This window comes from Streptomyces sp. NPDC006314 (assembly GCF_040613075.1).
GTDB lineage: Bacteria > Actinomycetota > Actinomycetes > Streptomycetales > Streptomycetaceae > Streptomyces.
In genome coordinates, this window is record NZ_JBEXRL010000006.1 from 1 (window position 1) to 115,343 (window position 115,343).

Sequence of the window (115,343 nt, forward strand, 5' to 3'; positions counted from 1 at the left end):
CTTCCTGATCGCCGTCCCGACCGGTGTGAAGTTCTTCAACTGGATCGGCACGATGTGGAGGGGCAGCCTGTCCTTCGAGACGCCGATGCTCTGGGTGATGGGTTTCCTCATCACGTTCGTCTTCGGCGGGCTGACGGGCGTCATGCTCGCCTCGCCGCCGATCGACTTCCATATCTCCGACTCGTACTTCGTGGTGGCCCACTTCCACTACGTGGTCTTCGGTACGGTCGTCTTCGCGATGTTCTCCGGCTTCCACTTCTGGTGGCCGAAGTTCACGGGCAAGATGCTCGACGAGCGCCTGGGCAAGATCACCTTCTGGACGCTGTTCATCGGCTTCCACGGCACCTTCCTGGTCCAGCACTGGCTGGGTGCCGAGGGCATGCAGCGCCGGATCCCCGACTACCTGGCGGCGGAGGGGCTCACGACGCTCAACACGGTCTCTTCGGTGTTCTCGTTCCTGCTCGGTTCGTCCCTGCTCCCCTTCTTCTACAACGTCTGGAAGACGGCCAAGTACGGTGAGCGGGTGAAGGCCGACGACCCTTGGGGTTACGGCCGCTCGCTGGAGTGGGCGACCTCCTGCCCGCCGCCGCGCCACAACTTCGTCACCCTCCCCCGCATCCGCAGCGAGTCCCCGGCATTCGACCTCCATCATCCCGACGTCTCCTCCCAGGAACGGGAGTTGACCACGCCGTGACGACCGGGGAGGACCACGACCAGGGCGCACGGGCCCTCGTCCAGGAGATCGAGGGCCATCTGCTGCTGGCCGCCGCACGGGAGGAGGGCCGTACCGCGGCGGCCCGCGTCACCTCCCGGCTCGGCTGGCTCACCGACGCCCAACGCGAGGATGTCGAACGGCACTTCGAGACCGAGTATCTGACACTGGCCCGCGCCTCATGGCGCCGTACCGCCGAGCGCGCCGAGGAGCTGCGGCAGACGTACGAGTCGCGCTACCAGGCGCTGCGTCAGCGGCTGCTCGCCTGCCTGCTGCTGGGCTCCGCGGTGCTGGCGGCAGCGGGTCTGGTGCTGCTGTGCCTCGGCTGAACGTTGCGCACCGGACCGTGATCCCGCGGCCGGACCAGCGCTCCCAGTGGCGCGTTCGGCCGCCGACGGCCGGGGAGCCCGCCATACTGTCCCGCGACCCGGCGTACCGGAAGCGGGCGGGGTTCCTGGGTGCCCGCATCCGCGACGAGGACGGCGCCGCCCCCGTGCTCGAAGCGATGGACCGGCTGGACGGCTGAGGCGTCAGCCGGCGGTGAGCACCATCCGGAAGCGGGCCCGGCCGGAGAGCATCTTCTGATAGGCCTCGGCCGCGTCGTCGAGCGGGACGGTCTCGGTCATCGGGCGGATGTTGTGCAGGGCGCTGAAGGCCATGGTGTCCTGCACGTCCTGCGCGGTGCCGGACGGGTGGCCGCGGACGGTCCGGCCGCTCATGAGCAGCTGGACCGGGCTGATGCCCAGCGGCTCGGGGTCCGCACCGATGGCCACCAGCTCGCCGCGGGGTGCGAGGCCGTCGACGGTGGCCGTGATGGCCTCGGAGTTCCCTGCGGTGGCCAGCACGACGTGGGCACCGCCGAGGGACTGCAGTGCTTCGGCGACCGGTGTGCCGGAGGTGCTGTCGACGTAGTGGTGGGCACCGAGCCGTTTGGCGAAGTCGGCTTTCTCGGCGCCCCGGGCGATCGCCACGGTCTCGAAGCCCATCGCGACCGCGTACCGCACGCCGAGGTGGCCGAGGCCGCCGATGCCCAGCACCGCGACCAGGTCCCCCGGTTCGGCGGAGCTGCGCCGCAGGCCGTTGTACGTGGTCACGCCCGCGCAGGCCATGGGCCCCGCGTCGCTCGCCGCCAGCGCGTCGGGAATCCGCGCCAGGGCGTCGACGGGCGCGATCACCTTGCCGGCGAAGCCTCCGTCGTAGGCCCATCCGGGGACCTTGAGGTTCACGCACACGATGAAGTCGCCCTGGCGGCAGGGGGTGCAGTGGCCGCAGCTGCCGCCGAACCAGCCGACCGCGACCCGGTCGCCGACCTGGTATCCCCATTCCTGCGCGCCCTCGCCCAGCTCCTCGACCCGGCCGGCGATCTCGTGTCCGGGAACCACCGGAAAGGTGACGCCCGGTAGTCCGCCGTTCACGAAGAGGGCGTCACTGTGGCAGATCCCGCAGGCCTCCACGGCGATCCGCACATGGCGGGGCCCCGGTTGCGGCACCTCCCGCTCGGCCAGCTCGAACGCGCCGCCCGCGGCCGTCACCTGCGCGACTCGGTAGGTAGTCATGTGTCTCTCCGAGAACGGGTCCGACGGTCCCCCGCACCAGCAGACCAGCTCCAGGCCGATCGCGCGCGCCGAACGGCCGGGGCCCCGGATGACCTGGACTTTCCGGTCCGGGCGTGCGGCCCGCGTTCGTCATCCGGCCCGGGGTCACCGGCGCCGGCCGGCCTCACCCGGCACCGGTCCGCCCGCTCTCCGGGCGGAGCATCCGTCACCTCACCCGGCCCGTGGACGCCAGCCCTCCGGGCGCAGCATCCCCAGCAGCAGTCGCACCAGCTCGTCCACCACCTCGTCCAGCGTGGCGTCCACCCAGCCGGCGCTCCAGTCGTGCAGGAGGCCGTTGACGCTGCCGATGAAGGCCGTGGCCGCGAGACGGTAGTCGCGAGGCGCCGCCTCCCCGCGCGCCACGGCCGCGTCCGCCTCGGCGCGGATGAGGTCGACCCAGCGGGCCCGGCGGGCGAGTCGCTGCTCCTCCAGGCGCGGGCTGACGCCGATGATCTCCACGAAGGCGATGCGGGTGCGGCGCGGGTCGCAGGTGACGTCGCGTGCGTAGGCCCGGAAGAGCACCGCGGCGCGCTCGGCCAGCGGCAGCCCTTCCGCGGTGGCGAGGGCGTCCAGCACGGCCTGCTCGGCCCAGTCGTTCACCTGGAGGTGCAGCGCGGCGAGGACGTCCTCCAGGGTGCGGAACTCCTCGTAGAACTGGCGCGTGGACAGGCCGGCGGCCTGGCTCAGCGCGGCGACCGTCGTGGCCCGGTAGCCCGGGGTACCGCCGAACAGCCGGAGTGCCGCGTCCAGGAAGCGGCGGCGCCGTTCTGCCTGCCGCTCCGCCGCGGACCTGCCGCCGTAGCGGCCTGTGGGCGCCCTGAGCCTGCCCGTCACGCTTCCCCCTCCGTCATCCGCCGATCACCCCAATCTTGTCGTGCACACATCTTGTCGAGAAGGCCACCCCCTCCTTACTTTTCAGTAAGTTCACTGTGAATGCGCCCGTGTTCAGATCTCCCCGAGGAAAGAGAGCAGTCATGCCTGCCTTCAGAACCAGGCACCTTTGCTCCGTGGCCGCCGCCCTCGCCCTCACCCTCGCCGGCCCGGCGACCGCTGCTTCCGCGGCCACCGGCACGTCCGGCGGACTACGCGAGGTGCTGTTCGTCGGCAACAACTGGGACGGCACCGCCGATGTCATCGGGTCCTCCGGCGACTTCACGAAGATCGGCCGGATCGACGTCATCCCCGACAAGGACCAGCGGATGGCTGAGATCAACGCGGACCCCGTCAAGTGGATCTACTTCCAGGCGATCCGCAACAGCGTCGGCGAGGGCCACGATCAGTTCGCCGACGACATGTACTCCACCCCGGACGGCCGGTCGGTCGTGGTGTCCCGGCCCAGCTTCGCGGACGTCGTCTCGATCGACCTGGCCACAGGAAAGGTCAACTGGCGTTTCGCGGTGGCCGGCTACCGCGCCGACCACATGGCGGTCTCGCCGGACGGCGCCCGGGTCGCGGTGTCCGCCTCGACCGCGAACACCGTGCATGTGCTCGACATCGGCACCGGCGAGCAGCTGGGGTCGTTCGCCACCGGCGACAAGCCGCACGAGAACATCTTCACCAAGGACGGCAAGTACATCTGGAACATGTCCATCGGAGACGTCAACACCGCGCTGGACGCCCCGGGCTGGGACTGGACCAAGGGTGACCGGCACCTCACGGTCGTGGACGCGACGACGTACAAGCGGGTCAGGGTCATCGACATGCGCCAGCGGCTGGACGCGTTCGGGCTGAAGGACTTCTCCGACGCGGTGCGCCCGGCGGTCTTCTCCCCCGACGAGTCGAAACTGTACTTCCAGGTGTCGTTCTTCAACGGCTTCCTGGAGTACGACCTCGCCACCGACAGGATCACCCGGACGAAGACGCTGCCGAAGAACCCGGCGACCGGCGAGGACCGCACCACCTGGGTCAACGACTCGCGCCACCACGGAATCTCGATGAACCCCGGGGGCACCAAGCTGTGCGTCGCGGGCACCATGGACGACTACGCCACCGTCGTCGACCGTGCCACGCTCCAGGAGGGCCCGCTGATCACGGCGTCCAAACCGTACTGGGCGACGATCAGCGGTGACGGCAAGGACTGCATCGTCTCCGAGAGCGGCGCCGACCAGGTGACGGCGATCGACTTCGCCACGGGACAGAAGGTGACGTCGATCCCGGTCGGCGACCATCCGCAGCGCGTCCGACTGGGACACGTGCAGGCCGCCTGGACCGGTTCCAGCGGGAGTTGAGCGGCCGTACGGCCTCCGGGACGCCCCACTCGCCCGGAGGCCGTACGGCTGTGCGTCACAGGCGCGCCGCCGCCCACGCCGCCAGTTCGGCCTGCGCCGCGTTCAGCAGGCCCGCCGAGGGGGCCGCCGTGGCGCCGTTGGTCACCAGCGCGTAGTGCTGGACACCCGCATCCGCGTCGGTGAGGAGCAGGCGGCGGCTGCCCGTGCCGCCCGGCTCGGGGGCCACGCCGACCGGGGTGGTGGCGGTGTGCGCGGGCGGGGCGTACTCCGCGCCCAGGTCGGAGACGACGGTCGTGGACGCGGTCGGGAAGGACGCCGGAAGGTGCAGTTCGGTGGGTGCGGTGCCGCTGCCGGAGCGCCACACCAGCAGGCCGTACTGGCCCGAGCCCACCAGCTTCGCCACGTTCGGCAGCGAACCCGGCACCGGGTTCCAGGTGAGGGCGGCCGAGCCGTCGCGCGAACGGTCCTCGTAGGTGAAGGCGAGGGCCGTACCGGCCGTGGCGCTCGGGTAGAGGCGGTCGAGCAGGCGGGCGTCCTGACGGAGTGTCACGGTTCCGGAGTCGTCGAGCCGCACGGCGGAGAGGTCCTCGTCGTTCCAGCCGTCACCGGAGGTGATCACCTTGCCGGGGTTGCCGTTCATCGGCTCGTGATGCCGGCCGTTGTAGAGGTCCCACTGCCACTGGGTGCCGGACAGCACCGGGCCGGACGCGGCCGGGTTCGTCCACCAGCGTGCGCCGGGAACACGGGAGTCGAGGGCCTGGTACACGGCCTTCAGGACGGTCGGCGCCTTGTCGGAGACCGTGCCGGACAGCGGATGACCGAACTCGCTGACCAAGGGGGCGCTGCCGGTGGCCGAGGCGCGGTCACGGACGGTGGCGAAGTCGGCGGCGTACTGACCGTCGGCCGCCTTGCCCCACATCAGGATGCCGGAGATGGCCTTCTGGTCGTAGAAGTGGGTGTTGAAGACGTAACGCGGACCGAGCGTGCCCGCGTCCAGCAGGCCGCCCTCCTGCTTCTGGGTGGAGATGTTGGCGTTCCAGTAGAGGTTGGGCTCGACGAGTGCGGGCTTGTCCTGCCAGCCGGCGGCGTCCATGCGGGCGCGGAACTTCTCATAGAACGGCCAGAGCAGATCGCGTTCCCAGGTGCGGGAGGTCTGTCCGGAGTCGTAACCGCCCGCGTACGGCTCGTTGTACGGGTCGACGCCGACGATGCCCGCGAACTCCGCCGTGGTCAGGTGCTGTCGAAGGTAGGACATGGTCGCCCGGGCGGTGTCGAGGAAGGCGTCCTGGAGGCCGTAGGCGTTGTGCCAGAAGTCGTACTGGGCCTTCTGCACGGCCGCGTTCTGGGTGATGTTCTGACCCCAGAAGAGGCAGACACCGCAGGACTCCTTCGGGTAGCTCCCGGCCGCGACCGCCCACTCGGGGGCTCCATCGCCCGTGTACCAGCTGCTCGAGTGGAACAGGTGGCGGGAGTAGAGGTCCTGGTGGAAGTCGGGGTGGACACGGAGGCCGGCGTCGAGGAACGCACGCATCTGCTCGGTGACGGCGGTCAGGTAGGCGGTGTCCACCTGGCCGCGAACCGGTTCGGCGTGTGCCCAGGAGAGCAGGAAGCGGACCGCGTTGCCGCCGCCGAGGGCGCGCAGCGCGGTCGCGGACTTCCGGGCGTCGGCGACCGAGGCGAAGGGCAGACCGCCGTTCTCCTCCAGCTTGGTCTCGCCGGACACGTTGTAGCCGCGCAGCACGATCTCGCGGCCCTGGCCGTCGGTGAAGCGGCCGCCCCGCACGGTGAGCGGGGAACCGTCGAACCACAGGGAGCCGGTGGGGGTGGCGGCCGTGGCGGGCGGGGGGCCCGCCACCGTCGGGAATCCGCAGAGGACGACCAGGACAACCAGCAGACGCGCCCGGATAGTCGGCATGTCCACCACGGTCCGGCGATGTCAGGTCAACGTCAATGCTTCTGACTGGTAAGTAAGTTGACTGACCGTCAGTTGCGGGGGCGGTCACCCGCCCGGCGCATCACGTTCAGCAGGTATTCCTTCCGGTGCAGCGGGTTGCGGTCGGTACGCGGCCGTCCGGGGACCGTGCCGCGCGTGACCGGTGCGTAGTGGTCGAAGGCCGTCTCCAGCTCGCCCTCGCCCCGGGTCAGCCCCGGCAGCCGCTGCTCCAGCTCGTGCACCCGGGCGGCCGGCACCGAGCCTTCCAGGACACAGGCCGGGCCGTGCGTGCCGGTCGTTTCGGGTACGGCGCCCAGCCGGGTGAGCACCGGCAGCAGCACGCCGAGCGTGTCCGCCGGCGCCTCCAGCCGGAAGCGGTGCATCGGCTCGTGTACCCGGCTGCCGGCCCGGCGCAGCGCCTCGATCAGGACCAGCGGGGTCACGCCCCGGAAGTCGTAGCCGGTGCTCGACATGCTCTTGTCGAAGCCCTGGTGGGCGTGGCTCTGCCGGGGTGAGTAACCGGAGTGGGTCATGGTGACCGTGCAGTCGGTGACCTGCCAGCCGTACAGCCCCTGGCCGAGCGTTTCGCGGACGGTGTCCTCGACGGCCTTGAAGAAGGCGTACGGCATGGAGCCCAGCTCCACCTCCAGCCGGAACACCACGCCCGAGCCGGGCGGGGCCGGGTCGATACGCAGGCCGACGGTGGCGAGGAAGGGGTTGGGATCCTTCTCGTCGAACTCCACGGCGTGCCCGGTGCCGGCCGGCCGTTCGATGCACAGGGCCGTCGCCTCGCGGAAGGTGACGTGCAGGCCGTACTCGTCGGCGAGGGTCGCCTGGATGACCTCCTTCTGCACCTCGCCGTAGAGGGACACCGACGTCTCCTTGCGTAGTTCGTCGTGGCGGACGCCGATGAGCGGGTCCTGTTCGGCGAGCTGGGTGAGTGCGAGGTGCAGGGAGCGCCGGTCGGTGCCGGGGCCGGGGACGACGACGGTCTCCAGGGTGGGCGGCGCGAAGTGGGGCTCGTAGGCCCTTCCCGGCTCGCCGAGCGCATCGCCGACACGGATGCCGCCGAGACCCCACACCTTCACGATCCGCCCCGCGCCGGCACTCTCCCGCCGGCCGGCCGCGCCCCGCTCGAAGACACTGAGCACGGTGACCCGGCCTTCCTTCCGGCCACCGGTTTCCCGGCCTTCCCTGCCGCCGTCTGCAGGCTGACCCACCTTTCGGCCCTCGGCGGTCCGGCCCGCCTCACGCCCGTCCCCCAAGGGGATGCGGGCGCGGACGCGGAGGGTGCCGGAGAAGATGCGCGCGTAGGCCACCTTCTCCCCCGCCGGGCCGCGCTCGACCTTGAAGACCGTGGCCGACAGCGGGCCGTCCGGGTCACCGCCGGCAGCGGGCAACAGCCGCTCAACACCCCCGATCAGCTCGGGCACACCGGCGCCCGTGACGGCGGAGCCGAAGTACACCGGATGGACCAGCCCCCGCCGGGTCTGGGTCGCGAGGGCGGCATGCAGGCGGGCGTCGGATACACCGCCGTCCAGGTAGGCGGCGAGCAGGTCGTCGTCGCGGTCGGCCAGGGCGTCCAGCGCGGCCGCTCCGAGGCCGGGGACGAAGCGGGCGGCGCGGGTCCCGAGCGCGGCGGCGCGCCCCATGGGGACGAGCGGTACGGCCAGCCGGCCCGCCATCTGGCGCAGCACGGCGTCGTCGTGGGCGCCGCGGCGGTCGATCTTGTTGACGAAGACGAGGGTGGGGATGTGCAGTCGGCGCAGGGTCCGCATCAGCAGCCGCGTCTGCGCCTGGACGCCTTCCACCGCCGAGACGACCAGGACGGCGCCGTCGAGGACGCCGAGCACCCGCTCGACCTCGGCGATGAAGTCCGGGTGACCAGGGGTGTCGATGAGGTTGACGGTGACGCCGTCGAGCGGGAACGACACGACGGCGGACTTGATGGTGATGCCACGCTGCCGCTCCAGCGCGAGCGTGTCCGTGGTGGTACTGCCGGCGTCGACGCTGCCGATCTCGTCGATCACTCCGGCCGAGTGCAGCAGCCGTTCGGTCAGGCTGGTCTTACCGGCGTCGACATGCGCGAGGATTCCGAGATTGAGCAAATGCACTGAGCGTGATGTCCTTCGGCGCGAGGTGGGTTCCTTCCTGGGTGGACATGCACGCGGTGCGCATCCGAGGTCCTCTCTCCGCGGGATCCGGGTCCCGAGCAGTGAAGCGGGCACGTTCCGCCGACGACAATGTATTTACCTTCAACTAACCTCCGCCGCAGCGCTCGCCGCCCCCAGGACGCGGCCATAGAGTGACGTACATCACGCCGGTCCGGCTGAGTCCCCACTCCTGCCCGCACGGTCTGGAGGGCGCATGACCCACATCAAGGTGAACGTGGACGGCACGACGTACGAGGACGATGTGGAACCCCGTCTCCTCCTCGCCCACTACCTGCGCGACCACCTCGGCCTGACCGGCACCCCGATCGGCTGCGACACCTCTAACTGCGGGGCGTGCACGGTCGATCTGGACGGGGCGACCGCCAAGAGCTGTTCGGTACTGGCCGTGCAGGCGGACGGCTGCGAGGTGACGACGATCCAGGGGCTGGCGAAGGACGGTACATGGACGGCGCTGCAGCGCGCCTTCCACGAACGGCACGGTCTGCAGTGCGGCTACTGCACCCCGGGAATGATCATGGCGGCGCGCGATCTGCTGCGCGAGAACCCGCATCCCACCTCCGACGAGGTCCGGCAGGCCCTGGAAGGCAACCTCTGCCGGTGCACCGGTTACCAGAACATCGTCCGCGCGGTGCTCGCCGCGGCCGGGCATGAGGTCGCCTCCGGGCAGGAAGTCGCCTCCGGACAAGAGGTCACCGAGGAGGCCACGACATGACCGGTCAGGCCGTAGCACACGAGGTCGGCCGCTCCCGGCTGCGCAAGGAGGACGCCCGGCTGATCACCGGCCAGACCAACTGGACGGACAACATCCAGGTCGCCGGGCTGCTGCACCTGGCCGTCCTGCGCAGCCCGATGGCCCACGCCCGCATCACCCGCGTCGACGTCTCCCCCGCCCTCGAACGGCCCGGGGTCGTCGCTGCCTTCAGCGGCGCCGACCTCTCCGAGGGGCTGGGCTCGCTGCCCTGCGCCTGGCCGGTGACCGAGGACATCGTGCTGCCCGACCATCCGCCGATCGCCGTGGACGAGGTCCGCCACGCCGGTGACCCGGTGGCCGTCGTGGTGGCGCGCGACCGGTACGCGGCCGCCGACGCGCTGGAGGCCGTCGAGGTCGACTACGACCCGCTGCCCCCGGTCCTCGACCTGGAGGCCGCCCTCGCCGAGGGCGCTCCGCTGGTCCACGCCGACAAGGGCACCAACCGCTGCTACACCTGGCCGCTCGCCACCGGTGAGAGCTTCGACGCGGTGCGGGAACGCGCCGAGGTGACCCTGAAACGCCGCTACCACCAGCAGCGGCTGATCCCCAACGCCATGGAGCCGCGCGCGGTGGTCGTCACCCCGCTCGCCGCCTCCGGTGAGTACACGGTCTACTCGGCGACGCAGATCCCGCACATCCTGCGGGTCATGCTCGCCGTCGTCACCGGCATCCCCGAGCACAAGCTGCGGGTGATCGCCCCGGACGTGGGCGGCGGCTTCGGCTCCAAACTCCAGGTGTACGGCGAGGAGGCACTCGCCCTAGCGGTGGCACGCAGGCTCGGCCGCCCGGTGAAGTGGACCGAGTCCCGCTCCGAGGGCTACCTCGCGACCCACCACGGCCGTGGCATGATCCAGGACATCGAGATCGCCGCCACCCGCGAGGGCAGGCTGCTCGGCCTGAAGGTCGACCTTCTCGCCGACATGGGCGCCTACCTGATGCTCGTCACCCCGGGCATTCCGATCCTCGGCGCCTTCATGTATCCGGCGATCTACAAGATGGACGCCTACGAGTTCACCTGCACGGGCGTCTTCACCACCCGCACCCCCACCGACGCCTATCGCGGTGCCGGGCGCCCCGAGGCCACGTTCGCCATCGAGCGGACCATGGACGAGCTGGCCCGCGAACTCGGCGTGGACCCGGTGGAGGTGCGGCGCCGGAACTGGATCCGGCACGAGGAGTTCCCGTACACTACGATCGCCGGGCTGACCTACGACAGCGGCAACTACGAGGCGGCGACCGGGAAGGCGCTCGGCCTGTTCGGCTACGAGGACCTGCGCGCCGAGCAGCGCGAGCGCAACGAGCGTGGCGACACCGTACGCCTGGGCATCGGCGTGTCGACCTTCACGGAGATGTGCGGACTCGCGCCGAGCCGGGTGCTGCGCGACCTGCGGTACGCGGCCGGCGGCTGGGAGGCGGCGAGCATCCGCATGCTGCCCACCGGCAAGGTGGAGGTGGTCACGGGCACCAGCCCGCACGGCCAGGGACACGTCACCTGCTGGAGCCAGATCGCGGCCGACGTGCTGGGCGTGCCGTTCGAGGACGTCGAGGTGGTGCACGGCGACACCAGGGCCGCCCCGCAGGGCATGGACACCTACGGCTCCCGGTCGCTGGCCGTCGGCGGCGAGGCCGTGCACCGGGCCGCGGTGAAGGTGGTGGACAAGGCGCGGAAGGTCGCCGCGCACCTGCTGGAGGCGAGCGAACAGGACCTTGAGTTCAGTGGCGGTGTGTTCTCCGTGAAGGGCTCCCCGGAGGCGCGCAAAACCATCCAGGAGATCGCCTACGAGGCGTTCACGTCGCACGACCTGCCCGACGGGGTGGAGCCGTCCATCAACGCCGAGACGCTGGTCGACCCGGAGAACTTCTCCTACCCGCACGGCACCCACCTGTGCGCGGTCGAGGTCGACACGGAGACGGGCAAGACGCGGATCCGCTCGTACGTCTGCGTGGACGATGTCGGCACCGTCGTCAACCCGATGATCGTCGAGGGCCAGGTGCACGGCGGGCTCGCCCAGGGCATCGCACAGGCCCTGTTCGAGGAGGCCGTCTACGACGACCAGGGCAATCTCGTCTCCGGCACGATGGCCGACTATCTCGTGCCGTCGGCGGCGGACCTGCCGGAGTTCGTCACCGAGCGGACGGAGACGCCGGCGACCTCGAACTCCATGGGGGTCAAGGGAGTCGGGGAGGCGGGGACGATCGCGTCGACACCCGCCGTCGTGAACGCCGTGGTGGACGCGCTGCGGCCACTGGGTGTGCGGGACGTGCGGATGCCGTGTTCGCCGTACCGGGTGTGGCAGGCCATCCAGGAGGCTCGGTCCGGTGACGCCGGTGCGGCCGACGAGACCGGAGGGACGGGGCCGGCCCGGTCCGGCCAGTCCGGGCAGGCGGCCCGGTACGGCGACATCGGACAGTACGACGACATCGGGCAGTCGGACACCGGCCAGCCGGGCATCGGTGAGTCGGGCCTCGGCCAGTCTGATCTCGGTGAGTCGGGTAAGGAGGGTTCGGCATGATTCCTCCCACGTTCGAGTACACCCGCCCGGGCAGCGTGGACGAGGCGGTGCGCGCGCTCGCCGAAGCGGGCGAGGAGGGGAAGGTGCTGGCCGGCGGGCAGAGCCTGCTGCCACTGCTACGGCTGCGGCTGGCCTTCCCCGAACTCGTCGTGGACGTCGGCCGGGTCCCGGAGCTGCGCGGGGTCCGCGAGGACGGCGACACGCTCGTGATCGGTGCGATGACCACGCACCACGAGGTGGTCCACGACCCGCTGGTGCGCCGCCACGCCGGTCTGCTGGCCGAAGCGACGGCCACCGTGGCCGATCCGGCCGTACGGCACCGGGGCACCCTCGGCGGCTCCCTCGCGCACGCCGACCCGGCCGGAGACCTGCCCGCCGTCGCACTGGCCCTGAACGCCGAGCTGGTCGTGGCCGGCCCCGGCGGCCGGCGCACGGTCCCGGCGCGGGAGTTCTTCGTCGACTACCTGCAGTCGGCGCTGGCCCCCGACGAACTGCTGACGGAGGTACGGATCCCGAAGACGGACGGCTGGAGCTTCCACTACGAGAAGTTCCACCCGGTCGCCCAGTCCTGGGCCATCGTCGGAGTCGCGGCGCTGGTGCGGCACGAGGACGGGCACATCGTCGAGGCGCGTGTCGGCCTGACCAACATGGGCTCGACCCCGCTGCGGGCCACTGCGGCCGAGGAGGCACTGTCCGGCGCCGGCGGCGCCGAGGCCGTCGCACGGGCCGCCGAGGCGGCGGCCGAGGGCACCCGTCCGTCCCAGGACCTGTCCGCCTCGCCCGAGTACCGGACGCACCTCGCGCGCGTGCTGACCAGGCGGGCGGTGCTGACCGCCACCGGATGGGGGTGAGCGCCCATCACCCGGATGGACGACCCGGAGCAGGTGCGGGCCCGCCTGGAGGAGACGGGGTACCTCGTCGACGAGGGGCTGGCCATCACCTGTTTCCTGGCCCTGAGGCTGCATCGGCCGCTGTTCTGCGAGGGCGACGCGGGCGTGGGCAAGACCGCGCTCGCGACCGCCCTCGCCGAGGCGCTCGACGCGCCCCTCATCCGCCTCCAGTGCCACGAGGGGATCGACGCCTCCCAGGCCCTGTACGACTGGGACTTCCCGCGCCAGCTGCTGCACCTGCGGGCCGCGGAGGCGGCCGGTGTGAAGGACGCCGACCGGCTGGAGAGCGAGCTGTACGACAGGCGTTTCCTCATCGCCCGGCCACTGCTGCGCGCGCTGCAGACCCAGCCGTCGGTGCTGCTGGTCGACGAGATCGACCGGGCCGACGACGAGTTCGAGGCGTTCCTGCTGGAGCTGCTGTCCGAGTACGCGGTGACCATTCCGGAGCTGGGGACGCTGCGGGCCGAGGACCCGCCGGTGGTCGTGCTGACCTCGAACCGGACCCGGGAGGTGCACGACGCGCTGAAGCGGCGGTGCCTGTACCACTGGTTCGACCATCCCTCCTTCGCCCGCGAACTGGCCATCGTGCGGCGGCGGCTGCCCCGGGTGTCGGCGCGGCTGGCCGAGCAGGTCACCGCGCTGGTGCAGGCGCTGCGGGGCGCGGACCTGATCAAGCCGCCCGGTGTGGCCGAGACGATCGACTGGGCCCAGGCCCTGGACGCGCTGGGGGCCGGCGAGGTGGACGCGGAACTGGCCGTGACGACGCTGGGGTCGGTGCTGAAGTACCGGGAGGACGCGGACCGGGCACGCGGACTCGATCTCGCGGCGGTCCTGGCGGCCCGGGGAGCGTGACGTCGATGAGTACAGAGGGAAGCGGGGCGGCCCGACGGTCGGGGGCCGGGACCGGGCCGCTCGAAGCGGTCACCGAGACCGGAACGGACCAACGGGCAGGGACCGGCCAGCAGCCACGAACAGACCAACGGTCAGGGACCGGCCAGCCACGAACGGACCAACGGTCAGCGTCCGCGACCCGGCCGCTCGGAGCGGGCACCGAGAGCCGGGCGGGCCGGTGGACCGGGGCGGTGTCCGAGGCGTTTCGGGCGGATGCCGTGCTGCTCGGTTTCGTGCGGGCACTGCGGGCGGCCGGGCTCGAGGCCAGTACCGAGCGGCTGTACGCCTTTGTGCGTGCCGTGGACCTGCTGCGGCCGGGGATGCGGGCGGACGTGTACTGGGCGGGGCGGGCGACGCTGTGCGGCGGGCACGACGATCTGGAGCGGTACGAGAGGGTGTTCGCCGCGTACTTCGGGACGCCCGGCGAGCCGTCCCCGCGCGCGGTACGGACCGCTCCCCCGCCCCGGCTCAGGCTGGTCGCCCGGGAGGCGTCCGGCACCCCTCACCGGCCCGGCGGGAGCGAGCCGTCGGGTCCGCCCACGGCCACGCTCGCCAGCTCCGCCGAGGTGCTGCGGCACCGCGACGTCGCCGAGCTGGACGCCGCCGAACGCGCCCAGCTGCGGCGGCTGCTCGCCGCGTTCGCGCTGCACGGGCAGACTCGGCGCTCGGCACGGCGGCGGCCCGCCCGGCGCGGGGACGTCGACCCGCGTCGCACGGTACGGGAGTTGCTGCGGCGCGGTGGGGAACCCGTCCGGCTGCGGCGGCACGCGCGGGTGGAGCGACCCCGCCGGGTCGTGCTGCTCGTCGATGTGAGCGGCTCGATGGCGCCGTACGCCGACGCGCTGCTGCGGTTCGCCCACGCGGCGGTGCGCGGTGGCCGCACGGAGGTGTTCACCATCGGTACCCGGCTGACCCGGACGACCCGCGAACTGTCCCACCGCGACCCGGACCTGGCGATGACGGCACTCGCCGCGGCCGTGCCGGACTGGCGCGGCGGCACCCGGCTGGGCGAGCTGTTGCGCGAGTTCCTGAACCGCTGGGGACAGCGCGGCATGGCGCGCGGCGCGATCGTCGTGCTCCTCTCGGACGGTTGGGAACGCGGTGATCCGGAGCTACTCGGTGCGCAGATGCGCCGCCTGCACGCCTTGGCCCACCAGGTGATCTGGGCCAACCCGCGCATGGGCCGCCCCGGCTACGCGCCCCTGGCCGCGGGAATGGCCGCGGCCCTGCCCAGCGTGGACGCCTTCGTCGAGGGGCACAGCCTCGCGGCACTGGAGCGGCTCGCGGCGGTGGTGCGCGGGGCCGCGGGCGGTGCGGCGGTCGAGAAGGGAGCGCGGCGTGCGTGAGATCCTCCCGGCGCTGGAACGCTGGTACGCGGCCCACATCCCGTTCGGGCTCGCCACGGTCGTGGCGGTCAGCCGCAGCGCCCCGCGCGGGCCCGGCGCCGCCATGGCCGTCGGGCCGGACGACGAGGTCGTGGGCAGTGTGTCCGGGGGCTGTGTGGAAGGTGCGGTGTTCGAGCTCGCGCAGGAGGTGGTGGCGAGCGGCGAGGCGCGGCTGGAGACCTTCGGGTACAGCGACGAGGACGCGTTCGCGGTCGGTCTCACCTGCGGCGGCGAGATCACCCTGCTGGTGCGGCCGGTCACTTCCGCGTCCGACCCGGCGTTCGGGGCGGTCGCCGCGTCCGTCGCCGCGGGTGAGCCGGTGACCGTGGCGACCGTGGTCGACGGGCCCGCCCCGCGCGGGGCCTGCCTCGCGGTCTGGCCGGACAGTGTGGCCGGGACCCTGGGCACGACCGGGCTCGATGCCGCCGTCACCGCCGACGCGCGCGGCGAACTCGCCCTCGGCGCCACGGTCCGCAGGCACTACGGGCCGCGCGGGGAGCGCCGCGAGGACGACGTCACGGTGTTCCTGCAGTCCTTCGCGCCGCCGCCGCGCATGCTGGTCTTCGGCGCGATCGACTACGCGGCTGCGGTGGCCCGTATCGGTGCCTTCCTCGGCTACCGGGTCACCGTGTGCGACGCCCGCCCGGTCTTCGCCACGCCCAAGCGCTTCCCGCCCGGCGTTGAGGTCGTCGTCGAGTGGCCCCACCGTTATCTCGGGGGCACCGGCACCGATGAGCGCACGGTGATCTGCGTCCTCACCCATGACCCGAAGTTCGACGTGCCGCTGCTTCAGGAGGCGCTGCGCCGGCCGGCCGCCTACATCGGGGCGATGGGCAGCCGGCGTACCCATGACGAGCGGCGGAAACGGCTGACCGAGGCCGGTCTCACCGAGGCCGAGCTGTCCCGGCTGCGCTCACCGCTCGGGCTCGACCTCGGGGCCCGTACGCCCGAGGAGGTCGCCGTGTCCGTCGCCGCCGAGATCGTCGCCCTGCGCTGGGGCGGCAGCGGGGCGCCGCTCACCGCGACCACCGGGGCCATCCACCCGGCCGCGGCCCCCTGAGCGCGAGGAGGAAGTCATGGAGCTCCAGCACGAGTTCACCGTCCCCGTCCCGGTCGACGACGCCTGGCACGCGCTCCTGGACATCGAACGCGTCGCGCCGTGTCTGCCGGGCGCGGCGGTGGAGGCGTACGACGGCACGACCGTGACCGGATGGGTGAAGGTCAAGGTCGGCCCGGTCACCGTGGCCTACCGGGGCACCGCGGTCTTCGAGGAGCAGGACGAGTCGGCGCATCGGATGGTGCTCGTGGCGAGCGGCCGGGAGACCCGGGGGCAGGGCACGGCCAGGGCGACTGTCACCGGCACGCTGAGCGAGCGCGACGGCGGTACGGCGGTGTCGGTGCGGACCGATCTGACGGTGACCGGGCGTCCGGCGCAGTTCGGGCGCGGGGTGCTGGCGGAGGTGGGCGACCGGCTGGTGGGGCAGTTCGCGGAGTGCCTGGCGCAGCGGCTGGCGGAGCGGGCCCCGGCCGCCGGCGAGGAACCGGGGCGGCTGGACGAGGCCGGACCGGCACCGCTCGACCGGGCGGAGGCCGAGCCGCTCGACCTGCTGCGCACGGCCGGGATGCCGATGGCCAAGCGGGTGGCGGGCCTGGCGGCGGCGGTCGCCGTACTGGCTTGGGTGGCGGTGCGGCTGCGGCGGCGTGGGCGAACGGGGCACACCGTCTCGCGCCGGTGAGGGCAGATGGGGCGCGGGCACCTGCGCGACCAGCCCTCCACCGGTCGCACCCGCCGACGCACGGATCCCGGAACCCCTCCGCGCGCTCCTGGCCGGCGCCGGCCGCGCGCGGTCCCGGTCATCTCCCGGGCGTCGGTCACGGACCGGCGTGCTGGCCGCCATGCCGCTGCGCGGGCTGCTCGGGGTCGCCGGCCACGCGTGCGTGCAGGTGCTGGTCGTGCCAGCCGTCCGCGTGGAGCAGGGCGCTGCGCTGGGTGCCCTCGAAGGTGAATCCGGCCTTCTCCGCCACCCGGCAGGACGCCGGGTTCGCCGTCGAGTGGCACAGGCGCAGGCGGTGCAGACCCAGGTCGTCCAGGGCCCACCGGGCGAGTCGCCGGGTCACCTCGACCGCCACCCCACCGCCGCGCGCCGCCGGCAGCAGCCAGTAGACGATTTCGGCGGTGCCGCCCGCCAGGTCGACGTCGTTGAGTCCGATGAGCCCTACGGCCGAGCCGCCCGGCCGGGCGACGGCCCACACGGCACCGGTCTCGGCCCGCCACCGCTCGTGCATGCGGGCGATCCGGGCCCGGGCCTCGGCGCGGTCGGCCACGGTGAACAGGTTCCACCGCCGGATCGCGGGGTCCTGACCGGCGGCGAGCAGCGGGCCGGCGTCGTCCGGCTGCCAGGGCCGCAGCTCCCGGCCGCCCGGCAGATCGAGGACGGGCTGCGTGTGGTCGGCCATGCGACCTGTCGGTACGACATCGGGTATGCCGGTGTTGGCGATCACTCCGGCATCGTCGCACGGGCGACGGACCTGCTACCGCTGTGGCAGGCGGTGCAGGGTCACGTCGGTGAGCGCTCCGTCGGCGACCGTCGCCGTGAGATAGGTGCAGTGGGGCTGGCGGCGGCGGTCGGTCGGGGAGCCGGGATTGAGCAGCCGCAGGCCGCCGGGGGCGGTGGTGTCCCAGGGGATGTGGCTGTGGCCGAAGACCAGGACGTCGAGGTCCGGGAAGCGGGCGGCACAGCGGGCCTCGCGGCCCTGGGCGGGGCCGGTCTCGTGCACGACGCCGAAGCGCAGGCCGCCCAGCTCGGCGTGCGCCACCTCGGGGAGCCGGGCGCGCAGTTCGGGGCCGTCATTGTTGCCGTAGACCCCGATCAGCCGGCGGCTGCGGCTCTCCAGCAGGTCGAGGGTGGCGGTGTCGACCCAGTCTCCGGCGTGGAACACGACGTCGGCGTCCGGGAGTTCGGCGAGCAGCGGCTCCGGGAGCCGCTTGGCGCGCTTCGGGAGGTGCGTGTCGGACATGAGGAGGAGGCGCACGTCGTCAGCCTATGCGGCTCAGGAGGTCAGGCGGCGGATGCCGCGTACGGCGCCGAGGACGGCGGCGCCCGCGCCGAGGGCGGTGGCGGGGTGCCGGACGAGGGTCTCCTGCCAGGAGCGGGAGTGGGCGCTGTCGTCGAAGGCGCCGTGGGCGCCCTGGTCGTCGGCGAGCCGCTGGTCGACCGGTTCGAAGAGGTTGTCCAGACCGGTGGGCGGGATGCGGTCGGTCTGCTGGGAGTCGAAGCCGGTGCGCGCGAGGTAGCGGTCGAGCAGGGCGGGGGCGAGCCGGTTCGCCCAGATGGTGGCCACGGTGGTGGCGCCGACGTAGTACTGCTTGCGGCGCGGGTGGTCGGCGGCGTACACCACGCCCCGCGCGGCGACCTCCGGTTGGTAGATCGGCGGCACCGGCATGGGGTGCCGGGCCAGCCGGGAGCGCACCCACTGGAACTGGGGGGTGTTGACCGCGGGCATCTGGGCGACGGTGATGTGCACATTGCTGCCTCGGTGCAGCAGTTCCGTGCGCAGGGAGGAGGTGAAGCCGTTGATGGCGTGCTTGGCCCCGCAGTACGCCGACTGCAGCGGGATGGATCGCTCCGCGAGCGCGGAGCCGACCTGCACGATCGTGCCGCGGTCGCGGGGCAGCATGCGCTTGAGGGCGGTGCGGGTGCCGTTGACGAATCCGAGGTAGGTCACCTCGGTGACCCGCTTGAACTCCTCGGCGGTGATCTCCTCGAAGGGTGCGAACACGGTGGAGAAGGCGCAGTTGATCCATACGTCGATCGGGCCGAACTCCTTCTCCGCGGCCTCGGCGACGGCCTCCACCTGGGCCGGGTCGGCCACGTCGGCGGCCCGCACCAGGGGGCGTCCGCCCAGCGCGGCGACCTCGTCGGCCGCCGCTTCCAGGCCGCCCTCGCCGCGCGCGACCAGCACGATGTCCGCGCCGCGCCGGGCGTACCGGCGGGCGGTGGCGCGGCCGATGCCGGCGCTGGCGCCGGTGATGACGACGGTGGGGGGCATGTTCCTCTCCTCTTCCAACACAGTGACTCGGCTTTCAGCGCAGTGACCCGGCCTGCCGGTGCGGCTCACTCCACCCGATAGGGCCTGGCCCGCTCCTCGGCGAGGGTCAGGCCCAGTCCGGGTGCCCCGTCGGCGCCCGGGACGACGCTGCCGCCGCCGGGGTCGAGGGCGCCGTCGAAGAGGAGCCGTTCGATGCGGACGTGGTCGTGGAACCACTCCAGATGGCGGAGGTTGGGCACGGCGGCGGCCACATGGGCGTGGGCGTGCGGCGCGCAGTGCCCGGAGATGTCGATCCCGCGCGCGTGGGCGAGCGCGGCGGCGCGCAGCCAGACGGTGATGCCGCCGCACCGGGTGACGTCCGCCTGGAGGCAGTCGACGGCGTCGGCGGCCAGCATGTGGGCGAAATAGGGCAGGGTGTAGCCGTACTCGCCGGCCGTGACGTCCATCGGGACCCGGCCGCGGAGATCCGCGAGCGTGGTGAGGTGGTCCGAGGAGACGGGCTCCTCGAACCAGGTCACGCCCTCGTCGGCGAGCCTGCCCGCGATCCGTACGGCCTGGCCGCCGGTGTAGGCGCCGTTGGCGTCCACGTACAGCTCGGCCGTGTCGCCGATGCCGGCCCGCGCGCGGGCGACCCGTTCCAGGTCGCGGGCTTGCCGGGAGCCCCATGACTCACCGATCTTGATCTTGACGCGGGGGATGCCCTGGTCCTCGGTCCAGCCGCGCAGCTGGCGGTCCTCGCGCTCGGTGTCGTAGGTGGTGAAGCCGCCGCTGCCGTAGACGGGCACATCGTCGCGGGCGGCGCCCAGCAGACGGAGAAGGGGCAGGCCCAGCAGGCGGGCCTTGAGGTCCCACAGGGCGATGTCGACGGCGGCGATCGCCTGGGCGGTTACTCCCGGCAGCCCGGCGTTGCGCACGGCCCGGCACATCCGCTCGTTGGCGCGCGGCACGTCGAACGCCGGGAGGGCGGTGACGGTGCCGGCGAGCAGTTCGCGGACGATCTGGGCGGTGGCGGTGGGCGCGTAGGTGTAGCCGAGCCCGGTGGCGGGGCCGGAGCGGATGGTGACCAGGACGAGGGTGGTCTTGCCCCAGGCGAGGGTGCCGTCCGCCTCGGGGGCGTCGGTGGGCACGGTGTAGACGGCGGTGTCCACGGCCTCGACGGTCGGCTGGTCGCTCATGGTCGTCTCCTCAGCTCCGGCGCCGCAGCCCGAGGACGGCGCCCGCGCCGGCCGCCGCGACGAGGGCCGTGGCGGAGGCGGTCGTCGCCCAGCGGGCCGTACGGGACGGCTCGGGCGGGCGGTCGGCCAGGCGCTCCGGGTGGTCGCCGGGCAGGGTGCCGTCGAGGGCGAGCGCCAGGGCCTCGGCGAGGTGGAGGGCGCGGCGGCCGGTGCCGCCCTGCTCGATCTGGGTGCGGCAGCTGAAGCCGTCGGCGAGGACCAGGCTGTCGCGTGCGGCCCCTCGTACGGCGGGCAGGACGCCTTGTTCGGCGACGGCCAGGGAGACCTCGTGGTGGCCGCGTTCGAAACCGAAGTTGCCGGCCAGGCCGCAGCAGCCCTCGTCGAGGACCTCGGCGTCTAGGTGGGCGCGGCGCATCAGTTCGCGGTCGGCGTCGAACTTCATGACGGCGTGCTGGTGGCAGTGCGTCTGCACGATCGCCTGCCGGGTCAGCCGCGGTGGCCGCCAGTCGTCGGGCGTGTGGTGGACGAGTTGTTCGGCGAAGGTGCGCACCTGTCCGGCCAGCCGCCGCACGTCCTGGTCGGCGGGCATCAACTCGGGGGCGTCGGAGCGGAAGACGGCCGTGCAGGATGGTTCGAGGCCGATGACCGGGGTGCCCGCCTCCAGGTGGGGGCGCAGGACGTCGAGGGTGCGGCGCAGCACCTTCTTGGCGACGGGCAGTTGTCCGGTGGAGATCCAGGTCAGGCCGCAGCACACGGGTTCGGTGGGGACGGCGACCCGGAAGCCGGCGTCCTCCAGGACGCGTACGGCCGATTGCGCGACGGAGGGGTGGAAGTAGTTGCTGAAGGTGTCGGGCCACAGGAGAACGGTGCGCGGGTCGGCCGGATCAAGATCCCCGGTGTCGCGTGCCCGCCACCACTGGAGGAAGGACTGCTCGGCGAAGACGGGTGCCGGGCGGGCCGCGTCGAGGCCGGCCAGCCGTTTGCCCGCGCGCGCCAGAACGGGTGCGTGGAGCGCGGAGTCGACCAGGGAGGGGGCGAGGCGGGACAGCCGCGCCCACACCGGCAGCCAGCCCATCGAGTAGTGGGCTGCGGGGCGGATACGGCCTTCGTAGTGGTGGGAGAGGAACTCCGCCTTGAGGGTGGCCATGTCGACGCCGGTCGGGCAGTCGGACTTGCAGCCCTTGCAGGCCAGGCAGAGGTCGAGCGCGTCGTGTACGGCGCCGGAACGCCAGCCGTCCTTGATGGCGGAGTCGGCGTGTCCGTCGAGCATCTCGAACAGCAGTCGAGCGCGGCCGCGGGTGGAGTGCTCCTCCTCCATGGTGGCCCGGTAGGAGGGGCACATGACGCCGCCGGAGTGGCCGCGGCAGTTGCCGATGCCGACGCAGCGCATGACGGCGCGGTTGAAGGAGTGGTCGTCCTCGGGGAAGTCGAAGTGGGTCGCGGGGGTGGCCGGGCGCCAGGCGGAGCCGAGCCGCAGTTGTCCATCGACGGGGTTGGGGTGGACGATCTTGCCGGGGTTCATCCGGTTGCCGGGGTCGAAGAGGGCCTTCAGCTCGCCGAAGGCGGTCACGAGACGTTCGCCGTACATGCGGGTGAGCAGTTCGCCCCGGGACTGGCCGTCGCCGTGCTCGCCGGACAGGGAGCCGCCGTAGGAGGTGACGAGGTCGGCGGCGCGCTCCAGGAAGCGGCGGAAGTCGGCGACGCCCTCGGCGGTCTTCAGCCCGAACGGGATGCGGGTGTGGACGCAGCCCTGCCCGAAGTGCCCGTACAGGGACGGGTGGTCGTAACCGAACTCCTCGAACAGCTTCTTCAGGTCGCGCAGATAGTCGCCGAGCCGCTCGGGTGGTACGGCGGAGTCCTCCCAGCCCTCCCAGGTCTCGCGGTCGTCCGGCGGGCGCGCGGTGACGCCGAGACCGGCCTCGCGGGCCCTGAGCATCTTCTGCTCGCGCCCGGGGTCGTCGGAGAAGGCGACATTCGCGTGCTTCTCCCCGCGGCCGATGGCGCGGAGCAGCGCGTGTGCCTGCTCGTCGACGTCCTCCTGGCTGTCGCCGCTGTACTGCACCATCAGCCAGCTGTCGCCCTCCGGCAGGACGCGGAGGGAGTCGAGGTAGGCGCCCTCCTCACGCATCAGCTGTGCCATGCGCCCGTCCAGGGCCTCCAGTTGGGTGGGGTGGCCGTGCTCCAGCAGCTGGGGCACGTCGTCGGCGGCGGCGCAGATGTCGTCGTAGCCGAGGACCAGCAGCGACTGGTAGCCCGGAACCGGGACGAGGTCGAGCTCGGCACGCAGGACGGTGACCAGGGTGCCCTCGCTGCCGACGAGAGCCTTGGCCACGTCGAAGCCGTTCTCGGGCAGCAGGGAGTCGAGGTTGTAGCCGGAGACGCGGCGCGGGATCTTGGGGTAGCCGCGGCGGATGTCGGCCAGGTAGTCGGTGGCGATGCGGTCGAGGCCGGTGTAGATCTCGGCGAGCCGCCCGCCGCCGGCGATGATCCGGGCGCGCTCGTCGGGCGGGGTCGGGCCGACCCAGGCGCGCTGCCCGTCGTAGGTGAGGATCTCCAGGCGCCGGACGTTGTCGACGGTCTTGCCGTAGGCCTGGGCGGAGGCGCCGCAGGAGTTGTTGCCGATCATGCCACCGAGGGCGCAGTGGCTGTGGGTGGAGGGTTTCGGGCCGAACCGCACCTGGTGGCGGGCGAGTTGCCGGTTGAGTTCGTCGAGCACGATCCCGGGTTCGACCACGCAGGTGCGCTGTCCCGGATCGACGGAGAGGACTTCGGTGCAGTACTTGCTCCAGTCGACCACCACGGCGGTGTTGGTCGACTGCCCGGCCAGGCTGGTGCCGCCGCCCCGGGACAGGACGGGGGCGGCGAAGCGTGCGCACACCGACAGGGCGCGGGCGCCCGCCTCCACCGTGCGGGGGACGACGACACCGAGGGGGACCTGCCGGTAGTTCGATCCGTCCGTGGCGTAGGCGCCTCGGCTGCCGGCGTCGAAGCGGACCTCACCGTTCACCTCGGCGCGGAGAGCCGCCTCCAGGCCGGCCATGTCATGAGAGGTCATCTGCGCTCCTCCACTTCACCGGCGTGTGGCGTCACCGACCCGTTGCCTCGTCCGGGGACCGGCGAGTACCCGACAAATCCTCAGGTTGTCGCCGTGCACCGAGCCGAGGGGGGATGACAGGTCCGCGGACCGGCGAGTGTGCTCGCGCGGGTGAGCTTGTGAGCTTGTGCAGGTGAGCTTGTCCCGCACGGTGCCGCGCGGCGCGTCGCGATCCGTCGGCGAGACCGCCCCGCGTCGACGGCGAGGCCCTCGATCCTCCGGACCTCCGTTCGACCGCCGGTGTGCCGGACGGTGCCGGGATCGCTGTGCGTCTCCCGGCCACCCGGCCACCCGGCCACCCGGTCCTCCGGTTAGTCCTCGCCGCGCACGATGTTGTCCTCGGCCCCGGTGCCCTGCCGCTGGGCGGACGTGCGGTCCAGGACGGCGGGGAGGCAGGTGCGCACTCCCCGGCCCCGCCGGCGGCGGGCCTTCGACCAGCCGGTCTCGGCGTAGGGCAGGGCGGATTTCTCACTGGCATGCGCGGTCACTTCGTTCATCTTCCTTCTGCGCGAGCCTCGGCGCGAGGTGTGTTTCGCCGGGTCCCCGCGCCCCGGCGCCCGCAAACCCCGGCGGGCGCGAGCGGCTTCAGGTCCGGCCGCCGCCACCGCCGCCGAAGGACCCGCTGGAACCGGATGACCAGCGCGAGCGGCGCTGGTCGTCGGCGCGCTTGGTACCGGCGTTCCCCAGCTGGTGCGGGGTGAGACGTTCGCTCTCGTCGGTGGCCCGGGGCACCTCGTCGGGCTCCCGCACCTCGTGGACCTCGTGGACCGGACCGGACGGCGGCATCTTGGGCTGCTCGTCGGGCCGCGGCGGCGCCGGTTCGCGCTCGCGCACCTTGGCGCCCAGCCGGAAGGCCCAGATCAGTCCCACGACGCAGGCCACCCCGGCGACCAGGATCAGGACGTACCCGAAGACCTGGGCGCCGGTGGCCGCTTCGTACATGGCAGTGTTCATGGTCGCCGGGTACCCGGCGGCGCGCGTCGGATGCGTGCGACGGTGCGGGTCAGCCACCCGGCGCCACGCAGCCCCGCGCCCCCGGCCGGGATCAGCTACCCTGCTCCGCCGCCGCCCGTTCCACCTCGGTCTCGATCTCGGCCCGCGACCGGCCCGTCTCCTTGGCGTACTCGCTCACCGCGGTCTGCACGTCCCGGGCCAGGTCCCGCCAGGCGCGCAGGGCGGTCTCGTAGGTGCCCGACTGGGCACCCGTCATCCCTCGCTCGGCGGGCGGGCCGTAGGCGCTCCGCAGATCCTCGACGGTGGCGTGGGCCGCGACGGCCGCGCGCTGCTTCTGCACCAGTTCTTCAAAGGTGTGTGCCACATCATCCGACCCTAGGGACGAATCGCGGAGCGCGCCTCTCCAGCCTGCCTGAACGGCTGCTTCTCCCCCGCACCCGGGTGGCGGTCAGCCGTCGGGGACGAGGTCCGCCCAGACCTGCTTGCCGCCGCTGACCGGGATCGTGCCCCAGGCCGCCGACACGGCCTCCACCAAGAGGATGCCCCGGCCGCCGGTGGCCTCCCAGCCGATGCTGGCGGGCTTCACGGGGCTGCGCGGCGAGGAGTCGGCGACGGCGAGCCGCAGCCGGTGGTTGACCAGGCTGAGGTCGAGCCGGACCGGGCCGCCGGTGTGCACCAGGGCGTTGGTGACGAGTTCGGAGACCACCAGCAGGGCCGCGTCGACGGTGTCCTGTGAGACGCCCCAAGTGCGCAGGGTGCGCCGGGTGAAGCGGCGGGCATGACGAACCGCCTCCGGTACCCGCCACACCGTCCAGCTCTCGCGCAGCGGCCGTACGGCCAGGCCGTCGTAGCGCATCAGCAGCAGGGCCACGTCGTCGCCGCGGTGGGCACCGGTGAGCAGGGCGTCGGCGACCAGGCCGAGGTGGCCGGGGTCGGCGGCGGCCAGTTCGCGGGCGAGCCGGTGCATGCCCTCGTCGATGTCGGACTGGGCGGACTCCACCAGGCCGTCGGTGGTCAGCGCGATCACCGTGCCGGGCTGGAGCCTGAGCGGGGTCATCGGGTACTCGGCCTGGCCGATCACGCCGAGCGGCGGACCGCCCTCGGCCCGCACGAGGTCGACCGAGCCGTCCGGGTGGCGCAGCACGGGCGGCAGATGGCCGGCCCGTACACACCAGGCGGTGCCCTGCTCTATGTCGACGTCGACGTAGGCGCAGGTGGCGAAGAGGTCGGTCTCCATCTCCAGCAGCAGCCGGTTGGAGTGCGCGACGACGACGTCGGGGGCGTGCCCCTCGGTGGCGTAGGCGCGCAGGGCCGTGCGCATCTGGCCCATCAGGGTGGCGGCGCCCGCGTTGTGGCCCTGGACGTCGCCGATGACGAGGGCCACGTGGTTGTCGGCGAGCGGGATCACGTCGTACCAGTCGCCGCCGACCTCCAGGCCGGCGGTGGTGGGCAGGTAGCGGGCGACGGCTACCGCGCCGGGCAGCCGGGGCAGCCGGCGGGGCAGCAGGGTGCGCTGGAGCATGCCGACGAGTTCGTGTTCGGCGTCGAAGGCGTGGGCGCGCAGCAGGGCCTGCCCGGCCAGCCCGGCACAGGCGGTGAGCAGGGCGCGTTCGTCGGGGGCGAAGTCGTGCGGGCGGTCCCAGCCGATCAGGCAGGCGCCGGCCATGCGGCCGCCGGCGGGCAGCGGGAGCACCGCGAGACCGCCGGGGCCGACCTCGGCGAGCGCGGGCTCCAGCGGGCTGCCTGCGGGCCAGATCCGGGCGCGGCCCTCGCGCAGCACGGCGGCCAGCGTGGGCATGGCGCGCACCGGCGCGTCGGGCCACTCGGTGCGCCACTCGCTGCGCCACACCTCGGGCCAGGCCTCGGGTTCGGGCGGGTCGAGGACGGTGACCACCAGCCGGTCGTTCTCCAGTTCGGCCAGGGCGATCCGGTCGGCCTGCAGCGGCTTGCGCAGGGCGGCGACGACGGCCTGGCCGACGTCCTTGACGGTGCCGGCGGTGGCCAGGGAGGCGGCCAGGCGCTGCACGCGGGCCACGTCGGTGACGTCGGAGCGCAGGGTGGAGGCGTCGGCGACGGTGCCGACGAGCCGGGCCGGGTGGCCCTCACCGCCGGGCACCGGCCGGCCGCGCAGTCGCAGCCACTTGGGCGGGCCGGAGGGCTGCAGGATGCGGAACTCCAGCTCGCGGTCGCCGATGGACATGTGGTCGGCCTCGACGACGGACATCAGCGCGGGCACGTCCTCGGGCACGGTCCGTCCGAGCAGGGTCTCCACCCGGCCGTCGAAGCCGTCCCGGCCGATCCCGAACAGCCGCAGGATCTCGTCACCGACCTCGATCCGGCCGGTGTCCATGGCGAGGCTGAAGGCGTCCGGGGCCAGTTCGCCGGTGTCGTCGGCGGCCGTCTCCGGCGCGGGTACGGCGATCGCGCGGGCGATCAGCTCCAGGCTGGCGCGGTCGTCGGTGCCGAAGCCGCCGGGATGCTCGCTGACGGCCAGCAGACAGCCGGCGCCCGCGGGGCCGAGCGGCAGGGCGGCCAGGGAGAAGTCCCCGGACGGGGTGCGTCGCGCCTCGGGGCAGCCGGCCAGTTCCGCGGGGCCGAGCCACAGCGGCCTTCCGGTGCGGTGGGCCTCGGCGACCGGGGAGCCGCCCGCGGCCGGATAGCCGTCCCGGAGCCCGTACAGGGTGCGTGGCAGGCCCGCCGACTCGGCGAGGCACAGCTGGGGCGGGTCGTCGCAGGGCGTGTACACCCCGGCGAAGGCCGCCCCGGCGAACACGAGGGCCTGTTCGAGGACGCGGCGGAGCCGGTCGGGAGTGGCGAACGCGGTGAGCGTTTCGAGGGCGGCTTCGGCACGCTCCGTCCTCGTTCTTCTGATCGCAGCGCCCTCACTCACCACGTTCGCCATTACAGCGCGTGTGGGCTGCCCCCGCAGCCCCTGTGACGCTATGCGGCCCTGGCCCGGATGCCCCGGCTGCATCCGGCGGCGACCGCGGCGGCGACGACCAGCAGGGAGAAGCCGAGCATCGCCGTTGCACCGCCCCAGCGGCCCAGCAGCGCTCCGGCCAGGGCGGGGGCCAGGGCCGCCACCGAGCCGGCGGCCAGGAGGAGCACGCTGACCACGCGCCCCTGCAGATGGTCGGGGGTGAGGGCGGCCTGGTGGCCGAAGAGGGCGGCGTTGGCGGTGGGCCCGAGGAACACCGCCGCGGCCAGGGGCACGGCGGCGAGGATCGTGGTGGACAGCAGCGCGCTGACCGCCATCAGTGCGGCGGTGGCCCAGCAGAGCAGCGTGAGCAGGACGGGCAGGCGCAGCATGCGCTGCAGGGCCGGGGCCGCGAACGCGCCGAGGAGGCCGCCCACCGCGAAGATCGTGCCGGCGAGGCCGACCAGGAAGGGCGAGAGCCCGGCGCGTCTGAGCGACAGGGTCAGTGCGAAGAGCACGCCGGTGAAGGCCATGTTGAGTGGGGCGGCGATCAGGAGCAGGGCCCGCAGGAACGGGTGGCCCAGCACGAACCGCAGGCCCTGTACGGCGGACGCGCCCGCGGAGGGGGACGGCTCCTGCCGGGTTTGCTGGAGCGGCCGGCGTACCCGGAGCACGGCCACCAGCGAGAGCAGGAAACTCAGCGCGTTGCCGGCGAACGGCAGGGCACGGCCGACCCCGAACAGCAGGCCACCCAGCGGCGGACCGGCCAGCGAGGTGCCGTACGACCGTGCCTCGTTGCGGGCCACCGCGGTGGCGATCTGGTCGGGACGCACCAGATTGCGGATCGCGGCGTGCTCGGCGGTGCTGAAGACGGCCGTGGCGGCGGCACTGCAGGCCACCACCGCGACGATCACGGCGAGACGCGCCGCGCCCGCCAGGAGCAGGCAGGCGAGCAGCGTGTACACGGACAGCCGGAAGGCGTCGGAGACGATCATCAGCCGGCGCCGGTCGAAGCGGTCGGCGAGGACACCCGCGGGCAACCGGCAGACCAGGGTGACGGCGAGTCCGGTGGTGCCCACGAGTCCGGCCCGCGCCGGTGACCCGGTCTGCTGCAGGACCAGCAACGGCACGGCCAGGTCCGTCATGGCACCGCCGAGGTCCGACAGGCACTGGCCGGTCCACAGCAGGTTGAAGTCACGGTTGCGCCACAGGCTGGGCGGCCGGCCGGTGTCCGGCGCGCCGGCGGTGCCCTCGGTGAGCGGCGGCCGGGTCACACCGGGCCCGCCGTACGCTTCGTGTCCGCCGCCTCCACCGCGTCCGCCTCTGCGGGTCGCACAGGATCCGCCGCGGGGGTGGTGGGCCCGGCCGTACCGCTGGGCGTGGGCGTGGCTGGGCTCGCGGTCCTCGTGGGGATGACCAGCAGTCTGGTCACGGAACCGTCGTCGGCTACGACATCGCGCAGCGGGCGGAAGCCCAGGCGCCGGCACATCGTGAGGCTCGGGGTGTTCTCGGCGCCCACCATGCCGTAGGCCTCTTCGAGCCCGAGGTTGTCGGCGGCGTGGCGGAGGAGGCCGCGCACCACCTCGCCGCCCAGGCCCCGGCCCCAGTGCTCGGGGGCGAGTGCGGTGACGAGTTCGTGGCCGTCGACGTTGCCGGTCTTCTTCACTTCGGCGTGGCCGACGTAGGTGCCCTGGAGCCACAGGCCCCACACGTCGAAGCGGCGCTGCGGGTAGACGTCGGTGAGGATGGCCCGGAACAGCGCGCGGATGTCCGGCTCGGGCACGAGGTCCTGCCCCATCCAGCGGCACACCTGCTCGTTGCGCAGCAGCGCGACGAAGGCGTCCTCGTGCTCGGGTCGGTAGGGCAGGAACTCCAGGCGTTCGGTGCGCAGTACGGGGGTCATGGCGGGCTCCTCGGAAGCGGCGCGGGCGGTGGGGCCGAGGGCGGTGGGGCGCCGGTACGGCGGAACTGCGGGCGGTGACGGGGCGGAGACGCCGGGCCGGCGCACTGTGGTGCGGCCGGCCCGGCGCCGTGGTGCCGTGCCGGTCGGCGGTCAGGCTCCGGCGTTCTCCATGCGTTCGCGCAGACTGCGCGGACGCATGTCGGTCCAGACCTCGTCGACGTAGGCGGAGCACTCGGCCTCGGTGCCCTCCTTGCCGACGGACTGCCAGCCCGCGGGCACGTCGATGTCGACGGGCCACAGGGAGTACTGCTCCTCGTCGTTGCGCAGCACCTGGTAGCGGGTGTTCTCGTCCATGTCACGTTCCTTCGCGATCGCTGGGTCGGGTGGTCGGAGCGGAGCGGCCGGCGGGGGTCGGGGCGCGCGGTGACCGCGGGTCGTGCCGGGCCGGCCGCCGGGGCGGCACGGCCCGGGATCGGTACGTCGTCACCGGCCTCCCCTGGCGTGCTGGGCGATGTGCCGCAGGGCCCGGGCGAACTCCTCGGCGACACGGCGGACGGTGGCCGTGTCGTGGATGCCGGGCCGGTGGTGCCAGGTGAAGGCGAGGCGGCCGTGCTGCACCGCGCCCACCACCTCCACCAGGTGCGAGCCGGGGTCCCGGGGGTCGTGGTCCTGCCCGAAGGAGCCGTGCTCGGCGCGGACCAGGCCGCCGCCGCGGGTCTCGGGGCCGGAGTCCCACTGGCCGAGGTAGTTGAACACCACCTGACCGTGCGCGCCGGAGCCGAGGCGCTCACGGACCTCGGGCGGGCCGAAGGTGCGCAGGGCGCCGAAACCGAGCCCGTTGCCGGGCACGGCCCGCAGCTGACGGCGCACCGACTTCACCAGGGACCGCCAGTCCCGCTCGGCGCCGAGGTCGCCGGGGTCGGGCACCTGGAGGGCGACCGGGTGGACGGTGGTGAACCAGCCGACCGTGCGGGAGAGGTCGACGCCGTCGAGCAGGTCTTCGCGGCCGTGTCCTTCGAGGTCCAGGCGGACCCGGTCGTGTCCGGTCCAGCGGGCCAGGGACAGGGCGAGGGCGGCGAGCAGCACGTCGTTGACGCGGGTGCGGTAGGCCGTCGGGGCCGAGCGCAGCAGGGCCGTCGTGTCCTCCTCGCCGAGTTCCACGCCGACCACGGCGGTCCGCGCCGCCTCGGCTCCCGCCGGCGCGTCCGCCGGGGCGGGCTCGGCGCGTACGGCCTCCTCCCAGTAGGGCAGTTCGTGGTCCAGGCCGCCCTCGGCGACGTACGCCGAGAGTTTCCTCGACCAGGCGCGGAAGCTGGTGCTGCGCTCCCCCAGCGTGACCGGGCCGCCCTCGACCGCCTGCCGGTAGGCCGTCTCCAGGTCGTCGCGCAGGATGCGCCAGGAGACGGCGTCGATCACGAGGTGGTGGGCGACGAGCAGGAGGAACACCGGCCGGTCCGGGTCACCGGTGAACAGGGCTGCCCGCAGCTGCGGGCCACGCGCCAGGTCGAAGCTCGCGTGCAGGTCGTCGGCGGCCTTCTGCATGGCCGCGTCGGCCTCCTCGGCGGGCAGGCCCGTCAGGTCGTACCGGACGAGGATGTCGTCGTGCTCGCCGGTGGCGGCGGGCGGCGGGTTGAACTGGTGCCAGCCCTCCTCGTCCCGGGTGAACCGCATGCGCAGCGCGTCGTGGTGCTCCAGCAGGGCGTCGAGGCCTGTGCGCAGGGCCCGCAGGTCGGGGGCGCCGTCGAGTTCGAGCAGCGCCGACTGGTTGAAGTGGTGGTGGGCGGCGCGCGGGCTGGTCAGGAACCACTCCTGGATGGGGGTGAGCGGCACCTCGCCCGTGACCGGCCCGTCCTCGGCTCGCTGGGGCGCGGCGCGGACGACGGTGGCCAGTTCGGCCACGGTCTGGTGCGTGAACAGGTCCCGGGTGGCCAGGTGCAGGCCGTCCCGGCGCAGGCGCGAGACGACCTGCATGCTCAGGATGGAGTCGCCGCCGAGCGCGAAGAAGTTGTCGTCGGCGCCGACCTCCTCGAGGCCGAGCACGTCGGCCCAGATCCGGGCGATACGGCGTTCGGTGTCCGTGCGCGGCGCGGTGCGCGGTCCGTCGGCCGTCTGCGTGGGTCCCGGGGCGGGCAGGGCCCGCCGGTCGGTCTTGCCGTTGGGGGTGAGCGGCAGCCGCGGGAGTGGCACGAAGACCGCCGGCACCATGTGCGGGGGCAGCAGCCCCGCCAGATGCTCCCGCAGTTCACCGACGGGCACGCCGACGACGGCCGGATCCGCCGGCACGACGTAGGCGACGAGCCGGGCGGGTCCGGCGGCCGCGTCCTCCTTCGGCGCGTCCGCGCGCACGACGACGACCGCGTCCCGCACCAGGGGGCTGCGGCGCAGCGCGCTCTCGATCTCGCCGGGCTCGATGCGGAAGCCGCGCAGCTTGACCTGGTCGTCCACGCGTCCGGCGAACCGGAGTTCACCGTCGGCGGTCCAGCGGGCCAGGTCCCCGGTACGGTACATCCTCTCCCCCGGCGCGCCGAACGGGTCGGCGACGAACCGCTGGGCGGTGAGCCCGGGCCGGCCGAGGTAGCCGCGGGCGAGGCCGGGTCCCGCCACGTACAGCTCCCCGGTGACACCGGGCGGGACCGGGCGGAGGGCGGCGTCGAGGACGTGGACGCGGCTGGCGCCGGAGGGGCGGCCGATGGGCGGGGCGCCGTCACCGGATGACAGCGGGCCGGTCCAGGTGGCGACCACGGTGGCCTCGGTGGGCCCGTAGGAGTTGATCATCCGGCGGCCGGGTGCCCAGGTCTCGACCAGGTCCGCCGGGCAGGCCTCGGCGCCGACGATCAGGGTGCGCAGCCCGGGCAGGGCGCTCGCCGTTTCCGGCGGGACGGTGGCGAGGGCCGCGGGAGGGATCAGCGTGTGGCTGACGCGGCGCGCGGCGAGCACCTCGGCCAGCCGTTCCCCGACGAGCGGCCCTTCCTCCCCCGTCACCAGCGCGGCCCCGCTGAGCAGGGACACACACAGTTCCAGTACGGAGGCGTCGAAGCTGGGCGAGGCGAACTGCAGCACCCGGTCGCCGGGACCTGCGGCGTACCGCTCGGCCGCGGCCGCGGCGAAGGAGGAGAGGCCGCGGTGGGTGACCACGACGCCCTTGGGGGTGCCGGTCGAACCGGAGGTGTAGATGACGTAGGCGGGGTGGCCGGGGTCGAGCGGGGCGGTGCGGTCGGCGTCCGTGGGTGCCGTGTCCGGTCCCTCGGCGGCCCAGACCTGGGCGGGGTCGTCGAGCACCAGGTGTGCGCCCGCGTCCCGGGCCATGAACTCCCGCCGCTGAGCGGGGTAGTTCGGGTCCACGGGCAGGAAGGCGCCGCCCGCCTTGGTGACGGCGAGCTGGGCCAGTACCGTCGCCGCCGAGCGGGGCAGGGCCAGCGCCACCACCCGCTCCGGACCGACGCCGTCCCGGATGAGCCGGTGCGCCAGCCGGTTGGCCGCCCGGTCCACGTCCGCGTAGGTCAGCTCCCGGTCTCCGTCCACCAGCGCCACCGCGTCCGGGGTCCGCGTGACTTGACGCTGGAACAGCTCCGGCAGGGTCGTCTCGGGCACCGGCCGGAAGGTGCCCCGCCCCTTCTCCAGCAGGGCCTTCAGCTCGTCGTCGGAGGCCAGCGGCAGGGCGCCCAGGGGGCGTTCGGGATCCTCCGCCACGGCGGCCAGCAGGGTGCCGAGCTGGGCGGCCATCCGCTCGGCCGTGGCCGCGTCGAACAGGTCGGTGTTGTAGGTGAGCAGGGCGTGCAGCGCTCCGGAGCCGGTCTCGGCGAACTCCAGGGTGAGGTCGAACGCCGCCTGCTCCGACTCGGGTTCGACGTCGGTGACGTCCAGGCCCGGCAGATCCAGGTCGGCCGCCGGGGTGTTCTGCAGGACGACCATCACCTGGAAGAGCGGGCTGCGGCTGGTGTCGCGGACCGGCTGGACCTCGTCCACCACCCGTTCGAACGGCACGTCCTGGTGGGCGAAGGCGTCCAGGACCGTCTGTCGGACCCCCGTGAGGAACTCGGCGAAGGGCCGCTGGGTCTGCACCCGCGAGCGCAGCACCAGGGTGTTGACGAAGAACCCGACGAGTCCCTGCGTCTCGGGCCGGTCACGGCCGGAGGTGACGGTGCCGACGGCGATGTCCGTGGCGCCGGAGAGGCGGGCGAGGTAGGCCTGGGCGGCGGCGACGAGTGTGGTGAACAGGGTGGTCCCGCGGTCCCGGGCGAGCCGGGTCAGGCGCCGGGCGGTCCGGGCCGGCACCACCAGGCGGGTCGTCGCCCCGCTGCTGGTGCGGACCGGCGGCCGGGGCCGGTCGGTGGGCAGCTCCAGCGGCTCGGCGTCGGCCAGTCGCTCCTTCCAGTGGGCGAGCTGCTCGTCCGTGCCGGTACCGCCGGCCGTGCGCTGCCAGTGGGCGTAGTCGGCGTACTGCACCGGCAGCGGCGGCAACTCCCCGATCGCCACGCCGAGTTCGGCCCGGTACAGATGGGCCAGGTCGCCGAGCAGGACCGAGGTGGACCAGCCGTCGGTGACGATGTGGTGCAGGGTGAGGGTCAGGACGTGGTCGTCGCCGGCCAGCCGTACCAGGCCGGTGCGCAGCAGCGGTCCCCGGCGCAGGTCGAAGGGGCGGGTGCGGTCCTCGGCGAGCAGCCTGCGCAGGGCGGGCTCACGCTGCTCCGCGGGCAGCCCGGACAGGTCGCGCAGCGGCAACGGTACGTCCTGCGGTGGGTGGACGATCTGGACGCCGTGGCCGTCGGCGCTGTCGAAGGTGGTGCGCAGCGACTCGTGCCGGGCCACCAGGGCGCCGAGCGCCGCGCCGAGGGCGCCGGTGTCCAGGGAACCGCGCAGCCGCAGGGCGAGCGCGGTGACGTACTCGGTGCCACCGGGGGCGAACTCCTCCAGGAACCAGAGGCGTTGCTGGGCGTACGACATCGGGGCGACCGCCTCGCGGGCCACCGGGACGATCGCCGGGCGGCTCGCGGTCCGCTCCTCGGCGAGCAGGAGCGCCAGTGCGGCGGGCGTGGGATGGGTGAACACCGCACGGGGCGTGAGGTCGGTGCCGAAGGCCTCGGCGAGGCGGGAGGCTAGCCGGATGCTGAGGATGGAGTCACCGCCGAGCCCGAAGAAGTCGTCCTCCACGCCGGGCGGTTCGACCCCCAGGACCTCCCCGAAGACCTCCGCCGTACGGCGCTCGGTGTCGTTGCGCGGTTCGACCCGCTCGCGTCCCGGGAGGATCTCCGGTGCCGGGAGCGCCGCCCGGTCGACCTTGCCGTTGCCGCTCAGCGGGAGCGCGTCGAGCGGGACGAACGCGGTGGGCACGAGGTAGTCGGGCAGGGTGCGGGCCGCGAAGGCGCCCAGCTCCTCCGGGTCCTGCCCGGCGGCGCCGACCACATAGGCCACGAGCCGCCTGGCGCCCGGCCGGTCCTCGCGGGCCAGCACGGCCACGTCCACGACGTCCGGGTGGGCCGCGAGCGCGGCCTCGACCTCGCCGGGCTCGACCCTGAAGCCGCGGATCTTCACCTGGTCGTCGGCACGGCCGAGGAACTCGACGGTGCCGTCCGGTCGCCGCCGGGCCAGGTCGCCCGTGCGGTACATACGGGCACCGGGCGGGCCGGAGGGGTCGGCGAGGAAGCGGGCCGCGGTGTCGCCGGGGCGGTTAAGGTAGCCGCGCGCCACGCCCTCGCCGGCCACGTACAGTTCACCCGCGCAGCCCGGCGGGACGGGCCGCAGCCGGCTGTCGAGGACGTGGACGCGCATGTCGTCCAGGGGATGGCCGATGGGCACGGTGTCCGGCACCGCCGCCGCGCCGGTGAGGGCGCAGGAGGTCGCGAAGGTCGTCGTCTCGGTGGGCCCGTAGCCGTCCACCACGCTCAGGCCGGGGCAGGCGGTCAGCACCCGGCGCACGGCCGCGGCCGGGACCACGTCACCGCCGGTCCACACCTGGACCAGGCCGCGGAAGCAGTCCGGCGCGTCCTGTGCGAGGAGCCGGAAGAGCCCGGCGGTCACCCACAGTGCCGTCAGTCCGCCTTCCGCGGCCAGCCGCCGTACGAGGGCCGCGTCGACGGTGCCGCCGGGGGCCACGACCACGCACCCGCCGTTGAGCAGCGGCGCCCACACCTCGAAGGTGGCGGCGTCGAAGGCCACCGGCGAGTGCAGGAGCACCCGGGCGCACACGCCGCCGGCGAAACGGCTGTCGGTGGCCAGCGCCGCCACGTCCCGGTGACGCACCGCCACGGCCTTGGGCCGGCCGGTGGAACCGGAGGTGAACATCACATAGGCCAGCCGGTCGGGGTCGGCGGGCGGTACGGGCTCTTCCGCGGCGCCGGTGCGGGTGGTGGGGCCGGTGGCGGCCTCCGCACCGGGACGGGCTGTGGCGACCTCCGCGCCGGTGGGGGCGGTGGCGGTCCGGGTGCCGGTGCGGGCGGCTGCCACCTCGGCGGTGGTGAGCCGGATGGTGGCGCCCGCCTGGGCGAGCAGGGTGCGGCGGCGTTCCTCCGGGGCCCTGGTGTCGACGGGCAGGTAGGCGCCGCCCGCCATGAGGACCGCGAGCTGGGCCACGACGAGTTCCGCCGAGCGGTCCATCAGGAGCGCCACCCGGTCCTCGGCCGTCAGGCCGTCGGCCACCAACCGGGCGGCGAGCCGGCCCGCCCACTCGGAGAGTCGGCGGTATGTCAGGTCGCGGTCGCCGTCGGAGACCGCTACCGCTTCCGGGGTGCGCCGGACCTGTGCGGCGAACAGGTCCACCGGGCTGCGGGGCGCCACCTCCCGGGCGGTGGCGTTCCAGTCCGCCAGCAGCTGCCGGTCGGCCTCGGTGAGCAGGTCCAGGTCGTCGAGGTCGCCGTCGACGCCGTCGGCGAGGGAGGTGAGCAGGCCGGCCAGCCGGCCGGCGGCACGCTCGACGGTGGCGCGGTCGAACAGCGCGGGATCGTAGGCCAGGTCGAAGCCGAGCCGTTCGGCCAGGTGGGCGCGCAGGCACCACGGGAAGGTGGTGGCGTCGTCGGCGCGCACCTCCGCCACCCGGACGCCCGTGCGGGCCGTGGCCGACTCGTCCACGGGGTAGTTCTCGAACACCACCATGCTGTCGAACAGCGGCTCGCCGGCGGCGACTTCGCTCACGGCCTGGATCCGGGGCAGTGCGAGGAAGTCGAACCGGCGGGCCTCGCTCTGCCGTTCCTGCAGGTCACGCAACCAGGGCAGGACACGCCCGCCGGGGATGCGGACCCGGGTCGGCACGGTGTTGATGAACATGCCGATCATGGTCTCGACGCCGGGCAGTTCGGCCGGACGGCCGGAGACGGTCGTGCCGAACACCACGTCGTCCCGTCCGCCGGTACGGGCCAGCAGCAGCGCCCAGGCGCCCTCCACCACGGTGTTGACGGTCAGACCGGCGCGCGCGGCGGTCTCCCGCAGCCGCCGGGAGACCTCCTCGTCCAGCTCGTGGTGGACGGCCGCCCCGGACCGGGCGCGGTGCGCCTCGGCGGGTGTGCGGTCGTACGGCAGCGGGGTGCGGACGGTGAACCCGGCCAGGGCGTCGGCCCAGTGCCGCTCGGCCGCCGTCTCGTCCTGGCCGCGCAGCCAGTGCAGGAAGTCCGCGAACGGCCGCCGTACCGGGGGCGCCGCGTCCGGGCCGCCGGTCAGCGCGGCGTAGCGCTGGCACACCTCGGTGAGCAACTGCCCGGTGCTCCAGCCGTCCAGCACGATGTGGTGGGTGGACCACACCAGCAGCACCTCGTCGCCGGGCAGCGCGGCCAGGGTGAGACGGGTGAGCGGAGCGGTGCTCAGGTCCATTCCGGCGGCGCGGTCCTCGGCGAGCAGCCGTTCGGTCTGCTCCGCCCGCGCCTCCGGCGTCAGGCCGCGCCAGTCGAGGTGCGTCACGGGCAGCTCGGCGCGGTGCTTGACCACCTGCACGGGATGGGGCAGGCCCCGCCAGTGCACGCTGGTGCGCAGGACCGGGGTGCGGTCGGCGACCCGCTGCCAGGCCTCGGCGAACGCGTGGGGGTCGGCCACCCCGGACAGGCGTACCGCGGTGCGGTCGAAGTACGCCCCTTCGGTGTCGACGAGCCCGTGGAACAGCATGCCGGACTGCAACGGGGTGAGCGGCAGGACGTCCTCGGCGTGCCGGCCGTCGCCGATCAGCGCGTCGAGTTGGTCCTGGGTGAGGCCGGCGAGGGGGAAGTCGGACGGGGTACGGCCGCCCGCCTCGGGACGGGCGCAGTGCGCCACGATGTCGCGCAGGGCCGTGGCCGTCTCCTCGGCCAGCCGGCGGACGGTGGCCTCGTCGTAGACGGCGGCCGGGTAGGTCCAGCCGAGTTCGAGCCTGCCCTGCTGGACCACACCGGTGATGTCCAGCAGGTAGGGGCGGGGTTCGTCGGGATCGGTGTCGCGGCCGGCCGCGGGCAGGGGACCGTCGTACAGGCCGTCGGCGCCGGTGCCGCCCGCGTCCCACTGGCCGTGGTAGTTGAAGCCGACCCGCGGGGCCGGGGCGCCGGTGAGCGGACTGCCGGGCAGCAGGTGGCGCAGGGCGCCGTGGCTCAGGCCGTGCAGCGGTATCGCGCGCAGCTGCTCCTTGACCGAGCGCAGGGTGTCGTGCCAGCCGGCGTCCGGGCCGACGCGGAGCGCGAGCGGGAACTCGGCGGTGAACCAGCCCACCGTCCGCGACAGGTCCACGTCGTCGAAGAGGTCCTCCCGGCCGTGCCCCTCCACGCCGACCAGGACGGTGTCGCGCCCGCACCAGCGGGCCAGGGTGCGGCCGAGGGCGCTGAGGAGGACGTCGTTGACCTGGGTGCGGTAGACCTCCGGGACCTGCCGCAGCAGGGCGTCGGTGGTGTCCGTGTCCAGCGTGACGGTGACCGTGGCGGCGGTGCCGTGGGTGTTGGGGCCGGACCGGCCGGCGGGCAGGTCGGCCGGGGCCGCGCAGGTGCGTGTCCAGTACGGCAGGTCCGTGTTCAGCGCGCCGGAGCGGGTGTGCTCGTCGAGCCGGGTGGCCCAGTGCCCGTACGAGGTGCTCGCCGCAGGCAACACCACGGGCCGTCCCGCTTCGGCCGCCCGGTACGCGGTCTCCAGGTCGGCGAGCAGGATGCGCCAGGACACGCCGTCCACCGCCAAGTGGTGCACGGTGATGACGAGTTGACCCGTCCGCTGCGGGCCGGGGTCGAAGAACAGGATGCGGAGGACCCGGCCCGCGGTGGGATCGAGGGCGGCCTGCGCCTCGTCCGTGAGCCGCTGCACCTCCGCTTCCAGCCCCGTGTCCTCCAGTCCGGCGACGTCATGGCGGGTGAAGACGGCGTGCGGCGCCTCGGTGAGGACCTGCTGACGCCAGCCGCCGCCGGTGTGCCGGAACCGCGTGCGCAGCGCCGCGTGCTGGAGGACCAGGGCCTCGGCGGCCCGGCTCAGGGCCGCCGGGTCGGTGTCCGGGGCCGTGCGCAGGCGCTGGGTCATGGTGAAGCGCAGGCTTCGCGCGGTGTCGCGGCCGTCGAGGTACCAGTGCTGGATCGGGGTGAGCGGGGCCTCGGCGGGCGGGAGGCCGCCGGTGACGGCCGGACGGGCGGTGGCTTCACCGACGCGCAGGGCGAGTTCGGCGACCGTCTGGTGCCGGAACACGTCCTTGGTGGTGAGGGTGAGTCCGGCCTGCCGGGCACGGGCGACGATCTGGATGCTGAGGATGGAGTCGCCGCCGAGCGTGAAGAAGTTGTCCCGGCTGCCCACGCGTTCGGCGCCGAGCACCTCCGCCCAGATCGCGGCGAGCCGTGCCTCCGTGCCGGGCCGTGGCGCCACGTACGGGGTGGCGGAGTCGAGTTGCACAGGCGGTGCGGGCAGCGCGCGGCGGTCGGTCTTGCCGCTGGTGGTGCGGGGGATGCGGGCCAGCGGGACGAACGCGGTGGGCACCATGTGGTCGGGCAGCGTGCGCCGCAGCTGCAGCCGCAGCTCGTCGGCCGGGGGGACGCTGTCACCGGCGGCCACGACGTAGGCGACCAGCGTGCGGCGGCCCGCGTGCTCGCGGGCGGCCACCGCGGCGTCGGCGAGGCCGGGGTGGTCGAGGAGCGCGGCCTCCACCTCGCCGGGCTCGATGCGGAATCCGCGGATCTTGACCTGCTCGTCGACGCGGCCGAGGAACTCCAGCAGCCCGCCCCCGTCCCAGCGGGCCCGGTCCCCGGTGCGGTACATCCGCTCCCCCGGGGCCCCGAACGGATCGGCCACGAAGCGTGCGGCGGTCAGGCCGGGGCGGTTCAGGTAGCCGCGGGCCACCTGGGATCCGGCCAGGTACAGCTCGCCGGGGACGCCGGGCGGTACCGGCCGCAGGGCGTCGTCGAGGACGTAGGCCCGCAGGTTGCCGCCGGGACGGCCGATGACCGGGCGGTCGGGACTGTCGGCGCAGCGGCCGTAGACGGAGTCGACCGTGCACTCGGTGGGACCGTACATGTTGAGGACGGTGACGCCCAGATCGCGGTCGGCCGCGACCAGTTCCCGCCAGGTGGCGTTGGTGACCGCCTCGCCTCCGACGAGCAGCAGGCGCGGGTGGTGGCGGCCGGGGGCCAGCAGTCCGGCGGAGGTGAGTTCCCGCAGGAAGGACGGGGTGACGTTCACCAGGTCCAGCCGGCGTTCGGTGATCTGGGCGCAGAAGGCCTGCGGGTCCAGGCGTACGTCCTCGTCGACGAGGTGGACCTCGTGGCCGAGGGCGAGCAGGAGCGGCCCTTCCCAGGAGGTGTCGAAGGAGAAGGAGGCGCTGAGAGCGGCCCGCAGCCGCTGCCCGCCGGCGGTGTGCGGGGCGAGCAGGCCCGCGCGGTGGTCGTGGCAGAGGTTGACCAGCTGCCGGTGTTCGACGGCGACGCCCTTGGGGCGGCCGGTGGAGCCGGAGGTGTAGACGAGGTAGGCGGTGTGCCCGGGCAGCAGCGGCCGGGTCCGGTCGGCGTCGGCCGGGTCATGGGCGGGCAGCCGGTCCCAGGGCACCTCTCCCAGGTCGGTCAGCAGCGTGTGCGGCCGGGCGTCGTCGAGGAGGAACCGGGTGCGGTTCTCGGGCAGTTCGGGGTCGAGGCAGAGCAGGCCGGCACCCGCCTTGAGCACCGCGAACAGGGCCACCACCAGCTCGGAGGTGCGCGGCAGCCGGACCGCGACCACGCGTTCGGGGCCGGCACCGAGCGCGATGAGGTGGTGGGCGAGCCGGTTGGCCCGCTCGTTCAGCGTGGCGAAGGTCAGGGTGGTGTCGCGGGCCACCAGCGCGGTGAGGTGCGGGGTGCGGGCGGCCTTCGCCTCGAACAGGACGGGGAAGGTGGTGTCCGGTTCGGGCAGGGGGGCGCCCTGCCCGAACCCGAGCACCCGCTGCCGTTCGGCTTCGGTCATCAGCGGCAGGGTGCCCACGGCGCACTCGGGGTCCTCGGCCGCGGCCTGGAGCAGGATCCGCAGCCGGGCGGCCAGACGTTCGATGGTGTCGGTGTCGAACAGGCCGGTGTTGTACTCGACGTAGCCGGTCAGGCCGCCGTCCCGCTCGACGAAGTCGAAGGCGAGATCGAACGTGGCGTTGCGGACCGGCGGTGTCACCGGCTCGACCTCCAGGCCGGGCAGCCGGGGCGCCTCGGCCCCCAGGTTGTGCAGGGCCACCATGACCTGGAACAGCGGGGTCCGGCTGGTGTCCCGCTCGGGCTGGAGGGCGTCCACCATCCGCTCGAAGGGCACGTCCTGATGGGCGAAGGCGTCCAGGACGGTGTCGCGCACCTCGGCCAGCAGCTCACGGAACGGCACTTCCGGCCGCACCCGGGCGCGCAGCACCAGTGTGTTGACGAACATGCCGACCACGTCGTGCAGTTCGGGCCGGTCGCGGCCCGCGGTGACCGTGCCGACGGTGACGTCCTGCTGGCCTGCCCAGCGGGCGAGCAGCACCTGACAGGCCGTCACGAGAGTCATGTAGAGGGTGGCGTCGGCCTCCCGGCCGCGTTCGCGCAGCCGCTCGGTCAGGGCGGCGGGAAGGGTGAAGGTCAGCAGGGCGCCGCCGCGGGTGCGGACCGCCGGGCGCGGCCGGTCGGTGGGCAGCTCCAGCGGGGTGACTCCGTCCAGGGCCCGGCGCCAGTGGGCGAGACCGGACTCGGCGCGGTCGGCGCGGGTGCGCTGCCAGGCGGCGTAGTCGGCGTAGCGCACGGGGAGGGCGGGCAGGACGGGCCGGCGGTTCTCGCGGGCCGCCGCGTACAGCTCACTCAGGTCCCGGCCGAGTACGCCCACGGACCAGCCGTCGGTGACGATGTGGTGCACGGCCAGGACGAGGACGTGGTCGTCGGCGGCGAGCCGGGCCAGGCGGGCGCGCAGCAGGGGTCCGGTGGCCAGGTCGAAGGGGGTGCCGGCCTCGCGTTCGAGGAGGGCGTCCAGATCGGCTTCGTCCGCGAGGTGGTCCACGGGCAGGTCGGCCGCGCTCGGCGGGTGGACGACCTGCCGGGCCTGGCCGTCGTGTTCCTCGAACGTGGTGCGCAGCGCCTCGTGCCGGGCGACCAGCCCGTCCAGGGCGGCCCGCAGTGCGACTTCGTCGAGCGGGCCCCGCAGCCGCAGTACCGACAGGGTCGTGTACTCGGTGCTGTCCGGCTCGAACCGGTCGAGGAACCACAGCCGTTGCTGGGCGTACGACAGCGGCGCCGGGGCGTCCGGCCGGGTGGCCGTGATGGCGTCGGCCGGGGCGGTGCGCTCGGTGGCCGGGTCGCCCAGGGCGGCCGCGAGGTCCGACAGGGTCGGGTGGGTGAACAGCAGGCGGGGCGAGACGTCCGTGCCGAAGGCGGCGCGCAGCCGGGAGACGACGCGGACGGCGAGGATGGAGTCGCCACCGAGGGCGAAGAAGTCGTCGTCCGCGCCGACCTCGCCGGTGTCCAGGACGTCCGTCCAGGCCGCGGCGACCAGCCGCTCGGCGGGCGAACGCGGCGGGACACGGTCGCCGTCGGCGGCGTACCCGTCCGGGCCGGGCACGGGCAGTGCTCGGCGGTCGAGCTTGCCGTTGACGGTGAGCGGCAGAGCCGTCATCGGCACATAGGCGGCGGGCACCATGTGCGTGGGCAGCAACCGCCCGAGGTGGGAGCGGAGTTCGGCGGCCGAGGGGGGCGGTGTGGCACGCTCGCCGGTGCCGGTGCCGACGACGTGGGCCACCAGCCGGCGGGTCCCGGCGGCGTCCTCGTACACACCCACGGCCGCGGCGCCCACACCCGGGTGGGTGTGCAGGGCGGCCTCGATCTCGCCCGGCTCGATGCGGTAGCCGCGGATCTTCACCTGCTGGTCGGCGCGGCCCAGGTACTCCAGGGTGCCGTCGGCCCGCCGGCGGGCCCGGTCGCCGGTGCGGTACATGCGGGTGCCGGGCCGCCCGAACGGGTCGGCGACGAAGCGGGTGGCCGTCAGGCCGGGCCGGTTCAGGTAGCCGCGGGCCAGGCCCTCTCCGGCGACGTACATCTCACCGACGGCGCCGGGCGGTACGGGCAGCAACGTGTCGTCCAGGACGTGGACACGCAGGTCGGGGATGCCGGTGCCGATGGGGCTGGCGGTCCGCGTGCGGGCGGTCGTGCCGTCGAGCGGGGCGTAGGTGACGTGCACGGTGGTCTCGGTGATGCCGTACATGTTCACCAGGCGCGGCGCGGTGTCCGGGTGGCGCGCGTACCAGTCGGCGAGCCGGGACACGTCCAGCGCCTCACCGCCGAAGATCACCGTGCGCAGCGCCAGCCGGGCGCTGGGCTCGGGGAGTTCGGCGTCCGCGCGGACCAGCGGGTAGAAGGCGGACGGGGTCTGGTTGAGGACGGTGACCTGTTCGTCGGCGAGCAGGCGCAGGAAGTCCTCCGGGGAACGGGCGATGTCGTCGGGGACGACGACGAGCCGGCCGCCGTGCAGCAGCGGCCCCCACAGCTCCCACACCGAGAAGTCGAAGGCGTAGGAGTGGAACAGCGTCCACACGTCGTCCGTGCCGAAGCCGAACCACTGCCGGGTGCGGGCGAACAGGCGCACCACGTTGGCGTGCGGGATGACGACGCCCTTGGGCCGGCCGGTGGAGCCGGAGGTGTAGATGGCGTAGGCCGGGCTCTCGGGCAGCGGGCGGCGGGCCGGGTCCCGCGGGTCCGTCACCGGACGCCGGGCGAGGTCGGCACGCACCCCGTCGTCGTCCAGCAGCAGCAGGGGTATGGCGGTGCCCTCGGCCCGCGCGGCGGTCGCCGCCGTCGTCACCAGCGTCACCGGAGCCGCGTCCGCCAACAGCCCGGCGACGCGTTCGGCGGGCAGGGCCGGGTCGATGGGCAGGTAGGCGGCGCCGGTCTTGAGGACGGCGAGGACGGCCACGACCAGGTCGCAGGAGCGGGGCAGCGCGAGGGCCACGAACCGCTCGGGTCCCGCACCGAGTTCGGCGAGCCGGTGGGCGAGCCGGTTGGCCCGCGCGTTCAGTGTGGCGTAGTCGAGGCGCTCGTCGCCGCAGGTGACGGCCTCGGCGTCGGGGGTGCGGGCGGCCTGTGCCGCGAAGAGGTCGACGAGGGTCTCGGTGGGCCGGCCCTCCTCGGTGCCGTTCCAGTCGACCAGGATGCGCCGCCGCTCCTCGGCGGTGGTCCAGGCCAGGGTGCGCAGCGGGCGGTCCGGGTCGTCGGCCAGCTCGGTGAGCAGCAGGCACAGCCGGTCGGCGATGGCCCGTACGGTCGTGGCGTCGAACAGCTCGGGGTCGTAGGCGAGGTCGAAGCCGAAGCGCTCGCCCTGGTAGGCCCGCAGCACGAGGGCGTAGTTGGTGGCGTCCCGCGAGGAGACCTCGGCCAGGCGTATGCCGGAGGTGGCCGAACGGGCCTCGTCGAAGGGGTAGTTCTCGAACGCGACCATGCTGTCGAACAGCGCGCTGCCGGACGGCACGGCGCTGAGGCCGGTCAGCTCGGCGAGGGACACCGCGGCGAACCGCCGTGCCTCGGCCTGCGCCTCCTGCAACTCCCGCAGCCAGGCGGTGGCGCTACGGTCGCCCTCCACGTGCACGCGGGTGGGCAGGGTGTTGATGAACATGCCCACCATCGACTCGACGCCGGGCAGGTCGTCGGGGCGGCCGGAGACGGTGGTGCCGAACAGCACGTCCCGCTCGGCGCTGTAGCGGGACAGCAGCAGCGCCCAGGCACCCTGCACCACCGTGCCGAGCGTCAGCCCCGCCCCCCGGGCGGTGCGGGCCAGCCGCGCGGACGCCTCGTCGGACAGCCCGGCCGAGAGCACACCGGTGGACCGCGTCTCGTGTCCCGGTCGCCGGACGCGGTCGACGGGCAGCGGGGTCGGGGTGGCGAACCCGTCCAGCACACCCCGCCAGTGGGCGCGGGCGGTCTCGGCGTCCTGGTCGGCCAGCCAGCGGACGTAGTCGCCGAAGGGCCGCCGCACGGACGGCCGTGGTTCGGCACCGGAGGTGAGGGCCGCGTACTCCTCGAACACGTCGGTGAGCACCTGGGCCAGGCTCCAGCCGTCCAGGATCAGGTGATGAGAGGTCCACAGCAGGTGCAGACGTGCGTCGGGCAGCCGGACGAGGGTGAGCCGCATCAGGGGCGCCGCGGCGAGGTCCAGGCCGTGCGCGAGGTCGTCGGCGCGCAGCCGGGCCAGCCGGTCGGCCCGCTCCCCGGCGTCCAGCTCACGCCAGTCCCATTGCGTGATGGGCAGACGGACGTGGTGGTGCACGACCTGGAGCGGGACCGGTACGCCCTCCCAGACCACCGAGGTGCGCAGGGCCGGGGTGCGGTCGGTCACCCGCTGCCAGGCGACGGCCAGGGCGTCCGGGTCGCTCACGCCCTCCAGCAGCAGTGCGGCCTGGTCGACGTACACGTCGTCCGGCCCGCCGACCAGGCGGTGGAAGAGCATGCCCTCCTGGAGCGGGGTGAGCGGCAGCAGGTCGGCCACGTCCCGGCCGTCGCCGACGAGACGGTCCACCGCGGCCTGGTCCAGACCGGCGAGCGGGAAGTCGGAGGGGGTGCGCCCGCCGGCGCCGGGGCGGGCGCAGTGCTCGGCGACGGCGGTGAGCGCGCGGACCATGGCGTCCGCGAGGCCCCGCACCGTGTCCGGCCGGTGCACCTGGTCGCTGTAGTGCCAGGTGATCTCCAGCTCGCCGTCGGCCACCACGGCCGAGACGTCGAGGAGGTGGTCCAGGGGCTCGCCGGGGTCCGTGTCCCGTCCGGGGACGTCGGCGGCGGGGGCGAAGTCCCCTCCGCCGGGCGCCTCCCACTGCCCGTGGTAGGTGAAGCACACCTGGGGCAGCGGCAGGTCCCGCAGGGACCGGGCGGACGGGTCGGGTGAACCGAGGTGGGCCAGTGCCTGGTAGCTCAGGCCGCGCCGGGGCACGGCCCGCAGGCCTTCCTTGACGCTCTTGAGCGTGGCGCCCCAGTCCGGGGCCCCGGCCGGGCCGGCCGGGGTGAGGGTGACGGGGTACTGGCTGGTGAACCAGCCGACCGTCCGGGACAGATCGACGCCCTCGGCGAGGTCCTCCTCCCGACCGTGGCCCTCCAGGGCGACGGTGATCCGCTCGGCGCCCGCCCAGTCGGCGAGCACCCGGCCGAGCGCGCTCAGCAGCACGTCGTTGACCTGGGTGCGGTACACGCCCGGTACCCGGCGCAGCAGTGCCTCGGTGGTGGCGCGGTCCACGCGGGTGCGCGCGGTGCGCACGGAACCGGCGAGCGGGGTGCCGGGCAGGTCCACGGGCAGGGGGGTGCGCGGTTCGGCGGTCTCGGCCGTCCAGTACGGCAGGTCGTCGTCGAGGTCGCCGGCCCGTACCCGCTCGGCCAGGCGGCGGGACCAGTCGGTGAACGCGGTGGGTTCGATCTCCGGGTGGGGGTCCTCGCCCGCTGTCGCCTGCCGGTAGGCGAGCGCGAGGTCGGCGAGCAGCACCCGCCAGGAGACGCTGTCCACAGCGAGGTGATGGGCCGTCAGGAACAGCTGTGGCCGTTCCAGGCCCGGCAGCAGGGCCGCACGCAGCAGCGCTCCGGTAGCCGGGTCCAGGGCCGCCCGGGCGGCGTCGGCGGCCTCGGCGGGCGCGGTCGGCGCCGTATGCCTGGTGAGCAGTCCGGTGGCCGGACCCGCGCCCGGGTGCTGCTGCCAGGTGTCTCCCGTGCGGGTGAAACGGGTGCGCAGCGCCGGGTGCCGGGCGACGACGGCCTCCAGGGCCCGTTCCAGTGCCCCCTCGTCCAGGTCGTGCGGCAGGTCGAGCAGCAGCGACATGCTGAAGTGGCGCAGCGGTCCGTGAGTGGCGAAGAACCACTCCTGCACCGGGGTCAGCGGGGCGGGGCCGTCGTCGTGCGGGCGCCGGGGCGCGGGCACGGTGGCGGTCCGGCGGGCCGCCGCCGCGGCCAGGTCGGCGACCGTCTGGTGGCGGAAGACGTCCTGCGAGCCCAGGCTCAGGCCCGCGGCGCGGGCCCGGGAGACGGCCTGGATGCTCAGGATCGAGTCGCCGCCCAGCTCGAAGAAGTTGTCCGTGACGCCCACCCGGGTCACCCCGAGCACCTCGGCCCAGATGCCGGCCAGGGTCTGCTCGTCGGGGGTGCGCGGAGCCACGGACTCCCCTCCTCGCTCGGCGCCTTCGAGGTCGGGGGCGGGCAGGGCGCGGCGGTCCAGCTTGCCGCTGGTGGTCAGCGGCAGCGCGTCGAGCGCGGTGAAGGAGGACGGCACCATGTGGTCGGGCAGCACGCGGCGCAGGCCGGCCCGCAGGTCCGCCGGGGCGGGCCGGGGGGAGCCGGGCGCGGGGACCGTGTAGGCGGCCAGCCGGGTGTGGCCGTGCGGGTCCGTCACGGCGACGACCGCGGCCGCGGCGACCTCGGGCAGGTCGAGCAGGGCCGCCTCGATCTCGCCGGGTTCGATGCGGTGGCCGCGCACCTTGACCTGGTCGTCGGCGCGCCCGAGGTAGTCGAGGCGCCCGCCGGCGGTCCAGCGGGCCAGGTCGCCCGTGCGGTACATGCGGCTTCCGGGGGGCCCGAACGGGTCGGCCGGGAACCGCGCGGCGGTCAGACCCGGCCGGCCGGCATAGCCCCGGGCCAGCTGCTCGCCCGCGAGGTACAGCTCGCCGCCGACACCCGGGGGCACCGGCTGCAGCCGGTCGTCGAGGACGTAGGCCCGTACGTTCGGCAGCGGGCGGCCCACCAGCGGGCGGTCGGCGCCCTCGATCCTGCAGGCCAGCGCGTCGACCGTGCACTCCGTGGGGCCGTAGAAGTTGTAGGCGGCCACGTCGGGGTGCGCGGCGAGTTCGCGCCACAGGGCGGGCCCGACCGCCTCGCCGCCGAGCATCAGCACCCGGGGGCGGTGCCGGGGGTCGGTGAGCAGTCCGGCGGGCAGCAGCTGCCGCAGGTAGGAGGGGGTGAGGTCGAGGAAGTCGACGCGGTGCCCGACGACGTACTCGACCAGGGCGGCCGGGTCCATCCGGGTCACCTCGTCGACCAGGTGCAGCGGGTGGCCGTCGGCCATCAGCAGCACGCCTTCGAGGGAGGTGTCGAAGGAGAAGGACGCGGTGAGGGCCACCCGCAGCGGGCCGCCGCCCGCGTCGGCGACGAAACCCGCGCGGTGGGCGGCCAGCAGGTTCACCGCCGAGCGGTGCGCCACGGCGACGCCCTTGGGGCGGCCGGTGGAGCCGGAGGTGTAGATGACGTAGGCGGTGTGCTCCGGGTCGAGCGGGGCGCGGCGGTCGGCGTCGGTGGGGTCGGTGTCCGGGAGGCCGACGGGCACGGACCGCAGTGCGGGCTCGTCGAGGACCAGTGCCGGGCGGGCGTCCCGCAGCAGGTAGCGGACGCGCTCCTCGGGCAGGGCCGGGTCCAGGGGCAGATAGCCCGCGCCGGACTTCCAGACGGCGAGGATCGCCACGATCATGTCGGCGGTGCGCGGCAGCCGCAGCGCTACCAGCCGTTCGGGCCCGGTGCCGAGGGCGATGAGGTGGTGGGCGAGCCGGTTAGCGCGGGCGTTGAGCGTGGCGTAGTCCAGCCGCTCACCGCCGGCGACCAGGGCGGGGGCACCGGGAGTGAGGGCCGCGCGGCGCTCGAAGAGCTCCGGGTAGGTGGTGTCGTCGACGGGGTGGGCGGTGGCGTTCCAGTCGCGGATGACCTGCCGTACCTCCTGCCCGGACAGCAGGGGCAGGGTGCCGAGCGGCCGGTCCGGTTCGCCGGCGGCGGCCTCCAGCAGCCGCAGCAGCTGCCCGGCCATCCGCTCGGCCGTCGCCGGGTCGAACAGGTCGGTGCGGTATTCCAGCAGGCCGGTCAGGCCGTTCCCGTCGGGTACGAACTCGATGCTCAGGTCGAAGGTGGCCGCCTGGCGGGGCACGGCGACCGGGGAGGTGGCGAGCCCGCGTGGGACGGTCGCGGCGGGCGGGCCGGGGTGCAGCAGGACCATCACGTCGAACAGGGGGTTGCGGCCCGCCTCGCGGGGTGCGCCCACCGCCTCCACGATCCGCTCGAACGGCGTGTCGCCGTACGCGAAGGCGTCGTTGACGGTATCGGCCGTCTCCGCCAGCAGGTCGCGGAAGGAGCCGGACGACCGCACCGGCGTGCGCAGCGCCACCGTGTTCACGAAGAGGCCGACGGCGCGTTCGAGGTCGGTGCGGGACCGGCCGGGGGTCAGCGAACCGACGGTGATGTCGTCCTGACCGGACCAGCGGGCCAGCAGGGCCTGGGCGGCGGCGACCAGGGCGGTGTAGAGGGTGGTGTGCTGGTCTCTCGCGAGGTGGCGCAGCTGTGCCGTGAGGCGGGCCGGGATGGTGAAGGTGTGGACGGCGCCCGCGCCCGCCTCCTCGCCGCGCCGCGGCCGGTCCAGGGGCAGTGCGGGGGCGACCGCGCCCGTCAGCCTCTCTCTCCAGTGGGCGAGTTGCCGCTCCAGCCGGGCACCGGAGAGCTGTTCGCGCTGCCACACCGCGAAGTCCGGATACTGCGTCGCCACCGGGGGCAGCTCCGGTGCGGCGCCCCGGGCGAGGGCGTCGTAGGCGGTGCACAGCTCGTCCAGGACGATGCCCATCGACCAGCCGTCGGTGACGATGTGGTGGGCCGTCAGCAGCAGCACGTGCGAGGTCGCCGACTCGCGCAGCAGCAGGGCGCGGAGCAGGGGGCCCTGCCGCAGGTCGAAGGGGCGGGAGTACTCCTGGAGCAGGTCGGCGTCGGTGTCCGCGGTGTCGCGGACCGGCAGCGGCATCGGCCCGGCGGGGTGGACGGTCTGCGCCGGCCGGCCGTCGGTCTCCTCGAACGTGGTGCGCAGCGCCTCGTGGCGGGCCACGACGGTGGCCAGGGCCGCTTCCAGCGCGCCGCGGTCCGGCGTGCCGGTGAGGCGGACCGCGACGGCGCTGTTGTAGCGCGGGTCGCCGGGCCGCAGCCGGTCCAGGAACCACAGGCGCTGCTGGGCGAAGGACAGGGGCAGCGGCCGGTCGCGGCCGGCGCGCGGGATGCCGCGCGGGGCGCCGGCGGGCGCGCCGCCGGCCCGCCCGGCCAGTCGTCGGCGCAGCGCCTCCCGCAGGTCCTCGGGGAGGGCCCGGGCGCGGTCCCGCTTCGAGGACGTGGCCGGGGCGGAGGAGTTCGCGGGGTCGGGGCCGGAAAGCTGCGCGGGGTCCGAGCCGGGGAGGTCCGCCGGGTTCGAGTCGGGCAGGTTCGCGGGGTTCGAAGACGTCATAGCCGTCGGGTCCTCACCGTTCGTCGTGGTCGTGGCCGCCGTACGCGGCGTCTTCGAGTTCGCTCAGGACCTGTTCCTCCACCAGTTCCGCCAGGGCGGCGACGGTGCGGGAGACCAGGACGTCGCGGGGTGTGAGCGTGACGCCGAACGCGTCGTTGGCGCGGGAGGCGATGAGCAGGGCGCGCATGGAGTCGCCCCCCAGCAGGAGGTAGTCGTCCTCGGCGCCCACGGCCGTCTGGAGGGTCTCCTCCCAGATGGCCGCCAGTGCCTCCTCGGTGGGCGTGCGCGGTGCCACGTACGCGGCCGGTGCCTGCTCGACGGCCGGTTCCGGCGCGGGCAGGGCGGCCCGGTCGGTCTTGCCGTTCTCGGTGAGCGGGAAGCGGTCGAGCGCCACGAACGCCGAGGGGACCATGTAGCCGGGCAGGGAGCGGGCGGCCAGCGCGCGCAGCTCGGCGCCGGCGGGCGGCTCGGCGCCGGGGGCCGTGAGCAGGTGGGCGACCAGGCGCGGCAGGCCCGGTTCGTCCTCGCGGACGGTCACCACGGCGTCGAGCACGGCCGGGTGGCGCACGAGGGTGGCCTCGATCTCGCCCGCCTCGATGCGGTGGCCGCGCAGCTTGAGCTGGTGGTCGGTGCGGCCCAGGTAGTGCAGCTCGCCGCGGGCGTCGCGGCGCACCAGGTCGCCGGTGCGGTACATGCGGGTGCCGGGCGGCCCGAACGGGTCGGCGGTGAACCGGGCCGCTGTCAGGCCGGGGCGGCCCAGGTAGCCGCGGGCCAGGGCGGGTCCGCTCAGCCACAGTTCCCCGGGAACGCCGTCGGGGACCGGCCGCAGCCGGGCATCGAGGACGTAGGCGCGGGTGGCGGGCAGCGGGCGGCCGATGGGCGGCGCGGTACCGTCCGGTTCCAGGGGTGCGGACCAGGTGGCGACGACGGTCGCCTCGGTGGGGCCGTAGGAGTTGACCATGCGGTGGTGCGGGGCCCAGCGGGCGACGAGTTCGGCTCCGCACGCGTCGGCGCCGACGATGAGCGTCCTCAGGTCGGGCAGTGTGCCGGGGGTGTCGGCGGGCAGGGTGGCGAGCGCGGCCGGCGGCAGCAGGGTGTGGGTGATGCGCTCGGCCCGCAGTACGCCGGCCAGTTCGGCGCCGAGCAGCGGGCCGGGCGCGGGCACCACCAGGCGGGCGCCGTGCGGCAGGGACGCGCACAGCTCCAGCACGGACGCGTCGAAGCTGGGCGTGGCGAAGGCCAGCACGCGGTCGCCCGGGGCCACGTGGTAGTGGGCGGCCTCGGCGACGGAGAACGCGGCGAGCCCGCGGTGGGTGACGACGACGCCCTTGGGGCGGCCGGTGGAGCCGGAGGTGTAGATGACGTAGGCGGGGTCGTCCGGGTCGAGGGGGCGGGTCCGGTCGGTGTCGGTGGGCCGGTGTCCGGGCACGTCGTCCGGCGGTGCGGTGAGCAGGTCCGCGATCTCCTTGGCGTCGAGGGTGAGGGTGGGGGCGGCATCGCGCAGCATCAGCGCGATCCGCTCCTCCGGGTAGCCGGGGTCGACCGGCAGGAACGCGGCGCCCGCCTTCGCCACCGCGAGCTGCGCCAGCACCATGTCCGCAGAGCGCGGCAGGAGGAGCGCGACGAGGGTGCCGGGTCCCGCGCCCCGGGCGATGAGCCGGTGCGCCAGGCGGTTGGCCTGCGCCTCGGCCTCGGCGAAGGACAGCAGGCGGTCCGGGGAGGCGAGCGCCGGTCGCGTGGGCCACCGGTCCACGGCCGCCTCGACGAGGGCGGGCAGGGTTGCCGGGGGTACCGAGCCGAGGTCCGGGCGGGCCGGTCCGCGCACCAGCCGGGCCCGGTCCGCGGGCGGCAGGACGTCGAGGTCGTCCAGGCGTGCCGTGCCGTCCGAGGCGGCCAGCGCGCGCAGCGTGTGCAGCAGGTGCCGGGCCAGGGAGCCGGCGGTGACCGCGTCGAAGTTCCGCGGGTCGTAGCCGAGTTCGACGGCGAGCCGGTCCCCGGGCGAGACGACCACGGTGAGGGGGTAGTTGGTGGCCTCCCGGGCGTCCAGCGCGCGGACCGTGAGGCCGTGCGCGCCGGCCGTGGCGTCACCGACCGGGTAGTTCTCGAACACGACCAGGCTGTCGAACAGGGCGGTGCCCGCGGGCAGCCCGCTCAGGCCCTGCAGGTCGTTCAGGGGCAGGTGGTCGAAGCGGCGGTCCTCGGCCCGTGCGTCCTGCAGGTCCCGCAGCCAGGTGCCGCAGTGGGCGCCGCCGTCGACGGTGACGCGGGCGGGCAGGGTGGTGATGAACAGCCCGGTGATCGTGTCGGCGCCGGGCAGATCGGCGGGGCGCCCCGAGACGGTGGTGCCGAAGCACACCTCGCGCTCCCCGCTCCAGCGCGCCAGCAGCAGTGCCCAGGCGCCCTGCACCAGGGTGTTCAGGGTGAGCCGGTGACGGCGGGCGAAGTCCTGGAGCTGCCGTGTCCCGTCGGTGTCGAGCCGCTGGGACAGCCAGGTGCCGGAGCGGGCCGTGCTGCCCGGGGCGGGCCTGCGGTCGTAGGGCAGCGGGGTGGGGGCGGTCAGGTCGGCCAGGACACCGCGCCAGTGCTGCTCCGCCCGGCCGGTGTCCCGGGCGGCGAGCCAGGCCGCGTAGTCCGCGAACGGCCTGCGCTCGGGAAGCCGCGGCCGTTCCCCGCGGGCCAGCGCGGCGTGCGCGGCCATGACGTCGGACAGGACGTGGAAGACGCTCCACCCGTCGAGCAGGACATGGTGGAAGGTCCACACCACGCGTACGGTGTCGGGCCCAAGCCGGACCAGGGCGAGCCGCATCAGCGGGGCGCGGTCCAGGTCGATGCCCCGGGCCCGCTCCTCGGCGAGCAGCCGCTCCAGTTCCGCCGCGCGCCGGTCGGCCGGCAGGCCCCTCCAGTCGTGCTCGGTGACCGGCAGGGCCACGTTCCGGTGCACGACCTGCAGCGGCACGGGTACGTCGCGCAGGGCGATGGAGGTGCGCAGGACGGGGGTGCGGTCGACGACGTGCTGCCAGGCCGCGGCCTGCGCGCGGGTGTCGCCGGCGCCGTCCACCTCGAAGGTGATCTGCTCGATGTAGAGGCCGTGGGCGGCGTCGTCCAGGCCGTGCACGACCATGCCGGTCTGGGTGGGCGTGAGCGGGTACACGTCCAGGACGTCCGCTCCGGTACCGGCGAGCCGGTCGACGGCCGTCTGGTCCAGGGGGGCCAGCGGGAAGTCGGACGGGGTCCGGCCGCCGGCGCCGGGCGCGGCGCAGTGCCTCACGATCGCGCGCAGCTCGTCGGTCAGTTCGCCCGCGAGCCGGGCGACGGTCTCGTGCCGGTGCACCTCGCGGGAGTAGGACCAGGTGAACCGCAGCTCTCCGTCGGTCACGTGCCCGAGGACGTCGAGCAGGTGCGGCCGGTCCGCCGAGCGGTCCATGCCGCCGGTCAGACCGCCGTGGGGCGCGTGCAGCAGGCCGCCGGGCGAGGTGGTCCCGTCCTGCCGGCCCAGGTAGTTGAAGCAGATCTGCGGCAGGGCCGGCAGGTCCCGGCGGGCCGTGGGGTGCAGGAAGCGCAGGGCGCCGTAGCCCAGTCCGCCGCGTGGTACGGCGCGCAGGTTCTCCTTGACGGCCTTCAGGACGGTGCCGGTGTCCGCGTCCCGTGGCACGTCCAGGGCGACCGGGTACAGGGTGGTGAACCAGCCGACGGTGCGGGCGAGGTCGACGTCGTCGAACAGTTCCTCGCGGCCGTGGCCTTCCAGGGTGACCGCCACCCGGTCCCGGCCGGTCCAGCGGGCCAGGACCCGGCCGAGCGCGCACAGCAGCACGTCGTTGACGCGGGTGCGGTACGCGTCCGGGACGTCCTGGAGCAGCCGGCGGGTGTCCTCGGCGTCGAGGCCGGCCGTCACGCTCTCCTCGACGGCGGCGGTGTTGGCCCCGCCGGTGTGGTCGGCCGGCAACCGGACGTCGGCGTCGAGGCCCCGCCAGTGGGCGCGTTCGTCGTCGAAGCCGCCGGCCGCGGTGTGGGCGGCCAGCCGCTGGGCCCAGGCCCGGAACGAGGTGCTCTTGGGTCCGAGGTCCGGCCGGTTCCCGTCCCGCAGGGCCCGGTAGGCGGTGTCCAGGTCCTCCAGGACCAGCCGCCAGGAGACCGCGTCCACGACCAGGTGGTGGGCGGCGAGCACCAGTACCGGCCGGCCGTCGTCGCCGGGGCGGCACAGCGCGGCCCGCAGCAGCGGTCCGGTGGCCAGGTCGAAGCCGGCGGCGAGGGTGCCGGCCACCTCGCGGGGCCCGGCGGTGGGGTGCACCTCCAGGTGCGGGGCGCCGCCGGGTGCGGTGCCGTACTGCCGCCACTGCCCGTCCCCGGCCTGTTCGAAGCGCAGGCGCAGCGCGTCGTGGTGTTCCAGTACGGCGGCCAGGGCGGCCCGCAGCAGTGCCTCGTCGGTGTCCGCCGCCAGTTCGTAGGAGACCGCCTGGCTGAAGTGGGCCGGGTCGCCGGTGAGGGTGTGGAGCAGCCAGTGCTGCACGGGGGTGAGCGGGACGTCACCGGCCACCGGCCCCTGCTCGGCGACGGCGGTGGCCGCCCGGCCGGGCAGCTCCTCGGCGGCGGCGGCGAGTTCGGCGAGGCTCTGGTGGGTGAACAGGTGCCGGGGGGTCAGGGCGAGACCGGCCCGGCGGGCGGCGGAGACGATCTGGATGCCCAGGACGGAGTCGCCGCCGAGGGTGAAGTAGTTGTCGTCGGTACCGACTTCGGGCACGCCGAGCACCTCGGACCAGATCGCCGCGAGGGTCCGCTCCGCCGCGGTGCGGGGCGGACGGCTGCCGCCGGACGCGGGGGCCGCCCAGGCGGGCTCGGGCAGCGCCCGCCGGTCCAGCTTGCCGGTGGCGCCGAGCGGCAGCCGCGCCAGCGGCACGACCAGGGCGGGGACCAGGTGGTCGGGGAGGCGGCGGGCGAGGAAGGCACGCAGCTCGGCCGGGTCCGGCAGGGCGGCTGCGCGGGGTACCGCGTATCCGACCAGCCGACGGTGGCCCTCGTGCTCCACCACCCGGGCCGCTGCCGCCGCCACGGCCGGGTGGCGGGCCAACGCGGCCTCGACCTCGCCGAGTTCGATGCGGAAGCCGCGGACCTTGACCTGGTCGTCACCGCGGCCGAGGTAGACCAGGTCGCCGTCGGCCGTCCAGCGCACCAGGTCACCGGTGCGGTACATACGGCCGCCGGGCGGGCCGAAGGGATCGGGCAGGAACCGGGACGCGGTCAGGCCGGGCCGGCGCAGGTAGCCGCGCGCCACGCCGGTGCCGGCGAGGAACAGCTCGCCGGGTGCGCCGACGGGCACCGGGCGCATCCGGTCGTCCAGCACGTAGGCGCGGGCGCCGCCGGCCGGCCGGCCGATCGGCGGGTCACGGTCGGGGTCGGCGGGGTCGCAGGTGAAGGCGGTGGCGTAGACGGTGGCCTCGGTGGGGCCGTAGATGTTGCGCACCTGGCAGCCGGGGATCGCCGCGCGCACCTGGCGGACGGTCCGTGCGGGCAGCCCCTCCCCCGCCAGGACCACCGTGGCCGCGGTGACGTGCAGGGCGTCCTCCGCCAGGAGCCGATCCAGGGCGGAGGGAACCGCGCTGAGTAGTCCGGCGCGCCAGGGCCCGGGGCGCTCGGCCAGGGCCAGCAGGTCGTCGACCACCTCCACGCAGCCGCCGGACAGCAGCGGCGAGAAGATCTCGAAGACGGACACGTCGAAGTTGAGGGAGGTGGAGGCCACCACGTGCTCCAGTCCCCGGCCGGTGAACTCGGCCGCCGCCCAGTCGGTCAGGGCGAGCACCGACGCGTGGCCGACGACGACGCCCTTGGGGCGGCCGGTGGAGCCGGAGGTGTGGATGACGTAGGCGGGATGCTCCGGCAGCAGGGTGCCGTGCCGCTCGTCGTCGCCGATCGGGGCGCCCGAGGCGCTGGAGCGGCCCGGGTCGTCCAGCAGGATCCGGGTGAAGTGGCCCTCGGGCAGCCGGCCGGCGGTGTCCGCGGTGGTGATCACGGCGTCGGGCCGTACGTCCTCGAAGAGGAAGGCGACGCGCTCGGCCGGGTACCGGGGGTCCACCGGAAGGTAGGCGGCGCCGCTCTTGAGGACCGCCAGCAGCGCCACGACCAGGTCGGCGGTGCGGGGCAGGGCGAGCGCGACGTAGCGCTCCGGTCCCGCGCCGGCGGCCAGGAGGAGGCGGGCCAGCCGGTTGGAGCGCTCGTCGAGTTCACCGTAGGTGAGACGCTCCTCGCCGCACAGGACCGCCAGGGCGTCCGGGGTGCGCGCGACCTGCCGGCGGAACGCCTCGGGCAGGGTGTCGTGCGGTGCCCGGACGCTCGCTCCGCCGAACCGGTCCAGGAGGGCACGCCCCTGGCGGGGGTCCTGGAGCGGGAGGTCGGCCAGGGCGCGGTCCGGGTCGGTGGCCATCTCCGTCAGCAGCGTGCGCAGGCTCTGTCCGAGCCCTTCCACCGTCGCCGCGTCGAAGACGGCCGGGTCGTAGTCGAGGTTGACGGCCAGGGCGTCTCCGGGCGCGACGACCACGCTCAGGGGGTAGTTGGTGGGCTCCAGGTCCCGTTCCGTCTCCATGGCCAGCCCGTGCCGGGCCAGCGCTCCCTCGTCGAAGGGGTAGTTCTCGAAGACCACGATGGAGTCGAACAGGGTGGTGCCGCCGGGCACCTCGCTCCAGGCCTGCAACTGGGCCAGTGAGACGAAGTCGTGACGCCGGGCCTCCGACTGGGTCGCCTGCAGCTCGCGCAGCCAGTCCAGCAGCGGGCGCCGTCCGTCGACGCGGGCCCGGGTGGGCAGGGTGTTGATGAACAGGCCGACCATGGCGGTCACACCCGGAAGTTCGGCGGGCCGGCCGGAGACGGTCGTGCCGAACACCACGTCGTCACCGCCGCCGTAGCGGGACAGCAGCAGCGCCCACGCGCCCTGCAGGAGGGTGTTGACGGTCAGGCCCGCCCGCTGGGCGGTCTCCCGCAGCCGTCCCGACACGGCGGCGTCGAGGGTCATCCGTACCGATCCGGACGAGGAACCGTGGTGGGCCTCGGCCGGCCGCCGGTCCCTCGGCAGTTCGGTCGGGGCGGGGAACCCGGCGAGGGTCTCGCGCCAGTACCGTTCGGCCCGGGCGGTGTCCTGCCCGGCCAGCCAGCGCAGGTAGTCGCCGAAGGGCCGGCGCTCGGGCACCTGCGGGCGGCGTCCCGCGGTCAGCGCCGCGTACCGCTCGCACACCTCGTCGAAGACCTGGGCCACGCTCCAGCCGTCGAGCAGGACGTGGTGGAAGATCCACACCAGGCGTACGCGGTCCGGTGCGAGCCGGATCAGGGTCAGCCGCATCAGGGGCGCCGCCCCCAGGTCGATGCCCGCCTGCCGGTCCTCGGCGATCAGCCGGTCCAGCTCGCGGGCGCACCGGTCGGCGGGCCATCCGGTCCAGTCGTGGTGGGTGACGGGCACGGTGGCCCGGTGCCGTACGACCTGGACCGGCTCGGGGGTCTCCTGCCACACCAGGTGGGTGCGCAGGACCGGGTTGGCGTCCACGGTGTGCTGCCACGCCTCGGCGAGGGTGTGCGGGTCGGTGACGCCGGACAGCACCAGCTGCACCTGGTTGACGTAGGTGCGGCCGTCGGGGTCGAGCAGGCTGTGGAAGAGCATGCCCGCCTGCATCGGCGTCAGCGGCTGGATGTCGGCGACGTCGCGGCCGTGCCCGGCGATGCGGTCCACCGCGGCCTGGTCCAGGCGGGCCAGCGGGAAGTCCGACGGTGTACGGCCGCCCGCGTCCGGGCGGGCGCAGTGGGCGACGATGTCCTCGAGCGCCCTCAGCATGCCCTCGGCGAGTGCGGTGACGGTCTCCTCGCGGTGCCGTCCCCGGCTGTGGTACCAGGTGATCTCCAGCCGGTCGTCCTCGACCCGGGCCACCACGTCCAGCAGGTGCGCCCGTTCGGTGCCGGGCGCCTCGGCACCGCCGAGACCGCCGGGCACCGCGCCGACCAGGGTGCCGCCGTCGGCGGACCAGTCGAACCGGCCCAGGTAGTTGAAGCTGATGCCGGGCGTCGGTGCCGCCGCGAGCCGTTCGTCGTGGGCGAGGTGACGCAGGGCGCCGTAGCCGAGGCCCCGGTCCGGTACGGCCCGCAGCTGCTCCTTCACCGACTTCAGTGCGGTCCCCCAGTCCCCCGCCGGGACCTCCAGGGCGACCGGGAAGAGCGAGGTGAACCAGCCGACCGTGCGGGACAGGTCGACGTCCTGGAACAGCTGGTCCTCGCGGCCGTGCCCCTCCAGGCCGACGGCGACGGTGGCGCGTCCGGTCCAGTCGGCGAGCACCCGGCCCAGCGCGGTGAGCAGCACGTCGTCGATGCGGGTGCGGTAGACGCCGGGGACCGTGCGCAGGAGCTGGTCGGTGCGCTCCCGGTCCAGCCGGACGGTGACCTCGCGGACGTCGGCCGTGGTGTGGCCGCCGTCGCCGTCCGCCGGCAGCGGCGCGGCGCAGTGCCGGGCGGTGGCCTCCCAGTACGCGCGCTGCGCCGCGAACCCGCCGGCGTCGGTGTGGGCCTGCAGTCGGCGGGCCCATTCCCGGGCGGAGGTGGTGCGGGCGGGCAGGCGTACCGGCTCTCCCGCCGCGGCCTGCCGGTATGCGGTCTCCAGATCCTCCAGCAGGACGCGCCAGGAGACTCCGTCGACCACGAGGTGGTGGACGGCGAGGAGCAGCCGGTCGGGCCGGGGGCCGTCGGTGGTGAACAGACGGGCGGTGAGCAGCGGGCCCGTGTCGAGGCGGAATCCGGCGTGGGCCGACGCCGTGAGGCGGCCCTCGGTCTCCTCGGCGGCCGAAGCGTCGAGAGGGCAGATCTCCAGCAGCTCGGGTACGGGCGCCTCGGCGGCGGCGACGTACTGGTGCCAGGTGCCGTCGTCCTCCGGGAGGAACCGGGCGCGCAGGGCGTCATGGTGGGTCCACAGGGCGGCGAGGGCGCGGCGCAGGGCGTCCGGGTCGACGGGGCCGGGTGCCTCGACGACGACGGACTGGTTGAAGAATCCGGCGTGCGGTGGCCGGGGGTCGAGGAACCAGTGCTGGATCGGGGTGAGCGCGGCCTCCCCGCTGACCGGTTCGGTGCCGGCGACGGACGCGGCGGTGCCGCCGGCGGCGGCCAGCTCGGCCACCGTGGGACGGCGGAAGAGATCGCGGGGGGTGAGGGTGAGGCCTGCCGCGCGGGCGCGGGAGACGACCTGGATGCTGAGGATGGAGTCGCCGCCCAGCATGAAGAAGTTGTCGTCGACGCCGACGCGTTCCACGCCGAGCAGGTCGGCCCAGATCCCGGCGAGGAGGCGTTCGGCCTCGGTGCGCGGGGCGCGGTGGGCACGGTCGCCGCCCGCCGACCAGTCGGGGGCGGGCAGCCGCCGCCGGTCGACCTTGCCGTTGGCCGTCAGCGGCAGCTCCGGCACCGTGACGAACGCGGCGGGCAGCATGTAGTCGGGCAGGTCGGCCGCCAGGTGGGCGCGCAGCTCGGTACCGGCCGGCACGGCGGCGCCGTCGGCCGGCACGAGATGGGCCGCCAGGCGTTTGCGCCCGGTGTCCTCGTACAGGGACACGACCGCCTCGGCGACGGCGGGGTGGGCGGTCAGCCGGGCCTCGATCTCGGCGGGTTCGATGCGGAAGCCGCGGATCTTGATCTGGTCGTCGGCGCGGCCCACGAAGTGCAGCTCGCCGTCGGCGCTCCAGCGCACGATGTCCCCGGTGCGGTACATCCGGCCGCCGGGCGGGCCGAACGGATCGGCGACGTAACGGGCGGCAGTCGCCCCCGGCCGCCCCGCGTACCCCCGGGCCACACCGGCACCGGCGATGTACAACTCCCCGGGAACGCCGGGCGGTTGAGGCTGGAGGTCAGCGTCCAGGGCATACACGCGGATGTTGTCCAGTGGCCGTCCGATGGGCAGCACGGCGGGCAGCGGGTCGCCGCGGCGGAAGACGCGCCGGGTGGCGAAGGTGGTGGTCTCGGTGGGGCCGTAACCGTCGACGACGGTGAGGCCGGGGCAGGCGTCCAGGACACGCCGCACGACCGCGCCCGGCACGGCCTCGCCGCCCGTCCAGACCTCGCGGGCTCCGCGCAGGCAGGTGGGGTCCTCCTGGGCGAGGAGGCGGAACAGGCCCGCGGTCAGCCACAGGCAGCTCACCCCCTGCCCGGTGACGGCACGGCGGACCGCGGCGGCGTCCAGGTCGGCCGGCGGGGCCAGGACCGCCGTGCCGCCGCGCAGCAGCGGCACCCACACCTCGTAGGTGGCGGCGTCGAAGGCGTGCGGGGAGTGCACGAGGACCCGGTCGTGGCCGGTGAAGGCACGGTCGAGGGCGAGCGCGGCGACGTCCCGCTGGCGTACGGCGACCCCCTTGGGGGTGCCGGTGGAGCCGGAAGTGAACATCAGGTACTGGACGTTGTCGGGGTGGACCGTCCAGGCGGCCCGGGAGCCGGCGTCCGCCGGGAGCACGCCGTCGAGCCGCAGGACGCCGTCGCCGGGGAGCACGTCACGAGCGGTCTCCTCCCACGCGGTGTCGGTGAGCAGCAGGCCGGCTCCGGCCTCGGCCAGCATCCGGCGCAGCCGCTCGCGCGGTGCCCTCCCGTCGAGCGGCACGTACACGCCGCCGGTGCGCACCAGCGCCAGCTGGGCGACGATCAGCGGCACGGAACGGTCCATCAGTACGCCCACCGGACGTTCCGCCCGGACCCCGAGAGCGGCGAGGCGGTCCGCCAGCCCGGCTGCCATCAGGTCGAGTTCGCGGTAGGTGACGCGCCGGTCGCCGTCCTCCAGGGCCACGGCGCCGGGAGTACGCCGGACCTGTGCGGCGAAGAGGCCGGCGACCGTGGCCGTAGGGAGGTCGGTGGCCGTGTCGTTCCAGGCGTGCAGCACCTGCTCGCGGCGCTCGGGCGTCAGCAACGGCAGCCGGGCGGGCGGCCGTTCGGCCCCGGTGACCATGCCGTCCAGCAGGACGGTGAGGTACTCGGCCAGCCGCCGCACGGTGGCGGCGTCGAACAGCTCCGGGTCGTAGCCCAGGCGCAGGGCCAGTTCGGCACCCGGGTAGGCGACCAGGCTCAGCGGGTAGTTGGTGGTCTCGATGCCGTCGAGGCCGCTCAGGCGCAGCCCGTGCGCGGCGGCGAGGCCGTCGTCCACCGGATAGTTCTCGAAGACGACGATGCTGTCGAACAGACCGGCCCGTTCCGGGAGTCCGGTGAACGAACGCATCCGGGTGAGCGGCACGTGGTCGAAGCGGCGGTCCTCGCTCTGGTCCTGCTGGAGAAGGCGCAGCCAGTCGCGCAGGGTGCCGTCGGACGGGACCGTGACCCGGGTCGGCAGGGTGGCGATGAACAGACCGGTCATCGACTCGGCGCCGGGCAGCTCGGGCGGCCGCCCGGACACGGTGGTGCCGAAGACGACCTCGTCCCGGCCCGCCTGCCGGCCCAGCAGCAGCGCCCAGGCGCCCTGGACGAGGGTGTTCAGGGTGACCCCGCAGGTCCGGGCGAGTTCCTCCAGCGCGCGGGCCGTGGCCGCGGGCACCGTGACCCGGACCGCCTGGGTGGACTCGGCGCGGTGGGTCTCGCGCGGCTCGCGGTCGTAGGGCAGCGGCGTGGCCTCGGTCAGCCCCGACAGCCGCCGGCGCCAGTGCTCTTCGGCCTCGGCCCGGTCGCGGGTGCGCAGCCAGGCCACGTAGTCCCGGTAGGGGCGGCGGTCCGGCAGGGTGTCCGGGCCTGCCCCGCCGTGGGTGGCGAAGACGTCCGAGAGCACCTGGAACAGGCTCCAGCCGTCGAGGACCAGGTGGTGGAAGGACCAGACCACCCGCACGGCGGTGTCGGAGACCCGGGCGAGCACCAGCCGCTGCAGCGGGGCCCGCGCCAGGTCGATGCCGGCCGCGCGGTCCCGGTCCAGCAGCTGCTCCAGCCGGCCGGCGCGCTCGTCGTCCGCCAGGCCGCGCCAGTCCAGGTGTGCAACGGGCACGGCGGCGTGGCGCTGGACCGCGAACAGCGGCTCGGGTACGTCCTGCCAGACGACCCGGCCGCGCAGTACCGCCGTGCGGTCCGTCACCCGCTGCCAGGCTGCGGCGAGGGCCTCCGGGTCGGGTGTGCCGTCCAGGACGAAGGTCAGCTGCTGGAAGTAGACGCCGCGGTCGTCCTGGGAGAGGCCGTGGAAGAGCATGCCGGCCTGGGTCGGTGTCAGCGGCAGGACGTCCTCCACCGCCGCGGGGTCCTCCCCGGCGATCCGGTCCACGGCGGCCTGGTCGAGTCGGGCCAGCGGGAAGTCGGACGGGGTGCGCCCGGCGGCACCCGGCCGGGCGGCGTGCCGGGCGAGGTCCGCCAGCGCGTCGGCGAATCGTCCCGCGAGCGCGGCGACCGTGTCGTGCCGGTACCGCAGGCCGGAGTAGAACCAGCTGAACTCCAGCGCGTCACCGTCCAGTCGGCCCACGACCTCCAGCGGGTGCGGGCGCTCGGCCCGCGGGTCGGCGTCCAGCTCCAGCGGCCGGACGGTGCCGCGGTACAGGCCGTCCGGCCCGTCGGACGCCCCCATCCGTCCCAGGTAGTTGAAGCTGACCTGCGCGGCCGGGGTACGCGGCGCCGTGCCCGGTGCGCCCAGGTAGCGCAGGGCGTCGTGGCCGAGCCCGTGCCGGGGTACGGCCCGCAGCTGCTCCTTGACCTGCTTCAGGACGGCGTCCCAGCCGGCCTTCTCGGGGACGGCGAGGGCGACGGGGCACCGGGTGGTGAACCAGCCGACGGTGCGGCTGAGGTCGAGGTCTGCGAAGAGTTCCTCGCGGCCGTGTCCCTCGAGGTCGACCACCACCCGGTCCCGTCCGCTCCAGCCGCACAGCACCCGTCCGAGGGCGCTGAGCAGCACGTCGTTGACCTGGGTGCGGTAGGTGTCGGGCAGGGTGCGCAGCAGGACGGCGGTGTCCTCGGGGCTCAGCCGCACGGTCACCGCGCGGGTCGAGGCGTAGGTGTCGGCGCCGGTCAGATCGGCCGGGAGGGCCGGCTCCGTCTCCGGCAGCGCCCTGTTCCAGTACGCCGTCTCGTCGGTGAAACCACCGTCGGCGGCGTGGGCGGTCAGCCGGCGCGCCCAGTGCCGCAGCGCCGAGGACTTGGCGGGCAGCGCCGCCGCACCGTCGTCACCGGCGCGCCGGGCCCGGTAGGCGCGGTCGAGGTCCTCCAGCAGCAGCCGCCAGGAGACCCCGTCGACGACCAGGTGGTGCACGGCGAGGTGCAGGACGCGGGGCCGGCCGGGGCCGCGGTCGTGCAGCACGGCCCGCAGCAGCGGCCCCCGGGCCAGGTCGAACGGGCCGAAGTGGGGCGTGTCGGTGTCCGGGCCGGTGTGGTGGGCCAGGGTGATCCGGGCCGCCCGGTCGTCGATGTGCCAGCGGACCCCACCGGAACCGCCGTCGGCGACGACGAAGCGGGAGCGCAGGGCGTCGTGGTGGGCGACCAGGTCGTTGACCGCGTCCTCCAGCGCCACCGCGTCGAGGTCGTCGGGCAGCTGGACCGACAGCGCCTGCGCGTAGTGGGCGGCTCGCTCGGCGGCGGTCTCGAACAGCCAGCGCTGGATGGGCGTCAGGGGGGCCGTGCCGGTGGCGTCCTCGGGGGCGGGGCTGGCCGCCGACGGGGTGCCGGCGGCGGTCGCGCACCGGGCGAGGGCGGCGACCGTCTGGTGCCGGTAGACGTCCCGGGAGGTCAGCAGCAGGCCCTCCTGCCGGGCCCGTGCCACCACCTGGATGCTCAGGATCGAGTCGCCGCCGAGTTCGAAGAAGTTGTCGTCGACGCCGACCCGTTCCACGTGCAGCACCTCCGCCAGGATGGCGGCGAGGGTGCGTTCGGCGGGCGTGCGGGGCGGGACATGGCGGACGGCGCGCACGGCCGGGCCCGGGTCGGGGAGCCGGCCGCGGTCGAGTTTGCCGTTGGGGTTGAGCGGCAGGGCGTCCAGCGGCACGACGACCGCGGGGACCATGTAGTCGGGCAGCGTACGGCCGAGCGCCCGGCGTACCGCCTCCGGCTCCACCCGCCCCCCGGGAGCGGGGACCACGTAGCCGACCAGGCGCCGGTGCCCGTCGCTCTCCGCGGCGGTGGCCGCCGCCTCCGCCACCCCCGGGCAGCCGCGCAGTGCCTCCTCCACCTCACCCAGTTCGATGCGGAAGCCGCGCACCTTGACCTGCTGGTCGATCCGGCCGACGTACTCCAGGTCGCCGTCCGCGCTCCAGCGCACCAGATCCCCGGTGCGGTACATGCGCTCCCCCGGAGCGCCGAACGGGTCGGCGACGAACCGGGCGGCGGTCAGGCCGGGCCGGCGCAGGTAGCCGCGCGCCAGGCCTGCGCCGCCGAGGTACAACTCGCCCGTGACCCCTGGGGGTTGGGGGCGCAGGGCGCGGTCGAGGACATAGGCCCTGGTGAGGGCGACCGGGCTGCCGATGGGCGGGGCCTGGTCCGGCACCCGGTCACCGGCGAACCAGGCGGTGGCGTACACGGTGGCCTCGGTGGGGCCGTAGATGTTGGCGATCTCGCACGCGGGCATGGCGGCGCGCAGGTCGCGCACCGTCTGCACGGGCAGGGCCTCACCGGCCAGGACGACCGTGTCCGCCGTCACGGGGGCCGATCCGCCCGCGACCATCCGGGAGATCACGGACGGCACCCCGCTGACGAGCCCGGCCCGCCGGGGGCTGCCCGACGCGTCGGCGAGGGCCGGCAGGTCCGCGACCACTTCCACGCCGCCGCCGGCGAGCAGGGGGCACAGCAGCTCGAAGACGGAGACGTCGAAGTTGAGGGAGGTGGCGGCGATCACATGCGCCAGCCGGCCGGGGCCGAACCGTTGTGCCGCCCAGGCGGCCAGGGCGGCGACGCTGCGGTGGGTGACCACGACGCCCTTGGGGCGGCCGGTCGATCCCGAGGTGTAGATGACGTACGCGGGGTGGTCCGGGGCGAGCGGCCGGATCCGGTCTTCGTCGGTCAGCTCGCTGTCGGCTGTTGCGGGGTCCGCGCAGTCCTCCAGGATCAGCGGGTCGCGGTCCGCCGGCAGGACGGCCGCGGTCTCCCGGGTGGCGAGCACGAGAGCGGGACGGGCGTCGTCGAGCATGAAGCGGACGCGTTCGGCCGGATAGGCGGGGTCGACGGGGAGGTAGCCCGCGCCCGCCTTCAGCACCGCCCACAGCACGGGCACGAGGTCGGCGGAGCGCGGCAGGCACAGGGCGACCAGGGTCTCCGGGCCCGCGCCGCGGGCGACGAGCAGCCTGGCCAGGCGGTTGGCCCGCCGGTCGACCTCGGCGTAGTCCAGCCGGAGGGACCCGCAGACCACGGCGGTCCGGTCGGGGGTGCGGGCCACCTGCGCCCGGAACAGCTCGGGCAGCGTGGCGGCCCCGGTGTCGCGGGTGCGCCGTGCGGGGGGGTTCCAGCTGTCGACCAGCGTGCGCTGTTCGTCGTCCGTGAGCATGGGCAGCGCGGCCAGCGTCCGGTTGGGGCCGTCGGCCATGCCCTCCAGCAGGCGGTGCAGGTGCAGGGAGACGCGGGCCACGGTCGACGCCTCGAACAGGTCCGTGTTGTACTCGACCGTCAGCGCGCAGCCGCCGTCCGCGTCGGGCGCGAACTCCAGGACCAGGTCGAAGCGGGCGGCCGGGCGGGGCAGCGGATGGCCGTCGAAGCGCAGGCCGCCTGCCCGCTGCGGTACGCCGTCGGTGGTCTGCTGGACGACGAGCGCCTGCACCAGCGGCGTACGGCTGGGGTCACGGAGCGGCGCCAGCTCCTCCACCACCCGGTCGAACGGCACCCCGTCGTGGGCGAAGGCGTCCAGCACCGTCGCGCGCATGCTCTCGACGAACCGGTCCACGGTCGCCTTCTCGTCCACGTCGCCGCGCAGGACCACGGTGTTGGCGAAGAAGCCGGCCACGTCCTCCAGGTCACGGCGGCCCCGTCCGTTGGTGACGGTGCCGAAGGCCACGTCCCGCTGCCCGGAGTACCGGGAGAACAGCAGCGCCGAGGCGGCCGCGAACAGGGTGAACACCGTCGTGCCCCGCCCCTGGGCCAGGTGCCGCAGCCGGGCCACCAGGCCCGCGGGGAGGTGGTGCCGGTGTGCCGCGCCGGCGGTGGTGCGGACGGCGGGCCGGGGCCGGTCCGTGGGCAGTTCCAGGTGCTGAATGCCCGCCAGATGCCGCTTCCAGTAGGCGAGGTCCTCCGCGTCCGTGCCGGTGGCCCGCTGCCCCTGTTCCCACACGGCGAAGTCGGCGTATTGCACGGTGGGGGCGGGCAGGCCGTCCGGTTCGCCGGTGGCCTCCGCATGGTAGAGGGCGGCGAGTTCGCGGGTGAGGACGCCCACCGACCAGCCGTCGGTCACGATGTGGTGCTGCGCCAGGAGCAGCAGGTGGTCGTCGTCGGCGAGACGGACGAGCAGCGCGCGGGTGAGCGGGCCGGCCGCCAGGTCGAAGGGGGTGCTCAGTTCATCGGTGAGCAGCCGTTCGGCGGCCTCGGCGCGGCGTGCCGCGGGTACGTCGCCGAGGTCGGCCGTCCGCAGCGGCAGGCAGGGCTCGGGCGCGACGCGTTGGACGCCCTGTCCGTCGACCGTGGTGAACGTGGTGCGCAGCGAGTCGTGGCGGGCGGCGAGGCGGTGCAGGGACCTGCGCAGGGCGCCGCTGTCCAGCGCGCCGCGCAGGCGCAGCGACACGCCGGTGTTGTATTCGGTGCCGCCGGAGGTGAGATCGTCGAGGAACCACAGCCGCCGCTGCGCGCTGGACAGCGGCAGGGTGCCCGCGTGCGGGGCGGGCGGGATCGGCTCCGGCGGCGCGGCGGCGGACGGGTCGCCGAGCAGGGGGGCCAGGGCGGCGACCGTGCGCGCGGTGAAGACGTCCCGCACCGTCAGCCGGACGCCCAGGCCGTCCCGGATCCGGGCCAGGGTGCGGGCGGCGAGGATCGAGTCACCGCCCAGTTCGAAGAAGTCGTCGGCCGCGCCGACGGCGTCGACGCCCAGGACGTCCGCCCAGATCGCGGCCAGGGCCCGCTCCTCCGGCGTGCGCGGCGGCACCCGATCGGCCGCCGGAGCCCGGTCGGGGGCGGGCAGAGCGCGTCGGTCGATCTTGTGCTGCGCGGTGAGCGGCAGCCGGTCCAGCACCACGACGGCGGACGGCACCATGTGGGCGGGCAGGACGCCGGCCACCGCTCCGCGCAGGGCCGCCGGGTCGGGATCCCGCCCGGGCTCGGCGGGCGTGACATAGCCGACGAGGCGCTGTCTGCCCGGCTCGTCCTCCCGTACGACGACCACGGCCTCGCCGACACCGCCGGCCCGGAGCAGGGCCGCCTCGATCTCGCCCGGCTCGACGCGGAAGCCGCGTATCTTCACCTGCCGGTCGAGCCGGCCGAGGAACTCCAGCTCTCCGTCGGCGTTCCAGCGGACCCGGTCCCCGGTGCGGTAGAGGCGGCCGCCGGGCGCTCCGAAGGGATCGGCGACGAAGCGGGCGGCGGTCAGGCCCGGACGGCTCAGGTAGCCGCGGGCGACCGCGTCGCCGCCCACGAACAACTCGCCGTCCGCGCCGGGCGGTACGGGACGCATCACGGCGTCGAGAACGTACACACGGGTGTGCGGCAGGGCGCCGCCGATCGTCGGCGTGCCGTGGCCGGCGGTGAGCGGGCCGGTCCAGGTGGCCACGATGGTGGCCTCGGTGGGGCCGTAGGAGTTGATCATGCGGCGGCCGGGTGCCCAGCGGTCGACGAGCCCGGCCGGGCAGGCCTCGGCGCCCACGATCAGCGTGCGCAGACGGCCGGCGGTGCCTTCCTTCGGGTCCGGAAGGGTGGCCAGGGCGGCCGGCGGGATGAGGGCGTGCGTGATCCGGTGGCCGTCCAGGACGGCGGCGAGTTCCTCGCCCAGCCAGGGGCCGTCCGGCGGCACCACGAGCGTCGCGCCGGACAGGACGGATATGCACAGCTCCAGTACGGAGGCGTCGAAGCTGGGCGAGGAGAACTGCAGCACGCGGTCGCCGGGGCCCACGGCGTACCGGTCGGCGGCGGCCGCCGTGAAGCCGCCGATGCCGCGGTGGGTCACCGTCACGCCCTTGGGGGTTCCGGTGGAACCGGAGGTGTAGATCACGTAGGCCGCGTGGTCGGTGTCGGCACCTGGGCTGCCGTCCGGGGTGTCCGGGGTGTTTCCGGTGCCACCGGTGTTCTCGGTGCCGCCGGTGTCCCCGATGCGGGTCTCCATCAGGTGGCGGGCCTCGTGCAGGTCGTCGAGGATCACCGCCGGCCCGGCGTCGTCGAGCATCAGCCCCCGCCGCTCGGTGGGGTAGGCGGGGTCCACCGGCAGGAAGGCGGCGCCCGCCCGGGCCACGGCGAGCTCCGCCGCGATCAGTTCCATCGAGCGCGGCAGGACCAGTGCGACCACCCGGTCCGGTCCCGCCCCCCGGCGCACGAGATGGCCGGCCAACCGGTCGGCGCGGACGGCCAGTTCCCGGTAGGTCCAGGTCCGCCGGCCGTCGGTGAGCGCCGGCGCGTCCGGAGTGCGGGACACCCACGCGGTGAACAGCTCGCCGAGCGTCGGCTGCGGCCGCGCCGGGGCCCCGGCGCTCTCCGGCGACTCGGCGGCGTGGCCGGAGAGCGCCGGGGAGGACGCTGGTGCGGGCTTGTCGTGCAGGTCCGTCATGGGTGAAGTCCTTCTGGAGTGCGGGACGATGCGGCGCGGGGGTGCGAAGGCGGACGCGTCCAGCCCTCGCATCCGCGGGACGGTGCGGTGGGTCGGGGCGGGCACGCCGGGGCGTACGTGCCGGTGCCGCGGTGGCCGAGCGACGCGCGTCGACGGGCGGCGGGGCAGCGGGTGGCGCCTTCGCCGCGACGGGGCCTCGGGCGGGCACCGTTGTCCGGTGGGCCTGCGAACGGCGACGGTGCCGGGCGGCTCAGCCGTCGTCGGTACGGCGTGCCGTGCGTCCGGAGATCTGCACGCGGTCGACCCTGCCGGTGCGGGGGTCGCGGCGGAAGCGCCCGCCGGGCTCGAGACGGCCGGTGGCAGGATCGAGCAGATCGCACGACAGGTCGGCGTAACACACCAGGGGAAGGGGCAGGTCGCCGTCGACGGAGAGGGTCGGCGAGCCGTCCGGCCCCGGCGCGATGCGGTAGACGGCGTCCCCGTTGCGGTAGGTGCCCATGCAGTCGGGCAGGGTGACGCGACGGCCCCGGTCCCCCGGGCGGAGGGCGGCGGGCACCGGCACGCCGGTGATCCGGGCCAGGTCGTCGGCGAGGTCGCGCCAGAGCGCGGTGGCCCCGCCGGCGTTGCCGGTGAAGGCGACCACCACACCGCTCTCGGGATCGGCCCGCAGATGGCAGGAGGTGCCCTGCGCGTTGCCGTCGTGGCCGCACCACACGCGGTCGTCCTGCCGGTACAGCGCCAGCCCCGGCCCCCAGCCGTCGGCCAGCGCGCCCGGCCGGGCTGCGCTCTCGGCGCGGCGCATCTCTTTGGCGACGGCGGGCGGCAGGACGTCCGAGCGGCCGGCCAGGACACCGCCGAACACGCCGAGGTCCTGGGCGCTCGCCAGCAGCGCGCCGGCGGGCGCCTCCAGCGGTGCCAGGTTCTGCCGGGCCGGACGGGCCCGGCCCGTGGCGGTGTTGACCGCGTGACCGGCGGCTATGGGGCGGTGGGCGCCGCTGTCGCCGAGGAACGCGGGCACCGTGCCGAGGGGTTCGAGGAGCAGCGCGCGGACCGCCTCGTGCCACGGCATGCCGGTGACCGCCTCCACCAGCCGTCCGGCGGCGACATAGCCGGCGTTGGAGTAGGAGAAGTCGGTCCCCGGCGCGAACAGCAGGTCGCGGGCGGTGCAGACGGCCGTGAGATAGCGGGCTCCGGTGGTCGCCGCCGCGGTGTCGGAGTCGGGGCCGGTCGGCAACCCCGCGGTGTGGCTGAGGAGGTGACGAATGGTCACACCGGGCAGCTCCCGCAGCTCCGGGAGGTGACCGGCGGCGGACTCGTCCAGGTCGAGGTCGCCGTCGTCGGCCAGCAGCAGCACGAGGGCCGCCGTGTAGGGCTTGGTGAGCGAGCCCAGCGGCACGGCCGTGTCGTCCGTGAACGGCGCGCCGGTGGTGACGTCGGCCGTTCCGGTGTGCAGTGTGAGGAGGTCCGTGCCGGTGTCCAGGAGCAGCTGGGCGCCCGGCACGCGGTGCTGGTGGGCGAGCGTGTCGAGGCGGTCCTGCAGCTCCTGGCGTATTAACGGGGAGGACGCTTCGGAGCGGGCTGGAGCGGTGGGGACGGTGTACGGCATAGGAAGAGGACTCCCGATGAGTGGGTCTCCTGTACGGGTGGAACGGTCCGGCCCGTGAGCGAGCGGTGCGGGGGCCGGCCGGTGCGTGTGCGCCTGCGCGCCTACGCTCTGCCGACCTCGATCGGCAGGTGACGCACGCCGATGATGACGGCCGGGTTCTGGAAGGCGACCTCCGCGTAGGAGGGGACCGCCAGCATGCGGAATCGTTCATGCAACATACGGAGGGCGATTCGGGCCTCCAGTCGGGCCAGGGGCGCGCCGAAACAGAAGTGAATGCCGTGACCAAAGGTCAGATGGGGATTGCGCCGTCGGGTCACATCGAACTCGTCGGGCCGGTCGAAGCGGGCCGGGTCCCGGTTGGCGGCACCGAGGTGCGCCATCAGCAGGGCGTCGGCCGGCAGTTCATGACCGCCGAGGACCACGGGCCGGGTGACCCGGCGTCCCAGCTCGGGGAAGGGGGGAAGCCAGCGCAGCACCTCCTCGATGGCCTGGGGCAGCAGGCCCGGATCGGCGCGCAGCGCGGCGTCCGCGCCGGGGTTCCGGTCGAAGGTGACGACGGCGTTGCCCAGCAGAGCGGTCGTGGTGATGTGGCCCGCGACCAGCAGCAGCGCCACGAACCCGACCATCTCCTGGTCCGCGAGGCGGACGCCGTCCACCTCGGCGGCGATGAGTCTGCTGGTGAGATCGTCGCCGGGGTGGGCACGGCGGTGCCGGATGTGGTCCAGCATGTAGCCGTTCATCTCGCGCACCGTCGGGGCGATGGCCTGCAGCGCCCGCTCCAGGTCGGCCATGTCGGGTGCCTCGCCGAGCTGGTCGCCGCCGAACAGGACGCTCGCCCATTCCTGGAAGAGCCGGTGTTCCTCGGCCGGGATACCGAGCAGTTCGGCGATCACGATGATGGGGAGCGGATAGGCCAGCGCGTCGACCAGGTCGAACCGTTCGCGGTCGGCGACGGCGTCCAGCAGTCGCGCGCTCACGGCCTCGATACGGGGACCGAGCTCCTGCACCACCCGCGGGGTGAAGGCCTGGCTCACCAGGGTGCGGAGCTTGCGGTGTTCCGGCGGGTCCATGCCGACGAAGTTGCCCTGCCGGAAGGTCTCGAAGTCGGGCTGCGTGGGCGTCAGGGCGGAGAGGTCGGACGAGTAGGTCGCCGGGTCGGCGAGCACGGTGGCGACCGTCGCGTGATCCAGCACCTGCCACACGCCCTGGTCCGCGTCGTACCGCACCGGGCCGGCCCCGCGCAGGCTCCGCCAACGCTCGGGTAACGCCTCCAGGAGGAGGACTTCCCCTGTCAGTTGGTCACTGGTCACGTCTTCTCCTTGGTTACGGCGCGGGGCATGGAGGAATGGCGGGCAGACGTGGTGCTCCGGGCTGGACACGACGAACGAACCGGGCGGCCCGGACACGGCTTCGCCACCGGGCGCGGAACATGCGGGCGACGCCGTGCGGATCGCGTGGCTTCTTCGTGCCGGGGCCCGCCGGTCAGGTGCCGTCAGCTTGCCGGGACGGGTCGACGCACCTCAGCGCGTCCGGTGACGGGCGCTGCCGCTGACGGCCGGCCACGGGCCCGTCGCGCGCCCGGCCTTCCGGCGGACCAACCCGGCATAACGCATCCCCCTTGGTGACACCTCCCGCGCGGTGACCGCGCGAGACCCTCCCGGCTCATGAACGGACAACGGGGTCCGAGGACCCGGCCGCTCGAAACGAGGTGAGAGATTACATAGTGCCGAGTCGCGCCGACCCAGGAATGGCACGATCCGCACCTCGGAACACCTTCGTTTCGATGGAACTCGGCCACAGTCTTCACGGTGGGTCACCCGATCGCAACCCCGTGAAGTCGAACGGAGAGTACTTCGGCCGTGCTTTTCGCGTCACCACCCGGCCATATCGCCGGGGCGCCCGCGCAGGCGACGCTCCGACCGGGTCGTCGCCCCCGCGTGTGCCCCGGCGAAGCCTCGGCAAACCCGGTGCCGCCGAAAAAAAGTCGACGCGGCACCCGCTCCCGGGGCCACGGCCGGATCTCGCGGCGCCCCGGGCCGACGGCGGATGCCGGGCTCGGCGGTTGGCCGAACCCGCCTCTGATCTGGGGTGACGATTCGGCCAGTGGGAACGGGCGGAACGAGCGGGCCCCACCGGAGCGCTATGCGCCACCGACGCACCGTTCTCGACGGCCCCGCCGCCCCCCGGAGCGGAAACCACGGCACGGCCGCACCGTCGGGAACCGGCCGAAGCGGTGGCCGGCTCTTGTCACCCGTCTGAAATCAGCCATCCGGGCGCGCGGGGGCGCACACGGCCGGCATGTACGCCACCGCACGCTTCGGCTGCGCGGGCATGGGCCGGGCCTCGCGGGGTATACAACGGTGCTCGTCGCATGCCCGAGGGTGCTCGTCGCATGCCCGAGGGTGATCGGCGCATGTCCGACGGTGCCGGTCGTATGGGCGGGAGCCGCGGGCTCGCCGTGCGCGAGGCACTGCCGCGAGGGACTCTTGACCCCTGGATGCGACGCGCGGCCGTACGAGGAGGTGGTCGGCGTGTCCGACGGGCCACGGCCGGGACCGGCGCCGGCGGCCGGCGGAACGCCGGTCGGCCTGCCGATGCTGTCGCTCGCACTGGCCTCGATGCTGGAGGACGTGCACGCGCACTCCGGCGCGCTCTACCTGCTCAGGTCCGACGAGCCGGTCCTGGAGATGGCGGTGATGGCGGGCCTGCCCCGGGCCTTCGCGGCACCATGGGAGCGGGTCGGGCTGAGCGCGCCGATCCCCGTCGCCGACGCGGCGCGCCACCGGCGGCTGGTGTGGGTCGGCAGCGAGGAGGAGATGACCCGCCGCTACCCGCGGATCTCGGTGGTGCTGCCGTATCCGTTCGCACTGGCCGCGGTGCCCGTTGCGACGGAGCACCAGGTGTACGGCGCGGTGTTCGTGACCTGGCCCGGCGCGCATCCACCGGAGCTGTCGGACGGGGAGCGCGAGCGTCTGACGGCGGCCTGCGGCCGGCTGGCGAAGCGGCTGGAGCGAGCCGCCGAGGAGGACCGGCCGGTCGGCCACGAGGCCGATGTGCTCGCGACCCCGATGTCGGGAGTGGCGGGCACGCCGGGCGCGGTCGAGGCGGCGCGGATGGTGTCCCGGCTGCCGTACGGACTGGTGTCACTGGATCTGCACGGCAGGATCGGCTTCGTCAACGCGGCGGCCGCCGAGCTGCTCGGCCGGTCCGCCGGGGAACTGCTCGGCACCCTGCCCTGGGTGTCGGTGCCCTGGCTCAGCGACCCGATGTACGAGGACCGGTACCGGGCTGCGCTGCTCAGCCAGCAGGTCACGTCGTTCGTGGCACTGCGCCCTCCGGATGAGTGGCTGTCGTTCCGGCTGTATCCGAGCACGACCGGACTGAGCGTGCGTATCGGCCGGGCCCGGGCCGTGGCGGAGATGTCGCACGGGGCACCGCGGGCGGCCCCGCACCCGTCCCGGCTGGTGACGATCTCTCAGGTGCTGAGCCTGGCGGGCGCCCTCACCGAGGCGGTCGGTGTGCAGGACGTGGTGCAACTGGTCTGGGCCGAGGTGGCCCCGGCGGTGGGCAGCCAGGCACTGATGCTCCTCCGCTCACAGGGCGGGCGGCTGCACGTGCTGGGGCATCGCGGATACGCCGACGCGCACGTCGTGGAGCGGTTCGACGGGCTGCCGCTGACCGAGCGCACCCCGGGCACACAGGCCCTGCACAGCGGGGTGCCCGCGTTCTTCGACTCGCGGGAGCGGTTGGAACGGCTGTATCCGAACCGGCAGGAGACCCTGGACGGCTTCGCGTCCTGGGCGTATCTGCCGCTGATCGCGTCCGGCCGGCCGGTGGGGACGTGCGTGCTGGCGTACGCCGAGCCACACCCCTTCCCCGCCGACGAGCAGGCCGTCCTGACCTCGCTCGGCGGACTGATCGCGCAGGCTCTGGAGCGTGCCCTGCTCTACGACGCCAAGCACCGGCTGGCACACGGCCTGCAACAGGCGCTGCTGCCGCACACGCTGACACCGCCGCCGGGCATCGAGGCGGCGGCCCGCTATCTGCCGGCCACCCAGGGCATGGAGATCGGCGGCGACTTCTACGACCTGGTGCCCACCCGGCCGCTGGCCGCGGCGGTGATCGGGGACGTCCAGGGACACAACGTGACGGCCGCGGGCCTGATGGGGCAGATCCGCACCGGCGTCCGCGCGTACACCACGGTGGGGCAGGCGCCGCACGAGGTCATGAGCAGCACCAACCGGCTGCTGATCGACCTCGGCTCAGAACTGTTCGCCAGCTGTCTGTATCTGCGGCTGGACCCGGCGAGCGGTCGGGCCGTCATGGCGCGGGCGGGGCATCCGCCGCCGCTGCTGATACGGCCGGACGGGCGGGTGCGGGTGCTGGACCTGGCGGGTGGTCCGCTGCTGGGGATCGACGCGGCGGCGGTCTATCCGACGACCGAGGTGTCCTTCGCGCCCGGCTCGGTCCTCGTCCTCTACACCGACGGCCTGGTGGAGTCCCCCGGTGTCGACATCGAGGACGCCCTGGTCGGCCTCGGCGCGCTGCTCTCGGAGATCGGCGACCAGCCGCTGGAGAACCTCGCGGACGAGGTCCTCCGGCACAGCGCGGCCGTCCGGGAACGGCTGGACGACGTGGCGGTGCTGCTGCTGCGGGCACGCGACGCCGGCTGACGCGCCGCAGCCGACGCCCCCCGTTGACGTCCCGCCGCGCGGCCCGGCCGGTGACACCTCACCGCGGCGTGGCATCGTCCGCCATGGCCCGGCCGCGGCCTGACACCCCACCGGACGGGTGAGCCGCTGTGGTCCGGCCCTCCCGCCGGAGGGCCGGACCGGACCCTGCCTACCGGAACCGCGGTGAGGCGGCAGGGGGCTCGGGTGCGTCCGGTCAGTGCGTGTCGGTGAGGGACGAGCCGTCGTCCGCCGAGCCATTGCCCGACTGGTCGTCCGCCGAGCCATTGCCCGACTGGTCGCCGGCCGAGGCGGACGGGTCGGTGCCGCCACCGATCTGGTCACCGCCGGCACCGGACTCGTCACCGGCGCCCGCCTGGTCGCCCGCGCCCGCCTGGTCTCCGGCACCCGCCTGATCGCCCGCGCCCGCCTGGTCGCCGGCACCCGCCTGATCGCCCGCGCCCGCCTGGTCGCCGGCACCCGCCTGGTCGCCCGCACCGTTGCCGCCGGCGCCGAGGGTCGCGCCGGTGGCCTGGAGCGCGGTGGTGACGGGCTGGAAGAAGGTCTCGCCGCCGCTGGTGCAGTCACCGCTGCCGCCGGAGGTGAGGCCGAGGGCGCTGCCGTCCTGGGTGAACAGGGAGCCGCCGCTGTCGCCCGGTTCGGCACAGACGTTGGTCTGGATGAGGCCGGTGACGGTGTCGACGCCGCCCGGATCGGTCTCACTCTGGAAGTTGACGGTGGCGTCGAGGCCGGTGACCTGGCCGTTGTGCAGACCGGTGGTGGACCCCATCCGGAACACGGTCTCGCCGACCGTGGCGTCGGCCGCCTGGTTGATCTGCACGGTCTGGCCGTTGCCGGTGTTGACCTCGCTCGGTGCCTGCGTGGTGGCGTCGTTGTACTTGACGAGCGAGAAGTCGTTGCCCGGGAAGGTGGCCTGGTCGACGGTGGCGATGGGCTGCCCGGCCTGGGAGTCGGACCAGTCCTTGGCGGCGACCCCGCAGTGACCGGCCGTCAGGAAGGCGGGGCTGCCGTCGGAGGCGGTGACGTTGAAGCCGAGGGAGCAGCGGACGTTGCCGCCCTGCGCCTGGGAGAAGATGGCGTCGCCGCCCGAGACGAAGGTCTTGAACGTACCGGCGGACTTCTTCAGGGTCGCCGTGCCGGAGCCGAGGCTTCGCACGGTCGACTGCAACCGGTTCCACTTGGCACCGGTGACGGTGGCGTCGGCGGTGACCAGGACCTTGTTGGTGCGCGGGTCGACGGCCCAGGAGGTGCCGGGGATCGTCGCCTTGGTCTTCAACGTCCTGGCGGCGGCCTTGAGTTCGGCGGTGCTGTTCTCCACCTGCCGGACGACCGCGCCGGCCTTCTTCGCCTGGGCGATGACGTTGCCGTCACCGCTGACCACGTTGACGACGAGTTGCCGCTTGCCGCTGTCGTAGTACGACCCGGCGAAGGCGTCGCCGAGGATTTTCTGCAGCTGGGCGGCGAGGCCCGAGGCGTCCGTGGCCTTCAGGGTCTTCGCGGTGCCGGTGGCGCCCGACGCCTGATCCTTGTCCTGGGACGCGTTGGCGTGGGGCAGCAGGAGGGCCGCCGCTCCGAGCGCCGCGACACCGCCCACCGCTATCGCGGCTTTGCGCTTGGGCATTCGCTTGTGACTCAAACTTCTCGACCTCCTGGAGAGGGGGGCTGCCGCTGTAGGGCAGTTCGTATCGGGGCGCCTGGATGGCCCTACGTACGCACCGGCCGCGCGGTGTGTTCAATTCCGCTTCTCAACGGCCGTGCTCCGAGGGCGAATCGGCCACGCTCCGCGTGTCGTGGCAGGCGGCCGGGAAGAATCCCCCATATGACGATGACCACCGCCGAAGCCGACAAGATCCTCAACGCCAACTTCGCCCCCTGGGTGCTGGATCTCGGGCTGCGCGTCGAGGGGGTGGGCGAAAACCGGGTCACGCTGCGCCTGCCCTGGTCGGAGCGGCTGGCACGGGAGGGCGGAGGGCTGTCGGGGCAGGCGCTGATGGCGGCCGCCGACACGGCGACGGTGATCGCTGTGTCGGCCGCGCGGGGCGGGTTCGTCCCGATGACGACGGTTCAGCAGTCCACCACGTTCCAGCGGGCGGTGACCGGTTCGGATGTCCTGATCGAAGCGGTCCTCACCAAGCTGGGCCGCCGGATGGCGTTCGCGGACATCACCCTGAGCGACGCGGAGTCGGGGGGGCTCGCGGCCCGGGCCAGCACCGTCTACGCGATTCTGGGCTGACACGCTCTGTGGTCGATTGACAACGTTCCGTTCCGAACGCGTACCGGAATCCCTGCTTCAGGGAATCTGCACATCGACTACTCAACCGAGCCACCGTCACCAGCGGATCTGCACACCCGAACGCCCCCGGCCACGCCTTTGGAGCGGAGTGCCGGATTCGCCGTCCGGGGGGCAAGGGCCCCGGCGCGACGATGCCGCGCACCATGTGAAGGAGTCGCCGACATGCCGTGCGCACGCCTGCACGGATGAGCCCCCGCGTGAGCCAAGTGCCCAGGTGAGAGCGTTGATTGATTGGAAGCGCGCCCTGCGTGCGTGCTTTGATCCATCGCACCGCAGGGGTCGCCCCGGTCCCCGGAGACGGGTGCCCGGGACCCGCGGTCGCGGCCGTCCGTCTGTCCCCAGAGGGGGCCGCTCTCCCCCTTGTGAAATATCCATATGAAGGGAAGTTCCACCATGAACTCCACCCCCCAGGTCGAGACCCTCGAGATCTCGGACGCCGAGCTGGACAACGTCTCCGGCGGTCTGTCCGTGAACGCCCTGAACACCGTGACCGGTGCCGTCAACGGCGTCGCCCCGGTTTCCGGCCTGGTCGGCACGGTCGTCGGCACGGTCGAGGGTGTCACCGGCCTGAACACCCAGCCGGTCACCAACCTGGTCGCCGGTCTCTGATCGCACCTCGGTGTCACCTTGGTCCCGGAGTCGTCCCTCGACTCCGGGGCTCTCGGGTGCCCGCAGGAACCCCGGCGGTTCCGACGGCGCGCCCTTCCGTCGTAACGATGTCTCTCCTCGGGTGAGGGAAGTTCCGTGCAGTTCCGCCAACAGGCCCTCGCCAAGCTTCAGTCACCGGAAGAGCTGGACCTTCCGGTGCGTCTCGCCCGCCCGCAGGGCTGGCTGGCGCTGGGCGTCACCGTCGTCGTCATGGCGGCGGCCTCCGTCTGGGCGATGACCGGGTCGGTCACCTCCACGGTGAGCGCACAGGCCATCCTGACGCACGGTCAGGGCAGCTATGTGCTCCAGAGCCCCGTGGCCGGCCAGGTGACGGCCGTTCTCGCCAAGCAGGGCCAGCAGCTGCCCGCGAACGCCCCCGTCCTCGAAGTGCGTACGCCGCAGGGGACTTCAGTGGTCCGGACGGTGGCCGCGGGCCGGGTCACCACACTCGCCGCCACCATCGGACAGATCGTCCGGACCGGCACCGACGTCGCCGCGGTCGAGAAGGTGACCCACGCCTCCGACCCGCTGTACGCGACCGTGTACGTCCCCGCCGAGAACGCCGCCGCCATCCCGGCACACGCCTCCGTGGACCTCACCGTGTCCTCGGTGCCGAGCCAGAAGTACGGCGTGCTGCGCGGCCGGGTGAAGTCGGTGGACCGCACCGCGCAGTCCGCCCAGTCCATCGCCGCGTTCCTCGGCGACAGCCAGCTCGGCGAGCAGTTCACCCGCACGGGCCGCCCGGTGGCCGTCCTCGTCGAGCTGGACGAGTCGAAGGCGACGAAGAGCGGTTACCGCTGGTCCACCGCCGACGGACCTCCTTACGCGCTCGATTCGATGACCCTCGCCTCCGGGTCGGTCAAGCTGGCCGACCAGCGCCCCGTCGATTGGCTGCTCCCGTGACCACCACGCAGGAAACCCGTGGCCGCAGACGGGCCGCCCCGGCCAAGCGGCCGGTCCCCAAGCCCCGTACGGGCACGGTCCGTACGCCCACCGTGCTCCAGATGGAGGCCGTCGAGTGCGGCGCCGCCTCCCTCGCGATGGTCCTCGGCCACTACGGCCGGCACGTCCCGCTGGAGGAGCTGCGCATCGCCTGCGGCGTCTCCCGCGATGGCTCGCGCGCCAGCAACCTGCTGAAGGCGGCGCGCGGTTACGGCCTGACGGCCAAGGGCATGCAGATGGATCTGGCCGCCCTCGCCGGGGTGCGCTCACCGGCCATCCTCTTCTGGGAGTTCAACCACTACGTCGTCTACGACGGCATGGGCCGCCGCTTCGGTCGGCGTGGCGTGTTCGTCAACGACCCCGCCAAGGGCCGCCGTTTCGTGCCCCTGGAGGAGTTCGACGGCAGCTTCACCGGCGTCGTGCTCGTGATGGAGCCCGGCGAGGGGTTCACCAGGGGCGGGCGCCGGCCGGGTGTGCTCGGCGCGATGCCGGCCCGGCTGCGCGGCACCGCCGGCACTCTGCCCGCCGCGGTACTGGCCAGCCTGCTGCTGGTCGCGGTCGGCGCGGCCCTACCCGCACTGAGCCGCACGTATATCGACCTGTTCCTCATCGGCGGGCAGACCTCGCTGCTGGGCGTGCTGTTCGCCTCGATGGCCACCTGCGTGCTGCTCACCCTGGTGCTGACCTGGCTCCAGCAGGCCAACCTGCTGCACGGCCGGATCATCTCCTCCACCCTCTCCAGCGCGCGGTTCCTGCGCCATCTGCTGCGCCTGCCGGTGACGTTCTTCGCGCAGCGTTCCCCCGCCGACCTGGTGCAGCGGCTGCAGTCCAACGACCAGGTCGCCGAGACCCTGGCCCGCGACCTCGCGGCGGCGGGCGTGGACGCGATCGTGGTCGTGCTGTACGCCGTACTGCTCTACACCTACGACCCGCAGCTGACGTTCGTCGGCATCGGCGTGGCCCTGCTCAACGTGGTGGCGATGCGACTGGTCATACGGCTGCGCGCGACCCGCACGGCGAAGCTGCGCGCGGACACGGCACGGCTCACCAACACCTCGTACACCGGCCTTCAGCTGATCGAGACGATGAAGGCGACCGGCGGTGAGGACGGCTACTTCCGCAAGTGGGCCGGGCAGCACGCCACCACGCTGGAGGAGCAGCAGCGGCTCGGTGTACCGAGCGCCTGGCTCGGCGTGGTCGCGCCGACGCTCGCCACGTTCAACAGCGCGCTGATCCTGTGGATCGGCGGGATGCGCGCCGTCGAGGGACACCTCTCGGTCGGTCTGCTGGTCGCCTTCCAGGCGCTGGTGACCCGCTTCACCGCCCCGCTGACCCGGCTGAACGGCGTCGCGGGCCGCATCCAGGACTTCGCGGCCGACGTGGCCCGGCTGAAGGACGTGGAGAACTTCCAGGCCGACCCGCTCTACGCCCGCCCCGGCGGGAGCGACTCCACGCGCCGGCTGCACGGGCACATCGAGCTGGAGAACGTCACCTTCGGCTACAGCCCGCTGGACCAGCCGCTGCTGAGCGGGTTCGACCTGACCGTCGGCCCCGGGCAGCAGGTGGCGCTCGTCGGCGGTTCGGGCAGTGGCAAGTCGACGGTGTCCCGGCTGATCTCGGGCCTGTACGCGCCCTGGGACGGCGTGATCCGCATCGACGGCCGCCGGCTGGAGGACATCCCGCGCGGCGCGCTCGCCTCCTCCGTCTCCTTCGTCGACCAGGACGTGTTCCTCTTCGAGGGCTCGGTCCGCGACAACGTGGCCCTGTGGGACCCGTCCATCCCGGACGAGGCCGTGGTGGAGGCACTGACGGACGCGGCCCTGTACGACGTGGTGATGCGCCGGCCGGGCGGCATCCACAGCAAGGTCGAGCAGGACGGCCGCAACTTCTCCGGCGGTCAGCGCCAGCGCCTCGAGATCGCGCGGGCGTTGGTGCGCAGGCCCAGCATCCTTGTGCTGGACGAGGTCACCAGCGCGCTGGACGCGGAGACCGAGCTGCTCGTGATGGACAATCTGCGGCGGCGCGGCTGCGCCTGCGTGGTGATCGCCCATCGGCTGAGCACGGTCCGCGACAGCGACGAGATCGTCGTGCTCCAGCACGGCACGGTCGTCGAACGCGGGCGGCACGAGGAGCTGGTGGCACGCGGCGGTGCGTACGCCACGCTGGTCAGGGAGCGGTGAGATGACGTCCGTGCACGAAGGCGACCTGGTCCTCGGCGCGCTCGGCTCGCTGGGCACGCGGTTCGACTGCGCCGGTCTGAGCCGCCTGGACCTGGAGGGTCCACAGGTGCTGTGGCTGGTCGCGGCGGGCGCCCTGGACCTGTTCGCGGTGGACGCCGCCCAGCAGGGCCACTGGCACCACCTCGGCCGGCTGGAGGCGGGCGCGCTGCTGCTCGGCCCGGTGACCGGCCCCGAGCACACCCTGGTGGCCCGCCCGGTCCGGGACTGCGTCGTACACCGCGTCAACCTGCGCGAGTTGTACCAGCCCGCGCACACCCAGACCTGGTCGTACGACGAGTACGGCAACCCGCAGTACGTACCGCCGACGTCGAGCCCGCTGGAATACGCGCTCGCGCTGGGCGTCGGCCGTGGCCTGTCCGTCCTCTTCCAGGCGCCGATGGCCGAGGAGCGGGCCGCCGCTCCGGCCGACGACGACGTGTTCTGGATGCAGGTGCCACCGGGCAGCGTGCAGTACGGCTCGCTGTACGGCGCGGAGGCCGCCGCCGACCTGCTGATGGACCCGGCGCTGTGGCAGAGCCTGGTCGACCAGCAGTACCGGCTGCTGACCGCGCTGGACCGCTGGATCGAGCGGCTGGAGCGCACGCACGAGACGCGTACGGCCGCCGGGATCAAGGCCGGTGAGGCGGTCCGCGCCCAGGCCGACCAGACCCTGCTGGCCTCCATCGGAAAGCGCTCGGCCCGCCGTACGACGGCCGCCGACGCGGACGCCACGTACGCGGCCTGCAGGCTGGTCGCCGAGGCGGCCGGGATCACCCTAGCCGAGCCCGCGCAGAGCGGCACCGAGAGCGACCGCCTCGACCCGGTCGAGCGGGTGGCGCTGGCCTCCCGGGTACGCACCCGGGCCGTGCGCCTGGACGGGCGGTGGTGGCGGGAGAACGTGGGCCCGCTGGTCGGGCACCGGGCCCTGTCCGGTGCCCCGGTCGCGCTGCTGTGGCGGCGCGGTGGCTATGTGGCCGTACAGCCCGCGACCGGCCGTGAGACGCCGATCGAGAAGGCGAACGCGGAGGAGTTCGAGCCGCGCGCGGTGATGTTCTACCGGCCGCTGCCCGACAAGCGGCTCGGGCCGCTGGGACTGCTGCGGTTCAGCCTGCGCGGCACGCGCGGCGACCTGCTCAACCTACTCCTCGCGGGACTGGTGACGGTGGCGATCGGCGCGCTGGTGCCGGTCGCGACGGGCAAGGTGCTCGGCGAGTACGTGCCGAAGGCCCAGGAGGGCCTGATCGTCCAGGTGTGCCTGGCGGTGATGGTGAGCGGGGTGGTGGCGGCGGCGTTCACGCTGCTGGAGAACCTGTCCATCCTGCGGCTGGAGGGCCGTATCGAGGCGGCGCTGCAACCCGCCGTCTGGGACCGGCTGCTCAGGCTCCCGACCCGGTTCTTCACCCAGCGCTCGACCGGTGAACTGGCCAGCGCGGCCATGGGCATCAGCGCGATCCGCCGGCTGCTGGCGGGGGTCGGGCCGGTGGTCGCGCAGTCGGTGGCGGTCGGCGCGATGAACCTCGCTCTGCTGTTCTGGTACAACGCGCCGATGGCGATGGCGGCGATCGGCATGCTCGTCGTCATCGGGGCCGCGTTCCTGGGGCTCGGGCTGTGGCAGGTCCGCTGGCAGCGACGGCTCGTGGTGCTCGGCAACAAGCTGAACAACCAGGCGTTCCAGACCCTGCGCGGTCTGCCCAAGCTGCGGGTGGCGGCGGCGGAGAACTATGCTTACGCGGCCTGGGCGCGGGAGTTCGCCCGCAGCCGGGAACTCCAGCAGAAGGCCGGCCGGATCAAGAACCTCACCACGGTGCTGGGCGCGGTCTATCTGCCGGTGTGCACCCTGCTGATGTTCATGCTGCTGGCGGGGCCGGCGAAGGGCGCGATGTCGGCCGCCGCGTTCCTCACGTTCAACACCTCGGTGACGATGGTGCTGACCTCGGTCACCCAGCTGACGGGTTCCTTCGTCTCGGCGGTGGCCGCGCTGCCGCTGTTCGAGGAGATCAAGCCGGTCCTGGACGCCACGCCCGAGGTGCGCACCGCGAGCACCCGCCCCGGCCCGCTGTCAGGCGCCGTCGAGGCCCGCCGCCTCTCCTTCCGGTACACCGACGACGGCCCGCTCGTCCTCGATGACGTGTCCTTCGTCGTCCGGCCGGGCGAGTTCGTGGCGATCGTCGGCCCGAGCGGCTGCGGCAAGTCCACCCTGCTGCGGTTGCTCATCGGCTTCGACAGGCCGGTCTCCGGGAGCGTCCTGTACGACGGCCAGGACCTGGCGGCCCTCGACCAGTCGGCGGTCCGCCGCCAGTGCGGAGTGGTCCTGCAGCACGCCCAGCCCTTCACCGGCTCCATCCTGGACGTCATCTGCGGCACCGAGCCGTACACGCCGGAGGAGGCCATGGCGGCGGCGGAGATGGCGGGGCTCGCGGAGGACATCAAGCGGATGCCGATGGGCCTGCACACGATCGTCGCGGGCAACGGCGCGATCTCCGGCGGGCAGCGGCAGCGCCTGATGATCGCCCAGGCCCTCATCCGGCGCCCGCGCATCCTCTTCTTCGACGAGGCCACCAGCGCCCTGGACAACGACACCCAGCGCATCGTCATCGACAGCACCCGCAAGCTGAACGCCACCCGCATCGTCATCGCCCACCGGCTGTCCACGGTGCTGGACGCCGACCGGGTGATCGTGATGGAGGACGGCAAGGTCGTCCAGCAGGGCACACCGGCCGAACTGCTCGCGGACACCGGGGGCCGGCTGCACGAGCTGGTGCGCAGGCAGATGGCCTGAGGCCGGCCGGCCACGACCGGCGGGCCCGGTCGCGATCACCCCTGGTCTCAGGACGACCGACCGGCCGGCCCGTCGTCTCGGTCGCCCCGGCCGTCCTCGTCCTCGTCCTCGTCCTCGTCCTCGTCCGGATCGTCTTCCCGGTGGTCGTGGGACGGCATCCAGTGGTGTTCGCAGAACCAGCGGCCGAACAGAGCGCCGCCGTAGATGACGAAGCCGACGCCGATGAGCCAGGACTCGACCACGAGCACCGTGCCGACAGCGCCGTAGCTGAGGGCGTTGGTGACGATGAGCGGAGTGAAGACGAGGGAGGAGAAGACCCGCAGACCGCCCAGACCGATGACAGTGGCGAGCGCGCCCGGCAGCAGGGCGCGCCAGCGGACCTGGCCGCCGAGCAGGAAGCGCTGCCCCCACCAGAAGAACAGCACGCCGCTGGCCGTGGACAGCGCGATCCGCTGGCTCCCGTGCAGCGCCGTCTTCGTCGTCACCTCCTGGTAGAGGTAGGCCGTGAGGGCCACCAGCCACGTCGCCTGGCGCCAGACCCGGTGCCAGGGGCCGGAGGCGAGGCCCCAGATCCGCTCGTAGGCGTTCTGCACGCTGCCGCCGAAGGACACGCCGAAGACCGCGAGCAGGACCCCGCCCCAGGCGCTGGTGGTGCCGATGACGTTGCGCGGGGGGCTGATGACGTCGGTGATCACCCGGGCGGACTTCCCCGACAGCCCCATGCCGTCGGTGAGCCACGAGGCGAAGCCGCCCCGCACCAGGGGGTCCGCGGCGGCGACCACGATCAGCAGCGGCGCCAGCGTCACCAGGGCCAGCGTGGCGAACCCCATGGCCCGGTGCAGCAGTTCCAGCTCACGGCCGTGCGCGAACAGGGCCCGCACGCCGAGCCACTTCCAAGCGCGGTGCAGGCCGCGCCGCAACCGGTTCACGGCTCCTCCCGTGCTCGCCGCCCACACGCTCTCCTGTGCCGATTCATCCATCCCCGCGTGGACCGGGCAACTCGCCGGGGACGGCATGCGCCGACACGGCGCAATGGTGCGCAGCCGAGACCGTCCGATCCCGCGACACGACCGACGGGTCCGCCGTTTGCCCGGCACGTCACCGGAGAATCGGACTCCGTGCGAACTCCTGCCGAGGTGCCCCGCCCCGAACGGCGTGCGCCGGGCGGCCGGCGACGGACGCTGATCGTGAGCGCGAGCATGGGCGCCGGCCATGACACGGTGGCCGCCGAACTCGCACGCCGCGCCTCGGCGTACGGGCACGAGCCGCACGTGGTCGACGTGCTGCGGCTGCTGCCGTACGGCCTGGGTACCGGGCTGCGCCGCTGCTATCAGGCCTCGGTGCGGCACGCCCCCTGGATGTATGCCGGTGTCTACGGCGCGTTCCTGCGCGGCGGCACCGGCCCGCGCCCCAGTGGGGTGCCGCTGGCCCGGCTCGCCGCTGACCGGCTGACGGACCTCGTGGACCGGCTGGACATCGACGTGGTGGTGCCCGTCTTCCATCTGGCCGCGCAGCTGACCGGGCACCTCAGGTCACGGGGCGGGCTGCGGGTGCCGAGCGCCGTCTTCCTGCTCGACTTCGCCGTCCACCGGCAGTGGCTGCATCCCGGCAACGACCGGTACCTGTGCCTGACGGACGGAGCGGCGGCCGAGGTGCGCCGGGTGCTGGGCACGCCCGCCGTGACGACCGGCCCGGTGGTCGCGCCCTCCTTCCTGGCCCCGGCCCCCGGAGCGGCCCGCTGGCAGGAGCTGTTCGCCGGGCGGGCGCCCGGCCGGCCGCCGGTGCTGTTGTCCGCGGGTGCCTGGGGAGCGGCGTCCCGCCCGGCCGAGACCGCCCGGCTGCTGGCCAGGGCCGGCTATCTGCCGGTCGTGCTCTGCGGCCGCAACGAACGGCTGCTCGCCCGGGTGTCCCGGGTGCCGCCGACGGTCGCCCTGGACTGGGTCGACGACATGCCCGGCCTGCTGGCCGCCGCGTACGCCCTGGTGGACAACGCCGCCGGCCAGACCGCCGTACAGGCCCTGGCGGCGGGGCTGCCCGTGGTGGGACACCGGCCGCTGCCCGGTCACGGGGCGGAAGGGGTACGGCGGATGGCCGCGCTCGGCCTGTCGGAACTCACCACGGACGGGCCCGCCCTGCTGGCGGCGCTCGGCAGACTCTCGGAGACCGGCCAGGAGCGCACGGAACGAACGGCCCGCGGCCGCGCACTCTTCCGGCGCGATGCGATGGAATGCGTGGCCGACCTGTGAGGCGGCCGCATCCCCGGCAGATCCGGTGGCGCACCGCACTCCACGGCCGATCCGCACGGCGGCCGCGCGGCGGACGGCCGAGCCCGGGCCCCGCCCGCCGCCGGGTCGGCCACCACCGATCCGTGCAGCACCCCTCGGTGGGGGGTGTCAGCGCCCTCCGTCGTCCGCTGGGGCCGACGTCGGCACCGCGGTCCGGGCTGGAGGCGGTGCCGAGCCGTGTTCGCGGAGCGGGCCGACGGTCAGGCCCGCGTCCCGGCAGCCCTCGACGATGGCGGGCAGCGCGCCCAGCGCCGAGTGCCCGCAGCCGGGGGCCGAGTACCGGTCCGAGTCGTGCAGCAGGACCGTGCCGCCGCCGCGCAGGTCCGCCGCGACCCGTGCCCATACGGACGCCGGGGTGGCGTCGGCCCTCCAGTCCTTGCCCCACGCGGACCACAGCACCGTCCGCAGTCCGGCCCGCCGGGCGGCCGACCAGCGCCCCGTGGTGAGAATGCCGTAGGGAGGGCGGTACCACCGCGGGCGGTGGCCGGTGACGCCGTGCACCGCGTGGACGGCGCGGCTGATCTCCTCGGCGTCGCGGGCGAACGCCGGGCGCCAGGGCCGGTCGTGGGTCCAGCCGTGTACGGCGAGTTCGTGCCCGCGCCGTACCGTTTCGCGAGCCAGGGCGGGATGGCGGACCACATGCTCACCGAGCACGAAGAAGGTCGCCCGCACACCGAGCCCGTCCAGCGCGTCGAGGAAGTGCGGCGTCGACTCCGGGTCGGGACCGTCGTCGAAGGTCAGCGCCACGTGCTCGCGGTGGCCGGCGCCGGACAGGCCGGGGAAGAGCAGCAGGCGTACGCCCGGGAGCCAGGTGGCCGCCGGGCCGACGTGCGCCGCGGCGACACCGGCCGGCAGCAGGAGGGCCGCCGTTCGCCAGGAGCGGGCGGTCACGGGGGACATCGGTGAGCTACCTCCTCGGTGTGACAGGGGGCCCGGTCAGTGCCCGCGGGGCGCCGGCTGCCGGTCTCCGTCCCGGTACGGCGGGCGACCCGGCGCGGACGTGTCCCATTGCCGTCCGAACGACGGAGCATGGGCCAGGCCGATGCTGCCCGCGCCGATCAGGGCGATGCCGATCACCTCCGGTATCAGGGCCAGCCCGAGACGGATCGTTTCGGCGAACAGGACCCAGCCGAGTACGACGCTGGTGAGCGCGTCGCCGAGGGTGAGGGCGGGCTGGGAAGCCGTCAGTGACCCGGCGCCGAGCGCGCCCTGCAGCAGCAGGAAGGCGACGAGCCCGGCGCCGCCGGTGGCGTACAGCGACCAGTGCGCGAACATCGCCTCGGGCCCGTGTCCGAGCCGTCCCACGGCCTCCTTGAGCAGCGCCGCGGTGGTGGCGAAGGACACGGCGGAGGCGAGGCCGAGCAGCGCGGCCCTGGGGGCGCCCCTCGTCGGGCGGGCGGCCGTCACCAGCAGGACGACGGCACCGAGCGCTCCACCGCCGCCCAGCAGCCAGGTCCGGGGTGGTGCGGACGGCCGGCCGGGGGACGGCGCGGCCGCCAGCAGGAACACGGACAGCCCGACGGCGAGGGCGACGAACGCGAGCCAGGTCCGGCGGTCCGGGCGGCGCCGGAAGACCACACTGCCCACGGCCAGGGTGAACAGCAGCTCGGCGGCGAGCAGGGGCTGCACAAGGGACAGGCTGCCCACGGCCAGCGCACCGGCCTGCAGCAGGCTGGACAGCGCCAGCATTCCTGCGCCCGCCAGCCAGTACGGGCGCCGCACCAGACGCGCGAGCCGGCGCACGGCGGACCCCGCCCCGGTGCCCTCGTCCGGCTCCTGCACGGCCGCCCGGCGCTGCAACACCGAGGCGGACGCGTTGAACAGGGCCGCGAGCAGGGCGAGCACCACCGTGACGGCGATCATGGCCGCTCACCCGTAGCGGGCGGCGAGCCGCCGGTAGAGTCCGGGCGCGGCGCCGCGCACCCGGGCGGGCAGGCGCAGCCACCCCGGGACGTACACCTCGTCCTTGCCGTGCAGGACGGCGGCCCGTACGGCGTCCGCCACGCGCTCGGGGGGCACCGGCCTCGGCCACGACCGCGTGTAAGGGATGCCCCGCCGGTCGAAGAAGGGGGTGTCGACCACGCCGGGGATCACATGGCTGACGCCCACGCCGGTGCCGCGCAACTCGTACCGCAGGGCGTCGGCGAAGGTGGACAGGGCCGCCTTGGCGGCGGAGTAGACGGCCTCGCCGCGCACGCCCACGCTGCCGGCGAAGGAACCGATGAGCACGATGCGCCCCGATCCGGCCGCGATCATGTGCGGCAGCAGGGTGCGGACCAGGTGCACGGTGGCCAGCAGGTCGACGCCGACGACCTCGTCGATGCGTGCGGGGGGCATGGCCGTGAAGTCTCCGGCCCAGCCCACCCCGGCGTCCGCCACCAGCAGGTCCAGCCGTCCGAGGTGGGCCAGGGCGAGGTCGGTGAGCCGGCGGTCGGCGCCGGGCCGGGCCAGGTCCGCGGGCAGGGCCACCGCACCGGCCTGGGCGGCCACCTGCTCCAGACGGGTGACGTCACGTCCGTTCAGCGCCAGCCGCCAGCCGTCGGCCGCCAGCCGGCGGGCCACGGCCGCGCCGATGCCGGAGGAGGCGCCGGTCACCAGGGCGGTGCCGCCCAGGCCTGCTCCGTGCTCGGCCGGCCGCGGGGCGGAGCCTGGCTCCGGGGCGGAGGTTGCGACCGGCTCGGTGCGGTTCGACGGTCCTGCGGGGGACGGAGCGTGGGACATGGTGACGACCTCACTGCGACGGTGTGCACGGGTGCGCGGGTTCCGGGGCCGAACCCTCGCGGTGTATCCAGGGCGCCACAGACTGAAACGCCGCGCACGGCGGAGCCCTCGCGGTCTTGGGACGTGACGGTCCCCGAGTCGCCGGGTGTGGCCTCCGGGGGCGGCCATGGGGAACGAGACGGTGTCCGGACCCGCCGGAGACGGGGTGGCGGTCCTGCGGCCGTTCACCGGAGCGCCTGGCGGGAGAAGCGCATGTCGGACACCGAGGTGTTGATCGCCGGTGCGGGCCCGGTCGGTCTGACCGCCGTCCTCGAACTGCGCCGCCGGGACGTGGACTGCCGGCTGATCGACCGGCTGCCGGACCGGCTGCCGTACGCCGAAGCCGTCGGCATCCAGCCGAGGACGTTCGAGATATGGGACCGGATGGGCGTGGCCCGCACGCCGCTCGATGCGGCGTCCCCCCCCTGCGCGGCCAGCTGATCTACGCGAACGGCGCGGAGCGGGCGCGGATCGAGCTGACGCCGCCCGAGGAGGTGCCGTACGAGGCACGCGGCGCAGGGCGTGTCGGCCGACCCCGGTGCGCCCGAGACGATCATGCCGCGCGAGGCCCAGTTGCTCGGTCCCGGTCCGGGTGTGTGCCGCCTGACCGGCGCGCCCGGTCGGTCCAGGCCCGCACCGGAGCGCCCGAGGGCACACGGGCGCCGGCCCAGCCGTCGTGGAACTCCGCCCAGGACGCACTCGCCCCGCGCGCGGGCCGTCGAAACGTCCACCGCGCGCCGGGGCGTCGAGCGCGGCCAGGCACACCTCCCGGCCGGTGGCGTTGAGGACGCCGGTGAGCGTGAAACGGGTGCGCTGCTCCCCGACGGCTTCCATGTCGAAGTGGAGATGCGGGGCGGGCCGGCGGCGAGCACCCGGCCGGTGGTGCGGGGCGGGCCGGCGGCGAGCACCCGGCCGGTGGAGCGGGAAGGCGATCACCGCGCCCGCGATGAGGACGATCGCGGACCACCCGGAAGGCGGTGGGTGCAGGCCTCGATCGTGGCCTGGGCCCACCGGCTTGCTCGTGGCGTCCCGCCCGGCGAGGTGGTCGGTGGCGGCGCTCGCGGCGAGCGTGTTCCGCAGGGCCGTACCGATCGAGCCGCCTACCTGCTGCTCGGCGTTGACGGCCGCGGAGGAACCACTCCGGGGAAGTCGTTCGTGTGCGGGGAGCTGTGCGGCTGCGGCTCCTGGGCGGCGGTCGTCCCGGAGACCTCCACCCGCGCCCCGTGGCGGGACGCTTGGGACCGCGCCGGCGGGTAACTCGTAGTGGATCAATAGCAGGCCGCCACGGAAGGAGACGCCATGCCAGGCGGGAACGACCGCGAGGACCGGCCCGAGACGGCCCTGGAGGAGGTGCTCCGCGAGGTCGAGGAGGCCGAGAAGCGCGGTGAGGACGAGGCCGGCTCGGGTGAGGCCGGGGATGCCACCACCCCGAACACCGGGGCCCAGGAGCAGGCGGAAGGCAACTGAGACGGCCGGCCGGGCCGTGAACCCGTACGGGGTGCTCCGCAGACACCCGGGCCACCCCGTACGGGTTCACGGCCATGGCCGGCGGCTTCCGTGACTTCTCAGCGCGGAAGGGAGCACTACTGCTTTCACGCGGTCCGGGTACCCGAGCCCCATGAACCACCACCTGCGAGGACCCCAGCTGCCCGCGCCCCGCGGACCGCTATCCGCCGCGGTCACCGCCTGTCTGCGCGGCGACGGCCCCCTCCCCCGCCCTGCGGACGCCGAGGGCGCGGACCCGTACGGCGACGACCTGCACCTCGCCCTGTACGTCTGCTACGAGCTGCACTACCGCGGCTTCGCGGGCGTCCGCCCGCAACTCGAGTGGGATCCGGAGCTGCTCCGCGTCCGCGGCGCGCTGGAACACCGCTTCCTGTCCGCGCTGCGCGCCGACACCCCGGTACACCCGAGCCTGGACGACGCGCTCGGCGCCCTCCTGGTCGAGCCGGTCGAGGGCACCGGGGTCACCCACTTCCTGCGCGATGAGGCGGAGCTGTGGCATCTGCGCGAGTACGCGGCCCAGCGCTCCCTGTACCACCTGAAGGAGGCCGACCCGCACGCCTGGGTGCTGCCGCGGCTGTGGGGCCGGGCGAAGGCGGCGATGGCGGCGGTGGAGTACGACGAGTTCGGCGGCGGCCGGGCCGAGCGGGTCCACGCGCGCCTGTTCGCCGACCTGATGACGGACCTGGGCCTGGACACCGCGTACGGGCGCTACCTGGACGCCGCCCGAGCGGAGATGCTGGCCGTCGTCAACCTGATGTCCCTGTTCGGGCTGCACCGCGAGCTGCGCGGCGCGCTGGTGGGTCACTTCGCCGAGGTCGAGATCACCTCCTCACCGGGTTCGCGCCGGCTCGCCGAGGCGATGCGCCGCACCGGCGCCGGCCCCGCCGCGGAGTTCTTCTACGACGAGCATGTGGAGGCGGACGCGGTGCACGAGCAGGTCGTCCGCCACGACGTGATCGGCGGGCTGCTCGACGAGGAGCCGGAGCTGGCGGGAGACATCGCCTTCGGGATCGACGCGACCGAGTACCTGGAGGACCGGCTGGCCCGGCGGCTGCTCGCCGACTGGCGTGCGGGACGGTCGTCCCTGCGGGCACCTCTGGAATCACACATGGCCCATACATCCTGACCGCCGGGGTACCCGCGCGGTGTGATCGCATGGGTGTTTCCGGGCGTGTACGCCCCACAGGACGACACGGAGCTGCTGGCCGAGGCCCTCCGAGAGGAGGCCCCGAACCCTGGCACGCGTGTGCTGGACGTGGGCACCGGCAGCGGGGCGCTGGCGCTGGAGGCCGCCCGGCAAGGCGCCGAGGTGACCGCGGTGGACGTTTCCCTGCGGGCGGTGTGGACGGCCCGGGTGAACGCCTGGCTGACCCGGCTGCCGGTGCACATCCGCCGCGGCAACCTCTTCGACCCGGTCCGGGACCGGACCTACGACATCATTCTCGCGAACCCTCCCTACGTGCCGGCACCCGACGCCGGACGCGGCCCGCGCGGCCGGTCCCGGGCGTGGGACGCGGGCCACGACGGGCGGCTGCTGCTGGACCGGATCTGCCGGGACGCGCCCCCGCTGCTGCGGCCCGAGGGCGTGCTGCTGATCGTGCATTCCGCGCTCAGCGATCCCGACCGCACCTTGGAGCTGTTGCGTGCGGCGGGCCTGAAGGCCGCGGTGGTCCGGCGCCGCTGGATCGCCTTCGGGCCGGTGCTGCGGTCCCGGGAGGGCTGGCTGCGCCGCCGCGGGCTGCTCAAGGCATCCGACGACAGGGAAGAGCTGGTGGTCATCCGTGCCGAACGAGTCCGCTGACGACCGTACCCGCCGGATCACCATGCGGCGGCAAGGGCCGCTGCTGGTGGAGGGGCCGGTGGAGATCGAACTGGAGGACGGCACCACGGTCTCCTCGGACCGGTTCTGTGTCGCTCTGTGCACATGCCGGCGCAGTCGCCGCTACCCGTGGTGTGACACGAGTCATCGGCGCAGGGCCTGAACACCGGTTGAAACCGCTGGTTTTTCGCCGCTCCCCGGGCGGGCCCCCCACGGGCCTGCCCGGGGAGCGGCTGTGTGCCCGGGTCCGGCGGGCGGCCCCACTCCGCCCGTCGGTCCCGGTGCGAGATCGCAGGTTCCCCGTTCCAGGGGCCGCACTCCCCAGTTGCGGACCTGATCCGGTGTGCACGGGGACCGTGCGATCCCGGTCCTTAGAACGCGAAGACGCTGCCCGCGATGGCGTCCTTCACGCAGGTGTTGCCGAAGGTGCGCTCGTAGGAGACGCGCTTGCCCTGCCAGACGCCCTGGACCGTGACGGTCACCGGGTCGTACACCTTGGTGCACCACACGCCGTCCTGGGCCTTCAGGGCGTCGAAGTCACCGTTGGCTCCGCGCAGTTCGGCGCAGGCCTGGGCCGCTGCGGGGTGAGTGCCGGAGGCCCCGGGGGCGCAGGCGAGAGTGACGGCGCGCTCCGGAGTGGCCGTGGCCGCATCGTTGCCGTGGCCGGTGGTGAGCACCAGCGCCGAGGGGGCGTAGAGCGACGACGGGGCGGCACCCGGTGCAGCGACGGCGGCCCCGATCAGGGGTCCGCAGACGGCGGCGGCCGTGAGGCCGAGGGCCGCTGCCCAGCGCGCGGTGTTCCGCATTGTGTGCATCCTTCCGCTTGAACAGTAGAGGGTCGTCGGCTCCGAGCCCGGTCGGGTGCCGGAGCGACGAGCGCCACTCTGCCGAGTCCGCGAGCGAAACTCACATCGAACCCATGGGTTTCAGTAACCTTTCGTGTTGAAGCAGTGGCGTGAAGTCACGGAAAACGAATGCCGCGACCCTGGAACTGAGCGGTTCTCTAGTTTCCCCGGTGGCCGGATGGCTGAAAATCAGCGCTTCGTTAATCGTCCTGAAACATTCCGGTGACGACCGCCTCAACCCCCTTCATGACTCCTCGTGTTCATGAAGTGATCACCATGACCGGGAGCTGCAACCTGCCATCGCGCCGGGGGTGTTGGCACACCGGTGCACTGGATATCCCGTATGACCCACTTCGTACCGGTGGCGGGCGCGTCCGGACCGTCACCGACGGCACCCCGAAACTGGTCCGCATCCTGGACGAGGCGGCCACCCGCGACTGAACCCGCCGCCTACCCGCCAGTATCGTCGGCGCTGCGACGCGTGCTCAGCGACGAGAGGCGGGAGGGGCGGATGGCGAAGCACTGGGCGGACTTCCAGTACGAGATCTATCTGAACGGGATGACGGGCAGCGTGCCCCGGCTCCCGACCGATCCGACCCGGCTGGAGGAGCTGGCGGAACACCGGCTCGGCCCCGGCCCGGTGGGCTATGTGGCGGGCAGCGCGGGCGACGGCAGCACCGCCCGCGCCAACCGGGCGGCCCTCGCCCGGCGCCGGATCGTGCCGCGGATGCTGCGGGACGTACAGGAGCGGGACCTGTCGACCAAGGTGCTCGGACGTCCCTTGCCGGCGCCGCTGGCCCTGGCACCCGTCGGGGTGCTGTCGATCATGCATCCGGACGCCGAGTCCGCCGCCGCCCGGGCCGCCGCCGCTCAGGGCGTGCCGTACATCCTGTCCTCGGCGTCGAGCACGCCACTGGAGGAGGTCGCGGAGGCGATGGGGGACGCCGAGCGGTGGTTCCAGCTGTACTGGGGCAAGGACCGTGAGGTGACCCGGAGTTTTCTCGGCCGGGCGCGGGCGTCCGGGTTCTCGGTGCTGGTCGTCACACTGGACACCCCCCTGCTGTCCTGGCGGCCACGCGATCTGGACCAGGCGTATCTGCCGTTCCTGCGCGGGGTGGGCACCGCCAACTACTTCACCGACCCCGCCTTCCGGGCGGGCCTCGCCAAGCCCGTGCACGAGGATCCGAACGCGGCGGTGCTGCACTTCCTCGGCCTGTTCGGGGACCCGGGCCACACCTGGCCGGACCTGGCGTTCCTGCGGGAGCACTGGGACGGGCCGATCGTCCTGAAGGGCGTCCTGCACCCGGACGACGGGCGGCTCGCCGCGGACGCCGGCATGGACGGCGTGGTGGTGTCCAACCACGGCGGCCGGCAGGTGGCCGGCTCGGTCGCGGCGGCCGACGCGCTGCCCCGGGTCGCGGACGCGGTCGGCGACCGGCTGACGGTGCTGTTCGACAGCGGGGTGCGCACCGGCGACGACGTGTTCAAGGCCCTGGCCCTCGGCGCGCGGGCGGTGCTGCTGGGGCGGCCCTACGTCTACGGGCTCGGCCTGGACGGGCAGGCGGGCGTGGAGCACGTCATCCGCTGCGTGCTCGCGGAGTTGGACCTGACCCTCGCTCTCTCGGGGCACACCGGCCCGGGGACGGTCACGGCGGCCGACCTCGTCGAGGACCCCGTCTGAGCCTGCCGTGACCGGGGCCGGGCCGCCCTGCCCCGGACACGGCAGCGTGTCACGTGTCCTTCTCGGACGGTTCCGCCGGCTGCGCGGACGGCCCGTCCGTACCGGTGATCGACAGCGAACCGGGGCTCGCCGTGGGCGAGTCGGTCAGCCAGCGCTGACCGGCGGAGCGGTCCCGGACCTTGACCACGAGGTCACCGCCGGGTTCCTCACCGGCGGCGGTGAGGGCGAGGGTCCGGTCCCAGTGGGGCAGCAACTCGCCTTGCGCCGTGAGGTCGTAGCGCACGTCGTCGGCCCGTTTCGACGCGGTGTCGGAGCAGGTGCCGAGGATCACCACGCCGGCGTCGGCGTGCGAGTCCAGGCAGAGACCCGAGTCGGCCGCGCTGCGCAGCAGACCGTGGTCTTCGTACGTCCACTGCTGGGTGGCCGCCGAGGAGCAGGCGGCGAGGACCGCGCTCGTACCGGCCCTGGGCCCGCCGTCGATGTCCAGGCACAGGTCGGCGGCGGCGTTGCGCAGCCGGGTGGGCCGGCCGGCGGCGGGCAGGCCGGCGGTGCCGGGCGTGGTGGCGGAGGCCGGCGGGGTGTGGGTGCCGGCGGTGGCGCTGGTGGAGGCGACCGGGTCGGTGCCGGATCCGCCGTCCGGCCACACGCTGACCGCGAGGACGGTCGCCAGCAGCCCGGCCGAGGCCACGCCGACTGCGGTGAGCAGGGCACTGGAGGACCAGGCGGTGCCGGGCGCTCGGCGCATCGGCAGGGGGATGCGGGCGAGCGGCCCGGGTTCGCCGGTTCGGTGCCGCCGGCCGCGGGACGCCGAGACGCGCGCCTGCGGCCCGGGTTCCCCGGCGCCGGGCCGCCGGGCGCCGGGCAGGGCGGCGCGGGCGAGCAGGCCCGGTTTTCCGCCGCCGCGCCGGCGTCCGCCGGAGCGCCGGGAGCCGCCGCGGCCGCGGGCGGGGCCCGGCCGGTGGCGGCCGGGGCGCGAGTCGAGGTAGCGGCGGGCACCCCAGCCGAGGACGGCTTCGGCGAGCAGTACGCCCAAGGCGGCTTCGGAATGGCCGAGTTGCTCGGCCGCGTGCCGGCAGTAGGCGCAGGCGGCCAAGTGCTCCTGGACGTCGGGCAGCAGGGTGCCACCGCGGCGGCTCGGGACGTCGAGCAGGCGGTTGTAGTAGCGGCAGTCCTTACCGGGTGCGAGTTCCCGGTGGACGCGCACCAGGCCTTCCCGGAATTCCTCGCGAGCCTGTTCGAGTGCGGCCGCCGCGCTCTCGGTGTCCATGCCGAGCAGTTCGGCGGGGATGTTTATCGGTTCCGCCTCGACCTCGGTATGCCACAGCAGCGCCTGCTCCGGTCGTGGAAGGCCGTGGAACGAGCGGTCGGAGAGGGCGCGGTTTTCCGGTATCAGCGTCTGCGCGGTCCGCATCCCGCGCCCCCCGGCGGGCTTTACGAGTCCGGGCAGCACGGCGGTGATCCGGTCCGTGCCCGACCAGTTGACGACCGTGTCCCGGACGGCCACGAGCAGGCGGGGCCGGAGCGCCTCGCCGGGTTCGCCGAGGGCGAGCCGGCCGAGGACCTGGTGGAAGGCGGTGGCGGTGACCATGTGGGCGAGGGGCCCCGACGCGGCCAGGCAGATGACCGCGTAGTCCTGCGCCGGCTGCCAGTGCCGGGCCATCAGGAGGGCGGCGGACCGGGCGGCCTCCGCGTCGGAGCCGGCGCGCAGTGGGCCGGCGAGGGACTCGTCGGATTCCCCCGGGTCTGCGCCGGGCGGCGGATAGGGGGGACGAGGTGGGTGGGGGGTGACCACTGAAAGGATTCCTTTGGTGCGTGGTACGTAGGTGCGTATCTCTGGAGCGCGCGGGGAGCGGGAATTCACCGGCACCCGGCCGGTCCGGTTCCGCAACTGCCGAAAGAAGCCCGGACTTTCCCCCCGCACGGGCGTTTCAACCCTTGCACAACTTCCACACGAGCAACAAGACACCCGTACAACATCGGCTCGTTCGAAAGAAGGCCGGAAATAGGCCCGCGCGCCTGGTCGGCTGCCGTGGCTTTCGGCTTTTCCACCCCGTGTGAAAGCGAGCGCACGCATCGGCGGGCCGCGTGGGCTCCTGGGGCGTGGGCCCCGGGAGTGGAGTGTTCCGGGCCTGTCGGAAGGCCCCGCGCAGGACGGCGGCTCTGCTGCGCGCGACCGGCCGCCGGCCATGTTCCTCCCGCCCTCGGCCGGCGGCCCCGGCGGCTTCCTCCCCCGGCCGGGGAGCGCAACCGCGGGAAAGGGCCCGGTCGGCCGGACGGTTCGGGTCCGGCACGAGCGGCAGCGCTCGTGCCGGACGGGTTCAGATCTGCCAGGAACGGAGCCGGTCGGCCGCGCCGTACACGTCGGTCTTGCCGGAGATCAGGTCGCGGGCGAGGTCGACGAGGGCGCCGTAGGGCGGGTCGATGCCGACGCCGCTGACGAACATGTAGGCCACGGCCGTCGCGCAGGCGAAGCGGGCGTTGGCCGCGGGCAGCGGCTTGAGCACGGCGAGCGTGTGCAGCAGGGCGGCGGCGCGCCAGGCGGGGTCGGAGTCCACGCCGAGCCGGGGCGGGTCCACGCGGTGCCGGGCGACGGCGGCGACCAGCGCGGAGAAGTCGTCCACGGCGGGCTGGTCGGGCAGGACCTCCTCGTGCCGCTGGAGCAGCCACGGGACGTCGATATGGATGAGAGAGGGCATCGCTCAGGCGGCCTCGCCCCTGGCGGGGGGCTCGTCGTCGGGAAAGGCCTCCGCGAACTCCTCGGCGTGGGCGGAGAAGAAGCGCCGGAAGGTCTCGGCGCCCTCCTGCAGGGCCCGGTGCCGCGCGATGTCGGCGGCAGCCGCCTCACGGACGAGGGCCTTCATCGACGTACCGCGCTCCTTGGCGATCTGCCGCAGGTCCTCTAGTTCCCGTTCGCTGAACTCCACGTTGAGAGCTGGCATGCCCCTCACGGTACCGCGCTGGTACTCAAGCGTAAATACCCGCAGGTCAGACCGTGTCCCTCACGGTACCTTCCGTGCCCGAGAGTCATGTCCGTTTTCCGCCGGTCCCACGGCGTGCGGCGCAGCAGACTCGACAGCACCGGAAACGGCACGGAGGCACGAGAGGAAGCACCGATGAACACGCGCACCGTCCACACCGTCCACCCGAGCCCGCTGGGCGACCTGCTGCTGACCGGCGCGGTCTCATCCGCCGGCCCCACCCTCTCGGCGCTGTACCTGCCGGGGCAGCGCGGCGCGCCCGCCGTCCGCCCGGAGGACCGCGACGACGGGCCGTTCACCGAGGCCCATCGTCAGCTGGACGCCTACTTCGCGGGCCGCCCGACCCGCTTCGACCTGCCGCTCGCCGCCACCGGAAGCCCGTTCCAGCAGGCGGTGTGGCAGGCCCTGGACGAGATCCCGTACGGCACGACGTCCACGTACGGCGAGCTGGCGGCCCGGCTCGGCGTGCCCCGGTCCGAGATCCGCGCGGTGGGCCGGGCCCTCGGCGCCAACCCGCTCCTCCTGGTCCGCCCCTGCCACCGGGTGATCGGCGCGGACGGCTCGATGCGCGGGTACGCGGGCGGTGTCGAGCGCAAGGTGTGGCTGCTCACGCACGAGGGCGCGTTGCAGCCGGCCCTGATCTGAATCCCGTACAAGGAGTGACCATGACCCTCACCCCGGCCGAGGCCCGCCGCCGGACCGCCCGCACCGACTGGGCCGTCGTCGCGGCCGAGCTGGACGAGCACGGCAGCGCGCCCACGGACCGGCTGCTCACACCCGCCGAGTGCGCCGGTCTGGCCGCCCTGTACGACCGGCCGGAGCTGTTCCGGACGACGGTCGATCTCGCCCGGCACCGGTTCGGCTCCGGCGAGTACCGCTACTTCACCCACGATCTGCCCGCCCCGGTGGCCGCGCTGCGTGCCGCGCTCTACCCCCGTCTGCTGCCGATCGCCCGGGACTGGGCGGCGCGTCTGGGCCGCCCGGCCCCCTGGCCCGACTCCCTCGGCGAGTGGCTGGAGCGGTGCCATGCCGCCGGCCAGGACCGGTCGGCGCAGATCCTGCTGCGTTACGGCCCGGGCGACTGGAACGCCCTGCACCGGGACGTGTTCGGGGAGCTGGTCTTCCCGCTCCAGGTGGTGGTCGCCCTGGATGAGTACGGCACCGACTACACCGGCGGTGAGTTCCTGATGGTGGAGCAGCGGCCACGCGCCCAGTCCCGGGGCACGGCGACCGCCCTCAGGCAGGGGCACGGACTGGTGTTCACGACCCGGGACCACCCCGTGCGCACCCGCCGCGGTTGGTCGGCCGGGGCGATGCGGCACGGGGTGAGTACCGTACGGTCCGGGCGGCGGCGGACCCTTGGTCTGGTGTTCCACGACGCCGCCTGACCGAGCCGTCCGGTCGGCGGCTGCCCCCGGTCGGCGACGAAGGACGCCATCCAGGCGAGGGCCGCGTTCCGGTTGATCGCGGTCTCGTTGGTGGACCAGGACTGGATGTCGTCGAGGTAGCAGAACTGGCCCGTGCGGCCCTTCAGCCTGCTCTGTGCATAGGCAGGGGTCCCGGATGCTCGAGTTGGCACTTCCGCCCCCCTCAGACATCGAGCCGGCTGATGCGTACCGCTCCCCTCGCCTCGCCCGGGTAGGCGCTCGTCAGTGTCAGCCGCAGTCGCGAGCCGCGTACCGCGTCGAAGGTGATCACGGTCGGGCTGTCCGACGCGGTGGCCCACTCCGCCTTCGCGCCGGTGACCGGCACATACGCCCGCCCGTCCCACACGGCGACCTCGGCCTGCGCGGGCAGCGAGTGCGTGGCGTCGACGGTGAAGGAGACCGCCACCCGGTCGACGGTCCGGGATCGCCCGAAGTCGACCGACACCCAGTCCTTCGCACGGGCCCCGTTGAAGGCCGGCAGCAGTGCCGTGGCGGACTTGGCGAAGGCATTGGACCAGCCGGTCGCCGGATCGCCGTCGAGCATGGCGGCGGGCAGGGTGTCCGGGCGGCCGGAGTAACCGGCGTCCGCACGCGGGTAGTCCGGCGGAGCCGGATGGTCGGGTGTGAAGCCGGCGGCGGGGGTGGTGGCGGTCGAGCGGGCCGGTGTCGTGCGCACCCGCACGGAGCCCGTACGCAGGCCGTCCACCGTGGCCGCGACCTTCAGTACGCCCGGCTCGGCCCCGGACCGGACGATCGCCAGGGCCTTGCCGTGGAAGGCGGTCCGGGTGCTCGCCTGGTAGCGCTCGGCGCTCTCCTCACGGCCGTTGTCGACGCCGGCCAGGCGGCCACCGGTCACCTGGAAGGCGATGAGGTGCTCGGCGCCGGGCACGACCACGCCATGCGTGTCGACGATCTCCGCGGTCACGAAGACCAGGGAACGCCCGTCGGCGGCGAGGGACATGTGGTCGGCGGTCAGGCGCACGGCGTGCGGGGCACCTGCCGTCCGCAGCACGTCGGTGGCGACCACCTTGCCGTCCCGCCGGGCCACCGCCTTCAACTCCCCCGGCCGGTAGGGCACTTTCCACGTCAGGTGCAGCTTGCCCGCGCTGCCGTTGGGGCTGGTGTAACTGCCCGGGTAGGGGCCGTCGGTGAAGGTCTTGTCGTCGCCGGTGGCCTCGGTGGTCTCCAGATAGGTCCGGCCGTCGGTGGTCTTCTTGACGTCGAACTCCCGCACCCCCAGCGACGTTCCGTTGAGGAACAGCTCGACCGAGGGCACGTTGGCGTACGCCCAGACCTCGACCGTGTCGCCCTCCTCGTGGTTCCAGGTCATCGGCAGCAGATGGACCATGGGCTCGGTCGTCCACTGGCTCTTGAAGAGGTGGTACATGTCCTTCGGGAAGCCGGCCGTGTCCACGGCGCCGAAGAAGGACGCCTTGACCGGGAAGACGTCGTACGGGGTGGGCTCGCCGATGTAGTCGATGCCGGACCACAGGAACTGGCCCGCGAACCACTTCCGGTCCCGGTCCTTCTTGTGGCCGTACTCGCCGCTCATCGTCCAGGAGGCGAGGTTGTTGTCGTAGGAGGAGACCTCCCGTCTGCCGGGCGTGTGGTTCTCACCCGTGTTCAGGTGCTCCGGCTCCTGGTACGTGCCCCGGGTCGAGGTCTCCGAGGAGGACTCGGACTCGAAGAGGAACAGGTGCGGGTACCTGGCGTGCAGGGCGTCGACCGACTTGGCGGTGTTGTAGTTCAGGCCGAGGCCGTCGAGCTTGGCGAGCATGCGGTCGGCCGCGGAACCCGTGGCGGGCACGCCGTGGTACTTGTTCGAGCCGATGACGACCGGCCGGGTGCCGTCGGCGGCCTTGATCGCGCCGATGATCCGGTCGGCCATGGCGAGCCCGGCCGTGGACGTGGAGTCGGGGATCTCGTTGCCGATGGACCACAGGACCACCGCGGGCGAGTTGCGGGCGGCGAGCACCATCTCGGTGGCGTCCTTCTCGCACCACTCGTCGAAGAACCGGCCGTAGTCGTACCGGGTCTTGCCGGTCCTCCAGCAGTCGAAGGCCTCCACCATCATCACGATGCCCAGTTCCTCGCAGACCTGGATCATCTGCGGCGAGGGCGGGTTGTGCGAGGTGCGGAAGGCGTTGACGCCCATCGACTTCATGATCCGCATCTGCCGGCGGACGGCGTCGATGCTGATCGCGGCGCCGAGGGCGCCCTGGTCATGGTGGAGGTCGACGCCCTTGATCTTGGCGTGGGTGCCGTTGAGGGAGAAGCCCTCGTCGGGGTCGAAAAGGTAGGTGCGGATGCCGAACGTCGTGCGGTAGGTGTCGGTGGTGCGGCCGGCGACGCGCAGCTCGGTGTGCAGGGTGTAGCGGTGCGCGGGGGTCGTGAAGTCCCAGAGGCGTGGCTGGTGGACGGTCAGTTCGTGGGTCTCGGCGGCCTCGCCGGAGACGGCGACCGTGGTGGACGTGCGGGCGGCCGTGCGTCCGTCGGGGCCGGTGATCCGGGAGACCACCTGGACGTCGGTGCCGCTGCCGGACTCGTTCCGCACCAGGGTCCGCACCCGGACGAGGGCACGGCCGGCAAAGACCTCGGGGGTGGTGACGTGCGTGCCCCAGCGGGCCACGTGCACCGGCTCGGTGATCACCAGGCGGGCCTCACGGTAGACGCCGCTGCCGGAGTACCAGCGGCTGCTCGGCAGCTGGTTCTGGACCTTGACCGCGAGCACGTTCGGGGTGGTGCCGTCGGTGTGTACCAGGTCGGTCAGGTCGAGGGCGAAGCCGGTGTAGCCGTAGGGGTGGCGCCCCACTTCCGTGCCGTTGCAGTAGACGTACGAGTCCATGTAGACGCCGTCGAACTCCACCGAGATCCGCTTGCCGGCGTACCCGGGCGGGAGGGTGAAGGCGAGCCGGTACCAGCCGAGGCCGCCCGGGAAGAAGCCGGTGCCGCTGGTGGTGCCGTGGTCGGTCGTCGGGGTCTGCTCGATGCTCCAGTCGTGCGGGACCGCGATCTCGCGCCAGGCCGAGTCGTCGTAGGCGGGGTGGGCGGCTTCGGCGGAGATGCCGGTCGGGTCGGTGATGCCACCGGCGTTGACCAGCGCGAACCGCCAGCCGTCACGCAGGGGCACGGTGTGGCGTCCCCGGGCACCGGAGGACCCGGCGGCGAGGGCGGCCGGAGCAGCCGGAATGCCCAGGAGCGCTCCGGTCGCGGGCGCCGCCGTGGCTGCGACCAGAACCGATCTGCGCGTGACCGTCATGGCGGCTCTCCTCATCGGGGCCCAGAAGTACTCACAACTGATCGTGAGCAAACAGATTCTGACGGCCTGCCACACACGATCGTCAAGGGTCCGGACCTCTGCGGCTGCCCCGGCCGGCACATCGGCCGGATTTCACCCCTGGCCTCGTTCGGCCTACCGGCCAGGTGGCCGGGGGCGCGGTTCACGGGAGGGCGGGAAGCACTACGCTGGAACAGAAGTGGTGCCACCTGTTCACTGTGAGTGTGCGCTTGGGAGCGGCGACGATGAGCCGGGTCTATCCGTTCGACGAGGCGGCGACGGCCCGGGCTGTCATCGATGGCGACGGAACACTGGTGGAGTGGAACGAGGGCGCACGGCGCCTGCTCGGCCACCCCGCGGACGTCGTCGTGGGCCGCCCCGCGGCCGAGTTGCTGGCCGGGGGCCGTGTCCACGCCGCGCCCTCGGGTGCCCGCTGGGAGGGGACGGTCGGATTGCGCCACCGGGACGGCCGTACCGTCTCGGTGTGGCTGCTCGCCCATCGCCTGCCGCCGCACGGCGAGCACCAGGGCGACTGGCTCGTGGTCACCCCGCTGACGGCCGCGGGGCCGGCCGCCGCGGACGATCCGCTCGCCGAGGCGGGCCTGGTCCAGTCGCCGTGCGCGGTCGCCGTGTACGACGAGGAGCTGCGGCTGCGCCGGATGAACGACGCGATGGCCTCCGTCATCGGTCTGCCGGAGGAGCGTGTCCGGGGGCTGCGGCCCTCGGAGATCGGCGGCCGGCCGCAGGGCGAGGAGCTGGAACAGGGCATGCTCCGGGTGCTGGCCTCGGGCTCCCCTCTGGACGTGCCGATCCTCCTGTGCGGCGGGGGTGAGGACCGGGCACCCGCCTGGCTCGCCCGGATGGCACCGGTCAGGGACCCGGAGGGCCGGGTGCGGGGCGTGTGCCTGGCCGCGCACGACATCAGCGACAACCACTGGGCCCGCCAGCGGCTGCAGCTGGTCAACGAGGCGAGTGTCCGCATCGGCACCACTCTGGACGTCACGCGTACGGCGCAGGAACTGGCGGACATGTGCGTGCCGGTACTGGCCGACTTCGTCACCATCGATCTGCTGGACCCCGAGGAGTACGGCGGTGAACCCCCCGCACGCGTCACGGCGCCGGTCACCCTGCGCCGGGCGGCCCACTGGTCGGTCCTCGGCGGGGTACCGGAGGCGGTGACGAAGCCCGGGCAGACCGAGCGGTACCCGGCCGGCTCCCCGCAGGCCGACTCGCTCACGGCGGGCCGCACGATGATCACCTCGACGGCCGAGGGCGACATGACCCCGTGGCAGACCTGGAACAGCCTGCGCGACGAACGGGTGCGCACCTTCGGTATCCACTCCACCATGTCGGTGCCCATCCGGGCCCGTGGACTCACCCTGGGCGTGGCGGTCTTCACCCGGCACCGGCGCCCGGACGGGTACACCGCGGACGACAGACTGCTGGCCGAGGAGATCACCACGCGCGCCGCCGTCTGCATCGACAACGCCCGCCGCTACTCGCGTGAGCGCGAGACCGCCCTCGCCCTCCAGCGCAGCCTGCTGCCCCGCAACCTTCCGCGCACGGCCGCGCTGGAGGCGTCGTCCCGGTATCTGCCGGCCGCGCGGGCCGGGGTGGGCGGGGACTGGTTCGACGTGATCCCGCTGTCCGGGATGCGGGTCGCGATGGTCGTCGGGGACGTCGTCGGGCACGGCATCCAGGCCTCGGCCACCATGGGCCGGCTGCGCACCGCCGTACGCACCCTCGCCGACATCGACCTGGCCCCGGACGAGCTGCTCACCCATCTGGACGACCTGGTCCTGCGGCTGTCGGACGAGTCCGGCGGCGACGACGGCAGCCCCGGCGAGGTCGGTGCGACCTGCCTGTACGCCGTCTACGACCCGGTGTCGCGGCGCTGCACGCTGGCCCGCGCCGGGCATCCGCCGCCCGTGCTGATGCGGCCGGACGGGCGGCCGCAGGTGCTGGACCTGCCCGCCGGTCCCCCGCTGGGCCTCGGCGGGCTGCCGTTCGAGTCCGCCGAGGTGGACCTGCCCGAGGGCACCGTCGTCGCCCTGTACACGGACGGCCTGGTGTTGTCCCGGGACCGGGACGGGGATGCCGGCCGTGAGCTGCTGTACCAGGCGCTCGGGGCGTACACGGGCTCCCTGGACGAGACCTGCGACCGTGTCCTGCACGCCCTGCTGCCCCATGGCGGCGCCGCCGACGACGTGGCGCTGCTGCTCGCCCGCACCCAGGGCCTGCCCGCCTCACAGGTGGCGACCTGGGACATCCCCGCCGACCCGGCGCTGGTCGCGCCCATCCGCAAGCAGGTCGTGGAGCAGCTGGACGCCTGGGGGCTGAGCGAGGCCGCGTTCACGGCGGAGCTGGTGGTCAGCGAACTGGTCACCAACGCCATCCGGTACGGCTCCCGTCCGATCCGGCTGCGGCTGATCCATGACGCTTCCACGCTGATCTGCGAGGTCTCCGACACCAGCCACACCGCCCCGCACCTGCGCCGGGCGAAGATCTTCGACGAGGGCGGCCGGGGGCTGCTGCTGGTCGCCCAGCTCACCCAGCGGTGGGGCAGCCGGCACACCCCGGAGGGCAAGACGATCTGGGCGGAGCTGCCCCTGTACGAGGAGGACATGTAGTCCCACGACGGGGACCCGCGGGCCTGCGAGGCGGATCTGCAGGCCTCAGGAGGCCGTCAGCCAGGGCCGGACCTGCTTGCGGGCCTCGTGCAGCCGGGACTTGAGGGTGCCGAGAGGGATGCCGACGCGCTCGGCCACCTCGGCGTAGTCCAGCTGGCAGATGTCCCGGTAGACCAGCGGCGCCACCAGGTGCGGATGCTCCCGCTCCAAGCGGTCCAGTGCCTCCATGAGGTCCACCCGGGAGCCGGCGATGACGCTGGTGGTGCGCGGGTCGACGGCGTGGGAGGGCTCGATGGCGGCGGGCTGTTCGGCGGCCCGCCGTTTCAGCTCGCGGTACTTCTGCCGGCAGCAGTTGGCGACCACCGTGTACAGCCAGGTGCCGAAGCGGCTTCGGCCCTCGAAGGCGCAGATGTGCCGGGCCACCTGGAGCAGCACGTCCTGGGCGGCCTCCTCGGCGTCCTCCCGGCAGGGCAGGAAGCGGGCGCAACGGCGCACGACCTCCGGCCGGATCTCGGTCAGCAGCCGCTCCAGGGCCGCGCTGTCGCCGGCGGCGGCATGCCGGGCGAGGTCTTCCATCGGCGCCTGGTCCTGCACGGAAGGCCCCCCTCCAAGTCGATCTCAGGGCAGGCATGATAGTCGTATGCACTCCCTGGAGCGGATCGGCCGCTACCGTCTCGAACGGCCGTTGGGCACCGGCGCCTTCGCCACGGTGTGGCTCGCCCACGACCCGGAGCTCCAGGCCCCGGTCGCGGTGAAGGTCCTCGCCGAGAACTGGGCGCACCGGCTCGACATCAGGGAGCGCTTCCTGTCCGAGGCCCGGCTGCTGCGCCGGGCCGGTTCGGGCCGGGTGGTGCAGGTCTACGACATCGGTGAACTCCCCGACGGCAGGCCGTACTTCGTGATGGAGTACGCCGACGGCGGCACCCTCGCCGACCTGCTGGCCGCCGGGCCGCTGCCGGTGCCCGACGCGCTGGCGCTGACGGCCGAGGCCGCGCGTGGCGCCGCCGCGCTGCACGAGGCGGGCATCGTGCACCGCGACATCAAGCCGACCAACGTCCTGCTGCACACCGCCCCGGACGGCACCCGGCGGGTACTGCTGGCCGACCTGGGGCTGGCGAAGAGCCTGGCGCAGGCCTCCGTGCTGACCCTGGCGGCGGGCTCGGCGGGCTACCAGCCGCCGGAGCAGGCCGAGCCGGGGGAGGGCATCGACGAGCGGGCCGACGTCTACAGCCTCGGCGCGGTCGGCTACGAACTGGTCACCGGGACGGTACCGGGTCCGCCGGGGAGGGTCGTACCGCCCGGGCGGCTGCGGCCGGACCTCGGCGAGGACGTGGACCGGGCGCTGGTGCGCGCGCTGGAACCGGACCGGGCGCGGCGCTGGCCCGGCGCACAGGCGTTCGCGCACGAGCTGGACCGGCTGGCGGCCGGGCCGCCGGCGGTGCGGTCCGCGCGGCGGCTGGACGGTGTGCGCGGCCGGCTCAGCACCGTGACGCTGGTGCTCGCCGCGGTCCTCACGGCCACGGCCGCCGCGGTGACGGTGACCATCGTGACCCAACGCCACGACGGCACGCCGGACGAGGTGCGGGTCACCGACACCACCGGCCGGGTGGCCCTCCAGGTGCCCGCCGACTGGGGCCGTGAGCTGCGCGGCTCCGGCTGGGACCCGCATGCGCTCGGGCTGAAGGCGGGGCACGAGCCGGGCCTGGTGGTGGGCGACGACCTGGCGCGCTGGCCCGATCTGACGGCCGGCGTGAACGGCGTGTTCGTCGGAGTCAGCGAGCACGGCGACATCACCGCGAGGATCAAGGCCCTCGCCCACTCCGGCTGCCGCTACTCCGGCAGCCGTACCTTCGCCGACGCCGACTGGCACGGGCTGGTCCGCGCCTGGAGCGGCTGCCCGGACGGCGGCTCGGTCACGGAGACCGCACTGTCCCCGGTGGGCGGCGCCGTGCGACCGCAGGTGTACGTTCAGGTGCGCCAGCGGGGCGCAGGCGACGCCACCGACGGCATACTCCGTTCGCTGCGGGTGTCGTGAACGGCGCGGTCCGCGGGTCAAGAGGGGGAAAAGAACCCATGCATGCCCCGAACTTTTCCGGCGTTCGGCGCATCGGAGTGTCATGACGGCGCACCCGGCGCCGTAGGCACGCGGTCCGTCGCGTGCCCCGAAGATTCAGGAGTGTTGAGCGACATGGTGTACACCCCCCGGTCCGCGCGGCACGGCGCCCTGCTCGTAGGCACGGTCGCCGTGCTGGGCCTCCTGACCGCCTGCGGCGACGGCCAGGACGTCCACAGCAACCCGCCGATGACGGTGTCCGGTACGGCCGCGCCCGCGCCGGACACCTCGAAGAGCCCGGCATCCGCCACGTCCGCCGAGGCCTCCGCCGCCACCGGCGCCGCCTCGTCCTCCGCCCGGCAGGCGACGGCGTCCTCGGGCCGCGGGACGACCCCGGCCGCCGCGAGTTCCCGGTGCCACACCTCCGAGCTGCGCGCCGCCGTGGGCCGCAACGACCCGGGAGCCGGTCAGGAGAACTTCCCCGTCGTCTTCACCAACAAGTCCGCCCGCACCTGCACCCTGCGCGGCTACCCGGGCGCGGCCTTCGTGAACGGCTCCGGCACCCAGCTGGGCGCCGACCCCAAGCGGCGGCCGGGCTCGCCGGTGCCTGTCACGCTCAAGCCCGGGCACAGTGCCTGGGCCGGGCTGACCTTCTCCAACCCGGGGGTCAGCGGCGCCAAGTCGGCCACGCCGGCCGCGCTGCTGGTCACCCCGCCGGACGAGCGCGACCACTTGAAGGTCACGTGGTCGGGCGGACCGGTGCCCGTGTCCGGGAACTCCTCGTCCGTCTTCCTGACGGTGCTCAGCCCCGGAACCGGCCCCTGACCCACCGGACACCGCCGGGCCTCTGACCCACCGGCCCCGCACCCACCGCACACCGCCCGAGAACCCCGCTGTCCCGCCCCCACGGCAGCGGGGTTCGCCATGACCACGCCACAAGTGTCACAGAACGGCAACAGGCGCCGACAGCCGCGATCTTTCCTCCGGCACCCGTCATCGAACCCGTCGACCGCACAGCGAGCAGGCCCCGCACCGGGGCCGCGACGAGGAAATCGGGGAGACGATGAGCGGGATTTCACGCAGGCGGATGCTGACGGCGGGCACGGCGGCGGGCGCCCTGGGCGCGCTGGCCGCCTGCTCCTCCGGCACCGGCCTCAAGGTCGGCGGACCGGACCCGGCGGAGGGCACGGGCACCGCGCAGGCCCGGCCGGCCAAGCCGATCGGTGACGGCTCCACCGCCGACACCGGCGCCCAGCCGCACCAGCCGAAGCCGGTCCGGCTCCGGCCGGGGCAGAAGCCCCCGCAGTTCGTGGTGTTCTCCTGGGACGGCGCGGGCGAGCTGAGCAACGGGCTCTTCTCCCGGTTCCGCAAGGTGGCCGCCGGCCACGACGCGAAGATGACCTTCTTCCTCAGCGGCATCTACACGCTGCCCGAGTCCAAGAAGCACCTGTACCGCCCGCCGCAGCACCCGGCCGGCGCGTCCCAGATCGGCTACCTCGCCGACCGGCACATCCACGCCACGCTCCAGCAGGTGCGCGCGGCCTGGCTGGAGGGCCATGAGATCGGCACCCACTTCAACGGGCACTTCTGCGGCGCGACCGGCGTCCGCAACTGGTCCCCCGCCGAGTGGCGCAGCGAGATCGAGCAGGCGGTCGGCTTCGTCACCAAGTGGAAGACCAACACCGGCTTCACCGACCTCGAACCGCTCCCCTTCGACTACCGCAAGGAGCTGATCGGCGGCCGCACCCCCTGCCTGGAAGGGCAGGCCAACCTGCTGCCCACGGCCGCCGCGCTCGGCTGGAAGTACGACGCCAGCTCCCCCGGCGGCCTGCAGATCTGGCCGGGCAAGGTGCGGGGCGGCCGGATCTGGGACTTCCCGCTGCAGTCCATACCGTTCTCCGGCCACTCCTTCCAAGTGCTCTCGATGGACTACAACCTGATGTTCAACCAGTCGGGCGGGAACCCGCGCGGCGACCGCGCGCGGTACGACGCCTGGCGTGCGCAGGCCCGGGACACCTATCTGGCCGGGTTCCGGCGCGCCTATGAGAGCAACCGCGCCCCCTTCTTCATCGGCAACCACTTCGAGCGCTGGAACGGCGGCATCTACATGGACGCCGTCGAGGAGGCGTTCGGGAAGATGGCCGCGTACGACGACGTGCGGTTCGTGTCCTTCAAGCAGCTCGTGGCCTGGCTGGAGGCACAGGACCCGGCGGTGCTGCGGAAGCTGCGCACGCTCGCACCCGGGCAGTCGCCGGTGGGTGGATGGGACGAGTTCCTGGGCGCGGCGGGCACCCGGTCGTCGTAACGCGTTCCACCTCGTCTGTTTTCATGGGCGGGCACCCTGGTGATCGATCCCGGAAGGACCCGCCCTGAACACCCCGCTCGCCGAGGCCCTGTCCGCCGTGCTCCTCGTCGCCGTGCTCGCCTGGGCCGTCGTGCGGCCCTTCGGCCGGCCGGAGGCGGTCATGGCCGTCCCCGCCGCCGGGATCGTGGTCGCCACCGGCGCGATCCCGCTCGACCACGCCCGTGCCGAGGCGGAACGGCTGGGGCCGGTCGTCGGGTTCCTGGCGGCCGTGCTGGTGCTCGCCCACTTCTGTGACGTGGAGGGGCTGTTCCAGACCTGTGGGGCGTGGATGGCCCGCTGGGCGGCGGGGCGCCCGGTGCGGCTGCTGACCGCGGTCTTCGCGCTGGCGTCGGCCATCACCGCCGTGCTGAGCCTGGACGCCACGATCGTGCTGCTCACCCCGGTGGTGTTCGCCACGGCCGCGCGGACGGGTGTACGGCCCAAGCCGCACGTGTACGCGTGCACCCACCTGTCCAACACCGCGTCGCTGCTGCTGCCGGTGTCCAATCTGACGAACCTGCTCGCGTTCGCGGCGAGCGGGCTGAGCTTCACCCGGTTCGCGGCGCTGATGGCGCTGCCGTGGCTGGTGGCGATCGGCGCCGAGTACGTGGTGTTCCGGCGGTTCTTCGCCCGTGACCTCGCGGCTGCGGCCCCGGCGGGCGAGGACACCGGCGAGGCACCCCGCCTGCCCGTGTTCGCGCTGGTGACCGTCGCCTGCACGCTGGCCGGGTTCCTCGTGGCGTCGGCGTTCGGCGTGGCGCCCTCCTGGGTGGCCGCGGCTGGCGCGCTGGTACTGGCCGGGCGGGCGCTGCTGCGGCGGAGGGCCACCCCGCTGACCGTCGTACGGGCGGCGGCCCCGGCCTTTCTCGCGTTCGTGCTGGCGCTGGGCATCGTGGTACGGGCGGTCGTCGACAACGGGCTCGCCGACGCGCTCTCCCACATCCTGCCGGGCGGCACCGGGCTGCCCGCGCTGCTCGGGATCGCCGCGCTGGCCGCCGTCCTCGCGAACCTCATCAACAACCTGCCCGCGGTCCTGGTGCTGCTCCCACTGGCCGCACCGGCCGGGCCGGGCGCGGTTCTCGCGGTGCTGCTCGGGGTGAACATCGGCCCCAACCTGACCTACGCCGGGTCGCTGGCGACGCTGCTGTGGCGGCGGATCGTGCACCAGCACCAGCACGGGGTGGACCTCAGGGAGTTCACCCAGCTCGGTCTGATCGCCGTGCCGTCCTCCCTCGCCGTCGCGGTGGTGGCACTGTGGGGGTCGCTGCAGGTTCTCTGAGGGCTCCGCGAGGGCTCTTTCACGGGCCGAGGGAGGCCGTCCGGATGCGTGTGATCGCCTGGCTCGTCGAGGGCACCTGGCCCGCGTGCGTGGACGCCGTGCGCAGGCATGCGCCGGACGACTGCGAGGTGGTGCTGCTGCATGTGAGCGGTCTCGATGTGCCGGGCGTGGCGCACGGCGCGTTCGCGGGGCTGCTCGGGCGCGGGCATCCGGAGCGTGACCCGGGTGACCTGCTTGAGGCGCTGGGCGGGAGTGCGGCGGCCGAACTGCTGGACGCTGCGGCGGAGCGGCTCGGCCGGCCCTGTGTGCGCGAGGAGCGGACGGGCCGGGTCGAGCGGGAGGTGGTGGCGGCCGCCGAGGCGGCCGATCTGCTGGTGCTGGCCCGGGACGGGGACCGGTCCCGGCTCGGACCGCACAGTCTCGGCCCGGCCGTCCGGTTCGCCGTCGACCACGCGCCCTGCCCGGTGCTGCTGGTGTGGCCGGAACCGGCCCCGGGGCTGGGGACGATCCCGCCTCCGCCGCCGCACCACCGCTGAGTCAGCGGCGGTGGCGGCCGCCGCCTCCGTAGCCCCCGCCGCAGTTGTACGGGTACGCGGCGCAGGGATCGGCCGTGGCGGACGGCGCGGGTGACGGAATCGACCTGGTCGCCGTGGGGGTGGGAGTCGGGGAAGGGGTCGGCTCGGACGCCTTGGGTGGGGGTGTCGCCTCGGGGGTCGTGGGCCGCGTGGTGGCCGTCGGTGAAGGAAGGTTGTCGCTGCCCCAGTTGACGTTCTGCATCTGCAGGTCGGGTTTGGCGGTGTCGACGGACCAGCGCTGGACGGCGCCGGTGGCACGGGCCTTGAGGACCAGCGCGCCGGAGCCGTCGGTGGCGGCGGGGACGAGGGCCAGCTCCTGGTTCCAGCGGGGTACGAGGGCGCCCTGGAGGGTGAAGTCGTAGCGGATGCTCCCGGCGGCCCTGCCGGTGGCCGAGCAGGGAGCGAGGCGGACCGAGTAGCCGAGGCGGGAGTCCAGGCACAGGTCGGGGGCCGCGTTGTTGCGCAGCAGTCCGTCGGTCTCGTACGTCCACTGCTGGCTCGGTGTCGCGGAGCATCCGGTGAGTTCGGTCTCGGCGCCCTCCACGGCCTCGTTGCCGACGACACCCACGCACAGGCCGGAGGCGAGGTTGTGCAGCCGGCCGTGCAGGGCGCCCCGGCCGGCACCGCTCGCACCGGCCCAGGACGCCCCCGGGGAGGCGGCGTCCTTGCCCGGCGCCCGGGAGGAGGGGCCGCCGGCGCCGGGGGCCCGGGTCTCGCCGGAGCCGAGCACCGACCACAGCACCAGGGGCAGCACGACCAGGCCGCTGACGGTGACGACGGCCAGCGCGAGATGACGGCGCCGGGCGCGGCGGGCGGCGCGGTGCGCGGAGCGGCGGGAGACGGCGGACCGGGCGGGGCCGGCCGGGGCGGTGGGATCGGCGGGATCGGCGGAGGTGTCGAGGACTCCGGCTCCGGTGGGGGCGAAGGCCTCCCCCGCCGGGGGTGCGAATGCGGCGGGGGCCGGGGCCGGTTCGGCCGGCGCCTCGGCACGGCTCGCCCGGGATTCCGCATAGGCGTGGGCCCCCCAGCCGAGCACCGCCTCGGCCAGCGCCAGTCCCAGGCCCGCGTTGAACTGGGCGAGTTGGTCGGCGGTCCGGCTGCAGTGCGGGCAGCGGACCAGGTGCTGGTGCAGGTCCGGGTCGATGTCGACGCCGCCGCGCCGGAACGTCACGTCGAGCATGCGCAGGTAGCGCCGGCACTCGGCCTCGGGGGCGAGTTCGCGGTGCGCCTGGAGGCATTCCTCGCGCAGCCGTTCGCGGGCCCGGCGGAGTTCGACGCGCACGTCCTCCTCTTCCAGGCCCAGGAGAGCGGCGGGCACCGTCAGGGGTTCGGCCTCGACCTCGGTGTGCCACAGGACCGCGCGGGAGGTCTGGGGCACCCGCTGGAACGCGCGGGAGAGCAGCCGTCGGCCGGGGGGCGGCAGCAGCCGGGCGGCGGCCCGCTCGCCGGAGCCGCCGCCCGGTCGCAGCGCCGGGTGGAGGAGTTCCCGGCGGCCGTCGCTGTCCCACTCGGCCGCGATCCGGCGGACGGCGACGAGCACATGGGGACGCCAGGCGGCGGTCGGACCGCCCTGCCGGAGCGATTCGCCGAAGAGGCGGGTGAAGGCGGCCGTGGTGAGCATGCCGGCGGCGCGCGGGCCGTCGGTGCACAACCGGGCGTAGGCGAAGGCCGCCTCCCAGTGCCGATCGAGGAGTTCTCCGACGGGGTGGAGCGCGGGTGCCGTTCCGGTCCACTTCTTCAGTTCGGCACTCAACTGCTCGTCGGACGGGCCTGCCTCGTTCAAGGCTGCATTCCTCCAGGCGTGATACGGAACAGTCCATACCAAAGAGTAGGGGGAGGTCACGGGGCAGCTCGAACGTCCACCTGAGGCGGCTCTTTTGAAGCGTGGGGGGTGTACGGGGGAGCAGCCTGGCGCGCACAGACGAAAATGTTGTGCGACCGTGCGCCGACAGCGCACACTTTTACACACCCTCGTACACGGAAACAAGAGATCTCTCGATTATCGGCAGTGCGATAATCGGATTCCTTATTGACGCGACGTCAAAGGAATCCCTTTCTTCCAATTACGGCCGGTCGCCCGCCCGGTAGACGCCGGGCGGTGCCCGTAGGAATGGGCGCGGGAATCCGGAAGCCGCCGCCACCCGTTCCACCGTCGGATCGGTGACCCCCGCAAGCCGGGCCGCCTGCCGCGACCGCGCGCCCGTTGCGCAGGGCTCGCACCGGCAACTCCTCGCTGGTGCCGTCGGAATGGACGTTGGCGGTGTCGAAGTTGTTGATACCCGCTTCCCGCGCCTGCCGGATGAGCGGGAGGGAGTGTCCTCGTCGAGGGTCCATGCGTGCGTGCCGCGGTCCGGTAGCCCGTAGGTCATGCAGCCCAGACAGATCCGCGAGACGTCCAGGCCCGTCGAACCGGGCTTCACGTCACGCGTCGTCGCCGCTCCTGCCTTCGGGACCATGGTCACCGCCGGGCCTACGACCGGTCCCGCACCGACTTGACGATGGGAGCGCGCGGGCGATTTGATCGTGGCGCGTGCCGCGCCGCCCGGCGCGGGCAGGATGGAGCGGACTTGCCCCCGAAGGGCCTCTTCCGCGCCGCGGGTTCCCGGACGAACTCAGGCGCCTGGTCAGCAGCCCTGATCGTGGCCGTGTCGGTACTGGCCGGCTGCGGCTCCGGCAGCGAGGGGAAGGACGGTTCGCCGAAGCCCACCGCGGTGCGGCTGCCGCCGCGGAACGCCGGGTTCGACTACCAGATCGGCGGCGCCTATCCCCCGCCGAAGGACGTGCGGATCGTCAGCCGCGACCGGTCCGACTCCCCCGCCCCGGGCCTCTACAACATCTGCTACGTCAACGCGTTCCAGGCCCAGCCCGCCGAGCGCTCCTCCTGGCCGCCCGACCTGCTGCTGCGCGACGCGCACGGCGAGGTCGTCATCGACGAGGACTGGAACGAGCCGCTGCTCGACCTGCGCACCCCGGCCAAGCGGGAGCGGGTGGCGCGGCGGGTGAACCGGTGGATCGACGACTGCGCGCAGAAGGGCTTCGACGCCGTCGAGCCGGACAACTACGACAGCTACACCCGCTCCCGCCACCTGCTCACCGCGGAGGACGCGACCGCGCTCATGACCCGGCTCTCCCGGCACGCGCACCTCCGGCACCTGGCCATCGGGCAGAAGAACACCGCCGAACTCGCCGGACGGCGGGGGCGGACCGGGCTGGACTTCGCGGTGGCGGAGGAGTGCGGGCAGTACGACGAGTGCGGGGTGTACGCGAAGGCGTTCGACGACCGGGTGGTGGACATCGAGTACACCGACGGCGGTTTCCGCTCGGCCCTCGCGCGCTGGGGCGGCCGGCTGAGCATCGTCCGCCGCGACCGGGACGTCTCCACTCCGGGCAGCGCGGGCTACGTCCGCAAGGCGCACCGGGACCCACGGGTTGCTGCCCCCAGGTGACCGCCCGGCGTGGGAGCCGACGGATGGTCCTACAGTCGGCTCATCCTCGGCGCAGACGACCGGCGTCCGACCGGTCTCGGCCGCCCGGGAGGAAACGCGGTGCCGACACGTCCCACCACTTACAGAGCCCTGGCCGGGGCGACGCTGCTGACCCTGGCCCTCGTCGCCCCCGCCTGGGGACGGTCCCTGCCGGAGCCCGAGGGGCCGGCGACGCTGTGCGCCCTCGCCGGCACGCTGAACGGCGAGCACGGCCAGCACGCCGTGATCAGCCTGTGCGCGGGCACCGGCAGCCCTCAGCTGGCCGTCTCGGCCCCGGCGACCTGCCGGCGCGCCGGCGCCCGGATCCGGTACACCTGTCGCACCGACGGCACCTGGGCGGCCCGACGCGCCGGCAAGACGCTGGCCACCGGCACACTCCCCGGCTCGCGTGAGTATCCGGGTCCCGGAACCTACGACATCACCGCCACCGTGCACGTACGGTCGGCGCCCGCCGGTGTCGACCTGACGGGCACGGTGCGGGCCACGCTGTCGCTGACCGCGCCGAAGGCGAAGGCCACGCACGCCATCGCGGTCGACCGCACGACGCTGCGCCGGGGCGCCACGACCACGCTGACGTACACGATCCGCCGCGACAGCGACGACGGCGACGGCAATGCGCGGTTCGGGCTCGTCGGCCAGGACGGCACCGGCGTACGGATCACCACGGCCGACGCCCGCTGCGTCAACCCGCTCGTCGGCCGGTACCCGGCGAAGACCCGCCTGCCGCACTCCCTGGACTGCGCGCTGACCGCACTGCAGCCCGGCCATCCGGAGAAGGTGAAGGTCCGCGTCACCGTCGGTGCGACCTGCTCGACCGTGGTCTCCAAGCTCGGCTACTGGCTGCCCAAGGGGCA

General features: G+C 73.9%; 66 protein-coding genes and 2 pseudogenes (1 of these 68 running past the window's edge). 35 read left to right on the forward strand and 33 right to left on the reverse strand.

Annotated features, from left to right (window positions below; genetic code table 11):
• The 3 genes from ABZ079_RS12670 to ABZ079_RS12680 all read left to right on the forward strand — a co-directional run.
• Nucleotides 1–694, forward strand: a 694-nt coding sequence (locus ABZ079_RS12670) for a cbb3-type cytochrome c oxidase subunit I (RefSeq protein ID WP_356939421.1), incomplete at its 5' end; no start/stop codon positions are given.
• Entirely contained in the window at nt 691–1,041 is a 351-nt protein-coding gene (locus tag ABZ079_RS12675) for a hypothetical protein (protein ID WP_356939422.1), read from the forward strand. The genes ABZ079_RS12670 and ABZ079_RS12675, both read left to right, overlap by 4 nt.
• A gap of 17 nt (nt 1,042–1,058) precedes the next feature.
• Nucleotides 1,059–1,238 (forward strand): hypothetical protein, encoded by a 180-nt coding sequence (locus ABZ079_RS12680; RefSeq protein ID WP_356939423.1) that lies wholly within the window; start codon nt 1,059–1,061, stop codon nt 1,236–1,238.
• 4 nt (nt 1,239–1,242) lie between these two features.
• Here ABZ079_RS12680 and ABZ079_RS12685 read toward each other — a convergent pair whose 3' ends face one another.
• Both ABZ079_RS12685 and ABZ079_RS12690 read right to left on the reverse strand, forming a co-directional pair.
• A complete protein-coding gene (locus ABZ079_RS12685; RefSeq protein ID WP_356939424.1) occupies nt 1,243–2,268 on the reverse strand; it encodes an alcohol dehydrogenase in 1,026 nt (341 codons plus the stop codon).
• A 210-nt stretch (nt 2,269–2,478) separates the two neighbouring features.
• Nucleotides 2,479–3,141: a TetR/AcrR family transcriptional regulator gene (locus ABZ079_RS12690; protein WP_356939425.1), complete on the reverse strand. Its 663-nt coding sequence runs from the start codon at nt 3,139–3,141 to the stop codon at nt 2,479–2,481.
• 140 nt (nt 3,142–3,281) lie between these two features.
• Here ABZ079_RS12690 and ABZ079_RS12695 point away from each other — a divergent pair, with 140 nt between their 5' ends.
• Entirely contained in the window at nt 3,282–4,535 is a 1,254-nt protein-coding gene (locus tag ABZ079_RS12695) for a YncE family protein (protein ID WP_356939426.1), read from the forward strand.
• Between the two features lie 55 nt (nt 4,536–4,590).
• Here ABZ079_RS12695 and ABZ079_RS12700 read toward each other — a convergent pair whose 3' ends face one another.
• A complete protein-coding gene (locus ABZ079_RS12700; protein ID WP_356939427.1) occupies nt 4,591–6,450 on the reverse strand; it encodes an endoglycosylceramidase in 1,860 nt (619 codons plus the stop codon).
• A 68-nt stretch (nt 6,451–6,518) separates the two neighbouring features.
• Complete coding sequence (locus ABZ079_RS12705) at nt 6,519–8,582, reverse strand: translation factor GTPase family protein (RefSeq protein ID WP_356939428.1); 2,064 nt, start codon at nt 8,580–8,582, stop codon at nt 6,519–6,521.
• A 253-nt stretch (nt 8,583–8,835) separates the two neighbouring features.
• Between ABZ079_RS12705 and ABZ079_RS12710 the strand changes: the two genes are divergently transcribed.
• The 7 genes from ABZ079_RS12710 to ABZ079_RS12740 all read left to right on the forward strand — a co-directional run bounded on the left by ABZ079_RS12710 (nt 8,836) and on the right by ABZ079_RS12740 (nt 16,808).
• Complete coding sequence (locus tag ABZ079_RS12710; RefSeq protein WP_356939429.1) at nt 8,836–9,354, forward strand: (2Fe-2S)-binding protein; 519 nt, start codon at nt 8,836–8,838, stop codon at nt 9,352–9,354.
• Complete coding sequence (locus ABZ079_RS12715) at nt 9,351–11,906, forward strand: molybdopterin cofactor-binding domain-containing protein (protein ID WP_356939430.1); 2,556 nt, start codon at nt 9,351–9,353, stop codon at nt 11,904–11,906. Before ABZ079_RS12710 ends, ABZ079_RS12715 begins: the two co-directional genes overlap by 4 nt.
• Nucleotides 11,903–12,757, forward strand: a complete 855-nt coding sequence (locus ABZ079_RS12720) for a xanthine dehydrogenase family protein subunit M (RefSeq protein ID WP_356939431.1) — start codon at nt 11,903–11,905, stop codon at nt 12,755–12,757. Before ABZ079_RS12715 ends, ABZ079_RS12720 begins: the two co-directional genes overlap by 4 nt.
• 15 nt (nt 12,758–12,772) lie before the next feature.
• Nucleotides 12,773–13,648: a MoxR family ATPase gene (locus tag ABZ079_RS12725; protein WP_356939432.1), complete on the forward strand. Its 876-nt coding sequence runs from the start codon at nt 12,773–12,775 to the stop codon at nt 13,646–13,648.
• Nucleotides 13,649–13,878: 230 nt separating this feature from the next.
• Nucleotides 13,879–15,033 (forward strand): VWA domain-containing protein, encoded by a 1,155-nt coding sequence (locus tag ABZ079_RS12730; protein ID WP_356939433.1) that lies wholly within the window; start codon nt 13,879–13,881, stop codon nt 15,031–15,033.
• The gene (locus ABZ079_RS12735; protein ID WP_356939434.1) at nt 15,026–16,132 is read left to right on the forward strand and encodes an XdhC/CoxI family protein; all 1,107 of its coding nucleotides are present in this window, start codon (nt 15,026–15,028) and stop codon (nt 16,130–16,132) included. Before ABZ079_RS12730 ends, ABZ079_RS12735 begins: the two co-directional genes overlap by 8 nt.
• A 16-nt stretch (nt 16,133–16,148) precedes the next feature.
• Nucleotides 16,149–16,808: an SRPBCC family protein gene (locus ABZ079_RS12740; protein WP_356939435.1), complete on the forward strand. Its 660-nt coding sequence runs from the start codon at nt 16,149–16,151 to the stop codon at nt 16,806–16,808.
• Nucleotides 16,809–16,944: 136 nt separating this feature from the next.
• Here ABZ079_RS12740 and ABZ079_RS12745 read toward each other — a convergent pair whose 3' ends face one another.
• The 16 genes from ABZ079_RS12745 to ABZ079_RS12820 all read right to left on the reverse strand — a co-directional run bounded on the left by ABZ079_RS12745 (nt 16,945) and on the right by ABZ079_RS12820 (nt 71,283).
• A complete protein-coding gene (locus tag ABZ079_RS12745; RefSeq protein WP_356939436.1) occupies nt 16,945–17,574 on the reverse strand; it encodes a GNAT family N-acetyltransferase in 630 nt (209 codons plus the stop codon).
• 30 nt (nt 17,575–17,604) lie between these two features.
• Complete coding sequence (locus ABZ079_RS12750; protein WP_356939437.1) at nt 17,605–18,105, reverse strand: metallophosphoesterase; 501 nt, start codon at nt 18,103–18,105, stop codon at nt 17,605–17,607.
• A gap of 18 nt (nt 18,106–18,123) precedes the next feature.
• Nucleotides 18,124–19,122 (reverse strand): SDR family oxidoreductase, encoded by a 999-nt coding sequence (locus ABZ079_RS12755; protein ID WP_356939438.1) that lies wholly within the window; start codon nt 19,120–19,122, stop codon nt 18,124–18,126.
• A 65-nt stretch (nt 19,123–19,187) separates the two neighbouring features.
• Complete coding sequence (locus tag ABZ079_RS12760; protein ID WP_356939439.1) at nt 19,188–20,297, reverse strand: enolase C-terminal domain-like protein; 1,110 nt, start codon at nt 20,295–20,297, stop codon at nt 19,188–19,190.
• Nucleotides 20,298–20,307: 10 nt separating this feature from the next.
• Nucleotides 20,308–23,352, reverse strand: a complete 3,045-nt coding sequence (locus ABZ079_RS12765) for an FAD-linked oxidase C-terminal domain-containing protein (protein WP_356939440.1) — start codon at nt 23,350–23,352, stop codon at nt 20,308–20,310.
• A gap of 350 nt (nt 23,353–23,702) precedes the next feature.
• Nucleotides 23,703–23,888: a hypothetical protein gene (locus ABZ079_RS12770; RefSeq protein WP_356939441.1), complete on the reverse strand. Its 186-nt coding sequence runs from the start codon at nt 23,886–23,888 to the stop codon at nt 23,703–23,705.
• 88 nt (nt 23,889–23,976) lie between these two features.
• A complete protein-coding gene (locus ABZ079_RS12775; protein ID WP_356939442.1) occupies nt 23,977–24,345 on the reverse strand; it encodes a DUF6479 family protein in 369 nt (122 codons plus the stop codon).
• A 91-nt stretch (nt 24,346–24,436) separates the two neighbouring features.
• On the reverse strand, nt 24,437–24,709 hold the full coding sequence (locus tag ABZ079_RS12780) for a hypothetical protein (protein ID WP_356939443.1): 273 nt from the start codon (nt 24,707–24,709) through the stop codon (nt 24,437–24,439).
• An 84-nt stretch (nt 24,710–24,793) separates the two neighbouring features.
• Nucleotides 24,794–27,247 (reverse strand): SpoIIE family protein phosphatase, encoded by a 2,454-nt coding sequence (locus tag ABZ079_RS12785; RefSeq protein WP_356939444.1) that lies wholly within the window; start codon nt 27,245–27,247, stop codon nt 24,794–24,796.
• Nucleotides 27,248–27,285: 38 nt separating this feature from the next.
• On the reverse strand, nt 27,286–28,536 hold the full coding sequence (locus ABZ079_RS12790; protein ID WP_356939445.1) for an MFS transporter: 1,251 nt from the start codon (nt 28,534–28,536) through the stop codon (nt 27,286–27,288).
• Nucleotides 28,533–29,165 carry a GNAT family N-acetyltransferase gene (locus ABZ079_RS12795; protein WP_356939446.1) on the reverse strand — a complete coding sequence of 211 codons (633 nt, stop codon included), beginning with the start codon at nt 29,163–29,165 and terminating at the stop codon, nt 28,533–28,535. The genes ABZ079_RS12790 and ABZ079_RS12795 overlap by 4 nt, the downstream gene beginning before the upstream one ends.
• A 150-nt stretch (nt 29,166–29,315) precedes the next feature.
• The gene (locus ABZ079_RS12800; RefSeq protein WP_356939447.1) at nt 29,316–29,519 is read right to left on the reverse strand and encodes an MbtH family NRPS accessory protein; all 204 of its coding nucleotides are present in this window, start codon (nt 29,517–29,519) and stop codon (nt 29,316–29,318) included.
• A 129-nt stretch (nt 29,520–29,648) separates the two neighbouring features.
• Entirely contained in the window at nt 29,649–49,754 is a 20,106-nt protein-coding gene (locus ABZ079_RS12805; RefSeq protein WP_356939448.1) for a non-ribosomal peptide synthase/polyketide synthase, read from the reverse strand.
• Nucleotides 49,755–49,767: 13 nt separating this feature from the next.
• Nucleotides 49,768–68,367 (reverse strand): non-ribosomal peptide synthase/polyketide synthase, encoded by an 18,600-nt coding sequence (locus ABZ079_RS12810; protein WP_356939449.1) that lies wholly within the window; start codon nt 68,365–68,367, stop codon nt 49,768–49,770.
• 250 nt (nt 68,368–68,617) lie between these two features.
• Nucleotides 68,618–69,973 carry a serine hydrolase domain-containing protein gene (locus tag ABZ079_RS12815; RefSeq protein ID WP_356939450.1) on the reverse strand — a complete coding sequence of 452 codons (1,356 nt, stop codon included), beginning with the start codon at nt 69,971–69,973 and terminating at the stop codon, nt 68,618–68,620.
• A 101-nt stretch (nt 69,974–70,074) separates the two neighbouring features.
• Entirely contained in the window at nt 70,075–71,283 is a 1,209-nt protein-coding gene (locus ABZ079_RS12820) for a cytochrome P450 (RefSeq protein ID WP_356939451.1), read from the reverse strand.
• A gap of 1,212 nt (nt 71,284–72,495) precedes the next feature.
• Between ABZ079_RS12820 and ABZ079_RS12825 the strand changes: the two genes are divergently transcribed.
• Entirely contained in the window at nt 72,496–74,646 is a 2,151-nt protein-coding gene (locus ABZ079_RS12825; RefSeq protein ID WP_356939748.1) for a SpoIIE family protein phosphatase, read from the forward strand.
• Nucleotides 74,647–74,860: 214 nt separating this feature from the next.
• Here the strand turns inward: ABZ079_RS12825 and ABZ079_RS12830 are convergent, their stop codons facing one another.
• Complete coding sequence (locus ABZ079_RS12830) at nt 74,861–76,285, reverse strand: S1 family peptidase (RefSeq protein WP_356939452.1); 1,425 nt, start codon at nt 76,283–76,285, stop codon at nt 74,861–74,863.
• A 198-nt stretch (nt 76,286–76,483) separates the two neighbouring features.
• On the opposite strand from ABZ079_RS12830, the gene ABZ079_RS12835 reads away from it, so the two are divergent.
• From ABZ079_RS12835 to ABZ079_RS12855, 5 genes are all read left to right on the forward strand, one after another.
• Nucleotides 76,484–76,897, forward strand: coding sequence for a PaaI family thioesterase (locus ABZ079_RS12835; RefSeq protein ID WP_356939453.1), 414 nt, complete (start codon nt 76,484–76,486; stop codon nt 76,895–76,897).
• 453 nt (nt 76,898–77,350) lie between these two features.
• Complete coding sequence (locus ABZ079_RS12840; RefSeq protein WP_356939454.1) at nt 77,351–77,566, forward strand: type A2 lantipeptide; 216 nt, start codon at nt 77,351–77,353, stop codon at nt 77,564–77,566.
• Between the two features lie 135 nt (nt 77,567–77,701).
• Nucleotides 77,702–78,508: an HlyD family efflux transporter periplasmic adaptor subunit gene (locus ABZ079_RS12845; protein WP_356939455.1), complete on the forward strand. Its 807-nt coding sequence runs from the start codon at nt 77,702–77,704 to the stop codon at nt 78,506–78,508.
• The gene (locus tag ABZ079_RS12850; RefSeq protein ID WP_356939456.1) at nt 78,505–80,727 is read left to right on the forward strand and encodes an NHLP family bacteriocin export ABC transporter peptidase/permease/ATPase subunit; all 2,223 of its coding nucleotides are present in this window, start codon (nt 78,505–78,507) and stop codon (nt 80,725–80,727) included. The genes ABZ079_RS12845 and ABZ079_RS12850 overlap by 4 nt, the downstream gene beginning before the upstream one ends.
• Before the next feature lies 1 nt (nt 80,728).
• Nucleotides 80,729–83,545, forward strand: coding sequence for an NHLP bacteriocin export ABC transporter permease/ATPase subunit (locus ABZ079_RS12855; protein WP_356939457.1), 2,817 nt, complete (start codon nt 80,729–80,731; stop codon nt 83,543–83,545).
• Between the two features lie 47 nt (nt 83,546–83,592).
• On the opposite strand, the gene ABZ079_RS12860 is transcribed toward ABZ079_RS12855, so the two are convergent.
• Complete coding sequence (locus ABZ079_RS12860; protein ID WP_356939458.1) at nt 83,593–84,474, reverse strand: ribonuclease BN; 882 nt, start codon at nt 84,472–84,474, stop codon at nt 83,593–83,595.
• 270 nt (nt 84,475–84,744) lie between these two features.
• Between ABZ079_RS12860 and ABZ079_RS12865 the strand changes: the two genes are divergently transcribed.
• Nucleotides 84,745–85,791: a galactosyldiacylglycerol synthase gene (locus ABZ079_RS12865; RefSeq protein WP_356939749.1), complete on the forward strand. Its 1,047-nt coding sequence runs from the start codon at nt 84,745–84,747 to the stop codon at nt 85,789–85,791.
• A gap of 147 nt (nt 85,792–85,938) precedes the next feature.
• Here ABZ079_RS12865 and ABZ079_RS12870 read toward each other — a convergent pair whose 3' ends face one another.
• From ABZ079_RS12870 to ABZ079_RS12880, 3 genes are read right to left on the reverse strand one after another with little or no spacing between them, the layout of a single operon-like run.
• On the reverse strand, nt 85,939–86,730 hold the full coding sequence (locus ABZ079_RS12870; protein WP_356939459.1) for a polysaccharide deacetylase family protein: 792 nt from the start codon (nt 86,728–86,730) through the stop codon (nt 85,939–85,941).
• Between the two features lie 36 nt (nt 86,731–86,766).
• The gene (locus tag ABZ079_RS12875) at nt 86,767–87,693 is read right to left on the reverse strand and encodes a DMT family transporter (protein WP_356939460.1); all 927 of its coding nucleotides are present in this window, start codon (nt 87,691–87,693) and stop codon (nt 86,767–86,769) included.
• 6 nt (nt 87,694–87,699) lie between these two features.
• Nucleotides 87,700–88,551, reverse strand: a complete 852-nt coding sequence (locus ABZ079_RS12880) for an SDR family NAD(P)-dependent oxidoreductase (protein ID WP_356939461.1) — start codon at nt 88,549–88,551, stop codon at nt 87,700–87,702.
• Between the two features lie 252 nt (nt 88,552–88,803).
• On the opposite strand from ABZ079_RS12880, the pseudogene ABZ079_RS12885 reads away from it, so the two are divergent.
• The 6 genes and pseudogenes from ABZ079_RS12885 to ABZ079_RS12910 form a co-directional block, all read left to right on the forward strand.
• Nucleotides 88,804–89,093: pseudogene (locus ABZ079_RS12885) on the forward strand (FAD-dependent monooxygenase); the annotation flags it as partial.
• A 478-nt stretch (nt 89,094–89,571) separates the two neighbouring features.
• The gene (locus ABZ079_RS12890; protein WP_356939462.1) at nt 89,572–89,847 is read left to right on the forward strand and encodes a hypothetical protein; all 276 of its coding nucleotides are present in this window, start codon (nt 89,572–89,574) and stop codon (nt 89,845–89,847) included.
• Nucleotides 89,848–89,889: 42 nt separating this feature from the next.
• A complete protein-coding gene (locus ABZ079_RS12895) occupies nt 89,890–90,057 on the forward strand; it encodes a hypothetical protein (protein ID WP_356939463.1) in 168 nt (55 codons plus the stop codon).
• 151 nt (nt 90,058–90,208) lie between these two features.
• The gene (locus tag ABZ079_RS12900; RefSeq protein WP_356939464.1) at nt 90,209–91,222 is read left to right on the forward strand and encodes an iron-containing redox enzyme family protein; all 1,014 of its coding nucleotides are present in this window, start codon (nt 90,209–90,211) and stop codon (nt 91,220–91,222) included.
• 21 nt (nt 91,223–91,243) lie between these two features.
• Nucleotides 91,244–91,897, forward strand: coding sequence for a HemK2/MTQ2 family protein methyltransferase (locus tag ABZ079_RS12905; RefSeq protein ID WP_356939465.1), 654 nt, complete (start codon nt 91,244–91,246; stop codon nt 91,895–91,897).
• Complete coding sequence (locus ABZ079_RS12910) at nt 91,878–92,078, forward strand: CDGSH iron-sulfur domain-containing protein (RefSeq protein WP_356939466.1); 201 nt, start codon at nt 91,878–91,880, stop codon at nt 92,076–92,078. The genes ABZ079_RS12905 and ABZ079_RS12910 overlap by 20 nt, the downstream gene beginning before the upstream one ends.
• 208 nt (nt 92,079–92,286) lie before the next feature.
• On the opposite strand, the gene ABZ079_RS12915 is transcribed toward ABZ079_RS12910, so the two are convergent.
• Nucleotides 92,287–92,721, reverse strand: coding sequence for a protease inhibitor (locus ABZ079_RS12915; protein ID WP_356939467.1), 435 nt, complete (start codon nt 92,719–92,721; stop codon nt 92,287–92,289).
• Nucleotides 92,722–93,271: 550 nt separating this feature from the next.
• On the opposite strand from ABZ079_RS12915, the gene ABZ079_RS12920 reads away from it, so the two are divergent.
• Nucleotides 93,272–94,441 (forward strand): lactate 2-monooxygenase, encoded by a 1,170-nt coding sequence (locus tag ABZ079_RS12920; protein WP_356939468.1) that lies wholly within the window; start codon nt 93,272–93,274, stop codon nt 94,439–94,441.
• Nucleotides 94,442–94,490: 49 nt separating this feature from the next.
• Here the strand turns inward: ABZ079_RS12920 and ABZ079_RS12925 are convergent, their stop codons facing one another.
• From ABZ079_RS12925 to ABZ079_RS12935, 3 genes are all read right to left on the reverse strand, one after another.
• The gene (locus ABZ079_RS12925) at nt 94,491–96,233 is read right to left on the reverse strand and encodes an RICIN domain-containing protein (RefSeq protein WP_356939469.1); all 1,743 of its coding nucleotides are present in this window, start codon (nt 96,231–96,233) and stop codon (nt 94,491–94,493) included.
• Between the two features lie 526 nt (nt 96,234–96,759).
• On the reverse strand, nt 96,760–97,137 hold the full coding sequence (locus tag ABZ079_RS12930; protein WP_356939470.1) for a toxin Doc: 378 nt from the start codon (nt 97,135–97,137) through the stop codon (nt 96,760–96,762).
• Nucleotides 97,138–97,140: 3 nt separating this feature from the next.
• Nucleotides 97,141–97,380 (reverse strand): hypothetical protein, encoded by a 240-nt coding sequence (locus tag ABZ079_RS12935; protein WP_356939471.1) that lies wholly within the window; start codon nt 97,378–97,380, stop codon nt 97,141–97,143.
• Between the two features lie 174 nt (nt 97,381–97,554).
• On the opposite strand from ABZ079_RS12935, the gene ABZ079_RS12940 reads away from it, so the two are divergent.
• Both ABZ079_RS12940 and ABZ079_RS12945 read left to right on the forward strand, forming a co-directional pair.
• Entirely contained in the window at nt 97,555–98,064 is a 510-nt protein-coding gene (locus ABZ079_RS12940; RefSeq protein ID WP_356939472.1) for a methylated-DNA--[protein]-cysteine S-methyltransferase, read from the forward strand.
• 20 nt (nt 98,065–98,084) lie between these two features.
• Nucleotides 98,085–98,807: a 2OG-Fe(II) oxygenase gene (locus ABZ079_RS12945; protein ID WP_356939473.1), complete on the forward strand. Its 723-nt coding sequence runs from the start codon at nt 98,085–98,087 to the stop codon at nt 98,805–98,807.
• Between the two features lie 202 nt (nt 98,808–99,009).
• Here ABZ079_RS12945 and ABZ079_RS12950 read toward each other — a convergent pair whose 3' ends face one another.
• A complete protein-coding gene (locus ABZ079_RS12950) occupies nt 99,010–102,105 on the reverse strand; it encodes a glycoside hydrolase family 2 TIM barrel-domain containing protein (RefSeq protein WP_356939474.1) in 3,096 nt (1,031 codons plus the stop codon).
• A 263-nt stretch (nt 102,106–102,368) separates the two neighbouring features.
• On the opposite strand from ABZ079_RS12950, the gene ABZ079_RS12955 reads away from it, so the two are divergent.
• The gene (locus tag ABZ079_RS12955) at nt 102,369–104,753 is read left to right on the forward strand and encodes a SpoIIE family protein phosphatase (protein WP_356939475.1); all 2,385 of its coding nucleotides are present in this window, start codon (nt 102,369–102,371) and stop codon (nt 104,751–104,753) included.
• Between the two features lie 45 nt (nt 104,754–104,798).
• Here the strand turns inward: ABZ079_RS12955 and ABZ079_RS12960 are convergent, their stop codons facing one another.
• Nucleotides 104,799–105,347 (reverse strand): RNA polymerase sigma factor, encoded by a 549-nt coding sequence (locus ABZ079_RS12960; RefSeq protein WP_356939476.1) that lies wholly within the window; start codon nt 105,345–105,347, stop codon nt 104,799–104,801.
• Between the two features lie 46 nt (nt 105,348–105,393).
• Between ABZ079_RS12960 and ABZ079_RS12965 the strand changes: the two genes are divergently transcribed.
• The 5 genes from ABZ079_RS12965 (at nt 105,394) to ABZ079_RS12985 (ending at nt 110,965) form a co-directional block, all read left to right on the forward strand.
• The gene (locus tag ABZ079_RS12965) at nt 105,394–106,788 is read left to right on the forward strand and encodes a serine/threonine-protein kinase (RefSeq protein WP_356939477.1); all 1,395 of its coding nucleotides are present in this window, start codon (nt 105,394–105,396) and stop codon (nt 106,786–106,788) included.
• A 153-nt stretch (nt 106,789–106,941) separates the two neighbouring features.
• Complete coding sequence (locus ABZ079_RS12970; protein ID WP_356939478.1) at nt 106,942–107,631, forward strand: DUF4232 domain-containing protein; 690 nt, start codon at nt 106,942–106,944, stop codon at nt 107,629–107,631.
• A gap of 238 nt (nt 107,632–107,869) precedes the next feature.
• The gene (locus ABZ079_RS12975) at nt 107,870–109,111 is read left to right on the forward strand and encodes a hypothetical protein (RefSeq protein ID WP_356939479.1); all 1,242 of its coding nucleotides are present in this window, start codon (nt 107,870–107,872) and stop codon (nt 109,109–109,111) included.
• A gap of 64 nt (nt 109,112–109,175) precedes the next feature.
• Entirely contained in the window at nt 109,176–110,429 is a 1,254-nt protein-coding gene (locus ABZ079_RS12980) for an arsenic transporter (RefSeq protein WP_356939750.1), read from the forward strand.
• A gap of 44 nt (nt 110,430–110,473) precedes the next feature.
• Entirely contained in the window at nt 110,474–110,965 is a 492-nt protein-coding gene (locus ABZ079_RS12985; protein WP_356939480.1) for a universal stress protein, read from the forward strand.
• 1 nt (nt 110,966) lies between these two features.
• On the opposite strand, the gene ABZ079_RS12990 is transcribed toward ABZ079_RS12985, so the two are convergent.
• On the reverse strand, nt 110,967–112,787 hold the full coding sequence (locus tag ABZ079_RS12990) for an RICIN domain-containing protein (RefSeq protein WP_356939481.1): 1,821 nt from the start codon (nt 112,785–112,787) through the stop codon (nt 110,967–110,969).
• Between the two features lie 425 nt (nt 112,788–113,212).
• Nucleotides 113,213–113,460 (reverse strand): annotated as a pseudogene (locus tag ABZ079_RS12995) (aldo/keto reductase); the annotation flags it as partial.
• Between the two features lie 198 nt (nt 113,461–113,658).
• Between ABZ079_RS12995 and ABZ079_RS13000 the strand changes: the two are divergent.
• Both ABZ079_RS13000 and ABZ079_RS13005 read left to right on the forward strand, forming a co-directional pair.
• On the forward strand, nt 113,659–114,450 hold the full coding sequence (locus tag ABZ079_RS13000) for an endo alpha-1,4 polygalactosaminidase (protein WP_356939751.1): 792 nt from the start codon (nt 113,659–113,661) through the stop codon (nt 114,448–114,450).
• Nucleotides 114,451–114,549: 99 nt separating this feature from the next.
• A protein-coding gene (locus ABZ079_RS13005; RefSeq protein WP_356939482.1) for a hypothetical protein crosses the window boundary here: on the forward strand, nt 114,550–115,343 show its 5' portion. Its footprint extends 52 nt past the window's final position; only the first 794 of its 846 coding nucleotides appear in the window; the start codon lies at nt 114,550–114,552; the stop codon falls past the right edge of the window.

Coding starts and splice junctions, on each gene's coding strand:
- ABZ079_RS12900 (WP_356939464.1), top strand. CDS start 90,209: ATGAACCACCACCTGCGAGGACCCCAGCTGCCCGCGCCCCGCGGACCG.
- ABZ079_RS12965 (WP_356939477.1), top strand. CDS start 105,394: ATGCACTCCCTGGAGCGGATCGGCCGCTACCGTCTCGAACGGCCGTTG.
- ABZ079_RS12945 (WP_356939473.1), top strand. CDS start 98,085: ATGACCCTCACCCCGGCCGAGGCCCGCCGCCGGACCGCCCGCACCGAC.
- ABZ079_RS12695 (WP_356939426.1), top strand. CDS start 3,282: ATGCCTGCCTTCAGAACCAGGCACCTTTGCTCCGTGGCCGCCGCCCTC.
- ABZ079_RS12805 (WP_356939448.1), bottom strand. CDS start 49,754: ATGACGTCTTCGAACCCCGCGAACCTGCCCGACTCGAACCCGGCGGAC.
- ABZ079_RS12975 (WP_356939479.1), top strand. CDS start 107,870: ATGAGCGGGATTTCACGCAGGCGGATGCTGACGGCGGGCACGGCGGCG.
- ABZ079_RS12760 (WP_356939439.1), bottom strand. CDS start 20,297: ATGAGCGACCAGCCGACCGTCGAGGCCGTGGACACCGCCGTCTACACC.
- ABZ079_RS12855 (WP_356939457.1), top strand. CDS start 80,729: ATGACGTCCGTGCACGAAGGCGACCTGGTCCTCGGCGCGCTCGGCTCG.
- ABZ079_RS12715 (WP_356939430.1), top strand. CDS start 9,351: ATGACCGGTCAGGCCGTAGCACACGAGGTCGGCCGCTCCCGGCTGCGC.
- ABZ079_RS12700 (WP_356939427.1), bottom strand. CDS start 6,450: ATGCCGACTATCCGGGCGCGTCTGCTGGTTGTCCTGGTCGTCCTCTGC.
- ABZ079_RS12970 (WP_356939478.1), top strand. CDS start 106,942: ATGGTGTACACCCCCCGGTCCGCGCGGCACGGCGCCCTGCTCGTAGGC.
- ABZ079_RS12880 (WP_356939461.1), bottom strand. CDS start 88,551: ATGTCCCACGCTCCGTCCCCCGCAGGACCGTCGAACCGCACCGAGCCG.
- ABZ079_RS12930 (WP_356939470.1), bottom strand. CDS start 97,137: ATGCCCTCTCTCATCCATATCGACGTCCCGTGGCTGCTCCAGCGGCAC.
- ABZ079_RS12710 (WP_356939429.1), top strand. CDS start 8,836: ATGACCCACATCAAGGTGAACGTGGACGGCACGACGTACGAGGACGAT.
- ABZ079_RS12775 (WP_356939442.1), bottom strand. CDS start 24,345: ATGAACACTGCCATGTACGAAGCGGCCACCGGCGCCCAGGTCTTCGGG.
- ABZ079_RS12725 (WP_356939432.1), top strand. CDS start 12,773: ATGGACGACCCGGAGCAGGTGCGGGCCCGCCTGGAGGAGACGGGGTAC.
- ABZ079_RS12940 (WP_356939472.1), top strand. CDS start 97,555: ATGAACACGCGCACCGTCCACACCGTCCACCCGAGCCCGCTGGGCGAC.
- ABZ079_RS12895 (WP_356939463.1), top strand. CDS start 89,890: ATGCCAGGCGGGAACGACCGCGAGGACCGGCCCGAGACGGCCCTGGAG.
- ABZ079_RS12810 (WP_356939449.1), bottom strand. CDS start 68,367: ATGACGGACCTGCACGACAAGCCCGCACCAGCGTCCTCCCCGGCGCTC.
- ABZ079_RS12840 (WP_356939454.1), top strand. CDS start 77,351: ATGAACTCCACCCCCCAGGTCGAGACCCTCGAGATCTCGGACGCCGAG.
- ABZ079_RS12785 (WP_356939444.1), bottom strand. CDS start 27,247: ATGGCGAACGTGGTGAGTGAGGGCGCTGCGATCAGAAGAACGAGGACG.
- ABZ079_RS12935 (WP_356939471.1), bottom strand. CDS start 97,380: ATGCCAGCTCTCAACGTGGAGTTCAGCGAACGGGAACTAGAGGACCTG.
- ABZ079_RS12830 (WP_356939452.1), bottom strand. CDS start 76,285: ATGCCCAAGCGCAAAGCCGCGATAGCGGTGGGCGGTGTCGCGGCGCTC.
- ABZ079_RS12920 (WP_356939468.1), top strand. CDS start 93,272: ATGGCGAAGCACTGGGCGGACTTCCAGTACGAGATCTATCTGAACGGG.
- ABZ079_RS12770 (WP_356939441.1), bottom strand. CDS start 23,888: ATGAACGAAGTGACCGCGCATGCCAGTGAGAAATCCGCCCTGCCCTAC.
- ABZ079_RS12815 (WP_356939450.1), bottom strand. CDS start 69,973: ATGCCGTACACCGTCCCCACCGCTCCAGCCCGCTCCGAAGCGTCCTCC.
- ABZ079_RS12720 (WP_356939431.1), top strand. CDS start 11,903: ATGATTCCTCCCACGTTCGAGTACACCCGCCCGGGCAGCGTGGACGAG.
- ABZ079_RS12755 (WP_356939438.1), bottom strand. CDS start 19,122: ATGCCCCCCACCGTCGTCATCACCGGCGCCAGCGCCGGCATCGGCCGC.
- ABZ079_RS12950 (WP_356939474.1), bottom strand. CDS start 102,105: ATGACGGTCACGCGCAGATCGGTTCTGGTCGCAGCCACGGCGGCGCCC.
- ABZ079_RS12915 (WP_356939467.1), bottom strand. CDS start 92,721: ATGCGGAACACCGCGCGCTGGGCAGCGGCCCTCGGCCTCACGGCCGCC.
- ABZ079_RS12955 (WP_356939475.1), top strand. CDS start 102,369: ATGAGCCGGGTCTATCCGTTCGACGAGGCGGCGACGGCCCGGGCTGTC.
- ABZ079_RS12870 (WP_356939459.1), bottom strand. CDS start 86,730: ATGTCCCCCGTGACCGCCCGCTCCTGGCGAACGGCGGCCCTCCTGCTG.
- ABZ079_RS12835 (WP_356939453.1), top strand. CDS start 76,484: ATGACGATGACCACCGCCGAAGCCGACAAGATCCTCAACGCCAACTTC.
- ABZ079_RS12740 (WP_356939435.1), top strand. CDS start 16,149: ATGGAGCTCCAGCACGAGTTCACCGTCCCCGTCCCGGTCGACGACGCC.
- ABZ079_RS12795 (WP_356939446.1), bottom strand. CDS start 29,165: ATGACCCCCGTACTGCGCACCGAACGCCTGGAGTTCCTGCCCTACCGA.
- ABZ079_RS12800 (WP_356939447.1), bottom strand. CDS start 29,519: ATGGACGAGAACACCCGCTACCAGGTGCTGCGCAACGACGAGGAGCAG.
- ABZ079_RS12875 (WP_356939460.1), bottom strand. CDS start 87,693: ATGATCGCCGTCACGGTGGTGCTCGCCCTGCTCGCGGCCCTGTTCAAC.
- ABZ079_RS12765 (WP_356939440.1), bottom strand. CDS start 23,352: ATGACCTCTCATGACATGGCCGGCCTGGAGGCGGCTCTCCGCGCCGAG.
- ABZ079_RS12685 (WP_356939424.1), bottom strand. CDS start 2,268: ATGACTACCTACCGAGTCGCGCAGGTGACGGCCGCGGGCGGCGCGTTC.
- ABZ079_RS12865 (WP_356939749.1), top strand. CDS start 84,745: ATGGGCGCCGGCCATGACACGGTGGCCGCCGAACTCGCACGCCGCGCC.
- ABZ079_RS12985 (WP_356939480.1), top strand. CDS start 110,474: ATGCGTGTGATCGCCTGGCTCGTCGAGGGCACCTGGCCCGCGTGCGTG.